General features: G+C 69.6%; 116 protein-coding genes and 1 riboswitch (2 of these 117 cut by a window edge). Of the genes, 79 read left to right on the top strand and 37 right to left on the bottom strand.

The window, feature by feature from the left end; genetic code table 11:
* The 7 genes from DFR72_RS21600 to shbA form a co-directional block, all read left to right on the top strand.
* Positions 1-367, top strand: partial view of a sigma-70 family RNA polymerase sigma factor gene (locus DFR72_RS21600; RefSeq protein ID WP_090073934.1) — the 3' portion only. Its footprint begins 203 nt before the window's first position; the window shows 367 of its 570 coding nt (coding positions 204-570); its start codon lies beyond the left edge, outside the window; it ends in the stop codon at positions 365-367.
* Positions 364-543 carry a class I SAM-dependent methyltransferase gene (locus DFR72_RS46385; protein ID WP_211335475.1) on the top strand — a complete coding sequence of 60 codons (180 nt, stop codon included), beginning with the start codon at positions 364-366 and terminating at the stop codon, positions 541-543. Before DFR72_RS21600 ends, DFR72_RS46385 begins: the two co-directional genes overlap by 4 nt.
* Before the next feature lie 6 nt (positions 544-549).
* Positions 550-819, top strand: coding sequence for a class I SAM-dependent methyltransferase (locus tag DFR72_RS46380; protein WP_211335474.1), 270 nt, complete (start codon positions 550-552; stop codon positions 817-819).
* A 43-nt stretch (positions 820-862) separates the two neighbouring features.
* The gene (locus tag DFR72_RS46375; protein ID WP_211335473.1) at positions 863-1081 is read left to right on the top strand and encodes a hypothetical protein; all 219 of its coding nucleotides are present in this window, start codon (positions 863-865) and stop codon (positions 1079-1081) included.
* An 85-nt stretch (positions 1082-1166) separates the two neighbouring features.
* Positions 1167-1733: a sigma-70 family RNA polymerase sigma factor gene (locus tag DFR72_RS21590; RefSeq protein ID WP_090073938.1), complete on the top strand. Its 567-nt coding sequence runs from the start codon at positions 1167-1169 to the stop codon at positions 1731-1733.
* Positions 1734-1835: 102 nt separating this feature from the next.
* Complete coding sequence (locus tag DFR72_RS21585; RefSeq protein ID WP_090073940.1) at positions 1836-2513, top strand: sigma factor-like helix-turn-helix DNA-binding protein; 678 nt, start codon at positions 1836-1838, stop codon at positions 2511-2513.
* A gap of 233 nt (positions 2514-2746) precedes the next feature.
* Positions 2747-3238, top strand: a complete 492-nt coding sequence (shbA, locus tag DFR72_RS21580) for an RNA polymerase sigma factor ShbA (RefSeq protein ID WP_245983327.1) — start codon at positions 2747-2749, stop codon at positions 3236-3238.
* Here the strand turns inward: shbA and DFR72_RS21575 are convergent.
* Positions 3219-4529 carry a type I glutamate--ammonia ligase gene (locus DFR72_RS21575; RefSeq protein ID WP_245983276.1) on the bottom strand — a complete coding sequence of 437 codons (1311 nt, stop codon included), beginning with the start codon at positions 4527-4529 and terminating at the stop codon, positions 3219-3221. The genes shbA and DFR72_RS21575 overlap by 20 nt on opposite strands.
* 12 nt (positions 4530-4541) lie before the next feature.
* Between DFR72_RS21575 and DFR72_RS21570 the strand changes: the two genes are divergently transcribed.
* The 3 genes from DFR72_RS21570 (at position 4542) to DFR72_RS21560 (ending at position 7694) form a co-directional block, all read left to right on the top strand.
* The gene (locus DFR72_RS21570) at positions 4542-5639 is read left to right on the top strand and encodes an amidohydrolase family protein (protein WP_090073996.1); all 1098 of its coding nucleotides are present in this window, start codon (positions 4542-4544) and stop codon (positions 5637-5639) included.
* Positions 5640-5674: 35 nt separating this feature from the next.
* Positions 5675-6949: a DNA polymerase IV gene (locus tag DFR72_RS21565; RefSeq protein ID WP_090073998.1), complete on the top strand. Its 1275-nt coding sequence runs from the start codon at positions 5675-5677 to the stop codon at positions 6947-6949.
* A gap of 85 nt (positions 6950-7034) precedes the next feature.
* A complete protein-coding gene (locus DFR72_RS21560) occupies positions 7035-7694 on the top strand; it encodes a hypothetical protein (protein WP_090073944.1) in 660 nt (219 codons plus the stop codon).
* A gap of 805 nt (positions 7695-8499) precedes the next feature.
* Here DFR72_RS21560 and DFR72_RS21555 read toward each other — a convergent pair.
* Together DFR72_RS21555 and DFR72_RS21550 are read right to left on the bottom strand one after the other, a co-directional pair.
* Complete coding sequence (locus DFR72_RS21555) at positions 8500-9600, bottom strand: DUF4034 domain-containing protein (RefSeq protein ID WP_245983274.1); 1101 nt, start codon at positions 9598-9600, stop codon at positions 8500-8502.
* 18 nt (positions 9601-9618) lie between these two features.
* Positions 9619-11124 carry a M48 family metalloprotease gene (locus DFR72_RS21550; protein WP_090073946.1) on the bottom strand — a complete coding sequence of 502 codons (1506 nt, stop codon included), beginning with the start codon at positions 11122-11124 and terminating at the stop codon, positions 9619-9621.
* Between the two features lie 268 nt (positions 11125-11392).
* On the opposite strand from DFR72_RS21550, the gene DFR72_RS21545 reads away from it, so the two are divergent.
* Positions 11393-14548 (top strand): S8 family serine peptidase, encoded by a 3156-nt coding sequence (locus DFR72_RS21545; RefSeq protein ID WP_245983271.1) that lies wholly within the window; start codon positions 11393-11395, stop codon positions 14546-14548.
* A gap of 247 nt (positions 14549-14795) precedes the next feature.
* Here the strand turns inward: DFR72_RS21545 and DFR72_RS21540 are convergent, their stop codons facing one another.
* Positions 14796-16334: an alkaline phosphatase D family protein gene (locus DFR72_RS21540; protein ID WP_245983268.1), complete on the bottom strand. Its 1539-nt coding sequence runs from the start codon at positions 16332-16334 to the stop codon at positions 14796-14798.
* Positions 16334-16840 (bottom strand): phosphoesterase, encoded by a 507-nt coding sequence (locus DFR72_RS45020; protein ID WP_147290336.1) that lies wholly within the window; start codon positions 16838-16840, stop codon positions 16334-16336. Before DFR72_RS45020 ends, DFR72_RS21540 begins: the two co-directional genes overlap by 1 nt.
* 282 nt (positions 16841-17122) lie before the next feature.
* On the opposite strand from DFR72_RS45020, the gene DFR72_RS21535 reads away from it, so the two are divergent.
* Positions 17123-17518 (top strand): DUF3040 domain-containing protein, encoded by a 396-nt coding sequence (locus tag DFR72_RS21535; RefSeq protein WP_090073948.1) that lies wholly within the window; start codon positions 17123-17125, stop codon positions 17516-17518.
* Between the two features lie 67 nt (positions 17519-17585).
* Here the strand turns inward: DFR72_RS21535 and DFR72_RS21530 are convergent, their stop codons facing one another.
* The 3 genes from DFR72_RS21530 to DFR72_RS21520 are packed head-to-tail and all read right to left on the bottom strand — an operon-like array spanning position 17586 to position 22512.
* Positions 17586-20060: a transglutaminase TgpA family protein gene (locus DFR72_RS21530; RefSeq protein ID WP_090074008.1), complete on the bottom strand. Its 2475-nt coding sequence runs from the start codon at positions 20058-20060 to the stop codon at positions 17586-17588.
* Positions 20060-21325 (bottom strand): DUF58 domain-containing protein, encoded by a 1266-nt coding sequence (locus DFR72_RS21525; protein WP_090073950.1) that lies wholly within the window; start codon positions 21323-21325, stop codon positions 20060-20062. Before DFR72_RS21525 ends, DFR72_RS21530 begins: the two co-directional genes overlap by 1 nt.
* 2 nt (positions 21326-21327) lie before the next feature.
* Positions 21328-22512 (bottom strand): AAA family ATPase, encoded by a 1185-nt coding sequence (locus DFR72_RS21520; RefSeq protein ID WP_425459906.1) that lies wholly within the window; start codon positions 22510-22512, stop codon positions 21328-21330.
* A gap of 273 nt (positions 22513-22785) precedes the next feature.
* Between DFR72_RS21520 and mraZ the strand changes: the two genes are divergently transcribed.
* From mraZ to DFR72_RS21495, 5 genes are all read left to right on the top strand, one after another.
* Positions 22786-23217 carry a division/cell wall cluster transcriptional repressor MraZ gene (gene mraZ, locus DFR72_RS21515; RefSeq protein ID WP_030479478.1) on the top strand — a complete coding sequence of 144 codons (432 nt, stop codon included), beginning with the start codon at positions 22786-22788 and terminating at the stop codon, positions 23215-23217.
* 167 nt (positions 23218-23384) lie between these two features.
* Positions 23385-24338, top strand: a complete 954-nt coding sequence (gene rsmH, locus DFR72_RS21510) for a 16S rRNA (cytosine(1402)-N(4))-methyltransferase RsmH (RefSeq protein WP_090073955.1) — start codon at positions 23385-23387, stop codon at positions 24336-24338.
* A complete protein-coding gene (gene ftsL, locus DFR72_RS21505; protein ID WP_090073958.1) occupies positions 24335-24892 on the top strand; it encodes a cell division protein FtsL in 558 nt (185 codons plus the stop codon). The genes rsmH and ftsL overlap by 4 nt, the downstream gene beginning before the upstream one ends.
* Complete coding sequence (locus DFR72_RS21500; protein WP_090073960.1) at positions 24892-26793, top strand: peptidoglycan D,D-transpeptidase FtsI family protein; 1902 nt, start codon at positions 24892-24894, stop codon at positions 26791-26793. The genes ftsL and DFR72_RS21500 overlap by 1 nt, the downstream gene beginning before the upstream one ends.
* Positions 26794-27106: 313 nt before the next feature.
* Positions 27107-28159, top strand: coding sequence for a putative glycoside hydrolase (locus DFR72_RS21495; RefSeq protein WP_170176341.1), 1053 nt, complete (start codon positions 27107-27109; stop codon positions 28157-28159).
* Here the strand turns inward: DFR72_RS21495 and DFR72_RS21490 are convergent.
* Positions 28156-28905: a universal stress protein gene (locus tag DFR72_RS21490; protein WP_170176340.1), complete on the bottom strand. Its 750-nt coding sequence runs from the start codon at positions 28903-28905 to the stop codon at positions 28156-28158. The two genes, DFR72_RS21495 and DFR72_RS21490, sit on opposite strands and share 4 nt — an antisense overlap.
* A gap of 276 nt (positions 28906-29181) precedes the next feature.
* On the opposite strand from DFR72_RS21490, the gene DFR72_RS21485 reads away from it, so the two are divergent.
* The 8 genes from DFR72_RS21485 to DFR72_RS21450 all read left to right on the top strand — a co-directional run bounded on the left by DFR72_RS21485 (position 29182) and on the right by DFR72_RS21450 (position 39602).
* Positions 29182-30708, top strand: a complete 1527-nt coding sequence (locus tag DFR72_RS21485) for a UDP-N-acetylmuramoyl-L-alanyl-D-glutamate--2,6-diaminopimelate ligase (protein WP_177224665.1) — start codon at positions 29182-29184, stop codon at positions 30706-30708.
* Positions 30705-32174, top strand: a complete 1470-nt coding sequence (locus DFR72_RS21480; protein WP_090073967.1) for a UDP-N-acetylmuramoyl-tripeptide--D-alanyl-D-alanine ligase — start codon at positions 30705-30707, stop codon at positions 32172-32174. The genes DFR72_RS21485 and DFR72_RS21480 overlap by 4 nt, the downstream gene beginning before the upstream one ends.
* On the top strand, positions 32171-33256 hold the full coding sequence (mraY, locus tag DFR72_RS21475) for a phospho-N-acetylmuramoyl-pentapeptide-transferase (protein WP_090073969.1): 1086 nt from the start codon (positions 32171-32173) through the stop codon (positions 33254-33256). The genes DFR72_RS21480 and mraY overlap by 4 nt, the downstream gene beginning before the upstream one ends.
* 4 nt (positions 33257-33260) lie before the next feature.
* Entirely contained in the window at positions 33261-34634 is a 1374-nt protein-coding gene (gene murD / locus DFR72_RS21470; protein ID WP_090073970.1) for a UDP-N-acetylmuramoyl-L-alanine--D-glutamate ligase, read from the top strand.
* Between the two features lie 252 nt (positions 34635-34886).
* Positions 34887-36353: a putative lipid II flippase FtsW gene (gene ftsW / locus DFR72_RS21465; RefSeq protein ID WP_425459905.1), complete on the top strand. Its 1467-nt coding sequence runs from the start codon at positions 34887-34889 to the stop codon at positions 36351-36353.
* A gap of 35 nt (positions 36354-36388) precedes the next feature.
* Positions 36389-37492: an undecaprenyldiphospho-muramoylpentapeptide beta-N-acetylglucosaminyltransferase gene (murG, locus tag DFR72_RS21460; protein WP_177224666.1), complete on the top strand. Its 1104-nt coding sequence runs from the start codon at positions 36389-36391 to the stop codon at positions 37490-37492.
* A complete protein-coding gene (gene murC, locus DFR72_RS21455; protein ID WP_090073971.1) occupies positions 37489-38856 on the top strand; it encodes a UDP-N-acetylmuramate--L-alanine ligase in 1368 nt (455 codons plus the stop codon). The genes murG and murC overlap by 4 nt, the downstream gene beginning before the upstream one ends.
* Positions 38853-39602 carry a cell division protein FtsQ/DivIB gene (locus DFR72_RS21450; protein WP_090073972.1) on the top strand — a complete coding sequence of 250 codons (750 nt, stop codon included), beginning with the start codon at positions 38853-38855 and terminating at the stop codon, positions 39600-39602. The genes murC and DFR72_RS21450 overlap by 4 nt, the downstream gene beginning before the upstream one ends.
* Before the next feature lie 3 nt (positions 39603-39605).
* On the opposite strand, the gene DFR72_RS21445 is transcribed toward DFR72_RS21450, so the two are convergent.
* Positions 39606-39965, bottom strand: a complete 360-nt coding sequence (locus DFR72_RS21445) for a hypothetical protein (RefSeq protein ID WP_090073973.1) — start codon at positions 39963-39965, stop codon at positions 39606-39608.
* Positions 39966-40199: 234 nt separating this feature from the next.
* The gene (locus tag DFR72_RS47540) at positions 40200-40325 is read right to left on the bottom strand and encodes a hypothetical protein (RefSeq protein ID WP_256241004.1); all 126 of its coding nucleotides are present in this window, start codon (positions 40323-40325) and stop codon (positions 40200-40202) included.
* Positions 40326-40562: 237 nt separating this feature from the next.
* Between DFR72_RS47540 and DFR72_RS21440 the strand changes: the two genes are divergently transcribed.
* From DFR72_RS21440 to DFR72_RS21400, 9 genes are all read left to right on the top strand, one after another.
* Positions 40563-41057, top strand: coding sequence for a DinB family protein (locus tag DFR72_RS21440; RefSeq protein WP_090073974.1), 495 nt, complete (start codon positions 40563-40565; stop codon positions 41055-41057).
* Between the two features lie 340 nt (positions 41058-41397).
* A complete protein-coding gene (gene ftsZ, locus DFR72_RS21435) occupies positions 41398-42738 on the top strand; it encodes a cell division protein FtsZ (RefSeq protein WP_090073975.1) in 1341 nt (446 codons plus the stop codon).
* Positions 42739-43521: 783 nt separating this feature from the next.
* Complete coding sequence (gene pgeF, locus DFR72_RS21430) at positions 43522-44226, top strand: peptidoglycan editing factor PgeF (RefSeq protein ID WP_090067505.1); 705 nt, start codon at positions 43522-43524, stop codon at positions 44224-44226.
* The gene (locus DFR72_RS21425) at positions 44223-44921 is read left to right on the top strand and encodes a YggS family pyridoxal phosphate-dependent enzyme (RefSeq protein ID WP_090067506.1); all 699 of its coding nucleotides are present in this window, start codon (positions 44223-44225) and stop codon (positions 44919-44921) included. Before pgeF ends, DFR72_RS21425 begins: the two co-directional genes overlap by 4 nt.
* A 67-nt stretch (positions 44922-44988) precedes the next feature.
* Positions 44989-45642 (top strand): cell division protein SepF, encoded by a 654-nt coding sequence (locus DFR72_RS21420; protein WP_090067507.1) that lies wholly within the window; start codon positions 44989-44991, stop codon positions 45640-45642.
* A gap of 18 nt (positions 45643-45660) precedes the next feature.
* Positions 45661-45936, top strand: coding sequence for a YggT family protein (locus DFR72_RS21415; RefSeq protein WP_089950699.1), 276 nt, complete (start codon positions 45661-45663; stop codon positions 45934-45936).
* 48 nt (positions 45937-45984) lie between these two features.
* Positions 45985-46800, top strand: a complete 816-nt coding sequence (gene wag31 / locus DFR72_RS21410; RefSeq protein ID WP_086669281.1) for a DivIVA-like cell division protein Wag31 — start codon at positions 45985-45987, stop codon at positions 46798-46800.
* A 15-nt stretch (positions 46801-46815) separates the two neighbouring features.
* Positions 46816-47301: a hypothetical protein gene (locus DFR72_RS21405; RefSeq protein WP_090067508.1), complete on the top strand. Its 486-nt coding sequence runs from the start codon at positions 46816-46818 to the stop codon at positions 47299-47301.
* Between the two features lie 190 nt (positions 47302-47491).
* Positions 47492-48184, top strand: coding sequence for a hypothetical protein (locus tag DFR72_RS21400; RefSeq protein WP_090067509.1), 693 nt, complete (start codon positions 47492-47494; stop codon positions 48182-48184).
* Here DFR72_RS21400 and DFR72_RS21395 read toward each other — a convergent pair.
* The 4 genes from DFR72_RS21395 to DFR72_RS21380 form a co-directional block, all read right to left on the bottom strand.
* A complete protein-coding gene (locus DFR72_RS21395) occupies positions 48168-48632 on the bottom strand; it encodes a hypothetical protein (RefSeq protein ID WP_090067510.1) in 465 nt (154 codons plus the stop codon). The two genes, DFR72_RS21400 and DFR72_RS21395, sit on opposite strands and share 17 nt — an antisense overlap.
* A gap of 17 nt (positions 48633-48649) precedes the next feature.
* Positions 48650-49096, bottom strand: a complete 447-nt coding sequence (locus tag DFR72_RS21390; RefSeq protein ID WP_143086801.1) for a hypothetical protein — start codon at positions 49094-49096, stop codon at positions 48650-48652.
* Positions 49097-49165: 69 nt separating this feature from the next.
* On the bottom strand, positions 49166-50314 hold the full coding sequence (locus DFR72_RS21385; RefSeq protein WP_090067512.1) for an AfsR/SARP family transcriptional regulator: 1149 nt from the start codon (positions 50312-50314) through the stop codon (positions 49166-49168).
* Entirely contained in the window at positions 50311-50655 is a 345-nt protein-coding gene (locus tag DFR72_RS21380) for a DoxX family protein (RefSeq protein WP_170176339.1), read from the bottom strand. The genes DFR72_RS21385 and DFR72_RS21380 overlap by 4 nt, the downstream gene beginning before the upstream one ends.
* 248 nt (positions 50656-50903) lie before the next feature.
* Between DFR72_RS21380 and ileS the strand changes: the two genes are divergently transcribed.
* Both ileS and DFR72_RS21370 read left to right on the top strand, forming a co-directional pair.
* Positions 50904-54008: an isoleucine--tRNA ligase gene (ileS, locus tag DFR72_RS21375; RefSeq protein ID WP_090067964.1), complete on the top strand. Its 3105-nt coding sequence runs from the start codon at positions 50904-50906 to the stop codon at positions 54006-54008.
* 74 nt (positions 54009-54082) lie between these two features.
* Positions 54083-55036: a hypothetical protein gene (locus DFR72_RS21370; protein ID WP_143086803.1), complete on the top strand. Its 954-nt coding sequence runs from the start codon at positions 54083-54085 to the stop codon at positions 55034-55036.
* On the opposite strand, the gene DFR72_RS21365 is transcribed toward DFR72_RS21370, so the two are convergent.
* Positions 55018-55473 (bottom strand): hypothetical protein, encoded by a 456-nt coding sequence (locus tag DFR72_RS21365; RefSeq protein WP_090067515.1) that lies wholly within the window; start codon positions 55471-55473, stop codon positions 55018-55020. The two genes, DFR72_RS21370 and DFR72_RS21365, sit on opposite strands and share 19 nt — an antisense overlap.
* Positions 55474-55532: 59 nt before the next feature.
* Between DFR72_RS21365 and DFR72_RS21360 the strand changes: the two genes are divergently transcribed.
* Positions 55533-56099, top strand: coding sequence for a TetR/AcrR family transcriptional regulator (locus tag DFR72_RS21360; protein WP_245983262.1), 567 nt, complete (start codon positions 55533-55535; stop codon positions 56097-56099).
* Here the strand turns inward: DFR72_RS21360 and DFR72_RS21355 are convergent.
* Positions 56072-57007 carry a M28 family metallopeptidase gene (locus tag DFR72_RS21355; protein WP_211335471.1) on the bottom strand — a complete coding sequence of 312 codons (936 nt, stop codon included), beginning with the start codon at positions 57005-57007 and terminating at the stop codon, positions 56072-56074. The two genes, DFR72_RS21360 and DFR72_RS21355, sit on opposite strands and share 28 nt — an antisense overlap.
* 123 nt (positions 57008-57130) lie before the next feature.
* On the opposite strand from DFR72_RS21355, the gene DFR72_RS21350 reads away from it, so the two are divergent.
* From DFR72_RS21350 to DFR72_RS21330, 5 genes are all read left to right on the top strand, one after another.
* The gene (locus DFR72_RS21350; protein WP_090067968.1) at positions 57131-58609 is read left to right on the top strand and encodes a potassium/proton antiporter; all 1479 of its coding nucleotides are present in this window, start codon (positions 57131-57133) and stop codon (positions 58607-58609) included.
* 73 nt (positions 58610-58682) lie between these two features.
* A riboswitch (SAM riboswitch) is annotated at positions 58683-58797 on the top strand.
* A 37-nt stretch (positions 58798-58834) separates the two neighbouring features.
* Positions 58835-60166 carry an aminotransferase class V-fold PLP-dependent enzyme gene (locus DFR72_RS21345; protein ID WP_090067517.1) on the top strand — a complete coding sequence of 444 codons (1332 nt, stop codon included), beginning with the start codon at positions 58835-58837 and terminating at the stop codon, positions 60164-60166.
* 23 nt (positions 60167-60189) lie between these two features.
* On the top strand, positions 60190-60942 hold the full coding sequence (lspA, locus tag DFR72_RS21340; protein ID WP_177224595.1) for a signal peptidase II: 753 nt from the start codon (positions 60190-60192) through the stop codon (positions 60940-60942).
* A 100-nt stretch (positions 60943-61042) separates the two neighbouring features.
* Entirely contained in the window at positions 61043-61927 is an 885-nt protein-coding gene (locus DFR72_RS21335; RefSeq protein WP_090067970.1) for an RluA family pseudouridine synthase, read from the top strand.
* A gap of 73 nt (positions 61928-62000) precedes the next feature.
* Entirely contained in the window at positions 62001-62597 is a 597-nt protein-coding gene (locus tag DFR72_RS21330) for an NAD(P)-dependent oxidoreductase (RefSeq protein WP_090067519.1), read from the top strand.
* Here the strand turns inward: DFR72_RS21330 and DFR72_RS21325 are convergent.
* The gene (locus tag DFR72_RS21325) at positions 62586-63482 is read right to left on the bottom strand and encodes a LysR family transcriptional regulator (protein WP_090067520.1); all 897 of its coding nucleotides are present in this window, start codon (positions 63480-63482) and stop codon (positions 62586-62588) included. The genes DFR72_RS21330 and DFR72_RS21325 overlap by 12 nt on opposite strands.
* Before the next feature lie 23 nt (positions 63483-63505).
* On the opposite strand from DFR72_RS21325, the gene DFR72_RS21320 reads away from it, so the two are divergent.
* Complete coding sequence (locus DFR72_RS21320) at positions 63506-64270, top strand: inositol monophosphatase family protein (protein WP_245983259.1); 765 nt, start codon at positions 63506-63508, stop codon at positions 64268-64270.
* Here the strand turns inward: DFR72_RS21320 and DFR72_RS21315 are convergent.
* Positions 64267-65109 carry an AsnC family protein gene (locus tag DFR72_RS21315; RefSeq protein ID WP_090067522.1) on the bottom strand — a complete coding sequence of 281 codons (843 nt, stop codon included), beginning with the start codon at positions 65107-65109 and terminating at the stop codon, positions 64267-64269. The two genes, DFR72_RS21320 and DFR72_RS21315, sit on opposite strands and share 4 nt — an antisense overlap.
* Before the next feature lie 301 nt (positions 65110-65410).
* Between DFR72_RS21315 and dnaE the strand changes: the two genes are divergently transcribed.
* From dnaE to DFR72_RS21295, 4 genes are all read left to right on the top strand, one after another.
* Complete coding sequence (gene dnaE / locus DFR72_RS21310) at positions 65411-68923, top strand: DNA polymerase III subunit alpha (protein WP_090067972.1); 3513 nt, start codon at positions 65411-65413, stop codon at positions 68921-68923.
* Between the two features lie 124 nt (positions 68924-69047).
* Complete coding sequence (locus DFR72_RS21305) at positions 69048-70253, top strand: cytochrome P450 family protein (protein WP_177224596.1); 1206 nt, start codon at positions 69048-69050, stop codon at positions 70251-70253.
* A 10-nt stretch (positions 70254-70263) separates the two neighbouring features.
* Positions 70264-71520 (top strand): adenosylmethionine--8-amino-7-oxononanoate transaminase, encoded by a 1257-nt coding sequence (locus tag DFR72_RS21300; protein ID WP_090067524.1) that lies wholly within the window; start codon positions 70264-70266, stop codon positions 71518-71520.
* Positions 71521-71531: 11 nt separating this feature from the next.
* A complete protein-coding gene (locus DFR72_RS21295) occupies positions 71532-72038 on the top strand; it encodes an RICIN domain-containing protein (RefSeq protein WP_090067525.1) in 507 nt (168 codons plus the stop codon).
* On the opposite strand, the gene DFR72_RS21290 is transcribed toward DFR72_RS21295, so the two are convergent.
* Positions 72023-72277 (bottom strand): glutaredoxin family protein, encoded by a 255-nt coding sequence (locus DFR72_RS21290; RefSeq protein WP_090067526.1) that lies wholly within the window; start codon positions 72275-72277, stop codon positions 72023-72025. The genes DFR72_RS21295 and DFR72_RS21290 overlap by 16 nt on opposite strands.
* Positions 72278-72313: 36 nt before the next feature.
* On the opposite strand from DFR72_RS21290, the gene bioD reads away from it, so the two are divergent.
* From bioD to DFR72_RS21270, 4 genes are all read left to right on the top strand, one after another.
* On the top strand, positions 72314-73033 hold the full coding sequence (gene bioD / locus DFR72_RS21285; protein ID WP_090067527.1) for a dethiobiotin synthase: 720 nt from the start codon (positions 72314-72316) through the stop codon (positions 73031-73033).
* A 70-nt stretch (positions 73034-73103) separates the two neighbouring features.
* The gene (gene bioB, locus DFR72_RS21280; RefSeq protein ID WP_090067528.1) at positions 73104-74120 is read left to right on the top strand and encodes a biotin synthase BioB; all 1017 of its coding nucleotides are present in this window, start codon (positions 73104-73106) and stop codon (positions 74118-74120) included.
* On the top strand, positions 74120-74317 hold the full coding sequence (gene bsaP, locus DFR72_RS21275) for a biotin synthase auxiliary protein BsaP (RefSeq protein WP_090067974.1): 198 nt from the start codon (positions 74120-74122) through the stop codon (positions 74315-74317). The genes bioB and bsaP overlap by 1 nt, the downstream gene beginning before the upstream one ends.
* Positions 74318-74330: 13 nt before the next feature.
* The gene (locus DFR72_RS21270; protein ID WP_090067529.1) at positions 74331-74924 is read left to right on the top strand and encodes a DUF2567 domain-containing protein; all 594 of its coding nucleotides are present in this window, start codon (positions 74331-74333) and stop codon (positions 74922-74924) included.
* Positions 74925-74969: 45 nt separating this feature from the next.
* Here DFR72_RS21270 and DFR72_RS21265 read toward each other — a convergent pair whose 3' ends face one another.
* The 4 genes from DFR72_RS21265 to DFR72_RS21250 all read right to left on the bottom strand — a co-directional run bounded on the left by DFR72_RS21265 (position 74970) and on the right by DFR72_RS21250 (position 78771).
* A complete protein-coding gene (locus DFR72_RS21265; protein ID WP_090067530.1) occupies positions 74970-75692 on the bottom strand; it encodes a putative hydro-lyase in 723 nt (240 codons plus the stop codon).
* A complete protein-coding gene (locus DFR72_RS21260; protein WP_090067531.1) occupies positions 75689-76933 on the bottom strand; it encodes an MFS transporter in 1245 nt (414 codons plus the stop codon). Before DFR72_RS21260 ends, DFR72_RS21265 begins: the two co-directional genes overlap by 4 nt.
* A gap of 451 nt (positions 76934-77384) precedes the next feature.
* The gene (locus DFR72_RS21255; RefSeq protein ID WP_090067532.1) at positions 77385-78065 is read right to left on the bottom strand and encodes an LON peptidase substrate-binding domain-containing protein; all 681 of its coding nucleotides are present in this window, start codon (positions 78063-78065) and stop codon (positions 77385-77387) included.
* A gap of 10 nt (positions 78066-78075) precedes the next feature.
* Entirely contained in the window at positions 78076-78771 is a 696-nt protein-coding gene (locus DFR72_RS21250; RefSeq protein WP_256239428.1) for an NUDIX hydrolase, read from the bottom strand.
* A 73-nt stretch (positions 78772-78844) separates the two neighbouring features.
* Between DFR72_RS21250 and nadA the strand changes: the two genes are divergently transcribed.
* From nadA to nadC, 3 genes are read left to right on the top strand one after another with little or no spacing between them, the layout of a single operon-like run.
* On the top strand, positions 78845-79864 hold the full coding sequence (nadA, locus tag DFR72_RS21245; protein WP_090067533.1) for a quinolinate synthase NadA: 1020 nt from the start codon (positions 78845-78847) through the stop codon (positions 79862-79864).
* Positions 79864-81477, top strand: coding sequence for an L-aspartate oxidase (locus tag DFR72_RS21240; protein WP_090067534.1), 1614 nt, complete (start codon positions 79864-79866; stop codon positions 81475-81477). The genes nadA and DFR72_RS21240 overlap by 1 nt, the downstream gene beginning before the upstream one ends.
* On the top strand, positions 81474-82310 hold the full coding sequence (nadC, locus tag DFR72_RS21235) for a carboxylating nicotinate-nucleotide diphosphorylase (protein ID WP_090067535.1): 837 nt from the start codon (positions 81474-81476) through the stop codon (positions 82308-82310). Before DFR72_RS21240 ends, nadC begins: the two co-directional genes overlap by 4 nt.
* On the opposite strand, the gene DFR72_RS21230 is transcribed toward nadC, so the two are convergent.
* The gene (locus DFR72_RS21230) at positions 82281-82709 is read right to left on the bottom strand and encodes an antibiotic biosynthesis monooxygenase (protein WP_090067536.1); all 429 of its coding nucleotides are present in this window, start codon (positions 82707-82709) and stop codon (positions 82281-82283) included. The two genes, nadC and DFR72_RS21230, sit on opposite strands and share 30 nt — an antisense overlap.
* A 23-nt stretch (positions 82710-82732) precedes the next feature.
* Complete coding sequence (locus tag DFR72_RS21225; protein WP_090067977.1) at positions 82733-83512, bottom strand: carbon-nitrogen hydrolase family protein; 780 nt, start codon at positions 83510-83512, stop codon at positions 82733-82735.
* A gap of 24 nt (positions 83513-83536) precedes the next feature.
* Between DFR72_RS21225 and DFR72_RS21220 the strand changes: the two genes are divergently transcribed.
* On the top strand, positions 83537-85036 hold the full coding sequence (locus DFR72_RS21220) for an ABC transporter substrate-binding protein (RefSeq protein WP_090067537.1): 1500 nt from the start codon (positions 83537-83539) through the stop codon (positions 85034-85036).
* Here DFR72_RS21220 and DFR72_RS21215 read toward each other — a convergent pair.
* Both DFR72_RS21215 and DFR72_RS47025 read right to left on the bottom strand, forming a co-directional pair.
* On the bottom strand, positions 85029-85520 hold the full coding sequence (locus DFR72_RS21215; RefSeq protein ID WP_090067538.1) for a hypothetical protein: 492 nt from the start codon (positions 85518-85520) through the stop codon (positions 85029-85031). The genes DFR72_RS21220 and DFR72_RS21215 overlap by 8 nt on opposite strands.
* A 10-nt stretch (positions 85521-85530) precedes the next feature.
* The gene (locus DFR72_RS47025; RefSeq protein ID WP_245983256.1) at positions 85531-86019 is read right to left on the bottom strand and encodes a hypothetical protein; all 489 of its coding nucleotides are present in this window, start codon (positions 86017-86019) and stop codon (positions 85531-85533) included.
* A 27-nt stretch (positions 86020-86046) separates the two neighbouring features.
* Here DFR72_RS47025 and DFR72_RS21210 point away from each other — a divergent pair, with 27 nt between their 5' ends.
* Complete coding sequence (locus DFR72_RS21210; RefSeq protein ID WP_245983253.1) at positions 86047-87168, top strand: aminotransferase class V-fold PLP-dependent enzyme; 1122 nt, start codon at positions 86047-86049, stop codon at positions 87166-87168.
* Here DFR72_RS21210 and DFR72_RS21205 read toward each other — a convergent pair.
* The gene (locus DFR72_RS21205) at positions 87152-88447 is read right to left on the bottom strand and encodes a M14 family metallopeptidase (protein ID WP_090067540.1); all 1296 of its coding nucleotides are present in this window, start codon (positions 88445-88447) and stop codon (positions 87152-87154) included. The two genes, DFR72_RS21210 and DFR72_RS21205, sit on opposite strands and share 17 nt — an antisense overlap.
* 133 nt (positions 88448-88580) lie before the next feature.
* Here DFR72_RS21205 and hisD point away from each other — a divergent pair, with 133 nt between their 5' ends.
* Genes hisD through DFR72_RS45635 form a run of 4 tightly spaced genes read left to right on the top strand, consistent with a single transcriptional unit; the run spans position 88581 to position 91751 of the window.
* Positions 88581-89897, top strand: a complete 1317-nt coding sequence (gene hisD, locus DFR72_RS21200) for a histidinol dehydrogenase (protein WP_090067541.1) — start codon at positions 88581-88583, stop codon at positions 89895-89897.
* Positions 89894-91000, top strand: a complete 1107-nt coding sequence (locus DFR72_RS21195) for a histidinol-phosphate transaminase (RefSeq protein ID WP_090067542.1) — start codon at positions 89894-89896, stop codon at positions 90998-91000. The genes hisD and DFR72_RS21195 overlap by 4 nt, the downstream gene beginning before the upstream one ends.
* A complete protein-coding gene (gene hisB / locus DFR72_RS21190) occupies positions 90997-91596 on the top strand; it encodes an imidazoleglycerol-phosphate dehydratase HisB (RefSeq protein WP_090067543.1) in 600 nt (199 codons plus the stop codon). Before DFR72_RS21195 ends, hisB begins: the two co-directional genes overlap by 4 nt.
* On the top strand, positions 91596-91751 hold the full coding sequence (locus DFR72_RS45635) for a hypothetical protein (protein WP_170176337.1): 156 nt from the start codon (positions 91596-91598) through the stop codon (positions 91749-91751). Before hisB ends, DFR72_RS45635 begins: the two co-directional genes overlap by 1 nt.
* On the opposite strand, the gene DFR72_RS47535 is transcribed toward DFR72_RS45635, so the two are convergent.
* From DFR72_RS47535 to DFR72_RS21180, 3 genes are all read right to left on the bottom strand, one after another.
* The gene (locus tag DFR72_RS47535; RefSeq protein WP_256239429.1) at positions 91748-91873 is read right to left on the bottom strand and encodes a hypothetical protein; all 126 of its coding nucleotides are present in this window, start codon (positions 91871-91873) and stop codon (positions 91748-91750) included. The two genes, DFR72_RS45635 and DFR72_RS47535, sit on opposite strands and share 4 nt — an antisense overlap.
* Before the next feature lie 42 nt (positions 91874-91915).
* A complete protein-coding gene (locus tag DFR72_RS47020) occupies positions 91916-92221 on the bottom strand; it encodes a class I SAM-dependent methyltransferase (RefSeq protein ID WP_425459910.1) in 306 nt (101 codons plus the stop codon).
* Positions 92222-92331: 110 nt separating this feature from the next.
* The gene (locus DFR72_RS21180) at positions 92332-92856 is read right to left on the bottom strand and encodes an RNA 2'-phosphotransferase (RefSeq protein WP_090067544.1); all 525 of its coding nucleotides are present in this window, start codon (positions 92854-92856) and stop codon (positions 92332-92334) included.
* Between the two features lie 54 nt (positions 92857-92910).
* On the opposite strand from DFR72_RS21180, the gene DFR72_RS21175 reads away from it, so the two are divergent.
* Positions 92911-93786: an alpha/beta fold hydrolase gene (locus DFR72_RS21175; RefSeq protein WP_090067979.1), complete on the top strand. Its 876-nt coding sequence runs from the start codon at positions 92911-92913 to the stop codon at positions 93784-93786.
* Here the strand turns inward: DFR72_RS21175 and soxR are convergent.
* Positions 93730-94176 carry a redox-sensitive transcriptional activator SoxR gene (gene soxR / locus DFR72_RS21170; RefSeq protein ID WP_177224599.1) on the bottom strand — a complete coding sequence of 149 codons (447 nt, stop codon included), beginning with the start codon at positions 94174-94176 and terminating at the stop codon, positions 93730-93732. The genes DFR72_RS21175 and soxR overlap by 57 nt on opposite strands.
* Before the next feature lie 74 nt (positions 94177-94250).
* Between soxR and DFR72_RS21165 the strand changes: the two genes are divergently transcribed.
* The 6 genes from DFR72_RS21165 (at position 94251) to priA (ending at position 99771) form a co-directional block, all read left to right on the top strand.
* Positions 94251-94913: a thiamine pyrophosphate-dependent enzyme gene (locus DFR72_RS21165; RefSeq protein WP_245983248.1), complete on the top strand. Its 663-nt coding sequence runs from the start codon at positions 94251-94253 to the stop codon at positions 94911-94913.
* Positions 94913-95806 (top strand): transketolase family protein, encoded by an 894-nt coding sequence (locus tag DFR72_RS21160; protein WP_090067547.1) that lies wholly within the window; start codon positions 94913-94915, stop codon positions 95804-95806. Before DFR72_RS21165 ends, DFR72_RS21160 begins: the two co-directional genes overlap by 1 nt.
* A gap of 237 nt (positions 95807-96043) precedes the next feature.
* Positions 96044-96856 carry a hypothetical protein gene (locus tag DFR72_RS21155; RefSeq protein WP_143086804.1) on the top strand — a complete coding sequence of 271 codons (813 nt, stop codon included), beginning with the start codon at positions 96044-96046 and terminating at the stop codon, positions 96854-96856.
* A gap of 10 nt (positions 96857-96866) precedes the next feature.
* A complete protein-coding gene (hisH, locus tag DFR72_RS21150) occupies positions 96867-97502 on the top strand; it encodes an imidazole glycerol phosphate synthase subunit HisH (protein ID WP_090067981.1) in 636 nt (211 codons plus the stop codon).
* On the top strand, positions 97499-99043 hold the full coding sequence (locus DFR72_RS21145; RefSeq protein WP_090067549.1) for a hypothetical protein: 1545 nt from the start codon (positions 97499-97501) through the stop codon (positions 99041-99043). The genes hisH and DFR72_RS21145 overlap by 4 nt, the downstream gene beginning before the upstream one ends.
* A complete protein-coding gene (priA, locus tag DFR72_RS21140; RefSeq protein WP_030477030.1) occupies positions 99040-99771 on the top strand; it encodes a bifunctional 1-(5-phosphoribosyl)-5-((5-phosphoribosylamino)methylideneamino)imidazole-4-carboxamide isomerase/phosphoribosylanthranilate isomerase PriA in 732 nt (243 codons plus the stop codon). The genes DFR72_RS21145 and priA overlap by 4 nt, the downstream gene beginning before the upstream one ends.
* Here priA and DFR72_RS21135 read toward each other — a convergent pair.
* Positions 99737-100438 (bottom strand): Clp protease N-terminal domain-containing protein, encoded by a 702-nt coding sequence (locus tag DFR72_RS21135; protein WP_090067550.1) that lies wholly within the window; start codon positions 100436-100438, stop codon positions 99737-99739. The two genes, priA and DFR72_RS21135, sit on opposite strands and share 35 nt — an antisense overlap.
* Positions 100439-100825: 387 nt before the next feature.
* Positions 100826-101206, bottom strand: coding sequence for a PPOX class F420-dependent oxidoreductase (locus DFR72_RS21130; protein WP_090067551.1), 381 nt, complete (start codon positions 101204-101206; stop codon positions 100826-100828).
* A gap of 45 nt (positions 101207-101251) precedes the next feature.
* On the opposite strand from DFR72_RS21130, the gene hisF reads away from it, so the two are divergent.
* The 3 genes from hisF to hisI are packed head-to-tail and all read left to right on the top strand — an operon-like array spanning position 101252 to position 102713.
* Positions 101252-102010, top strand: coding sequence for an imidazole glycerol phosphate synthase subunit HisF (gene hisF, locus DFR72_RS21125; protein WP_090067552.1), 759 nt, complete (start codon positions 101252-101254; stop codon positions 102008-102010).
* A complete protein-coding gene (locus tag DFR72_RS21120; protein WP_090067553.1) occupies positions 102007-102366 on the top strand; it encodes a hypothetical protein in 360 nt (119 codons plus the stop codon). The genes hisF and DFR72_RS21120 overlap by 4 nt, the downstream gene beginning before the upstream one ends.
* On the top strand, positions 102363-102713 hold the full coding sequence (gene hisI, locus DFR72_RS21115) for a phosphoribosyl-AMP cyclohydrolase (protein WP_090067554.1): 351 nt from the start codon (positions 102363-102365) through the stop codon (positions 102711-102713). The genes DFR72_RS21120 and hisI overlap by 4 nt, the downstream gene beginning before the upstream one ends.
* Before the next feature lie 4 nt (positions 102714-102717).
* On the opposite strand, the gene DFR72_RS21110 is transcribed toward hisI, so the two are convergent.
* On the bottom strand, positions 102718-103320 hold the full coding sequence (locus DFR72_RS21110; RefSeq protein WP_425459904.1) for a TetR/AcrR family transcriptional regulator: 603 nt from the start codon (positions 103318-103320) through the stop codon (positions 102718-102720).
* 47 nt (positions 103321-103367) lie between these two features.
* Here DFR72_RS21110 and DFR72_RS21105 point away from each other — a divergent pair, with 47 nt between their 5' ends.
* The 6 genes from DFR72_RS21105 to DFR72_RS21080 all read left to right on the top strand — a co-directional run bounded on the left by DFR72_RS21105 (position 103368) and on the right by DFR72_RS21080 (position 109232).
* Entirely contained in the window at positions 103368-104906 is a 1539-nt protein-coding gene (locus tag DFR72_RS21105) for an anthranilate synthase component I (RefSeq protein WP_090067556.1), read from the top strand.
* A complete protein-coding gene (locus DFR72_RS21100) occupies positions 104896-105297 on the top strand; it encodes a Trp biosynthesis-associated membrane protein (protein WP_114773722.1) in 402 nt (133 codons plus the stop codon). The genes DFR72_RS21105 and DFR72_RS21100 overlap by 11 nt, the downstream gene beginning before the upstream one ends.
* Before the next feature lie 131 nt (positions 105298-105428).
* Positions 105429-106238, top strand: a complete 810-nt coding sequence (gene trpC / locus DFR72_RS21095; RefSeq protein ID WP_090067558.1) for an indole-3-glycerol phosphate synthase TrpC — start codon at positions 105429-105431, stop codon at positions 106236-106238.
* Positions 106239-106273: 35 nt separating this feature from the next.
* Entirely contained in the window at positions 106274-107494 is a 1221-nt protein-coding gene (gene trpB / locus DFR72_RS21090; protein WP_090067559.1) for a tryptophan synthase subunit beta, read from the top strand.
* Positions 107494-108282 (top strand): tryptophan synthase subunit alpha, encoded by a 789-nt coding sequence (gene trpA / locus DFR72_RS21085; protein WP_090067560.1) that lies wholly within the window; start codon positions 107494-107496, stop codon positions 108280-108282. The genes trpB and trpA overlap by 1 nt, the downstream gene beginning before the upstream one ends.
* A 389-nt stretch (positions 108283-108671) precedes the next feature.
* Positions 108672-109232: a Uma2 family endonuclease gene (locus DFR72_RS21080; protein ID WP_245983246.1), complete on the top strand. Its 561-nt coding sequence runs from the start codon at positions 108672-108674 to the stop codon at positions 109230-109232.
* On the opposite strand, the gene DFR72_RS21075 is transcribed toward DFR72_RS21080, so the two are convergent.
* Positions 109229-110377: an FAD-dependent monooxygenase gene (locus DFR72_RS21075; protein ID WP_090067561.1), complete on the bottom strand. Its 1149-nt coding sequence runs from the start codon at positions 110375-110377 to the stop codon at positions 109229-109231. The two genes, DFR72_RS21080 and DFR72_RS21075, sit on opposite strands and share 4 nt — an antisense overlap.
* Positions 110378-110776: 399 nt before the next feature.
* On the opposite strand from DFR72_RS21075, the gene lgt reads away from it, so the two are divergent.
* The 3 genes in view from lgt to DFR72_RS21060 are tightly spaced (at most 48 nt apart) and all read left to right on the top strand, a layout consistent with a single transcriptional unit that may run on beyond the window.
* Positions 110777-111769, top strand: coding sequence for a prolipoprotein diacylglyceryl transferase (gene lgt, locus DFR72_RS21070; RefSeq protein ID WP_090067985.1), 993 nt, complete (start codon positions 110777-110779; stop codon positions 111767-111769).
* Positions 111770-111772: 3 nt separating this feature from the next.
* Complete coding sequence (locus DFR72_RS21065) at positions 111773-112435, top strand: response regulator transcription factor (RefSeq protein WP_090067562.1); 663 nt, start codon at positions 111773-111775, stop codon at positions 112433-112435.
* Between the two features lie 48 nt (positions 112436-112483).
* Positions 112484-112700 carry the 5' portion of a sensor histidine kinase gene (locus DFR72_RS21060; RefSeq protein WP_090067563.1) on the top strand. Its footprint extends 1157 nt past the window's final position, so the window shows 217 of its 1374 coding nt (coding positions 1-217); its start codon is at positions 112484-112486; its stop codon lies beyond the right edge, outside the window.

The following is a 112700-nucleotide window of genomic DNA, read 5'->3' as shown; positions in this document are numbered from 1 at the left end:
CTATCGCGAGCAGGGAAGACCGTTCCTGGCGTTCGTCTACGGCATCGCCGCGCACAAGGTCGCGGACGCGCACCGGGTCTCGGCGCGCAACCGGTCCGAACCCGTCGCGGAGGTGCCGGACGGCCCGTCGCTGGCCGTCGACCCCGAGGAGAGCGCGCTGCTCGGCTCGCTCTCGGTGCGACTGGGTCAGTTGCTGAGGGGCCTGCCGGACAAGCAGCGCGAGATCCTGCTGCTGCGCGTGGTGGTCGGGCTGACGGCGGAGGAGACGGCCGAGGCGATCGGGTCGACGCCGGGCGCCGTGAGGGTGGCTCAGCACCGTGCGCTGGCCAAGCTCCGCACGTCCGTGGGGGTCGAGGAACTGATTTGACCGGCGCCTTCTACGACGACCTGTCCGGGACGTACGACCTGATGTTCCCGGACTGGGACGCGTCGATGGCCCGGCAGGCGTCGCAGCTCGCGGAGTTCATCCCTGCGGGCGCGCGCGTTCTCGACTGTGCGTGCGGCATCGGCACGCAAGCGATCGGTCTGGCGCTGCGCGGCTAGGAGGTCGTGGGCGCTGATCTGAGTCCCAAGGCGGCTTCTCGGGCCGTTGCGGAAGCCTCTGCGCGTGGCGTCACGTTGCCCACGTTCGCCGCGGACATGCGCTCACTACCGTTCGCGGACGCCTCGTTCGACGTCGTGCTCGCGGCGGACAACGCGCTACCCCATTTGCTGACGGCTCAGGACGTCCTGGCGGCGTTGCGGGAAATGCGGCGCGTGGCTCCGTCCCGGAGGCCGGCTCCTCCTTTCGACGCGCGACTACGACGCGATCCGGAATGAGCGGCCGTCGTCGACTCCTCCGACCGTCGGGCCGGGACGGGTCGTGTGGTTCCAGCTGTGGCATTGGGACGGCGATCAGTACGAACTGGAGATGTTCCGGCTGCACGAGGCCGACTCGTGGCGCGTCGTGGTGGGCAAGGCACGGTATTGGGCGATTGCTCGTCATGAAATCACCGAATTGGCGGAACGAGCGGGTTTCGGTTACGCGGAGTGGTTGCTCCACGCCTATTACCCACCGCTGCTCGTTGCTACAAACGGGTGACGTTTGAAGTTACTCCCTACTTTCCGCATAAGAAGTGACGCGTCGCACGTCTCCTCCACGAGACGTCGACGAGGGGGCGCTTCGAATGGAGAGTTCGGCTTTGTCCGCAGAACTGGTCAACCTGGCCGTGCAAGGCGAGCCCAGGGCCACTGACCAGCTACTTCGCTACCTGCGACCGCTGGTGGTGAAGTACTGTCGCGCGCGTGTCGGTCGCTCCGCGACAACTGCGGACGACGTCGCGCAGGAGGTGTGCCTGGCCGTGCTGACGGCCCTTCCGAAGTACCGGGAGCAAGGCAGACCGTTCCTCGCGTTCGTCTACGGCATCGCCGCGCACAAGGTCGCCGACGCGCATCGCGCGCTCGCTCGTAACCGAGCGGAGCCGGTGGCGGAGGTGCCCGACCAAGCCGGGCGGGGCGTCGGACCGGAGGAGTTCGTCCTCCAGGACGAGCTGAACGGCACGCTCGGTCAGCTGCTGCACCTCCTGCCGGCCAAGCAGCGCGAGATCCTCGTGCTGCGCGTCGTGGTGGGTCTGTCCGCGGAGGAGACCGCGGAAGCCGTGGGGTCCACGCCGGGTGCGGTTCGCGTCGCCCAGCACCGGGCGCTCGGTCGCCTTCGCAAGGAAATCGCGTCTTTGGCTGTCCCGATCGGGTGACATTCGTTTGCGTTTGTTACCAGTCGTGGCGAGTGCGTGGGGTGGACGCACCCAAACGACATACCTAGAGGCAGGAAGACACCGACATAAGGACCAGGGGGCATGGGAAGTTCGGACTCAGCGCTTGCCGCCGAGCGGCTGCGCATGGACGGGGTGCTGGTTCAGCACTTCCGTGAGTCGGGGCTCACCGGTGTCCGCTGGGACCAGTTCCACCGCCAGCTTCTCGGGCGCGGGCTGCTGATCGTTACGAAACTCGTGCGGTCCGGCGCCATGTTCTCCCGCTGCGGGCATCAGGGCCGTTACCTGAACAAGCAGGACATCCCGCCGCAGGAAGCCGAGGAACTGGCGAGCGACGCGGTGTACGACGGGTTCGTCTACTTCCGGGACCGGGGTCTGCTCGGCCGGGAGTGGTCGGCGGAGCACGGACTGCCGTTGGACGAGTACTTCGTCAACGCGTGCGTGCTCGCGTTCCCGAACGTGTACCGGCGCTGGCAGACGCGTGCACACGGCTGGCAGGACGTACGGCTCGTGGAAAGCGTCGCCTCGCTCGAACACGTGGTCACCGAGACGACGCCCGAGGACGCGGTCATCGAGCAGGCGGCGGCGAACGCCGCGTTCGCGACGCTGAGCGAGGACGGCAAGCGGTTGCTCTTCCTTCATGACCAGGGCTATTCGCATGCGGAGATCGGTGAGTTGATGCGACTCACCCCGCGCGCGGTCGAAGGACGGATCCGGCGAGCGCGTCTCGCGGTGCGCCGGCGTCCAGAAGAGGAACGGTGATCTGCGTGGAGTTCACACCCGGCCTGCACCGCAAGGTGCCCGCGGAAGCCGTTCAGGGCTCGTCCGTGGGTGGGCCGGTCTCCGCCTCCAGGGGGACCCTCGATGCGTTGGTCGAGCGGACTGCTGGTGGAACCAAGGAGCCGGTCGACCCGCCGGCGCCCTCCTACTACTCGAGCCGGCCGCAGACCGCGGACGAGCACGTCGCGCGCGCTGTCGCCGGTGATCGCGCCGCCATCGAACGGCTGCTCGGCACCATCCGGCCGTTGATCGTGCGGTACTGCCGTGCGCGCGTCGGATCGTTCGCGTCGGCGGACGACGTTGCGCAGGACGTGTGCCTGGCCGTGCTGACCTCGCTGCCGTCGTACCGCGACCAGGGGCGTCCGTTCCTGGCGTTCGTCTACGGGATCGCGGCGCACAAGGTGGCGGACTCGTTCCGCAGCGCCTCACGCAACCGCGCCGAGGCCGTGTCCGAGCTGCCGGAGTCGATGGACACCGCGGCCGGGCCTGAGCAGCGCGCGATGCAAGGAGAGCTCTCGGACCAGATGGCGACGCTTCTGCGCGTGCTGCCCGAGAAGCAGCGCGAGATCGTCGTGCTGCGCGTGATGGTGGGGTTGTCGGCGGAGGAGACGGCCGAAGCGGTCGGGTCGACGCCCGGCGCGGTCCGGGTCGCGCAGCACCGTGCGCTCTCGCGGTTGCGCAAGGAGCTCAATAACGCCAGCGAGTGATGTTGGCGATTCCCTGCGGGCTCGCGTCCGTGTACCGCTCCATCTCACCGCGCCGCACGTCGGCGATCGTGCCCGCCAGCTCCTGGCCGAACGCCTTGGTGAGCACGGTGTCCTTCTCGAACTCGTCGACGGCTTCCTTGAGCGACGTGGGCAGGCGCTGGACGTCGCCGAGCAGCGCAGGGTCGACGTTGAGGCCCTCGGGCAGCACGGCCTGCGTGGCGATGCCGTCCAGGCCGGCCGCGACCACACCCGCGACGAGGAGGTACGGGTTCGCGGTCAGGTCGAAGCACTTGATCTCCAGGTTGTCCCGGATCAGGCGCAGCGCCGTTTCGCGGTTCTCCTCGCCCCACGCCACGAACGGTGCGGCCCACGTGTTCGGCACGAGCCTGAGATAGCTCGCGAGAGAGGGCGCACCGATCGCGCACAACGCGCGGAGGTGGTTGAGGACGCCCGCGCTGAACTGCCTCGCCTCGTCCTGGAAGCCGTCGAAGAGGTTCGTGCCGTCGCGCCAGAGGCTGAGGTGCAGGTGGCCGCCGTTGCCGACGCCGCCGTTGACGACCTTGGGGGAGAACGACGGGCGCATGCCGTGCCGGATCGAGACGGCGCGGATGGTCTCCTTGACGAGCACGGCCGTGTCCGCGGCGGCCAGCAGGTCCTCCGGCGCGGTGGAGACCTCGAACTGGCCGGCGGCGTACTCGGGGTGGAACTGGAGCACCTCGACGTCCTGCTGGTCCAGGGCGTCGAGGAGGTCGACGCAGTAGTCGGACAGCTCCACCTGGCGGGCGTGCCCGTACGCGGACCCGCTGGTCGCGGGGACCCAGTCGTCGGTGCCGGACTTGCCCAGGCACCACTCGACCTCGAAGCCCGCCTGGGCGGTGAGGCCCGCGTCGGCGAGGTTCCGGACGGCCTTGCGGGCCTGCAGGCGCTGGTCCATCGGGTAGGGGACGCCGCTCTGGAAGTGGCGGTCGGCGGGCGCCCAGGCCCAGCCCGGCTGGCCCGCGAGCACGGTGAGGCGCTCGAGGTCGGGGTGCAGCCGCAGGTCGCCGACCGGGCCGCCGGCGAACCGGCCCTGGATGATCCAGTCGTCGAACAGGAAGACGTCGAACACCGGTGACGCGCCCACGCCGTGCGCCGCCGCGTGCGCCAGTCTGCGCAGGGGGACGGACTTGGTGCGGATGATCCCGCTGTTGTCGACCCAGGTGAGCGCCACGACGCTCACGTTCCGCGCGTTGAGCCCGTCGAAGAGTTCCGTCGCCCGGTCGAACCGCTGGTCCCGTTCCGCAGAGTCCACGATCCTGAGGGTATGGGCATCTTGCCGTTCGTCGCCGAACTCGGGCTGGTAGATCACCATTGCCACGGTGTGTTGCGCACCGACAGCGCTCGCCCGGAGTTCGAGTCGTTGTTGCTGGAAGCCGACGCGGTGTCCCCGCTCGGCGGGTCGTTCTTCGACTCCGCCCTGGGGTTCGCGGTGCGGCGCTGGTGCGCGCCGTTGCTGGACCTGCCTCGGCACGCGTCCGCCGACGAGTACCTCGAACGGCGGAACTCGCTGCACATCGCCGAGGTGTCGCGCACGTTCCTGATGGCGTCCGGGATCCACACGTTCCTGGTGGACGGCGGGTTCCAGCCCGATCGGCTGCTGTCGGCCGCTGAGCTGGCCGGGCTGGGCGGGGGTGTGGCGCACGAGATCGTGCGGCTGGAGGCCCTGGCGGAGACCTCGAGGCCTTCGGTCTCGCCCTCGGAGTTCGTCGACCTCGTCCGGTCGCGGCTCGCCTCGTCGTCAGCGGTGGGGGCGAAGTCCGTCGCGGCGTACCGGACCGGGCTGGGTCTTCCCGGCGTGCGGCCTGCCGACGCGGAGGTGGAGCGCGCGGTGGCGGCGTGGTCGTCCGGGCGGCTGGAGGACCCGGTGGTGATCACCTGGCTGGCCTGGGAGGCGTTGGACGCCGGGCTGCCTTTGCAGTTCCACGTCGGGTACGGCGACTCGGACCTCGACCTGCACCGGTGCGATCCGTCGTTGCTGACGCCGTTCCTGAGGGCCACAGCCACCCTCGGTGTGCCGGTGTTGCTGCTGCACAACTACCCGTTCCACCGGCAGGCCGGGTACCTCGCGCAGGTGTTCCCGCACGTGTTCTGCGATCTCGGGCTGGCGACGCACGGGCTGGGACATCAGGCGTCGCGGGTGTTCGCCGAGGCGCTGGAGATCGTGCCGTACGGGAAGTTCCTGTTCTCCTCCGATGCCTTCGCCCTGCCCGAGTTGTACTACCTCGGCGCGTTGCTGTTCCGGCGCGCGTTGTCGGACTTCCTGGCCGATGGGCTGCGGAGTGATGCGTTCGGGGAGGACGACGCCCACCGCATCGCACGGCTGATCGCGTCGGAGAACGCCTCGCGAGTTTACAAACTGTAGGATTTGCGTCGAACTCACGTTCGAAAGGGGTGTTCATGGGTCGCAGTGCGAACCTGCCACGCGGCCTGGTCGACCGGTTCCGTGCGCGTGATGGCGTCTGGCCTGACGACACGGGCTGCCGGATGCTGCACGTCGACATGGACGCCTTCTACGCGTCGGTGGAGATCCGCGAACGCCCTGAGCTTGAGTCCGTGCCCGTCGTAGTCGGCGGCGTCGGTGGGCGGGGCGTCGTGAGTTCCGCGAACTACCTCGCGCGTGAGTACGGCGTGCGTTCCGCGATGCCCACCGCGCATGCCCGCCGTCTGGCGCCTCATGCCGTGTACCTGCCGCCGCAGTTCGACCTCTACCAGGAGGTCTCGCGCGGGGTCATGGCGATCTTCCGCGACATCACCCCGCTGGTGGAGCCCCTCTCGCTGGACGAGGCCTTCCTCGACGTCGGTGGCGCGCTCCGCCGGCTCGGCCTGACGCCCGGTGGCATCGGGGAGCTGATCAGGGCCCGCGTGCTGGCCGACCAGGGCGTGTCCTGTTCGGTCGGGGTGTCGTCGACGAAGTTCCTCGCGAAGCTCGCCTCGGGCATGTGCAAGCCCGACGGCATGATGGTCGTTCCCGCCGCTGCTTCTCTCGAGTTCCTGCACCCGCTGCCGGTCTCGGCCTTGTGGGGCGTGGGCGCGAAAACCGCTGCGAGGCTCGAAGGGCTGGGCCTGGAGACCGTCGCCGACGTGGCCGCCATGCCTCTGCCGCGCCTGCGCCGCAAGATCGGCGTGGCCCTGGCGGAGCACCTGTACGCGCTGGCCTCCGGGGTGGACGACCGCGCGGTGGTGCCGGAGTCGCGGGAGAAGTCGATCGGCGCCGAGGAGACCTTCGAGGTCGACGTCGCCGACCGCACGCTGCTGCGCCGCGAACTGCTGCGCCTGTCGGAGCGTTCAGCGGGTTCGTTGCGTGCCAAGGGACTGCACGGCCGGACGGTGTCGATCAAAGTCCGCTTCTCCGACTTCACGACGATCACCCGCTCCCGCACCCTGCCGGTGTCGACCGACGTGACCCAGGAGGTCTACCGGGTGGCCGCCGAGCTCCTGGACACCCAGGTGCCGCCCGGCGACGTCCGCCTGATCGGCGTCCGAATAGAGGGCCTTGACAACGCCGACTCCGCCCAGCAACTGATCTTCGACGCCCCGGAACGAGGCTGGCGCGAAGCCGAGCAAGCCGCCGACCAGGCCCGTTCCCGCTTCGGCTCGCTGGCCGTCCGCCCGGCCTCCCTGCTCCGCGACAGTCCAGAAAGGACAGCGGACTTCGAACCGAAGCCCGAGTGATCGCGACTTGTCCACAGCCCCTGACTTGTCCACAGATCCGCTCACCCCCCGAACCCCCCACCATCCCCAGCCCCACCATTGACCCATGCGCCACCCCATCGACCTGGAAGCACTGGGCACCCTCTTCGTCCACCGAGTGGCCCCAGTGGCAGCCCTGATCCACATAGGACTGTCCTCGTCCCTGATCGACCAGCGGTCCCGCCCGGGCGGCCCCTGGCAACGCCTGTTCCCGAGCATCTTCCTGCTGTCCAGAGCAGGCCCGTCCCGGGAGCAACTGGTGCAGGCCGCCCTGCTCTACGCAGGAGAGGGCGCGATGCTCACCGCGTTCGACGCCCTCTACCTGCACGGCATGAGGTCCGTCCTGCCGACAGCGGACGCCATCCACGTCCTGGCCCCACGCAACTCCGGCGCCTGGGGCCACGGCACCCTGCGCCTGGAACGAACAGACCGCCTACCGAAACCAGCCCTGCGCCGAGGCTTCCACGTGGCCCCCTTGGAACGAGCGGCGGTGGACGCCATCCGCCGAACCCGCTCGATCCCGGACACCAAGGCCATCCTCGACGAGGTGTCGCACTACGTGGGCGTCCAAGCCCTCAGGGCGGAGCTGGCCATGGCCCCGCGCAAGGGCACCACCCTGGCCCGCAAACTCCTGGGCGACTCCCCGGCCCGCCAGCTGGAACTGGCCGTGATGGACCACCGCCCCCCGTCCGTCCCACAAGCCCGAACCCCACAACCAGTCGGCTGACCCCAGCCCACAAGGCTCCCGGGCCAACCCCAACCCCGCGCTGTTCAGCAGCGGGACCGTCCCCGGCGTCCGCACACACCGGTCGGGCATCGCCGCCGTGCACCAGCTTCGCCGCTGAGCCGATGACCTGGCTCAGCAGCGGTGCCGTGCACGAGATGTGCAGCGGTGCCAGCGACTCCTGCCCAGCGGCCTCGCCCACAAGGCATCCCGGCCAACCCGCAACCCCGGGTGCTGCCCGGCAGCACGAGTCCGTCCGGCGGCGCCGGACACACCAGTCCGGCAACGCCGCCGCGCACCAGGCTCGCTGCTGAGTCGGTGACCTGGCTCAGCAGCGGCGCCGTGCACGAGATGTGCAGCGGTGCCAGCGACTCTTGCCCAGCGGCCCCGCCCCGCTAACCCGCGCCTCTTCCACCACGAGCCCACTCCGCCGCCCCGAATGGAGGCAAGCCGATCTCGCCTGACGCAGCCGCCGAACCCCACCCGATGCGGCACTCAGATCCCAGCCGCCGCAGTCCTCGGCCCGCCCACCTAGAGCGAAGCTGGCCAGTTCCACCGCGTGCGGCACCCGAATCCCACTCAACGCGGCACCCAGATCCCAGCCTCCGCAGGCCTCAGCCCGCCCACCTCGAGCGGAGCTGGCCAGTTCCACCGCGTGCGGCACCCGAAGCCCACTCAACGCGGCACCCAGATCCCAGCCTCCGCAGGCCTCAGCCCGCTTACCCCGAGCGAAGCCGGCCCGTTCCACCGGCCGCGGCCCCCGAATCCCATCCGCCGCGGCACCCGCCCACCGCACCGAGAGGAGCCACTACCGAACCGGAGCCTTGACCCCCTTGCCCTTGGCCGCAGCCTTGACCGCGATCCCCCGCTGGCTCAAGAACTTCAACCGAGGCTCAGCGAAGTAGTCCCAAGGCCCCGCATCCGCCAGCGCCCCCAAAGCCCGGAACTGCCCCACGGCCTCCTCGAACCGCTGCAACTCAAGCAAGGCGTAGATCGCATACCCACGGTCGTTCCGCAGCGCGTAAGTGTCCGCCCCCTCGTCCGCCAGTCGAGCCAGCAGCGCGTCGAGGGCCGCGACAACCGCAGGCGACTTCCACACGTCAGGGGAGGTGCCCTCAGCCTCGTAAGCAGCCTGCAGCGGCAGGGACAGGAGCTTGGGCGACTTGGCCGCGGCTTCGACCGCGAACGCCAGGGCCAGCTCGTCCGACCCGTGCCACTTGCGGCACCAGTACTGCAGGGCCTGCGCGTGTCCGTTGTGGTGCAGGGGATCGCGCGACATCAGTTCCGCCCAGATCGCGCGGAACTCGTCGTGCTCCGCCTGCAGGCCGCGGGCGAGCGTCAGCGTCGTGTTCCACGGCGTCGGGTCGTCCGGCAGCACGGCGGCGGCGACGCCCGCTGCCTCGCGGGCCTCGAACAGGACGCGGTGGAAGCCCTCGAACTGTTCGCGGGTGGTCTGGGACGAGGTGCCGCTGCCTCGGATGTCCCAGGCGAGGGAGACCAGCGACATCGCGTGCACGACGATCCAGTGCGGGTCGCCTGGGCGGGCGGTCTGCCAGGCGCCCATCCAGGTGTCGTTCTTGGCGGCGAGGTCGGCCAGGGCCCAGACGACGCGCTGGCGGCGGTCCCAGTCACCGTAGGTCGACGTGACGAGGTCGGCGGCGTTCTCCCAGTGGCCGGCTCGGACGTCGTCCTTCACGGCGGCGAGGGCCAGGTCCTCGATCGGCGAGGTGGTGGTCACCTCCGCGTCGGGGACGAGGCCGTAGCGCTCCGGGTGGGTTTTGGGCAGGACGTGCGAAGCCACTACGTCGGAAGGGAGTTCGTCGATCTCCACGCCCAGCCGCTTCGCCTCGCGCATCAGGCGGATGACGGTGATGAGTTCCTTGGGCTTGAACAGAAGTGAGAGCACCACGGGGTTTCTCCTGAACGCTCAGTGCGCGGGGCGGTAGTCGGGGGCCACACCGGCGGTGGCGAGCGCGGTGCGCAGGCCCTCGGTGCTGCCGTGGTCGGCGACCGCGGCGTTCAGGTGTTCGGCCATGTCGAAGTCGTGAGAGGAGGTGACGAACGTGGTCCGTCCCAGCCAGTCCAGCTCCCAGCGGGCGAGGCCCGCGTCGGAGAACGCCAGTGCCACCAACGCGGACAGCTCGGGCAGCACCTCGCCGCGGGCCATCTCGCGGCGGGCGCGTGCACCGGCGTCCCTGTTGCCGGGCACGTGAGTGCCGAGGCCGGCGAGGTGTCCCGCGTCCAGCGCGTCGAGCACGGTGGTCAGTGACGGCGGCTGGTTCATCGCCGCCGCGGACGCCTGCAGCAGCCGTTCGGTGCCGCGCACGACGCGGGCTCGGGCGCCGATGTGGCCGAGCGTGGCCCAGTCGACGCGTTCCTTCGAGGCGGCGTCGGACACGAGCGTGTTGAGCACTGCGGCGTCGAGCAGCGGCATCGGGTCGGTGAACAGTTCCAGAGCCGGGCGGTCGCCCCAGCCCGACCCGGGTTCGAGGGCCATGGCCTCGATCGCGGCGATGCGGTCCTTCAGCGGCGGGTGGGAGTCGTACGGGCCGCGGTCCGGGTCGTGCGGGTGCTGGCGGATCTCCTCCAGCTCCTCGTGGAGCTCGGGGGAGGTGCGCAGGCGGGCGAAGCCGTCGAAGAACGTCGCGGGGAGGTAGCCGAGTTCCCACGCGACGGTGAGGTGGCGGTTGGTGAAGAGGTCCCACGCGGCGTCGATCACCGGCAGTTCGCGCCAGGCGGACGCGGCGGCGGACGAGCCGGCCAGCGTGGCGGCGACGCGGTCGGCGGCGAACTCCTGCCGGCGGCTGATCGCCCGGGAGACACGGAGGTACAGCTTGGCGTAGCCGCGGAACAGCTTGGCGATCATGCGCTGGAACCAGTGCTCGGCGTTCATGTGGGAACCGGCGCGCAGCATGGCCTCACGGCCGGAGACCACGACGCCGGCGAATCGCGTGTCCTTGTTGGCGTAGTGCCCGAGTTCGTGGGCGAGCACGGCGATGAGTTGCTTCTCGGTCAAGGAGGTGAGCAGAGGTGCACCGATGAACATCCTGCGCCTGAGAACGCGCAGTCCCAGGAAGCGGGTGTCCTCGGCGACCGCGGCGTTCACCGCGGCGACGATCCGGATCTCGTCCGGCGGGCGGGTGCCGACGTCGGCGGCCAGGCGGCGGACGAGGTCCCAGAGCGCGGGCTGCTGCTCGGGCGTGACGAGGGTGCCCGGCACCTCGTCCCGCGGGCGGCGTTCCAGTGAGATCAGGCCCTTGACCAGCGCGTACACCGCCGGTACGACGAACAGCGCCAGCTTCACGCCGACGAACGGACGTTCGATCAGGGCGTACGTCTCCAGCGCGAGCAGGCCACCGATCAGACCGAAAGCGAGGACGTAGAAACCGACGAGCATCGCCACCGAAATGGCAGCACGCAACGAAACACGCATGAGTAGAGCGACCTTCCCCCAAAGCCCCCAGCGCCGCCCCCAGATGACGGCAGCACGAAGTGTGCACGAGAACCCGGTCCCAGCTCAATCCCGAAAGGCGGCCGGTCCGAACCTGTCTTGGAGTGTCAACCAGCCGATCAGCCAGTTCAGGTACCTCCGCGGGATGACATCCGCCCGCGCAGCTCCAGCCTTCAGGCGGAGGTGAGGTGACGCTCGGTGTCCCTACGGTCACTGACGCAACACCTCATCGAGCACTGGAGGTAAACCAGTGAGAGCAGGACAGCGAGGTGCCCGCAGGGGGATCACCGCTCTCGCGCTGTCGGCAGGTCTCGTCACCGCGGGAACGATCACGGTGACGGCGGCTGTCGCGCATGCGGAGGAGCAGGCATCGGGGCAGGGGGACCGGAGCGTCACGCTGATCACCGGTGACCGGGTGGAACTGGCCGGAAACCGCGTCGTGCGGGTCGTGCCGGGACCGGGGCGGGGCAGGCTGCCCGTGCGCACCTTCACGCGGGACGGGCACCAGCACGTGGTGCCCGCGGATGCGATCGCGTTGGTGGACAACGGAAAGCTCGACCCGCGGTTGTTCGACGTGACGTCGTTGGCCGAGTTCGGCTACGACGATTCGCGGCGCAGCACCGTTCCTGTGATCGTGCGGCCGGCGGCGGGCGCACGATCGGGCATCACGGCGTTGGCGGCGAAGGGCTCGGTCGACGGCCTGGTGACCGGCACCGTCGAGAAGTCGGGCACCGCCTGGGAGTCGCTGCGCGGTGGTGCGGTTCAGAAGGTGTGGCTCGACGGCATCCGCAAGGTGTCGCTCGACCGCAGCACCAAGCAGATCGGCGCGCCGCAGGCGTGGCAGGCAGGCGTCACGGGCAAGGGCGTGAAGGTCGCGGTGCTCGACACGGGCGTCGACGAGAAGCACCCGGATCTGCAGGGCAGGCAGGTCGCCGAGAAGAACTTCACCGACTCGCCGGACAACACCGACGAGGTCGGTCACGGCACGCACGTCGCATCCACCATCGCCGGCAAGGGCGAGCAGTACCGCGGTGTCGCGCCGGACGCCGAGATCCTCGACGGCAAGGTCTGCCAGCCGGGCGGCTGCAGCGAGTCGGCGATCCTCGGCGGCATGCGGTGGGCGGCCGAGCAGGGCGCGAGCGTCATCAACATGAGCCTGGGCGGCGGTGACACGCCGGAGATCGACCCGCTCGAGGAGGCCGTCAACCGGATCTCCCAGGAGACCGGCGCGCTGTTCGTGATCGCGGCGGGCAACTCGGGGCGGCCGGAGACGATCGGTTCGCCGGGTAGCGCCGAGTCCGCGCTGACCGTCGGGGCGGTGGACCGCAACGACGGCATCGCGCCGTTCTCCAGCCGTGGCCCGGCCGCGGACGGAGCGGTGAAGCCGGACGTGACCGCGCCCGGCGTCGGCATCGTGGCGGCCGAGGCCGGCACGCAGGGCCACGTCGCGATGGACGGCACCTCGATGGCGACGCCGCACGTCGCGGGCGTTGTCGCGTTGCTCAAGCAGCAGCACCCGGAGTGGACCGGCACACGGCTCAAGGCGACCGTCATGGCGTCGGCCAAGACGAATCCGTCGCTGACGGCGTTCGACCAGGGCGCGGGCCGCGTCGACGTGCCGAAGATGCTGGCGCAGCAGGTGGTCGCGGACCCGGCGAACATCAACTTCGGGCTGCGGCAGTGGCCGCACGAGGACGACCAGAAGATCGTTCGCGAGGTCACCTACCGCAACCCCGGCGAGGAACCCGTCACGCTCGACCTGAGCGCGGACGTCAAGGGACCGGACGGCAAGCCCTCGCCCGCCGGTCTGTTCACCGTGTCCCCGGCGAAGGTCACCGTTCCCGCCGGTGGCGAGGCGAAGGCCACGATCACCGCTGACACCAGGGTGAACGCGCCGGACGGCGCCTACAGCGGCGCGATCGTCGCGTCGAACGGCCTGCGCACGCTCGTCAGCGTCAACCGAGAGGTCGAAAGCTACGACACCGCCGTGTCGGTGCTCGGCGCCGACGGCAACCCGGCCGGCTCTCACAGCACGTACTTCGTCAACACCAAGACCGGCAAGTCCTATCCGGGGCTGACGAAGAACGCCCGCCTGCCCAAGGGCGAGTACCTCGTGGACAGCGGCATCATCACCCCGGACTTCAAGGTCGCGTTCCAGGTGCAGCCGAAGTTCCAGGTGACCGGCAAGGGTTCGATCACGATCGACGCGCGCAACGCCAAACCGGTCGCGCTCGAGACCCCGGACGCCGCGGCCAAGAGCATGATCGGCACGGTCGGCTACTCCATCCCGATCGCGGGGAGGACGGACGGTCACGGCTGGGCGTTCTTCGGCGGCTTGGCGGGCCAGGTGTCCACGGCTCAGATCGGACCGGACGTGCCAGGTTTCTCCACGACGATCGCCGAGCAGTTCCAGGGCACGGCACGCGACGAGAAGACCCCGGTCAGCTACCGCCTGATGTACACCGAGAAGGGAATGCCGACCGGCTACGAGCGCACCGCAAAGGCGAACGAGCTCGCCGAGGTGACGTCGAGCTTCCGCAACGCCGGCGCGGGCCGGCAGCACGGCATCGCCGTGCTGCCGAACCCGGTGGACGGCAGCGGCGGCTTCGGCTGGTTCACGCAGGTGCCGGAAGGCGGCCGCGCGGTCGACCACGTCTCGACCGCCACCGGCAAGTGGAGCTGGGTCTACGACCGAGTCGGCCCGGACAACAACTACGAGTACACGACCCAGACGCCCGAACGTTCCTTCAAGGGCGGCAAGAAGTACACGCAGACGTTCGGCGCCGCGGTCCTCGGCCCGTCCGTCCCGTCGGCACCCGGCTTCGGCCTCGCGAGGCTGGAAGACCAGATCGCCGTGAGGGTGCCGCTCTTCACCGACAGCAACGGCGGCGAAGGCAGGGTCAACGCCGGAACGGCGAAGACCTCGTTGTTCCACAACGGAACCAGGCTCGGAGAGTCGAACCGTCCCACCGCGGTCTTCGACGTCCCGGCCGCCGAAGGCACCTACCGGGCCGAGGTGGAACACAGCCGCGACGCGGAACTCTCGAAGAAGGTGAGCGGCGCCTGGACCTTCAAGGCCAAGCACACCGACGACATCACGCACCTCCCGCTCACGGTGGTCCGCTTCCTGCCGAAGCTCGACGATCAGGACACCGCGCACGGCAGGGTGCAACTGGTCCCCCTGAAGGTGGAGCAGGCCCAGAACACGCCGAAGGTCAAGCGCGTCACCGTCGAGGTGTCCTACGACGACGGCGCGACCTGGAAACAGGCACAGGTCGCCGGCGACAGGGTGGTCCTGCACCATCCGAAGGGAGCGAAGTCCGTTTCGCTGCGCGCCAAGACGACGGACGCGGCGGGCAACACCGGCGAGGTCACGATCATCAGCGCCTACAAGATCGCAAGCTGACCGGCGTGACCTGAAGGGCGGACCTGACGGTCAGAACTGACTGCCAGGTCCGGCCAGCACGGACGTGGGGCCGACGGGCTGGCGCTGACAGCCCGGCCGGTCGAACGTGACGGCCTGGCTGCCCGGCCGGAACTCACCGGCCAGAAACTGTCAGACCCGCTGACTAGCATCGGATTCGGGGGATCCACCTCAGCCCAACAGGAGCCAGGGCCCCCGAATCCGAGCGTACTCAGCGGGTCTGACATGTTCAGGGACGCCGGTACTGCGCAGCCGACCCCGCAGTCGCCGGATCCTCGAAACTCCCGGCCTTCCCCCGCTCGACGTGGAACGTGGTCAGCGTCGACACCGGCGACGAGGCGTCCCGCCGGTCCCCGATCACCTTCATGTGCGTGGTGAACCGCCGGGGCGTCACCTCGTACACGTCGTACCCGTACCTGTTGCCCTCGAAGTACTTCAGGTGCGGGTTCGCCGCTCCCATGACCGGTCCGTTCACCGCGTTCCACTCCGGCGAGTACGCGCCGGACGTGACGGAGTGCGCGGTGAACTCCGTGCCGATGACCGGCGAGGTGACGTCGTCGAAGTCCGGGCGGATGTCGTCCACGAACGCCGAGTGCCAGTCGCCGGTGAGCACGACGAGGTCCTTCATGCCCTCGGCGGCGACGTGGCCGAGCACCTCGCGGCGTTCTGCCAGGAAGCCGTCCCACTGGTCGGTGAAGTAGTAGCCGCCGCCGGGGCGGGCCAGTTGCGACAGCATGATCGAGTTGATCCACACCTGCCACGTCTCGCGGGCGCCGGAAATGCCGTCCAGCAGCCACTTCTTCTGCTCTGCGCCCAGGATCGTGCCGCCGGCGAGGTTCTGGGCGGACCGGTACTGCCGCAGGTCCAGCACCGTCAGGTCCAGCAACGAGCCCCACTGGCGACGGCGGTAGACCTGTGGTTCGAGAGCGCTCCCAGAGCGGATCGGCAGGTGCTCGTACCAGGCCTGGTAGGCGGCGGCGCGGCGCTTCACGAACGGCGCTGAGCCCTCGGTGCCGCTGTAGTCGTTCACCACTTCGTGGTCGTCCCACGTCAGGTAGAAGGGGTGGGCCGCGTGGGCGTCACGTAGCGACGGATCGCCCTTGTACAAGGCGTGGCGGCGTCGGTAGTCCGCAAGGGACAGCACGGCCGGGCCCTCGTGATCACGCACGTGCGCGCCGCCGACCTGGCCGTGCTCGTAGATGTAGTCGCCGAGGTGCACGACGAAATCCAGGTTCTCGGCGGCGATGCCGCGGTGTGCGGCGTAGAAGCCGTCGTGGAACGCCTGGCAGTTCGCCGTCGCGAACCTGACGCGGGACACGGGGCCGACAGGGGCCGTGCGCGTGCGGCCGACACGGGAACGCTTGCCCAAAGCGGAGAACTGGTAGTAGTAGGTGCGGCCGGGCCGGAGACCGTGGACGGGCACGTGGACGCTGTGCCCCAACAGGTTCGAAGCAGCGACACTTCCCCCTGCCACCCGCGAGCGCATCGTGCGGTCGGACGCGACGGACCACTCGACCTCGACGATCTCGGGCAGCGGCTGTTCGAACGCCAGGGGCTCGGGAGCCAGGCGCGTCCACAGGACCACGCTGTCCGGCAACGGGTCGCCGGAGCCGACGCCCAGCGTGAACGGCGCGGCATCCCACGACGCGCCCAGGTCGAGGGCGGCCGCGTGCGCCTCGGCGGGGGACAGGCCGGCTGACAGCGGCCACACGGTGCCGAGAGCGCCGGCGGCGGCCGCGGCGCGCAGGAGATCACGTCGGTTCAGCATCAGCGGCCTCCGACCGTGAACGAGATGTTGTCCGCGTAGCCGTCGTTCGACGTGCCACCACCGGAACGGGTCAGTTGCAGCGTCACGACGGCGGTGCGGCTGCCCGGTGGCACGGTGCCCCGCGCCGTCCGCTCGAACAGGCCGGTGCGGCTCGAGCGTTCCTCCGCCGTCACCGGGCCGAGCACCACCAGACCGCGCGGGGTGCCGCCGGCGTCGAGGAACTCCACCGACAGGCGGGCGCCGTCCTGCTGCGATGCGTAGCCGCCGAGCCACGCGGACACCTCGAACTGAGACGACCGGCGTGGCAACGTCACGCTCTGTCGCAGCGTGCTCAGTGGTGTGTCCCCGCCGCCGAAGAACGACGAGCCGCGCCGCGCCGGACCGGGATCACCCGGCCCCGGATACCCCTGGCCCGTGTCGTACCGCAGCACGACCGGGGCGCCCGCGACGACGAGCCAGCCGGTCAGGCCCTGCTCGGCGGCGCCGTTGACGATGAGTTCGGTCATGCGGCTGATCCGAGCAAGCGGGGCTGTCCCGGACGGATCGCGCGGCCGAACCAGGTGTGAACAGAAGGCCACAAGGGGCTGGAACGAGCCTCACGAAGGCCTCACCACTGCCCCAGGAGGATGATGGTGACAGAACAGACCGTATGAGAAGGCCGACTGGCTAGTCGCCGGGGCGCGCGGATCGTATCCTGGAAGGTGACGTCCCCAGGGTGGGTCGTCCGCCGGGTTCGGCGGAAACCGAAAACACCCGGCGCCCGCGACCGCTGTGCCGGAGGAGGAACGATGCCACTCTCCGAGCACGAGCAGCGACTGCTCGACCAGATCGAGCGCGCGCTCTACGCCGAGGACCCGAAGTTCGCATCTACCGTACGGGGCGCCAAGTTGCGGCGGCCGTCCAAGCGACGCCGCGTGCAGGGCATCGTGTTGTTCGTGGTCGGCGTGGCCGCGCTCATCACCGGAGTGATGCTTCCGCAACTCTCGATCGCCAGCATCCCCGTGGTGAGCGTCTTCGGCTTCCTCCTCATGTTCTTCGGTGCGCTCATCACCCTGACGACGTTGCGTCGTGGTGACCAGGTCGCCGAGGGAGCGCAGGAGGACGGCAAGCCCGCGCGCAGCCGCAGCTCGTTCTCCGAACGGATGGAAGAGCGCTTCCGCCGTCGCTTCGACGAAGAGCAGTAAGCAACAAGAGCTTCGAAGCGAAGGGCCCGCCCTCCAACGGGGAGCGGGCCCTTCGTCCGTCTCGGAACTACACCCCGGCGGGTTCGCGTTCAGCCGTGTCGGCCACCGGCGCGGGCGTCGGCTTGAGCACCGACTTCGGGAACAGCCTCGCCCTCAACGACAGCGGGGCGTTCAGCCGCAACGACTGCCGCACCGCGGCCACCGCACCGGGCAGCGACGGGTCGGCGGCCGGGTTCGGGCTGTACCAGGACCGCTCGATCGCCCCGATCACCGTCCGCAGGCCGTCCTTGCCCGCGTCGTCCAGGTTGTGCTCGCGCGCCAACCGGCGGGCGGCGATCCGGATCGTCTCGGCGACCGGCACGGGCGCACCCCGGTCGATCGACTCGGCCATGAGCTCACTCCAGGCGGCCGTGGCCGCGCTGGGACCGAGCGCCGTCACCGCGTGCAGGTGGTTGCGCCGTCGCACGGCACGCACCAGCAGCGGCGTGAGCACCACCCCGGCGACCACCAGCAACGCCGCGAGCCACCACGACAGCAACGCGGCCGCGAGCCCGACGCCCACCAGCCACAGCCCGGCGGCGGCCGGTATCAGCAGCTTGCGCGCCCACGACACGCCCATCAGCCCTGCGCTGAGCACGCCGAGCAACGCCAGCACCAGCAGGAGCGACAGCAGCGCGGCGAGCACCAGCACGATGCCCAAAGCCCACAGGTGCCACGTCGGCGGCCCCTGGGAGCTCGCCGCCGGCAGGCCCTGGTCGCCGTCCGTGCCGTCGGCCGAGGTGGAGGGCTGGGCCGACCCGGTCGTGGAGGCCGAGGTCGACTCGGTCTGCGTGTTCGCGGTCGGCACCTCCTCCTGACCCGGCGCGGTCTCGCGCAGGTACGGCGGCACGATCCCGCGGCCGTCGTTGACCGGGGTCGGGTCGAACGTCATCCAGCCGTAGTTCGGGAAGAAGATCTCGACCCACGCGTGCGCGTCCTCGGTGCTGATCACGCGGTAGGAGTTGTCCGCGGACATGACACCGGCGGTGAAGCCGATCGCCACCCGCGACGGCAGGCCCACCACACGGGCCATGATCGCCATCGCGGACGCGAACTGCTCGCAGTAGCCGACCTTGCCCCGCACCACGAAGTCGGTCAGCGCGTCCGTGGTGACGTCGCCGCCGGTCTTGAGGTCGTAGGTGAACCCGCTGGTGGGGCCGTTGAAGAAGCTCGTGAGCGCGGCCGCCTTGTCGAAGTCGTTGGTGGCGCCCGCGACCGCCTTCCTGGCGAGGTCCACGATCGGCTGCTCGACCCCGTCGAACTTGTAGTACTCCCGGTCGACCGCGTTCGCCTGGGTCGGTGCCAGCCGCAGCGCCTGCTTCGTCGGCGTCGACATCACCGTGTCGAGCTCGTAGGACTCCGGCTCGCGCTCCCGCTGGGTGTAGATCACGCCCTTCTTCGGGTCGAACTGGTAGTCGTCGTCCGGGGTGTCGATGCGGCGGACGGCGCCGTAGGTCGGCAGCCAGAAGCTCCGCCAGTCGCGCGGCTCGATGTTGATCCGGGTGGTCTTGCCCTCGCCGCGGTCGCCCGGCTGCGGTGGGAGCTCCCCCCGCGCGGGCTGGCCGCCCGGAGGACTGCCGCGTTCCCAGCCCTTGTTCGGCACGTACTGGGCGAGCGTCGACGCCCGCATGTACGTCGGATCGGTCATGCCGCGCACGTAGAACACCTCGGCGCTGCGGCCGCGGTTGAGCATGCCGCGCAACGACGTCATCTCGCTCAGCCCGATGCCGCCCTTGCCGCCGCCACCGCCGCCGCTGCCGGGCAGCCTGCCGACCGTGCCGACGAGCGTGAAGCCCGCACCGACGACCAGCGCGATCACCATCGCGATCGCCGCGACCGAGGTCGCGGACCCACCGGACCCGCTGGCCGATCCGGAACCGAGCCGGCCGCGCCACGCCTCGTGCCGGTGCTGGCCGTCGACCGCGAGCAACATCGCGAACGCCGCCGCACCCAGGATGAACGTCCAGAACGGCAGCATCTCGTCGGCCAGCGACGCGGGCACCGCGAACACGCACAGCAGCACCAGGCCGGACGCCGCGGGAGCCGCCGCGGCCACGGCCAGCGTGTCGACCAGGACCGCGACCAGGCCGATCGCGAGCACGACGAGCGCCTGGATCGCCGGTGACGCGTGCACCGGAGGCACCCCGGTCTGCACCTGCGCCACGGACTCCGCGAGCACGTCGCCGAGCTCGCCCAGCGCGTCGGGGCCGGGGATGAACAGGAAGATGCCCGACCGCGTGTGCAACGCCGTGAGCAGGCACAACAGCACGGCCACCTGGGCGATCGCGACCAGCGGCGGGGGCAGCCGGGTCGCCCGCAGGAACGCGCCGGTCACGGTGATCGCGACGATCACCACGCCGATGCGCACCAGCCACAGGTCGCCCTCGATCACGCCGGACAGCGCGGTGGACGCGCAGAGCACGGCCAGCGCGGCGATCCACGGCGTCGCCGAGGTGAACCACTCGGGCTCAGCGCCCTTCGAAGGAGCGGAACGGGATCCCATCAGCCCACCTCCGAGCGAAACGACGGGCCGCGGGTTCCGGCCGAGGCGCACAGCTCCTGCCACACCTGCTGCATCGACGCGGACGGCTTCGCGATCGCCACGCCCCAGCCCGCGCCGCCCAGCAACCGCCGGGCGTCCTCGGGTTCCGGGGCGGAGTTGTCGATACCGCCGGCCCACGCGTTCACGTCCAGCAACACGGCCAGGCTGCGGGTGCCGCGCGGCCGGTACCGGACCAGTTCCTCCGCCGACGACGGCGAGAGACCGCCGAGCACCGCGATGACCTCCTGGCCCGCGCCGGGGTCCACGCCGCCGTTGAGCTCACGGCGGTGCGAGCCCTGCAGTGCCGCGAGCGAGTCCAGCACCACGTGGTCGCTGTGCCCGCCGTCGGACGACCCGCCCGCGAGCACCCGCCCGTCCTCGGAGACCAGGCGCACCTGGTGGCCGAAGTGGTGCAGGTGCAGGCAGATGGACGCCGCGAACGAGATGGCCCACTCCAGCGACGCCGTCGGCCCGCTGCCGCGGTGCGCGTGCACCCGGTGGTCGAGCAGCACCGTGGTGCCACCGCGCCACGGGCGTTCCTCGACGCGCACCATCAGCTCGTCCCGCCGGGCCGTGGACCGCCAGTGGACTTTCCGCAGGTCGTCGCCCTGACGGTACGGTCGCACGACCGCGTCGTCCTCGCCCTGACCGGCCCGCAGCCGCACCGAGCCGTCGTCACCCGCGCCCATGCCGGAACCGCCGGGCAGACCCGCCAGCCGCACCACCCGCGGCACCACGACCAGCCGGGAACGGCCCGCGAGCTCGCGGTCGAACTCGGCGAGGCCGAACGGGTCGGTGATCCGCGCCATCAGCGGGCCGACCTGCTGGATGCCGCGCATCACCGGCTTGAGCGGGTAGCGCAGCGACGTCGGCGTGTTGCGGGGCAGCCGTTCCACCAGGAACCGCGGCCGCGCGCCCAGGGCGTACGGCACGGTGTCCTCCAGCATCAGCCCGCCCGTGGGCAGCCGGCCGGTGCTGCGCAGGTCGAGCTTCACCTCGGCCGCCGCCCCCACCGGCACCCGGCTCGGGGCGAGGTACCGGGCGGCGTGCAGCCCCACCCGAGCCCTCGTCGCGAGCCACGCGGCCAGCAGGGGCAGCGCGATCACGAAGGCGGCGACCCGCAGCAGGTCGCGTTCGTTCAGCACAGCGGCGCACACTCCGGCGGCGAACCCCGCGGCCAGCAAGCATCTTCCGCGTGTGGTCAGACCGGAGAGTGCGGTGCGCATCGTTAGCGTGGCGTCCCTGCGTTGTTGTTGTTCATGCTGCGGACGAACGCCGCGCTCGGGTCGAGTGCCGCGGTGGGCACCGGCACCCGCTGGAGCAGCGCCCTGATCAGGTCTGCGGGGGACCGGCGAGCGGCCTGCGCCTCGGCGGTCATCACCAGCCGGTGGGCCAGCACCGGGATCGAGATCGCGTGGATGTCGTCCGGCACCACGAAGTCACGGCCTGCCAGCGCGGCTTGCGCGCGTGCGGCGCGGACGAGGTGCAGCGTGGACCGTGGCGAGGCACCGAGCCGCAGCTCCGGCAGGCGCCTCGTCGCCGAGACCAGCTCGACGGCGTACCTGCGGACCTCGGGGGACAGGTGCACCCGGCGCACGGCCTCGACCAGCCGCAGGATCTGCGCGGCGTCCGAAACGGGCCGCAGGTCGTCGAGCGGGTTGTGGCCCGCGTGCTCGTCGACCATGGCGAGCTCGGCCTGCGGGTCCGGGTACCCGATCGACACGCGCGCGGTGAACCTGTCGCGCTGCGCCTCCGGAAGGGCGTAGGTGCCCTCCATCTCGATCGGGTTCTGCGTGGCGATCACCATGAACGGCGAACCGAGCGGGTACGTGTTCCCGTCGACCGTGACCTGGTGCTCCTCCATGCACTCCAGCAGCGCGGACTGCGTCTTGGGGGAGGCGCGGTTGATCTCGTCGCCGACGACGATGTTCGCGAAGATCGGGCCCGGCCTGAACTCGAAGTCGTTCTCCTGCCGGTTGTAGATGGACGAGCCGGTGATGTCGCTCGGCAGCAGGTCCGGCGTGAACTGGACCCGGCTCACCGTGCAGTCGATCGAGCGGGCGAGCGCTTTGGCCAGCGAGGTCTTGCCGACACCCGGCACGTCCTCGACCAGCAGGTGCCCTTCGGCGAGCAGCGTCACGAGGGCGAGGCGGACCACGTCGGGTTTGCCGACGAGCACGCGCTCGACGTTCGCGGCGATCCGCTGGACGGCGCCGTGCAACTCACCCAAAACCTGATCGACCGGCGCATGACTGTTCGCGCTTGGGCTTCCCGGCGTCACTAAACCTCCAGCAGCCGTGTCCGGAACACGGACGTGTGAGCGTTTCACGCAGTGTGTCAAACCACGGCTAAGTGCCCTACACCTGCGGGCTACATCGGGTTCGCGCCACCAGTTTCCACCTTCCCCCACCATCTCGCCGTCACGCGCTGTTTTCGGCGAATTTTCTAGGCCGTTCGAGTGCTTATTCGGGGCTGAACTCTCACCCGCGAAGGTGGTGACGCACCAGCTCCCCCACCGTCCCCCCACGCTGTCACACGGCGTCTACCTGGGCAAACAGGTCACGACATGCTGCGCGGACACCTGTTTCAACGTTGACTGTGGTGAAAAGTGGGGTACTGTGGCGGCCGGTGGGGCAGACGGGGGCTCCACTGCCGGTCGCGTCGTCCGGCAAGGGAGGTGGTTGCCGTGTTCCTGGGCACTCACTACCCGCGCCTCGACGACAAAGGCCGGCTGACACTGCCTGCGAAGTTCCGGGACGAACTGGCGGGAGGTCTCATGGTCACCAAGGGCCAGGACCACTGCCTGTACGTGTTCCCCCGGGCGGAGTTCGAGCAGATGGCGAAGAAGGTCGCCGAGGCGCCGTTCACCAACGACGCCGTACGCGCCTACCAGCGGTATCTGTTCGCAGGAACGGACGAGCAGCGTCCGGACGGTCAGGGCCGCGTCCTGATCGCACCGGAACTGCGGCGGTATGCCGGGCTGACCAAGGAGTGCGTGGTCGTCGGCGCGTTCACCAGGATGGAGATCTGGGACGCGGCGGCCTGGCAGACCTATCTCGACGAGCACGAGGACGGCTACGCCACCGCTCGCGAGGAGGTCATACCGGGCGTCTTCTGATGGCGGTCAGCCGAGCAACAGGCCGGATGTTCCACACGCGATTCGGGTGCCGTGAGGCCTCGGTCCGCTCGATCATCGGCCCTGGCGCACCTTCCCCGGCGCCAGGTTCGACGGGCGGGCGGGGACCTGACGTCACCCGAAACGCGCATCAGGGGAGTAGAGGGACGATGGATCAGCCGCGGCACGTTCCGGTGCTGCTGGACCGCGTCCTGGAACTCTTCGCTCCAGCGCTCTCCGGCAAGCCCGCCGTCGTCGTCGACACGACGCTCGGCATGGGCGGCCACTCCGACGCGCTGTTGAGCGCCCACCCCGAGCTCACGCTCATCGGGCTCGACCGCGACCCGCAGGCCATCGAGATGGCGGGCAAGCGCCTCGCACGCCACGGTGATCGCGTGCACCTCGTCAACGTCACCTACGACCACATCGACGAAGCCGTGGAAGACCTCGGCCACTCGCACGTCGACGGTGTGCTGATGGACCTCGGCGTGTCCTCGTTGCAGCTCGACGAGGAGGAGCGCGGGTTCGCGTACTCGAAGGACGCGCCGCTCGACATGCGGATGTCCAAGGGCACCGGCATGACCGCGGCGGACGTGCTGAACACGTACTCGCACGGCGACCTGGCGCGGGTCCTCTCCACCTACGGCGAGGAGCGGTTCGCGGGCAAGATCGCCTCCGCGGTGCTGCGGGAGCGCGAGAAGGAGCCGTTCACGAACAGCGGGCGGCTCGTCGAGCTGCTCTACGCCGTCGTGCCCGCGGCTTCGCGGCGCACCGGCGGGCACCCGGCCAAGCGCACGTTCCAGGCGTTGCGGATCGAGGTCAACGGCGAGCTGGAGTCGTTGCGGCTCGCGCTGCCGGCCGCCCTGGGCGTGCTGGCCGTCGGCGGCCGGATCGTCGTCGAGTCGTACCAGTCCCTAGAGGACCGGATGGTGAAGCACGCGCTCGCGGAGCTGGCGAAGTCCAAGACGCCGCCGGGTCTGCCGGTCGAGCTGCCGGGCCACGGGCCGGAGGTCAAACTGCTCACCAGGGGCGCGGAGCTCGCGAACGAGCAGGAGATCGAGGACAACCCGCGTGCGGCGCCGGTGCGCCTGCGCGCGGCCGAGCGGATCGGAGCACCGAGGTGACGGCACCCGCACGGGTCGGTGGGCCGTCGCCCCGTGACCCCTCGAAGGACAAGGCCGCACAGAACGACAAGGCCCGGCGGCGCACCGCCGGTGCCGAGCGCGCCTACGCGCGGCGGGCCCAGCGCGCCTCGAACCTGCGGGGCGGCTCCGCGAACCCGCAGCAGAAGACCGCCTCCAAGGCGCCGTTCGTCGTGCTGGTGATGCTCGTGCTGGGTGCGGGCGTCGCCGGGATCATGTACTTCTCCACCCAGGCCGCCGCCGACACCTACCGGTTGCAGGAGGCGCGGGCGGAGGCCGAACGCCTCACGTTGCAGATGGAACAGCTGCGACGAGAGGTCGCGCTGCTCGAGTCGCCGACCGACCTGGCGCGCCGGGCGAACGAGATGGGCCTGGTCCAGCCGTCGAACCCGGCGCGGCTGCGGCAGAACCCGGACGGGTCGATCGAGGAGTTCGGCAAGCCGAGCGCACCGACCAAGTCGACGCCCGCGCCCCCGCCGTCACCCCAGTCGCCCGCACCGCCTCCCGCCGGTACGACGCCTCCGGCGGGTGGCTGATGCCCGGTCCGCAGCAGAGGGGGCCACGCCGCCCGCTGTCGGTTCGCGGTTCCCGGCCGGCCGCACGTCTGGGTGGCAACAGCAGGTTGCGCATCGGGGTCGGCCGCGTCCTGCTGATCGGCGCCCTGGTGGTCGCGGGCGTGAAGCTCGTTCAGGTGCAGGGTCTGCAGGCGCAGGAGCTCTCGCTGCAGGCGCAGAAGCAGCGCACCACGCCCATCGACATCCCCGCCGAACGCGGGTCGATCCTCGACCGCAACGGCAACCAGCTCGCGTTCTCGATCGAGGTGCGCGCGCTCTACATCCTTCCGCAGCGTGCCCGGAAGAACTGGGACGACGCCCACGCGAAGGACGCGAAGAAGTACCCCGGCACCTACGAGGACCGCGCACGCGAGATGGCGAAGTTCATCTCGTCGACGCTGGGACCGCAGGTCAACGGGGAGAAGACCGACGAGGAGACCGTCTACCAGCAGCTGGTGAAGGACATCTCCTACGAGGTCCTGGTCAGCGAGGCCGAGCCGGCCAAGGCCGCGAAGATCGTCACCAAGTACCCGGCGGAGATCGGCTCGGAGTACCGCTCCAAGCGCATCTACCCCAACGGAGACCTGGCGTCGAACATCATCGGCGCGGCGAACTGGCGCCAGGAGGAGAAGCCCCCGACCGTCCAGGGCATCCTCGGCCTGGAGAACGCCCAGGACAACGTGCTGGCGGGCCGCACCGGCCGCCGCGTGGTCGACACGATGTCGGGTGACGACACCCTCGTCATCCCGAACACCGAACGCGAGCTCGTGAAGCCGCAGCCCGGCAAGAGCCTCGAGCTGACGATCGACATCGACACGCAGTACGCGGTCCAGAAGATCGTCAGCGACTACGCCGCGAAGACGAAGGCGAAGAACGCCTCGGCCGTCGTGCTGGACAGCCGCACCGGCGAGATCGTCGCGATGGCCAACGACAAGACCTATGACCCGACGGACTTCGGCAACGCGAGCGAGGACCAGAAGCGCAACACCGCGGTGTCGTCGAGCTTCGAGCCCGGCTCGGTGAACAAGATCGTCACGGCCGCGGCCGCCGTCGAGTACGGCCTGTTCAAGCCGGACGACGTGCTGCAGGTGCCGGGCTCGATCAAGGTCGCCGACCGGGTCATCAAGGACGCCTGGAACCACGGCACCGTGCCCATGTCGTTCACCGGCGTGTTCGCGAAGTCCTCCAACGTCGGCACGCTGGAGGCGGCCCAGCAGGTCGGCCAGGAGCGCTACGCCGAGATGCTGCAGAAGTTCGGCCTCGGCAAGCGCACCCAGTCGGGCGTCCCCGCCGAGGAGGCGGGCGTCGTGCCGCCGCTGAACCAGTGGTCGGGCTCGACCTTCGGCAACCTGCCGATCGGCCAGGGCCTCTCGATGACGTTGCTGCAGATGACCGGCATGTACCAGGCCATCGCCAACGACGGGCTGCGCATCCCGCCGCGGCTGATCCGCGCCGAGATCGGCGAGGCGGGCGCGCGCTCGGAGAAGCAGCGCCCGGACGGCGTGCGCGTGGTGTCGCCGGAGACGGCGAAGACCGTCCGCGACATGTTCCGCTCGGTCACGCAGTCCGATCCGCGGGACGCGAACCAGAACGGCACCGGCAAGCCGGCCGCCGTGCCCGGCTACCAGATCGCGGGCAAGACCGGCACGGCGCAGCAGATCGACCAGAACTGCAAGTGCTACTCCCAGTCCCAGTACTGGACCACGTTCGCCGGCATCCTCCCGGCGGACAACCCGCGCTACGTCGTCGGCATCATGCTCGACGCGCCGTCGGACGCCCAGTCGGCCGCGCCCGTCTTCCACGAGATCGCGACCTTCCTGACCCAGCGGTTCCAGGTGCCGATGTCGGCGGAGCAGACGCCGTACGTCCGGCTGCAGCTGTAGCTCATCCCGGCGGGCGCGCATTGTTGGTCGTGCGCGCCCGTTGTGCAAGTGACCTGAACCACGCCCAGGCGTGACGACAGGACATTTCTTTTTGACTGTGAAAAATTCTTCGTAATGAGACGCAATCCATCACGTCTAATGCTCCGAAACCGGAGTGCAAGGCGAGATGGGGTTCTGCGTGCGTTCAACCGGCATTTCGATCTTGGCGGGAGTTCTGGCGGTGGCCATGGTTCCCGCAGGTCAAGCAGGTGAAAATGAATGGAAGGCCGAGTCTTTCTGGCTCCACATGAACAGCACGCCCATCAGTGATCAAATGATCGCCACCGAGGCGCAGCGCCGTTCTCATGTCGTGCTGAACGCCTGGGAAAGCGATCTTGCCGCGAAGTTCAAAGCGGCCAATCCGAAGATCCAGACCTTTGTCTACAAGGACCTCTCGTCGACGCGCAGCTACGCGTGTTCGAACGGTGTCGACGATTCCGATCTCCCCACCGGCGTCGGTTACTGCGAGGCCGACCCGTCCTGGTTCCTGCGCGACTCCGCCGGCAACCGCCTCGAGTACGGCGGCTACGAGGGCCACTGGCAGATGGACGTCGGCAACACCGCGTACCAGAACGCCTGGGCAGACAACGTGGTCGCGTCCTCGGCCGAGGTCTTCGACGGCGTCCTCATGGACAACGCGCTGTTCGCCTGCGACACCTACCACGACGGCGTCTGCCCGGCCGCGTACCCGACCGACGAGTCGATGCGCGCGGCCTACCTCTCGATGCTCGCCGGCACCAGGCAGAAGTTCGTGGACGCCGGCCTCAAGACCGTCGCGAACATGTCCAACGCCCGCCTGCACGAGGGCGCCTGGGACTCCTACGTCGAGCACCTCGACGGCGGCTTCGACGAGTGGTGGCTGACCTTCGGAGACAAGGACCTGCTCTCCGAGTACGAGCAGGGCTGGAGCCGGCAGGTCGAGCAGATCACCGCCAACGAGGCCAAGGGCAAGATCACCTGGGTCCAGCCGCACCACAGCGGCGCCGAGCAGCCGTTCCGCTACGCCTACGCGAGCTACCTGCTGGCCAAGGGCGAGCACGCGGCGATCTCGGAGATCGAGGAGACCGACCGCTACGACGGCCCCTCGCGGTGGCGCGCCGAGTACGACTGGGATCTCGGCACACCGCTCGGCGCCCACCACGAGGTCGGGAAGAACGTGCACCAGCGCGACTTCGAGTGCGGCACCGTGATCGTCAACGCCGGCAGGACCGGTAGCGCGCCCGTCACGATCAGGCTCGACCAGACCCAGACCAACGAGGCGGGCGCCCCGGTCACCTACGTGGCCTTGCCGGGCACGACCGGAACCGTGCTGCGCAAGGAGTGTTAGACCTTGGCCCGGTCGTCCTGCAACGGCTCCGGCCGGGCCACCAGCACGGGACAGGACGCGTGGTAGAGCGCTGCCCGGGTGACCAGCCCGACGCCGTCGTGCTGCCCGCCGCGTCCCACGACCACGAGGTCGGAGTCCAGTTCGGCCAAGGTCTCGTGCGGATGCCGTGACCCCACCTGCACCTCGGGCGTCAGCTCGGGTGCGGTGGTGCGCAAGAACAACACGGCCGGGCGGACCGCTGCCTCGTCCCGGGGCACGTCCGCGCCGTGCTGGGCCGGCAGGTGCATGTGCAGCAGGCGCAGCCGCGCTCGGCGGGTGCGGCAGAGCTCGACCGCGCGCCGCAGCACGACCGGGTCCTCGCACCCGCCGACGGCAGCGGTGATCCAGCCGTGTTCGCCGCGGATCGCCTTGGGTCGTCCGCGCACCACCACGACACCGCACCGCGCGCGGCGCAACACCGGGAGGACGAGGGAGCCCAGCCCCAGGCTGCGGTGCTGTTCGCCTTTGCACCCCAAGACCAAGGTCGCGCTGGAGTCCGACGCCCTCACCAGTGCGGCCACCGGGTCGTCCCCGCTCGGGCGGAAGTGGGCGGTCAGCATGGGAAGTCGTTCCAGGACCCGCTGGACCGTCGTGTCACCGGGGTCCGCGAGGAACACCTGCAGGTCCGTCCTGAGCGACCACGCGTGTCGCGCGGCCCACTCGAACGCGTGATACGCGAATTCGGACGCGTCGACCCCGACTGTCACCGAACGACTGAAATCGGGAGCCCAGAAGGAAAATCTCCGGGGTTCCACCGCCGAGCTGGTTCTCATTACCGCCTCCTGCCGCTCCCTACCTCACCGCAGGCGCACGAGCGCTCACAGGGCACTAAGTCACGAAGCGGGCAGGAACTTGTGCGGCCGGACGGGCTCGCCCGTGAAGACCAGCGCGGCGGACCACTCGAACGGCCCAGATCCGCGGATCATCACCCGAACGCCAACGCGCCGCTCGGCCACTCTGTGTACGCCGGTAGCCTCTTGCCCGTGCCTGCCAAGCTCGAGGGCAAGGTCGCGACCGCCCCGCCCCGCCCCAACGCCATTCGCCCTGCTTCCGTGGCTGCTCTCGCCGCGGTCGCCGACGTGCACCTGACCAGGCCGGCGCATGCCGACGTCCAGGTGACGGGGGTGACTCTGCGTGCACAGCACGCGGTCCCCGGAGACCTCTACGCCGCGCTGCCGGGTGCCCAGGTCCACGGTGCCGACTTCGCCGCCACGGCGATCGCGAACGGTGCCGTCGCCGTGCTGACGGACGAGGCCGGAGCCGCGCGCGACTCCCTCAAGGACGTCCCCGTGCTGATCCACCCACGCCCTCGTGAGGTCGTGGGCCTGCTCGCCGCGCACGTCTACGGACAGCCGTCGACGAAGATCAAGCTGTGGGGTGTCACCGGCACGTCCGGCAAGACCACCACCACGTACATGATCGAGTCGGTGCTGCGCGCCGCCGGGAGGAACACCGGCCTGATCGGCACGGTCGGCACCCGCATCGGCACCGAGCAGCTCGGCAGTTCGCACACCACGCCCGAGGCGCCGGACCTGCAGGCGTTGTTCGCGGTCATGGCCGAACGCGGTGTCACCGACGTGGCGATGGAGGTGTCGAGCCACGCGCTGCACATGGGCCGCGTCGCCGCCACCGAGTTCGAGATCGGCGCGTTCACGAACCTGAGCCAGGACCACCTCGACTTCCACGCGGACATGGAGGAGTACTTCCAGGTCAAGGCGCAGCTGTTCGACGGCCGCGCGCGCAAGGAGGTCGTCTGCGTCGACGGCGAGTGGGGCGAGCGGCTGGTCAAGCCGGGCACCGTCACCGTCGCCACGACCAAGCCCGCCACCTGGACCGCGAGCGACGTCGAGGTGAGCGCGACCGGTGAGCAGACGTTCACCGCGCACGGCCCCGATGGCGACATCCGGATCCACCTCCCGCTCGCGGGCAGTTTCAACATCGCGAACGCCCTGCTGGCCATCGCCTGCCTGCACCTGGAGGGCATCGGTCCCGAGGCGGTCGCCGAGGGCCTGCGGACCGTCCAGGTGCCCGGCCGGATGCAGCGGATCGACGAGGGTCAGGCCTTCACGGCCGTCGTCGACTACTCGCACAAGCCCGCCGCGGTCGCGCTCGCGCTCGACGCCGTGCGCGCCAAGACCGACGGCCGGGTGATCGTCGTGCTCGGCTGCGGTGGCGACCGCGACCGGGCCAAGCGGCCGCTGATGGGCGAGGCCGCCGCCGAACGCGCCGAGATTTTGATCATCACCGATGACAACCCGAGGACCGAAGACGCGTCCTCTATTCGGGCCGCCATGCTCGAAGGGGCCCTCGCCACCGCGAACCGGGGCGAGGTGCTCGAGATCGGCGACCGGAGGCTCGCGATCGAAAAGGCCGTCGAGCTGGCCCTCCCGGGTGACGTCGTCGTCGTGGCGGGCAAGGGGCACGAGACGGGACAAGAGATCGCCGGCGTGATCCAACCGTTCTCGGACGTCGAGACGCTGACCGCCGCGATCAGAGAGGCGCACCGTTGATCGCACTCACGCTCGCCGAGATCGCTGAGATCGTCGGCGGACGCCTGCACGCGACCGATGGCAGTCCGGTGGTCACCGGCTCCATCGAGTTCGACACCCGCAAGATCACCGAGGGGGGCCTCTTCCTGGCGCTGCCCGGGGAACGCGTGGACGGCCACGACTTCGCCGCGCAGGCCGTGGCGTCGGGCGCCGCCGGTGTGCTGGCGGGCCGCGAGGTCGACGCCCCGGCGGTGATCGCACCGCCGGTGCAGACCAGACACGCCAACGCCTACGTTCTCGCGGGGGACAGGAGCGGCGAGGGCGCGGCGGTGCTCGAGGCACTGGCCAAGCTCGCCCGCCACGTCACGGACCGCCTGAAGGACCTGACGATCATCGGCATCACCGGCTCCGCGGGCAAGACGTCCACCAAGGACCTGATCGCCCAGGTGCTGGCGCCGGCCGGAGACGTCGTCGCGCCGCCGGAGTCGTTCAACAACGAGCTCGGCCACCCGTGGACCGCGCTGCGTTCCACCGAGGACACCAGGTTCCTGGTGCTGGAGCTGTCCGCGCGCGGCATCGGCCACATCGCGAACCTCTGCCAGGTCGCCCCGCCGCGCTTCGGTGCCGTGCTGAACGTCGGCACCGCGCACCTGAGCGAGTTCGGCTCGCGCGAGGGCATCGCGCAGGGCAAGGGCGAGCTGGTCGAAGCGCTGCCCGGCGAAGAGCACGGTGGTGTGGCCATCCTGAACGCCGACGACCCGCTGGTAGCGGGCATGGCGAGCCGCACGAAGGCCAAGGTCGTCCTGGTCGGGGAGAACCCGAAGGCCGACGTCCGGGCCACTGACATCGAGCTGGACGAGCAGGCACGTGCGAGCTTCACGCTGAAGACCTCGCAGGGCGACGCGCACGTCGAGCTCGGGCTGAACGGCTCGCACCAGGTCGGCAACGCGCTGGTCGCCGCGGCCATCGCACTCGAACTGGGCGCCACGCCCGCCGAGATCGCGCAGCGACTGGGCGCGGCGCGGCGGGTCTCCGCCCACCGCATGGTCATCACCGACCGCGCGGACGGCGTGACGGTCATCGACGACGCCTACAACGCGAACCCGGACTCGGTGCGGGCGGCGTTGAAGGCACTCGCGTCGATCTCGCGCGCCACCACGCCCGCCCGCCGCTGCTGGGCCGTCCTCGGCCCGATGGCGGAACTGGGCGACGACGCGGTGCGCGAGCACGACGAGATCGGCCGCCTGGTGGTGCGCCTCGACATCAGCAAGCTGGTCGTCGTCGGCGAAGCGGCCCGCGCGATGCACCAGGGCGCGCACCTGGAAGGATCTTGGGGAGACGAATCCGTCGCGGTGCCGGACGTGGACGCGGCGATCGCGTTGCTGCAGGGGGAAATCCGGCCCGGTGACGTAGTGCTGGTCAAGGCATCCAACGCCTATCGCCTGTGGCGCATTGCCGAGGCCCTGCTGGAGGCAGGAACCAAGTGAAGAGCATCCTGATCGCCGCAGCGATCGCACTGGCAGTGTCGATCCTGCTGACGCCGTACCTGATCAAGGTCTTCTCTCGCCAGGGCTTCGGCCAGGAGATCCGCGAAGACGGTCCGCAGCACCACAAGACCAAGCGCGGTACGCCGACCATGGGTGGCCTCGCCATCCTGGTCGCGATGTGGGCCGGTTACCTCGGCACGCACCTCGTGAACTCGATGTCGGCCTCGGCGTCGGGACAGACCCCGACGGCGTCCGGCCTGCTCGTGCTGATGCTGACGACGTCGCTCGGCATCGTCGGCTTCCTCGACGACTTCATCAAGATCCGCAAGGCCCGCAACCTGGGCCTGAACAAGACGGCGAAGCTGGTCGGCCAGTTCATCGCGACCATCACGTTCGCGATCCTGGTGCTGCAGTTCCCGAACAAGGACGGCCTGACGCCCGCGTCGGTCAACCTGTCGTTCGTCCGCGACATCACCGTGGTCTCGTTCGGCGTCGTCGGCTTCATCGTCTTCTGCTACGGCATGGTCGCCGCGTGGTCGAACGCCGTGAACCTCACCGACGGCCTCGACGGCCTGGCCGGTGGGTCGTCGGCGATGGTGTTCGGCACCTACGTCGTGATCTCGTTCTGGCAGTTCCGCTACAACTGCTCCAGCTACGCCGTGGCGGGCTGCTACGACGTGCGCGACCCGCTGGACCTGGCGGTGATCGCCGCCGCCGCGATGGCAGGCTGCATCGGCTTCCTCTGGTGGAACGCCGCTCCGGCCAAGATCTTCATGGGTGACACCGGGTCGCTCGCGCTCGGCGGCCTCGTCGCTGGTCTCGCGATCGCGACCCGCACCGAGCTGCTGATGATCGTCATCGGTGGTCTGTTCGTGGTCGAGGCCCTGTCGGTGGCGTTGCAGGTCGCGGTCTTCCGCACCTCACGACGGCGCCTGTTCCGCATGGCCCCCTTCCACCACCACTTCGAGCTGGCGGGCTGGGCGGAAACCACTGTCATCATCCGGTTCTGGTTGATGGCCGGCATCTGCTGCATGTTCGGGCTAGGCGTGTTCTACAGCGAGTGGCTGACGGGCGGTTTCTAGAGTTATGACCAAGCTGGCCGGAACAAAGGTGCTGGTGGCCGGTGCTGGAGTGACCGGCCGGTCCGCCGCGGAGGCGTTGCTCGCGGCGGGCGCCGAGGTCGTGGTGACGGACTCGTCGGCGGAACGGCTGGCGGCGCTGGAGACCCTGCTCGAAGGCGTCGAGCTGGTGCCGGGGCTGACCGAGCCCCCGGCCGGCACGTCGCTGGTGGTCACGAGCCCCGGCTGGCAGCCGTCGAGCCCGCTGCTCGCGGCCGCCGCCTCGGCCGGCATCGAGGTCATCGGCGAGGTCGAACTGGCCTGGCGGATGGGCACCGAGCTGGCCGACCCGCCGGTGTGGCTCGCGGTGACGGGCACGAACGGCAAGACCACGACGGTCGGCATGCTGGAGTCGATCCTGCACGCCGCCGGCGCGGACGCCGTGGCCTGCGGGAACGTCGGCCTGCCGGTCGTGGACGCGCTGCTGGCCGGACACCGGGTGCTCGCGGTGGAGCTGTCGAGCTTCCAGCTGTACTGGGCGCCTTCGGTGCGTCCGCAGGCGGGCGCGCTGCTCAACCTCGCCGAGGACCACCTCGACTGGCACGGCGGCATGGACGCCTACGCCCAGGCCAAGGCCCGGATCCTCACCGGCGAGGTGGCGATCGGCTGGCTCGACGACGAACTCGTCGGCGACCTGCTGGAGGCCTCGACCGCGCGTGACCGCATCGGCTTCACGCTCGACGAACCCGAGGACGGCCAGCTCGGCGTGCGCGACGGCTGGCTGGTCGACCGCGCGTTCGCCGACGACGAGGCGCTGGTCGAGGTCGCGAAGATCCGTCCGGCAGGCCCTCCCGGCATCGCGGACGCACTGGCCGCCACGGCCCTGGCGCGCGCGTACGGCGTGCCGTCCGCGGCCGTGCGCGAGGGCCTGGAGGCGTTCGAACCGGCCGCGCACCGTGCCGTGCTCGTCACCGTCGACGCCACCGACATCAAGTACGTCAACGACTCCAAGGCGACGAACCCGCACGCCGCCGTGGCTTCCCTGCGGGCGTTCGACAGCGTCGTCTGGATCGCTGGTGGGCTGCTCAAGGGCGCGTCGGTCGAGGAGATGGTGCGGACCGAGGCCCGCCGGTTGCGAGGCGCGGTGCTGATCGGCGCCGACCGTGCCGTGATCGCGGACGCTCTCACGAAGCACGCGCCGGACGTGCCGGTGCGCTCGCTCGACGTCGGTGGGGACGAAGATCCGATGCTGGCGGTCGTCCGTGCCGCGCAGGAGCTCGCGCAGCCCGGTGACACGGTGCTGCTCGCTCCCGCGGCGGCGTCGATGGACATGTTCAGCGACTACGCGCACCGGGGGCAGGCGTTCACGGACGCCGTCAAGCGCCTCACGGGTGGCCGGTAGGGTGATGGTGCCGTGACCGCGGGCCTTCACCGCGTCTTCCGGCGCTCAGCAGGGTGCCTCGCGGTGCCGGCCCCGCGCCCCCGTACCACCAGTACGAGGGCGCGGGGCCGGCACCACGATGCACCCGTCTGACCGTCGAAATACGGGGCAAAGGCCCGCGGTCACGACACCAGGGGCGGCACGCTCCAGCGAAAGGGGCGACACGCCCCAGGAATCCCCGTTCGAGCGCTTGACACAGGAGACGATGATCCGGTGACCGTCGTCGCCGACAAGCCGAGGAACAAGCGGAAGGTTCGTCCCGCGGGCCGCATCACGTCGTTGCGCAGCGGCATGACCTCGTGGCTCAGCCGACCGCTCGCCGACTTCCACCTGTTGCTCGCGATCTTCGGCATGCTCACCGTGCTCGGCCTGGTGATGGTGCTGTCGGCCTCGGCACCGGGACAGGTCGCGTCGGGCGTGTCCGCGTACAGCGTGTTCCAGAAACAGCTGATCTACGTGTGCATCGGCGCCGTCCTGTTCTGGGTGATGCTGCGGTTCCCGTTGCGCAGGCTCCGGCACGTCTCGACGGCCGCGATGGGCATCGGCGTGGTGCTGCTGGCGCTCGTGCTGACGCCGCTCGGTGACGTCCGCGGCGGCGCGCGTTCGTGGTTCACGCTCGGGCCTGTCTCCTTCCAGCCGATCGAGGCCGTGAAGCTCGCGCTGGCGTTGTGGGGCGCGCACGTCCTGGTGACCAAGCGAGCGCTGCTGTCGCAGTACCGGCACCTGCTGGTTCCTGTCGTGCCGGTGGCGATGCTGGTGTTCGCGCTGGTCATGCTGCAGCCCGACCTCGGCGGCACGATCACGCTCGGCGTGGTGCTGATCAGCCTGCTGTGGTTCGTGGGCGCGCCGATGCGGTTGTTCGGCGTGATCGCCGGTGGCGCGGTGGCGGGTGCCGTCGTGCTCGCGATCGGTGCCACGTACCGGCTGCAGCGCGTGACGTCGTTCCTCAACCCCGACGCCGACCCCGACGGCGCCGGTCACCAGGCCCGGCAGGCGATGTTCGCGCTCGCCGACGGCGGCCTGTTCGGCAAGGGACTCGCCCGGGGCAGCTCGCAGTGGCGGTACCTGCCCAACGTCGAGTCGGACTTCATCTTCGCCGTCATCGGCGAGGAGCTCGGGTTCGTCGGGTGCGGTCTGGTGCTGGTGCTGTTCGGCGGGCTCGCGTGGGTCGGCCTGCGGATCGCCTCGCGCAACACCGACCCGTGGATCCGGATCGTGGCCGCGACGCTGACGGTGTGGCTCGTCGCGCAGGCCGCGATCAACATCGGCTACGTCGTGCAGCTGCTGCCCGTCACGGGCCTCACGCTGCCGATGATCTCCTCCGGCGGCACCTCGATCGTGACGACCATGATCGTGTTCGGCATCCTGGCGAACTGCGCCCGGCACGAGCCCGAGGCCGTGTCCGCGCTGCGTTCGCTCGGTCCCGGCCGCGTCGGCGGGCTGCTCCGGCTGCCCGCCCCCGAGGCGTACCGGCCACCGGCCAAGCGCAAGCCGGTCCGCCCGTCCACGCCTCCCCGCGCACCAGGCCGTTCACGCACGCAGCAACTTCCAGTGGTGGACGAACGTCGTATGGCTGGACGCTCCGCTCCGCCTTCGGAGTACCGTCGCCGCGACTCGCGGCGCACGCAGGGCCGTTCAGAGCAAGGCAGGTCGACCCGCGGTCGCGGGCGATCCAACTGAATTCGATCTTCAGCCAACTACCTTCGGGAGAAGTCTTGACCGGGCACCCTGCCCCCAGTGGTCCGTGCGTCGTGGTCGCCGGCGGTGGCACCGCCGGACACATCGAGCCGGCACTGGCGCTGGCCGACGCGGTCATGCGGCTGCGGCCGGACGCGCGTGTCGTCGCGCTCGGCACCGAACGCGGCCTGGAGAACAAGATCGTGCCGGCCCGCGGCTACCCGCTGGAGCTGATCCCGCCGGTGCCGATGCCGCGCAAGCCCACCCTGGACCTGCTGAAGCTGCCGCTCAACGTGCGCAGCGCCGTGAAGCAGACCCGCGAGGTGCTGGAGCGCGTCGGCGCGGACGTCGTCGTCGGCTTCGGCGGCTACGTGGCGCTGCCCGCGTACCTGGCCGCGCGTGGCCGCATCCCGATCGTGGTGCACGAGGCGAACGCCAAGGCCGGGCTCGCGAACAAGGTCGGCGCCAAGTTCGCCGCGCACGTCGCGGCGGCCGTGCCGGACTCCGGGCTCATGGACGCGCAGATCATCGGCATCCCGCTGCGCCAGTCGATCACGTCGCTGGACCGCGCCGCGTTGCGCGCCGAGGCCCGCCGGTTCTTCGGACTGGACCCGCACGCTCCGGTGCTGCTGGTGTTCGGCGGTTCGCAGGGCGCGCGTTCGATCAACGAGGCCGTGGCGCCGGTCTCGGCCGAGTTCGCCCGTGCCGGCGTCGGTGTGCTGCACGCGTACGGGCCGAAGAACTCCGTTTCGGTGCAACAGGTTCCGGGTGCCCCGGCGTACGTGCCGGTGCCGTACCTGGAGCGCATGGACCTGGCGTACGCCGCCGCGGACGCCGTGCTGTGCCGTTCGGGCGCGATGACGGTCGCCGAGGTGTCGGCCGTCGGCCTGCCCGCGGTGTTCGTGCCGCTGCCCATCGGCAACGGTGAGCAGGCGCTGAACGCCGGCCCGGTCGTGTCCGCCGGCGGCGGCCTGCTCGTGCCGGACGCCGAGCTCACGCCGGAGAAGGTCGTATCGCTGGTGGTGCCGCTGATGGCGGACCGCAACCGGCTCGCGCAGATGTCCCGCGCGACGCTCGGCACCGGCCGTCGCGAGGCGGACGAGATCCTGGCCCGCTCCGTTCTGGATGTGATCAAGAAATGAGCCTCGAACGCGTTCACCTCGTCGGCATCGGTGGTGCCGGCATGAGCGGCATCGCGCGGATCCTGCTGGCGCGCGGCGTGCAGGTGTCCGGATCGGACGCCAAGGACTCGCGGACCGTGCTGGCGCTGCGCGCCCAGGGCGCGCGGATCGCCGTCGGTCACGCCGCCTCGAACCTGGACCAGCTCGTGGGCGGTCCGACCGAGGTCGTGGTGTCGACCGCGATCAAGGACACCAACCCCGAGTACGCGTCGGCCCGTGAGCGCGGCATCACCGTGCTGCGCCGTGCCGAGGCGCTCGCGGCGTTGATGGAAGACCATCGCGTCGTGTGTGTCGCCGGTACGCATGGCAAGACGTCGACCACGTCGATGCTCACCGTCGCGTTGCAGCACTGCCGGATCGACCCGTCGTTCGCGATCGGTGGTGACCTGAACGAGTCCGGTGCCAACGCCCACCAGGGCACCGGTGGCGTGTTCGTGGCCGAGGCGGACGAGTCCGACGGCTCGTTCCTGTTCTTCTCGCCGTCCGTCGCCGTCGTGACGAACGTGGAGGCCGACCACCTCGACCACCACGGCACCGTCGAGGCCTACACGGCCGTGTTCGACTCGTTCCTGGAGCGGATCGCGCCGGAGGGCGTGCTGGTGTCCTGTGTGGACGATCCTGGTGCCGCTCGCCTGATCACCGAGGCCCGTGCGCGGGGAATCCGGGTGCGCGAGTACGGCCGGTCCGCGTCCGACGCGCGTCTCGTCGACTACAAGCCGCTGGAGGCCGGTGGCCTGGCGTCGGTCGAGATCGACGGCGTGGCCGTCGAGGTCCGGGTCGCGGTGCCGGGCGAGCACATGGCGTTGAACGCGATCGCCGCTCTGCTGGCCGGTCTGGAGCTCGGCGCGGACCAGGCAGGGCTGCTCGAAGGCCTCGCGGCCTTCGGTGGCGTGCGGCGGCGGTTCGAGTTCAAGGGCCGCGGCAAGGGTGTGTCGGTGTACGACGACTACGCGCACCACCCGACCGAGGTCGACGCACAGCTGCGCGCCGCCCGTCCGGTCGCAGGCGCGGGCCGTGTCATCGTGGTGTTCCAGCCGCACCTGTACTCGAGGACCCGTACGTTCGCCACGGAGTTCGCCGCCGCGTTGTCGCTGGCGGACGAGGTCGTCGTGCTGGACGTCTACGGCGCCCGCGAGGAGCCCGAACCCGGCGTGACCGGCGGGTTGATCGCCGAGCAGGTCACGGCTTCCGTGCACTACGAGCCGTCGTTCGACCGCGTCCCCGCACTGGTGGCCTCGCTGGCACGTGAGGGCGACCTGGTGGTGACCATGGGCGCGGGTGACGTGACGATGCTCGGCCCCGAGATCGTCAGCGCGCTGTCATGAGCGCACCGGTTCGCGGCAGGTCCACGCGAGTTCGCTCCGCGAACCGGAGACCGAAGAGCGCCGAGTACCGGGCGCGGCGCAGGGTGATCCTGCGCCGCCGCCTGGTGGCGTTGCTGTCAGTGCTTTCCGTGCTGGCACTGGCCTACTGCGTCTTCTTCACCCCGTTGCTCGGCGTCCGCCAGGTGGACGTCCGCGGCAACGTGGCGCTGACCGAGGACGAGGTCCGTGCCGTAGCGGCGATCGACGCGGGCTCCCCGTTGGTGCGCCTGGACCTCAAGGAGATCCACGACCGCGTGGCAGGCATCCCGCGCGTCGCCGCCGTGGAGGTCGAACGCCTGCTCCCGGGCACGGTCCGGCTGCTGCTCACCGAACGCGTCCCGGTCGGCTCGGTGAAGCTGCCCGACGGCTTCCACCTCGTCGACTCGACCGGCAAGGACTACGCCATCCTCCCGGCCCCCGCGCCGGGCGTGCCCGAACTGGTGCTGACGCTGCCGTCGTCCTCGGACCCGGCCACTCGCGCCGTGGTCGGGGTCGTGAACGAGCTGCCGGAGAAGCTGCGGCCCGACGTGCTGTCGGTGGCGGCGACGACCAGTGCCGACGTGAAGCTGACGCTGTCAGGGAACCGCGTGGTGAAGTGGGGCAGCTCCGACGACACGGCACGCAAGGCGGCCGTGCTGCTCGTGCTGCTCTCGCGGCCAGGCACGACCTACGACGTGTCGTCGCCGGACCTGGCCACCGTGTCCTAGCGCTCAGCCGAGTGTCAGGTGGAAGCCTTCAGCCATGGCTTCCTGCTGCGTCTTCCAGATCACACCGCGATTGGAGTTGCCGGTGCTCGCGCCGTAAAGGCGCTCACCGGTCGGCAGGTCCCGCACGGTGAAGGTGAAGACGCAGCTGCTGACGCTCTTCACGAGCGTGGACACGCCCAGCACCTTGTTGTCCTGGTTGAGGATCTCCACCTGTGCGCCATCGCGCATGTCGCTGTAGCCACCAGAACCGCAGCGTCCGGTGACGGTCATGCTGCCCTCGACGGTGAACGTGTCGGGTGTGCCCCAGTCCGTCGAGGCGCGCCCAAGGCCGAACCCGATACCGCCTGCGGCGAGTAGCAACACCGCGGCGATGCCGGCCAGAAGTCCTGGTGTTCGACCTCGTGGCGGCGGTGCCTGCTGCGGTTGTACTCCGGTCTGTTCTGGTGGAAGAGGTTCCACGTAGGTCCTTCAGTTCGAGGTCGTGTTCGTCATGGCCGCGGTGCCGGTGGCCGTGACGGCGTCGGGAACCGGCGGGGCCGACGGTTCCGGGACCGATGGATCGGTTGCGAGCACAAAGGATTCTCCTGAAAGTCCGGGTCAGCCGTTCGGCCTCAGCCGCGCCATCGCGACCCGTGCGACGAGGCTGCCCAGCCTGCTCGAGACGAGTTCCAGGACGATCGCTTCGACGATGAGCGAACGCACGGACGCGGGTGCGGGTGCCAAGACATGCCTCCTGGTGATGAACGACTACCTGCTCATCGGACAGCCACCCGCGGTATTAGCCGTCTTGATCGTTGTCACCCGAAGGAAGTACTCAGGCTCAGCCACGTCGTGGTTGCGAGCGCTGGGTTTCGCCGGACCGTAGGCGGCGTTGCCCTTTGCAGGGCACCGGATGGCGGACTGGGCAACGGCGGACAAATGCGGTGCGGTGACCTCACGTGCTCATGCAGGCTGCGCCGCATGACACGAGTTGTACCGCCCTTTGTCGCTGACGAGCGTGCGACCTACACGGCCCTGTTGGACTACCTGCGCGCCACGATCGAACTGAAGGTCGAGGGCCTCACGGACGCCGACGCGACGCGGGCGGTGCTGCCCTCGAAGCTGACGACCGCGGCCGGCGTGGTGAAGCACGTGCGGTGGACCGAGCACCACTGGTTCGAGGTGGTGCTCGCGGGCCGCGACTCACGCGCGCCGTACACGACGGAGGACCCCGACGCGGACTGGCGCGTCGAGGAGGGCGAGACGCTCGCCGGCTTCCTCGCGGACTACCGCGCGCAGTGCGACATCAGCCGGGAGGTCCTCGCCGGTCTTGCGCTCGACGCCGAGGTGCCGTTCCGGGGCGACCGGACGATCTCGGCCCGCTGGGTCCTCGCGCACCTCGTCGACGAGACCGCCCGGCACGCCGGCCACCTGGACGTGGTCAGGGAACTGCTGGACGGGACCGTCGGCGACTAGCTCGCGCTTCTCCGAGTTCGGGCGGGCCGGCGACCGTCCCAGGCGGAAAAACGTCGATAGGACGGGCGAGACGATCTCCGATTCGAGGTCCGACTAGGCTTGGGGGTGCGTCGTCCTCAGGACCGTACGCGCTACTTGACGGCACGACCGGGGAGTAGTAGCGCACAGTGTTGGGACCCTACGGCGTGGCTGCTGGACCGACGCACCGCTGGTGCTTACCGTCCAGCAGGAACATATGGGGTTGACATAACTCTGGGCCTCGACGAGAGGTTGAGAGTTTCAATCCGGGTGCATCACACCCAGCACCACAGCGCGGACCACGATCAGGAAGGCGGATCCGATGACGCCCCCGCACAACTACCTCGCGGTGATCAAGGTCGTCGGCATCGGTGGTGGCGGTGTCAACGCCGTCAACCGCATGATCGAGGTCGGGCTGAAGGGCGTCGAGTTCATCGCGGTGAACACCGATGCCCAGGCCTTGCTGATGTCTGATGCCGACGTGAAGCTCGACATCGGCCGAGAGTTGACCCGCGGCCTCGGTGCAGGCGCGAACCCCGAGGTCGGGCACAGGGCCGCCGAAGACCACCGCGAGGAGATCGAGGAGGTCCTCAAGGGGGCCGACATGGTCTTCGTCACCGCAGGTGAGGGCGGCGGCACGGGCACCGGCGGCGCCCCGGTGGTGGCCTCGATCGCCCGCAAGCTCGGCGCACTGACCATCGGTGTCGTGACGCGCCCGTTCTCCTTCGAGGGCAAGCGCCGCGCCAAGCAGGCCGAAGACGGCATCCAGGCGCTGCGCAACGAGTGCGACACGCTCATCGTCATCCCGAACGACCGGCTGCTGCAGCTCGGCGACATCGGCGTGAGCCTGATGGACGCCTTCCGCTCCGCGGACGAGGTGCTCCTGTCCGGTGTCCAGGGCATCACCGACCTGATCACGACCCCCGGTCTGATCAACCTGGACTTCGCCGACGTCAAGTCGGTCATGTCCGGCGCGGGTTCGGCGTTGATGGGCATCGGCTCGGCGCGAGGAGAGGGCCGAGCGGTGCAAGCCGCGCAGAAGGCCATCAACTCGCCACTGCTGGAAGCCTCGATGGAGGGCGCGCACGGCGTGCTGCTGTCCATCGCCGGAGGCTCCGACCTGGGGTTGTTCGAGATCAACGAGTCGGCCTCGCTCGTCCAGGAGGCCGCGCACCCCGACGCGAACATCATCTTCGGTACGGTCATCGACGACTCCCTGGGCGACGAGGTCCGGGTCACGGTGATCGCGGCCGGCTTCGACGCCGGAGGCCCGACCCACAAGAAGCTGGAGCCGACGGCGCTGTCCTCGCCGCCTCGGACGGCCAGCGGGCCGATCGCCTCCGCCACGGCCACGCCGACCCACGTGCAGCAGCCGGTGGCTCAGACTCCGCCGCCCGTTCAGGCACCTGTCGCCCAGGCGCCAGTTCAGGCTCCGGTCCAGCCCCCGGTGCAGCATCAGGTCCAGCCCGAGGTTCGGCACGCGCAGCCTGTGCAGCAGCCTCCTACCACGGTGCCGCCTCAGCCTTCGCCGGCTCAGGGGAACGGGTACGTGCCTTCTGCGCCTCGGTCCTTGTCGCCCAACGGGTCGTTGCCTTCTCGGGCTGTGCCGGTCACCGAGGACCCTGACGATGAGGTTGATGTGCCGCCGTTCATGCGGCGGTGAGGTTCTGGCCTGGTGGTTTGGGTCTGGGTTGCCTCGGCTGGCGCCGGGGCTGCTGCCGGATCTGGTGCTGCCGGACCTGATGTGCTGATCTTGTCGGACCCCCTGAGTAGCGTTCGGGCTCAGGGGGTCCTTCTATTGGGGGGACGCCTGCGTCAGCTTGGGTGTCTGGCGGTTTTGGGTGGGCTGGCCGCGACCTTGTGGGTGGTCGCCTCGCCTGCCGCGGCCGGGCGGGTGGTCGCCTTTGCCTGCCGCGACCTTGCGGGTGGTCGCCTTTGCCTGCCGCGACCGGGCGGGTGGTCACCTTGCGGGCGGCGACCTTGCGTTGCGTGCTTTCCCTGGGGCTCTGCCCCAGACCCCGGCAATCTGATCAGGGGGTCCACGCCACGGGTGGGTTGATGGCACGCCTGTTGCGTTGGGCGGCTGCCTGTTGCGTAGCTCGGTGCGTTGGCGGTGGGGTCCCATCACGAGCCGAGCCAAGAGCGGGCCACACCTGAGGGGTGAGGTCAAGTCGACGAAAAGCGTGTCGACTTGACCTCACCCCTCAGGTGCAGCAAGAGCTATGGCGCGACTCGTGATGGGACCCCACCGCCCTTGCCTTGCGGTAAGGACGGCTCGCCTTCGGCGTCGCGTGCGGGAAGAAGACGGCTCGCCTGCGGCTTCGCGTGTGGGAAGAAGACGGCTCGCCTTCGGCTTCGCGTGGGGTGGACGGCTCGCCTTCGGCATCGCTAGCGGTGTCTGCGGGGGAGGGCTGGGGTGCGTGTTCGTGCGAACTAGGGTGTAGGCGTGCGCATTCGTCGTGTTGTCACCACCCGTGCCGGTGGCGTGTCCAAGGCGCCCTACGAGTCGTTCAACCTCGGCGATCACGTTGGGGACGACCTTCGGGCCGTTGAGGCGAACCGGGGGCGGCTGGCTGAGGGGATCGGGCTTTCGGCCGATCGGTTGGTCTGGATGGAGCAGGTGCACGGGCGCACTGTTGCCACCGTTGACGGGCCGCGGGGTGAGCCGCTTGAGGCTACTGATGCCGTTGTGACGAAACGGGCCGGTCTCGGGCTTGTCGTGTTGACTGCTGACTGTGTGCCGGTCCTGCTCGGGGATCAGGAGGCCGGGGTTGTCGGGGCTGTGCACGCTGGGCGTGTCGGTGCTCGGGTTGGTGTTGTCGTCGAGGCTCTCAAGGCGATGATGGCGCTCGGGGCCGAGCTTGAGCGCGTTGAGGTTCTGCTGGGGCCCTCGGTGTGCGGTGAGTGTTACGAGGTGCCCGCCGAGATGCAGAAGGACGTCGAGAAGCACCTGCCCGGTAGTGCCTCCAAGTCGCGGAAAGGTACGCCTGCCTTGGATTTGCGGGCTGGGCTGTGGAATCAGCTCGCCAGTGCCGGGGTCGGGAGGATCGGGGTCGATCCTCGGTGCACGTTCGAGGAGAAGGACCTGTTCAGCCATCGGCGGCAGGCGCCTACCGGGCGGCTTGCGTCGGTGATCTGGATTGAGCCGTGAACCGGGCCGAGGAGTTGGCGGCGAACCTCGCTGAGGTCGAGGAGCGCATCGCCAAAGCGTGTGAGGTGGCTGGGCGGGCTCGGGACGAGGTGATGTTGCTGGCGGTGACGAAAACGTGGCCCGCCAGTGATGTGGAGATCCTTTACGGGCTCGGGCTCCGGCACTTCGCCGAGAACCGCGACCAGGAGGCCGGCGCGAAGGTCGGCCAGTTGAGACACCTCGGCGAGGCGCGGTGGCACATGGTCGGGCGGTTGCAGCGCAACAAGGCGAAGTCCGTCGTCGAGTGGGCCGACCAGGTCGACTCCGTGGACAGCGTCCGGCTGGCCGAGGCGCTGGCGAAGGCGGCGCACGCGAAAGGCACCAAGCTCGACGTGTTGTTGCAGGTCAGCATCGACGGCGACACGTCGCGCGGTGGGGTTGCTGTTGCGGATGTGGCGGAACTGGCTGGCGTGATCACTCGTTCGGGTGATCTTATTCTCCGAGGTGCGATGACTGTCGCGCCTCGGACGATGGAGCCGTCGCAGGCGTTTCAGGCGTTGGTTTCGGTGGTATCTCGCCTACGTGATGATCATCCCACTGCCACCCATGTGTCAGCGGGAATGAGCGGTGACCTGGAAGATGCCATCTCGCACGGATCGACCTGTGTGCGTGTCGGAACGGCGTTGCTCGGCAGCCGGCGACTAACCTCGCCGTAGGTTGTCGGGAACCTCGGGACCGTCCGCACCGTCCCTAAGAGTGGGGAACCGCCGAGGAGGGGCTGGAATGAGCGCTTTGCACAAGCTGAAGGCCTACTTCGGGATGGTCCCCGCCGAGTACGCAGACGACCCCGGCTACGACGACGACCGCGGCCGCTACGGCGACTATCGGTCCGAGTACGCGGCCGAGGCCGACGACTACGACCCGTATCCGCGGCGCAGCCGCGTGTTCACACCGGGCCGGTCGGAGCTCCAGGGCTCCGGTTACCGGGCCGACATCGACGAGCCGGACGACTACGAGCCCGAGTCGCGGCGCGGGGGCAACCCCCCGGGCACGCGACGCTGGAGCGCCGATGCACCCGTGCACGGCGCACTCGCTGTCGAGCCGCAGCGCGAACCCGTGAGCAGGCTGCGTCCGGTTGCCGAGCCGGCAGGCAACCCGTTGGCGCGCATCACCACGCTTCACCCCCGTACCTACAGCGAGGCGCGCACGATCGGGGAGCACTACCGCGACGGCACCCCTGTGATCTTGAACCTGACCGACATGGACGACGCGGACGCGAAGCGTCTCGTCGACTTCTCGGCCGGACTGGCGTTCGCTCTGCGCGGGTCCATGGACAAGATCACGAGCAGGGTGTTCCTTCTCTCACCGCCGAACGTTGACGTCACGGCGGAGGACCGCAGGAAGCTGGCCGAGGGCGGGTTCGGGAACCACGGTTAGAGTTGACCCGTGGACCCCATCCGTCTCGTCATCTTCTACGTCCTGTTCGCGTTCTCCCTGTTCCTGACCGCGCGTGTCGTGGTCGAGATGGTGCGGACGTTCGCGAGGGAATGGCGCCCAGCGGGCGGCGTAGCCGTGACGCTTGAGACCGTCTACACGGTCACCGACCCACCGGTTCGTGCACTCCGTCGGGTGATCCCGACTGTGCGGATCGGGGGCGTCGGGCTGGACCTATCGATTATTGTGCTGTGGCTAGTCGTTATCATTCTGATGCGATTCGCAGATCCCAGGTGACGGGGAACCGTGGGATGACCGCAGCCCAGGAGTGCGAGAGGTGATCCGATGCCGTTGACCCCCGCTGATGTGCACAATGTTGCATTCAGCAAGCCGCCGATTGGCAAGCGGGGCTACAACGAGGACGAGGTGGACGCGTTCCTCGACCTGGTTGAGGGCGAGCTCGCCCGCTTGATCGAGGAGAACAACGACCTCCGTCAGCAGGTCGAGCAGCTCGACCAGCAGCTCGAGACGTCGCGTGCCGACCTCGACGACGCGCGTGCGAAGGCTTCTGCCAGCCCCATGACGACCCGTATGCCGGTGGAGGAGCCGCGCCGCCTGGCGCCGGTCCCGCCGCCCTCGGTCATGGAGCAGACGTCCCCCGGTGGTGGCGGAGACCACCACGTGCAGGCCGCGAAGGTCCTGGGCCTTGCCCAGGAGATGGCGGACCGGCTGACGGGTGAGGCGAAGGCCGAAGCGGACGGCATGCTGTCCGAGGCGCGCACGAAGTCCGAGCAGCTGTTGTCCGAGGCCCGTGCCAAGGCCGACACGATGGTCAACGAGGCGCGCACGCGTGCCGAGACCATGCTCAACGACGCGCGGACGCGGTCCGAGACGCTGGAGCGGCAGGCCCGTGAGAAGGCCACCGCGCTGGACCGTGACGCGCAGCGCAAGCACGCTGAGGTGATGGGCAACATCACCCAGGAGAAGAACACGCTCGAGAAGCAGATCGACAAGCTGCAGACGTTCGAACGTGAGTACCGCACGCGACTGAAGACGATGCTCGAGTCGTCCCTGCGCGACCTCCAGGACCGCGGCCCCGCCGCTCCGTCCGAGGGCCGTTCCCAGGGCTACTCCTTCGGCGCACGCGCCGAAGCCGGCTGAACTACTGTTCGCTAGGTGCTCTTCGTAGTTCTGCTTCTGGTGCTGGCAGCCCTCGGGTTGCTCGTTCCTGCGCTGGCCACGTCCAACACGATCTGGGCGTGGTCTTCCGTGGGCGCGAGCGTGCTCGCCGCCCTGGTCCTGGCTTGGGACTGGTGGCGGAGACGGCCGGGGGACCCCGCTGCCGACGCGCAGAGTGTAGATCAACTACGTGCAGCTGATGATCAACGGGTGGCGGAGCCGGCGGTAGCCGACACGCCGTCCGCTGACGAGGAACCACCGGAAGAGGACACCGACGCGGCGGACATGCTCGTCGTGGCCGATCTGGTGGACGAGGTGCGGGTGCTGGACGAACGGCCCCGATACCACCTGAGTTCGTGCTCCTGGCTTGCCGGGAGGCCCACGCTGGGCCTCCCGGTGCAGGAGGCACGGCAGTTGCAGTTCACGCCTTGCGCGCTGTGCACCCCGGACGCGGTCCTGGTGCGCAGGAGCCGTACCGGTTGATCCGTCCGTTTCGCGGACGAACGGTGCGGTCTGGCGGTACGAACGAGCCATGAGGCTGAGAGCCCTGGCCGTCGCTTCCGCATTCCTCCTTGCCGGTGCAGCCCCCGCGGCTGCACGACCAGAGCTGGACGCGTGCGTTCCCGCCGATCTGCGTGGCGACGCGATCGACTTCAGAGCTGATGATCACGTCGTGTTGCGTGGACTGGTGCTGGGCAGCGGGTCCAGTGGTGTGCTGCTCACCCCCGGCACCGGCGAGTCTCTCTGCGCGTGGCTGCCGTTGGCCCGGCAACTCGCGGACGACGGCTATCAGGTGCTTCTCCACCAGGTACGAGCCGAGGTCGTCCCGAGGGGCGAGTACCGGTACGGCCTCGACGTGATGGGCGCCGCGAGGGAGCTCCACCGTCGTGACGTGACCTCCATCGTGGCCGCAGGGGCCGGCACCGGCGCCACCGCCGTCGCCGCGACAGCCGAGAAGATCTCCGGCTTGAAGGCGCTGGTCCTGCTCACCCCGCTCGCGGTCACCAGGCAGGGGACGGAACTCGACGCCGTGGCGGGAGCCAGGGCCGTCGACGTGCCGACCTTCGTCGCCGCGGCGCAGAACGACGTCATGGTCGGCGAAGCACGCGAGGTCGCCGGGGCCGCGTCGGACAGCAGGCTGGAGATCGTGCCGGGCGCGGTGGCCGGGGTCGCGCTGACCGCGAACTCGGCGATGCGGGACGAGGTGCGCGCCTTCGTCCGCGAGGTCATGCCTCCGCGCACTTTCCTCGAGCGCTGGACACTGCCGATCGGCGGCGTTGTGCTGCTCGCACTCGTGGTGGCCGGGGTGGTCGTGCTCCGCGGACGGAACACGACCACGCCTCCCGACGTCAGCGCCGGTAGCTGACCTTCGCGCGGAACGTGCTGTCCGGCCTGTCCTCGTAGTGGTGTTCGATCGCGCCGTCGAACTCCGAGATCAGGCCCTCGTCGTTGTAGGCGATGTGCTCGACGGCGAAGTCGCCGCCGTTGTCGTACCAGCCGAAGCCGTGGTTCACGACGAGGACCTTCTGGTCCTCGAAGTGGCCCTCGGTGATGCGCTGTCCGTCGTGGCGGTACAACCTGATCTCGAGGAACTCCCACCCGTCGGAGGACTCGCCCTTGATCCGGATGAGGTTGTTCTCCTCGGGCTCCTCGCGCACGGAGAACAGCTCCGGTGGCGTCCAGGTGCCCGAGCGGCCCTGCGTGGGCCACGCGCTCGCGTCCGAGTCCCAGATGAGGTAGCCGGTGGCGTCGGCCGAGGCCGGTGTGGCGGTGGCGAGCAGTAAGGCCGTGGTGGTCAGAACAGCGCGAATCATGGTTACCCCCCAGGGTGTCAGCGGTGGAAGTCGACCCGAGCTCGGAACGCGTTGAACGGCTGGTCGCCACAGGTGTGCGTGATGGACGCCGCGAACACGTCGGTCCACCCGTCGGCGTTGTACTCGACGCGGTCGACGGTGAAGCCGGCCGTGTCGTCGGTGCAGACGAAGCCGTCGCCGAACACCGTGACCTTCTCGTCGTCGTACGAGCCGGCGGTGATCAGCTGTCCGTCGTGCCGTGACAGCTCGACCAGGATGTAGTCCTGCAGGCCGTTGTGCTCGGCGTGGATCCTGATCGTGTTGTCGGATCGGCGCAGGCCGACCCTGATCTCCTCGGCCGGAGCCGACCAGTTCGCGGACCGGCTGTGCACCGGCCGCGCGTTGGCTTCGGCCTCGAAGGAGAACTCCTGCACCGGTGCCACGACGGTGGTGCTCAGCAAAGCGGCGAATGCCAGAACTTTCACGTGATCCCCCAATCACCTCGTCGAGAAGTCTGGGGGACGGGGAACTCGGCGCGCCATGCGTGGATCTACTCAGAGCACGACCGGGCGCGCCCCGTGGGCGGTGACGAGGCCCGGCAGGCGTTCGCGGCTCGTCACGACGACCCGGCAGTGCGGTGTCCCCGGTAGCAGCGGCACGACCTGTGCGGTGTCCGCGGCGTTGTCGAGCACGATCAGCATTCGCCGGTCTGCCAGCAACGTGCGGTAGAGCGCCGTCTGCGCGTGCGGTTCCGGCGGGATGCCGTCCGGGCTGGTGCCCAGCGCGGTGATGAACTCGCGGACGACGTCGGCCGGGTCGGAGCCGCCGAGGGCCACGAACAGCTGGCCGTCGGGGTAGTCGACGGCGTGCTCGTGCGCCCAGTGCACCGCGAGCCGCGTCTTGCCGGCGCCGGCCGGTCCGGTGATCGTGACGATCGGCCCGTCCAGGTCGAGGGCCGCCAGTTCGGCTGCCATGCCCGCGAAATCCGTTGGGGCGGGCGGAAGTTGTCGTGGGCTCCACTGTGGACGCTGGACGAGCGACGCGTGCAGGTCGCGCAACGCGGGGCCGGGGTCGAGGCCCAGTTCGTCTGCGAGCCGATGGCGCAGCTGCGAGTAGTAGGCGACCGCATCGGCGCGTTGGCCGGCACCGATCAACGCACGCATCAGTTGTCCCGCAAGCCGTTCGTCGAGCGGGCGTTCGGACGTGCGCGCGGTCAGTTCCGCGACCAGTGACATGTGCTCGCCGGCGGCCAGACGCGCGTCGGTGTGGTCCAGATCAGCGGCGGCGATCTCACCGGCCAGCGTCTCGCGCAGACCGGCGAACCACGTGCCGTGCAGCCCCTCGAACGGCTCGCCGCGCACGAGCGCCATGGCCTCAGCAGGCCGTGCGAGCGCCACGAGAGAGCGGAAGTGGTGCAGGTCGATCGACGCGGGGTCGGCCTCCAGCACGTACCCGCCGGAGCGGCGCACGATCGGGATGCCGTCCAACGCCGTCCGCAACCGCGACACGTAGCTGTAGAGCGCGGCTCTGGCCTGCCGCGGCGGCGCATCGCCCCACACCCGTGCCAGCAGCTTGTCGACGCCGACGACCTGGTTGACGTCCACCAGCAACACCGCCAGCACGCTGAGCTGACGTGCGTGACCCACGTCGACGAGGCCGGTGCCCCGCCGGACCACGGGCGGGCCGAAGAGGTGGAACCTCACCGGTCCAGGAACAGGAGCAACGCGAGCAGCCCGAGCAGCGCGAGGTCCACGACGACACCGGTGGGCTTCGAGTCGTACCGCAACCGCGTGATCGTGGCACCGACCATCAGCAGCCCGAGGCCGACGGTGGCCGCGTGCGCCACCCACTCCCACGTGACCAGCCCGACGACGAGACCCGCCGCGCCCGCCCACTCCAGCGCGCCGATGGTGCGCCACAGCGCCGGGTTCATCCGGAAGTGGTCGCGTGCCTCGAGTGACGCCTTCGCGCCGAACAGCTTGCCCGCGCCCGTCGCCACGAACAGCAGGGCCAGCACGATCGACAACGCGATGGTCAACGTCATCGGCCGAGCATACGGTTTGCGCCTCCGGTTACCCTGTAACTCACAGGCACCGATCCGGCCATCACCGGGGAGCCTCCGGAAGAACGGATGCGCGAGCATCTCAGTAGAACCGGACGGGACCGGCCCGTCACAGCCGAAGAACGAGAGGCTCGCCCCCGTGGCGGGCAAGCGGGGTGGTACCGCGGCAGACCGAGCCACATCGGTGTGTCGTCCTCGCGTGTCGCATCTGACCGCGAGGAGCAGTGGAGATGGCCTACCCCAGGGCCGGAGCGAACGAGGTCCCGGCGCAGCCGTCCTTTCCGAACCTCGAGCAGGACGTGCTCGGGTACTGGAAGGACGACGAGACCTTCCAGGCGAGCATCGACCGCAACCCGGCCGGCGAGCACGGCGAGAACGAGTTCGTCTTCTACGACGGCCCGCCGTTCGCGAACGGCCTGCCGCACTACGGGCACCTGCTGACCGGCTACGTCAAGGACGTCGTGCCGCGCTACCAGACGATGCGCGGCAAGCACGTCGAGCGCCGGTTCGGCTGGGACACGCACGGCATGCCCGCCGAGTACGAGGCGGAGAAGCAGCTCGGCATCACGCAGAAGCACGAGATCGACGAGCTGGGCATCGAGAAGTTCAACGAGGCTTGCCGCACGTCCGTGTTGCAGTACACGGACCAGTGGCGCGAGTACGTGACGCGGCAGGCTCGCTGGGTCGACTTCGACAACGACTACAAGACGCTCGACCTCGACTACATGGAAAGCGTCATGTGGGCGTTCAAGGCCTTGTGGGACAAGGGCTTGATCTACGAGGGCTTCCGGGTGCTCTGGTACTGCTGGCGTTGCCAGACGCCGCTGTCCAACACCGAGACCAAGATGGACGACGCCTACCGGGACCGGCAGGACCCCGCCGTCACGGTGGCGCTGCGCCTGGAGTCCGGCGAGAAGGCCCTGGTCTGGACGACGACGCCGTGGACGCTGCCGAGCAACCTGGCCGCCGCCGTGCACCCGGACGTCGACTACGTGACGGTCGTTGGTTCCGACGGGGACAGGTACCTGCTCGCCGAGGCCCGTGTCGCGGCGTACGCGCGTGAGCTGGGCGAGGAGCCCGAGGTCGTCGCCCGTTACAAGGGGTCGGACCTGGTCGGCAAGAAGTACCTGCCGCCGTTCGACTTCTTCGCGGGCCGCGAGAACGCGCACCAGGTCCTGACGGCCGACTACGTGACCACCGACGACGGCACGGGCATCGTCCACATCGCACCGGCGTTCGGTGAGGACGACAAGGTCGTGACGGACGCGGCGGGCATCGAGGTCGTCGTGCCGGTCGGGCCGGACGGCAAGTTCACCGCGGAGGTGGCGCCGTACCAGGGCGTGCACGTCTTCGAGGCGAACAAGCTGATCATCCGCGACCTCAAGGAAGCGGGCCTGCTGCTGCGTCACGAGACCTACGACCACCCGTACCCGCACTGCTGGCGCTGCCAGAACCCGCTGATCCAGCGCGCGCTGTCGGCGTGGTTCGTCGCGGTCACGCAGTTCAAGGACCGGATGGTCGAGCTCAACCAGCAGATCAACTGGGTGCCCGGCCACATCAAGGACGGCCAGTTCGGCAAGTGGCTCGAGAACGCGCGCGACTGGAACATCTCGCGCAACCGGTACTGGGGCTCGCCGCTGCCCGTGTGGACCTCGGACAACCCCGAGTTCCCGCGCACGGACGTGTACGGGTCGCTGGACGAGCTGGAGCGCGACTTCGGCGTGCGCCCGGACAACCTGCACAGGCCGTTCATCGACGAGCTGACGCGACCGAACCCGGACGACCCGAGCGGCCAGTCGGTGATGCGGCGCATCCCGGACGTGCTCGACTGCTGGTTCGAGTCGGGCTCGATGTCGTTCGCGCAGGTGCACTACCCGTTCGAGAACGCGGACTGGTTCGAGAACCACTACCCGGGCAACTTCATCGTCGAGTACAACGGGCAGACGCGCGGCTGGTTCTACACGCTGCACGTGCTCGCGACGGCGTTGTTCGACCGGCCCGCGTTCCGCGACTGCGTGGCGCACGGGATCGTGCTGGGTGACGACGGCCAGAAGATGTCCAAGTCGCTGAAGAACTACCCGGACGTCAACGAGGTCTTCGACCGCGACGGCTCCGACGCCATGCGCTGGTTCCTCATGGCGTCGCCGATCCTGCGCGGTGGCGACCTGGTGGTGACCGAGCGCGGCATCCGCGACGCGGTGCGCCAGGCGGTGCTGCCGTTGTGGAACTCCTGGTACTTCCTCGCGTTGTACTCCAACGCTTCCGGGAAGGAGGGCACGTGGCGCGTCGACTCGAAGAACGTGCTCGACCGGTACGCGCTGGCGAAGACGCACGACCTGGTGCGCGACGTCCAGGCGGCGATGGACGTCTACGACATCTCCGGTTCGTGCCAGCTGGTGCGTGAGTACCTGGAGGTGCTGACGAACTGGTACGTGCGGCGGTCGCGGCAGCGGTTCTGGGACGGCGAGCAGGACGCGATCGACACCCTGCACACCGTGCTGGAGGTCGTCACGCGCGTCACGGCGCCGTTGCTGCCGTACACGTCCGAGGTCGTGTGGCGCGGGCTGACCGGTGGCCGTTCGGTGCACCTGACGGACTTCCCGTCGGTGTCGGACCTGCCCGCGGACGACGCGCTGGTCGCGGCGATGGACGAGGTGCGCGACGTCTGCTCGACGGCGTTGTCGCTGCGCAAGGCGAACAAGCTGCGCGTGCGGCTTCCGCTGGCGCGCCTGACGGTGGCGTCCCCGGTGGCGGGCTCGCTGGAGGACTTCGCCGGCATCGTCCGCGACGAGGTCAACGTCAAGGAGGTGTCGCTGTCCACGGACGTCGACGCCTACGGGCAGTTCCAGCTGGTCGTCAACGCGCGGGCGGCCGGGCCGCGACTCGGGCCGAACGTGCAGAAGGTCATCAAGGCCGTCAAGGCCGGCGACTGGTCCGAGGTCGGCGGCAGGATCGTCGCCGCCGGTGTCGAGCTGTTCGAGGGTGAGTACGAACAGCGACTGGTGGCAACGGATCCGGCCGCGACGTCCGCTCTGCCCGGTGGTGCCGGTGTCGTCGTGCTCGACACGGTGGTGTCGCCGGAACTGGAGGCCGAGGGTGTCGCGCGCGACCTGGTGCGCGTGGTGCAGCAGGCCCGCAAGGACGCCCAGCTCGACGTGTCCGACCGGATCACGCTGACGCTGGAGCTTCCCGAGGCGGTGCGCGCCGCGGTGGAGCCGCACCTGGCGTTCGTCCAGGCGGAGACGCTGACGACGTCGGTGGTGTTCGGCGAGGGCACGTCCGAGGGCACCGTCGGTGACGGCGCCAAGGTGAAGGTCGCTGTCGCGAAGGCGTGATCGATACGTGAGCGCTCGTCCCTAGCGTCGCCATCGCCTGAGAGGGGGCGATGGTGAAGGTCAGAGGACTTGTGTTGAGCGCGGCGTTCCTGGCGGCGTGTGTGGTGGGTTCGCCCACCGCGTACGCCGCCGCTGCGTGTGAGTGGGTCACGACGGACCTGCCCGTGCCGGCCGGTGTCACGTTCAACGACGTGCACGCGGGGTCGGACAACGGTGAGTGGGTGCTCGGGCAGGGGTATGACGCCGCGTACGTCGCCGGGACGTTCGTCTGGCACAACGGAGTGCCGACGGGCGAGTTCATCCCGCAGGCAAGGGTCGGCGATGTCAACAACTACGGCGTGCTCATGAGCAACGCCAACGACGCCGCGTACCGGATCAAGGACGGTGTCCGGGAGCGGCTGGAACCCGCGCCCGAAAGCAGCAGCCGGTCGTGGGGTGAGCACATCAACAACGCTGGGGACGTCGCCGGGTTGTCGGGCTACATGAGCATGTACGGACCAGTGCTGGTGTGGCCGGCTGGATCGACGACGCCGCGGGAGTTGCCGAACACCCGTAACGGCCTCGTCCGCATCGTGAAGGGCATCGACGACGCCGGCAACGTGGTCGCCCTTGAGATGGGGCCCGTGAACCAGCATTTCAGCCACGTCTGGGACCGTGACGGGCGCCAGACGAGGCTGGAGACGCTACCCGGCGACTACTCGGCCGACGTGGAGTTCATTCGCGACGGCCGAATCTTCGGCAAGTCGGTGCCACAGGACTGGCAGCAGCCCAGCACGGTCGTCGAGTGGGGGATGGACGGCAAGGTCGTGCGTACGTTCCCCGAGATCTACAACCCGCTGGACGTGGACGCTTCCGGTCACGTCCTCGGCCAGGTGTCCAACTCCCGCAACGCGGTCTGGCGCGGGCCTGGGCAGCTCGACACCCCACCCGGCCTGCAGGGAGTCCTGATGGCGGAGAACGGTGACGTGTACGGCACCGAGTCGGACGAGAACTTCAAGTCCAGGCCGCGTCACGCGCGCTGTGGCTGACGCTTCGGGGTGAACAGGCGCCGCACCTGGCGCACGTACCACGACCAGCGGGCCGGGGACTTCGGTTCCCGGCCCGCTGCTCGTTCGCAGACGTCGAACAGGTCCTCGAGGCACGCGTCGTGCAGCCACCTGATCGCCAGTGCCCAGCGCAGCCGGTCGACGAGGCCGAACCGGCCGATCAGCTCGTGCCGCAGCACCGTGCCGGACGCCGAGAGCGTGTGGCTGCCCGACATGCCGGTGAACTCGAAGGTGATCGACTCACCGGGCACGAACTCCGTGCAGCGGTAGCGGATCGGGCCGTGCCCGCCGTCGGCGCCGACTCCCAGCGGCCGGTCGAACTCCTGCTTGCCCCACGTGGGAGGCCAGAGCTCCTGGATGCGCTCGACGAACGGGCCGGCGGGCACGCCGAGGTCGCGGGTGTGCACGTTCTTGATCATGTGAATCCCCCTCCATACGCTTGCGTATGTTCCTGGAACGTACGCTAGCGTATGGAAGCGTGGCGCGGAGGAACCAGGACGACTGGACTGAGATAGCGCTGAGAGCGCTGGCCGAAGGCGGGCTGCAGGCCGTCGCGATCGAGCCGCTGGCGGCGCGGGCCGGAGCCACGAAGGGCAGCGTCTACCACCACTTCCCGAACCGCGAGGCGCTGCTGAAGGCGACCGTCGAGCGGTGGGAGCGGGAGCACACCGAGAAGGTCATCGAACTGGTCGAGTCCGGGAGGACGCCGCGCGAGAAGCTCAGGACGCTGTTCACCGTGGTGCTCGACCAGACCCGCAAGGGTTCGGTGGAGATGGCGTTGCAGGCGGGCGCGGGCAACGAGGTGATCGCGCCGGTCCTCCAGCGCGTCACCGAGAAGCGGATCGGCTACCTGACCGAGTTGTTCGGGCAGCTCGGGTTCGGCGAGGCCCAGGCGAGGAAGCGCGCGTTGATCGCGTTCAGCCTCTACCTGGGCCAGGCGCAGATGTGGACGACCCTGCCCGGCCTCGTCGAACCGGTGCTCGACGAGGCCGTGCAGGTGCTCACGCAGAGATCAGATCAGGCCGCGGTCGCCCACAACGCGTAGGCGATCACGTCCGCGTTGCGGTCGAGAGCCGTCACGTTGACGTTGGCCGTGGTGTCGCAGGAGCGGTGGTAGCAGCGGTCGTAGGCCTGGCCGGCCGTGCCGCCCCACTTCCGCGCCTGTGCCGTGGTCTTGGTCTGCTCGGCGCCGGTGAAGGTGCCGCCGGTCGCGATGTCCGCATCGGCGAACGCCGCGTGGTCGGAGCGGCCGCCGACCTTGGTCAGCTCGGTCTGGACGCCGATCGAGGTGAAGCCCGCCTGCAGCCGCTGCTGCAACGCCACCGAACCGGGGGGCTGGTTGTCGGCGCCGTCGTAGACGAAGTAGCCCGGGTTCGGCGAACCGGTCATGTCGAAGTTCAGGTACGCCTTGATCCTCGACTTCTCGGTGGCGGACAGGGACCTCACGTAGGCCGTCGAGCCGCGCAGCCCGAGTTCCTCCGCGCCCCACCAGCCGAACCGCACGTGCTTGGTGGGCTGGAAGTTCGTCGCCTTCATCTGGAGGGCGACCTCCAGGATCGACGCGGAACCCGTGCCGTTGTCGTTGATGCCGGGGCCCGCCGTGACGCTATCGAGGTGGCCGCCCAGCATGACGACGTTGTTCAGGTCGCCGCCGGGGTAGTCCGCGATCAGGTTGTAGCCGGTGGCGCCGCCGTAGGTGAACGACTGGACGCGCGTCGTGAAACCGGCCGCGTCGAGCTTGCTCTTCACCCAGTTGATCGAGGCCAGGTACCCCGGTCGTCCGTGTGCGCGGTTGCCGCCGTTGGCGTTGGCGATCGACTGGAACTGGTTCAGGTGTGCTTGGACGTTCGCGACGTTGATGTTCGGTGCGGCGAGAGCCGCGGGGGCCGCCGCTTGCGCGGTGGTCGCTCCGGTCACCATCAAGGCGGCCGCCAGCGCGATCAGGATCCTCATGGTTCAACTCCGTGCAGGGGTTGGGGATTGAGCCACTGATCAACATGCTCCTCCGTGCATGAGCCCGGTAGAGGCGATCGTCGGATTCGTCGGAATCGGTGGTGATCAACCAGAATGGTCCAGGTGGGTGACGTCACGGTCGTTCTGGGCATCGGCGCGGCCGTACTGCTGATCTCCGTGATCGCGGTGCGGGTGTCGACTCGGCTCGGGCTGCCCTCACTCCTGCTCTACCTCGGCATCGGCGTGCTCCTCGGCGAGTCCGTCGTCGGCATCAAGTTCGACGACGCCGACCTCACCCAGTCACTCGGCATCGCGGCGCTGGTGCTGATCCTGACCGAGGGCGGCATCACCACCCGCTGGAGCGCGGTGAAGTCCTCGCTGTCGCTGGGCATCGCACTGTCCACAGTGGCCGTCGCGGTGAGCGTGGCGGTGACCGGAACGGCGTTGCACTTCCTGCTGGGCCTCGACTGGCGGATGGCGCTGCTGTGGGGCGCGGTGCTGTCGTCCACCGACGCGGCCGCCGTCTTCAGCGTCCTGCGCTCGCTGGGCGTCGGCGCCCGGCTCACCGGCGCGCTCGAACTGGAGTCCGGTCTCAACGACGCGCCGGTCTACATCGCCGTGGTGCTGCTGGCCTCCTCGGACCAGATCTCCTGGACCGCGCCGCTGCTGGTGATCTACGAACTGGGCGCGGGAGCGGTCATCGGCGTGGCCCTCGGCTATCTCGGCGGGGCCGGGCTCAGACGCGCGGCGCTGCCCTCCACCGGCCTGTACCCGCTCGCCACGGTGGCGGTCTGCGTGATGGCCTACACGGCCGGCGATGTCGCGCACGCCTCCGGATTCCTCGCCACGTACGTCGCCGCGCTGGTCCTCGGCAACGCCCGCCTGCCGCACCGCGCCGACACCCTCTCGTTCGCCGAAGGCCTCGGCTGGCTCGCCCAGATCGGCCTCTTCGTGCTGCTCGGTCTCTACGCCTCGCCGTCGCGCCTGCTCGACGTGCTGTTCCCCGCGCTGGTCGCCGGCGTGGTGCTGACGTTCGTGGGCCGGCCGCTGTCGGTGTTCCTCGCCTCGCTGCCGTTCAAGGTGCCGTGGCGGGAACAGGTCTTCCTGTCCTGGTCAGGGCTGCGCGGCGCGGTGCCGATCGTGTTCGCGCTGATCCCGTTGATCCAGGGGGTCGAGGGCGCGCGCGCACTGGTCGACGTGGTGTTCGTGCTGGTCATCGTGCTGACGGTGGTGCAGGGCACGACGCTGCCGTTCCTCGCCCGGCGTCTCGGGCTGGTGAAGACGGGGGAGGCGCAGGAGGTCCAGGTCGACTCCTCGCCGCTCGACGAGCTGGGCGCCGAACTGCTGCAGGTGCACATCCAGCGCGGGTCGAAGCTGCACGGCGTCTACATGACCGAACTGCGGCTACCGACCGGAGCCACGGTCAGCCTCGTGGTGCGCTCGGGGAAGAGTTTCACGCCACAGCCGACGACGAGGCTGCAGACGGACGACCAGTTGCTCATCGTCACCACCGAGGAAGCGCGCGATGCCGCTGAGCGGCGCGTACGTGCCGTCGACCGCGCCGGTCGCTACGCACGGTGGAAGGGGGAGACCGGCGATTAGTCGGTCTCCGAGGCTTCTCACGATGTGAATCGGGTGTCGACGGGAGGATCACCCTCCGCTAACGTCGTCGGCAGGTCATGAGAGCCAGCGTCAAGCCCAAGCTTGCTGGCCGGCAACCCTCCAACCGCGGTGGGGTGCCCTTGGTGAGGACCTGGTCCGGCGCGTGGGGCGCCGGTCAAGCGCGGGCCTTCGCTGGGCGGGGCCCCTGGCCTCGGAGGCAGCTCGATGACGCTCGCGATCACCCCTGGAACCACCACTTCCGTTCCGGCTGTCGTCGGCTCCGACCTGCGCGTTCCCCTGGTCACCGGAGAGCGCGTCACCTACGCCAACCTCGACCACGCGGCGTCGGCCCCCTGTCTGCAGGAGGTCCGCGACGCCGTCGACGAGCTGCTGCCCTGGTACGCCAGCGTGCACCGCGGCGCCGGGTTCGCCTCGCAGGTCTCGACGCGCGTCTACGAGCAGGCCCGCGACCGCATCCGCAGGTTCGTCGGGGCGCATTCCTCCGACGCCGTCGTCTTCACCCGCAACACCACGGACTCGCTGAACCTGTTGGCGCGCAGCGTTCCCAAGAACACCGCCGTCGTGCTGTTCGACAGCGAGCACCACGCGGCGCTGCTGCCGTGGCGCGGTCCCAACGTTCAGCGCGTTCCCGCTCCGTCTTCGTCTGGTGCTGCGGTAGTCGCACTGGACCGGGCTCTGGCCGCCGCCCCGGTCGGCCCTCGGCTCGTGATCGTCACCGGGGCGTCCAACGTCACGGGGGAGCTGTGGCCGGTCGCCGAGCTCGCGAAGGTCGCCCGCCGCCACGGCGCGCGCATCGCGCTCGACGCCGCGCAGCTCGCCCCGCACCGCCCGATCAACGTGCGTGAGCTGGGCGTCGACTACATCGCGTTCTCCGGCCACAAGATCTACGCGCCCTTCGGCGCCGGCGTGCTGGTCGGCCGCGCGGACTGGCTGCAGCAGGCCCAGCCGTACCTCGTGGGCGGCGGCGCGACGTCCAAGGTGACCGACCACGGCGACCGCCTCGGCGTGGCCTGGTCCGCGGTGCCCGAGCGGCACGAGGCCGGCAGCCCGAACGTCGTCGGCGTGCACGCGCTGGCCGCGGCCTGCGAGATCCTGTCGCGGCACTGGGAGCAGACCGTCGCGCACGAGCAGGAACTGCTGACGCGCCTGCAGAACGGCCTGCGCGCCATCCCCGGCTTCCGCGAGCTCGCGATCCTGGCCGACGCGGACAAGGTCGGCGTCGTGAGCTTCACGATCTCCGGCTTCGACGCGGGCTTCCTCGCGGCGGCGCTGTCCGCCGAGTACGGCATCGGCGTGCGCGACGGAGCGTTCTGCGCGCACGTGATCGTGGGGCGCCTGGTCAAGCAGGCCGGATCGCACGAGGAACGTGCCGTGCGCGCGTCGATCGGTCTCGGCACGACGGCCGAGCACGTCGACCGTCTGATCGCGGCGCTGCGCACCCTGGTCACCGAAGGTCCGAAGTGGACCTACGAGCAGCGCGACGGCCGCTGGGTGCCGCAGGACGACAACCGAACCCTGCCGCCGTTCCTCGCGTAGTCCCTGTAGTGGACAATGACGTGGTGAGTGACGAGTCCAAGGCCGAGGAGAAAGCCTCCGGGGAGGTCGCTGACGGGTCGGCGAAAGAGCAGGTCAGCGATCCTGAGACGGTCGCGACGCCCGTGCTGACGCCGGTCGCCGAAAAAGAGACCCCGAAGTCTCCTGCGGAGTCCCCCGCGAAGGCGGAGGACGACGACGAGTTCTCCATCGCCGGTTCGATCTCCGGCTCGCTGCCGGAACCGAGGACGAAGATCCTCGCGGTCCTGGCAGCCGGCGTGCTGGCCCTCGACGTGCTCACCAAGGTCGTGTCCGTCGCGTTCCTCGAGGGTGCCGACCCGATCAAGCTGTTCGGCGGCGTGCTCTACCTGACGTTCGTCCGCAACCCCGGCGCCGCGTTCGGGCTGGCGGAGAGCATGACGTGGATCCTCGCGCTGATCGCGTTCGGCGTCGCCGGGTTCATCGTCTGGATCTCGCGCAACCTCCGCTCCCAGGGCTGGGCCGTCGGTCTCGGCCTGGTGCTGGGCGGTGCCGTCGGCAACCTCGCCGACCGCCTCTTCCGCGAGCCGGGCCCGATGCGCGGCCACGTGGTCGACTTCCTGTCGCTGTTCGACCCGTACGGCCAGGTGTGGCCGGTGTTCAACGTCGCGGACATGGCGATCGTCGGCGGCGGCGTGACGATCATCATCCTGGCGCTGCTGCAGCACGACTACGACGGCACCGTCCACAAGCGGGCCGAGCCCCTCGTGGAGCCGGACGGTCTGCAGGAGTCGAAGTAGCTGCTCCTGGTAGTTTCAGCAGGTTCTGCAAGAAGAAGAAGGTCGAGGCCCCCGCGTGAGCGGATACCGAACGCTGCCCATTCCCGACGGTCTGGACGGCATGCGCGTCGACGCCGGTCTCGCGAAGCTGCTCGGCTTGTCCCGCACCGTCGTCGCGTCCATCGCCGACGCCGACGACGTGCTGGTCGACGGCCGGGTCGTCGGCAAGTCCGACCGGCTCACGGCCGGGTCGATGCTGGAGATCACGCTGCCGGCGCCGCCGCAGCCGATCACCGTCCAGGCGATCCCCGTCGAAGGTCTGAAGATCATCCACGAGGACGACGACATCATCGTCGTCGACAAGCCCGTCGGTGTCGCCGTGCACCCGTCGCCGGGCTGGACCGGGCCGACCGTCGTCGGTGGGCTCCTCGCGGGCGGCCACCGCGTCGCCACGTCCGGAGCCGCCGAGCGCCAGGGCGTCGTGCACCGGCTCGACGTCGGCACGACCGGCGTGATGGTGGTCGCGAAGTCCGAGTCCGCGTACTCGGCTCTGAAGCACGCCTTCAAAGAGCGGACCGTCGACAAGGTCTACCACGCGATCGTGCAGGGCCACCCGGACCCGATCAAGGGCACCATCGACGCCCCGATCGACCGGCACCCCAAGCACGACTACAAGTTCGCCGTGATGCAGGACGGCAAGCCGTCCATCACGCACTACGAGGTCATCGAGGCGTTCCGCGCGGCGTCCTTCGTCGAGGTCCACCTGGAGACCGGGCGCACGCACCAGATCCGTGTTCACTTCTCGGCGCTGCACCACCCGTGCGTGGGCGACCTGACGTACGGGGCCGACCCGACGCTGGCCAAGCGCCTCGGGGTGACGCGGCAGTGGCTGCACGCGCGGCAGCTCGGGTTCCACCACCCGGCGGACGGCCAGTGGGTCTCGTACACGTCGGAGTACCCGGAGGACCTGTTCGTGTCGCTGGAGAAGCTGCGCGAAGAAGGCTGATTGTGTCTGGGTAAATCGCCGGTTCACGAAGTTGCACTTGATGTTAACCGGCGTGCTCAATAGCGTTCTCGGCATGCACCTGACAATTCTCGCGGCCTCGGGCCGGACCGGTCTCGCCCTCACCCGCCAGGCGCTGGAGCGCGGCCACACCGTCACGGCGATCGCCCGCGATCCCGCCCGGATCACCCTCGACCACCCGAACCTGCACAAGGTCCCCGGCGACGTGGGTGATCCGGCCTCGATCGTCGTCGACCCGGACACCGTCGTCCTGTCCGGGCTCGGCACGGACCGCGCGGGCGTGCTCTCCGACGGCGCCAAGGCGGTGATCGCCGCCGGGCCGCACCGGATCATCTGGCTCGGCACCTACGGAACGGGCGCGTCGGCCGAGGTGGCGGGCGAGGGTGCCGCCGTGCTGTGGAAGTTCTTCGGCGACCGGATCCCGGACAAGGTCGAGGCCGACAACGCCGTCCTCGCCGCCGGTGGCACGGTCTTCCACGCCGGGGTGCTCACCGACGAACCGGCAGGCCCCGGCCGCACCGTCGGCCTGGACGCCGCGCCGCCGTTCGACCTCTCGGCCGAGGTCAGCCGGGAGACCGTCGCCGCCGCGATGCTCGACGAGGCCGAGGAGCCACGCTTCCCCGGCGCCATCGCGTTGCCGCTAGCGGCCTAGTACGTCGCCGACGACCGTGCGCACCTGGTCGCGCAGCCACGCGTGGGCGAGGTCGGAGTCGTAGCGCTGGTGCCAGTTGCAGTTGATCGGCGCTTCCGGTGACTCGGCCGGCAGCGGGTGGGTGACCAGCCCGAACGCCTCGATCAACGGCCGGCACAGGATCGCCGTGGTGGTGACCAGGGCATCGCTCGCGGCCGCGATCTGCACGGCCGAGTGCACGGTCGCCACGGTCGCGATCACCCTGCGCCGCAACCCTTCCGCGGCCAGCAGGTCATCGATCGGGGCGGTCAGCCGGCCGCGTCGTGAGACCAACACGTGCGGATAGGCGGCGTACGCGCGCAGGTCCAGTTCGGTACACGGGTGCCCGGACCGCATGACGACGGCGAGCGGGTCGGTGCCGAGCGTCTCCGAGCGGAACTCGGGGAGGTCGGGCGCACCGCCGCCGAGTTCCAGGTCGACCCGCCCGTGCCGCAGGTCGTCGGTGTCGGCGGAGTGCTCGGCGAGCACCCGCAGCCGCACGCCCGGTGCCTGCTCCGCGATCCGCCCGATCAGCGCGGGCACCACCGACGAGGCGAGGGCGTCGTGGCACTGGATCGTGAACGTGCGCTCCAGTTCGGCCAGGTCCAGCTCACGGCTCGGCGCCAGCACGGCGTTGGCCTGCCGCACCAGCCGGCTCACCTCGTCGGCGATCCCGAGCGCGTACGGCGTGGGCGTCATGGTGTGGCCGGTCCGCACGAGGATGTCGTCGCCGGTGACCTTCCTGATCCGCCCGAGCGTGCGGCTGACCGCGGGTGACGACAGGTGCAGCCGTTCCGCCGCCCCCATCACGCTGCCCTCTTCGAGGAGGGCGTCCAGCACCGTCAGCAGGTTCAGATCCGCTTGCATAACAGCCAATCTTGGAGGAAACCGTGCTCGCAGCCACCACCGCCGCCGTCCGCCGTGCCGGAGAGCGGATGTTGAAGCGCTACTCGACCGAATCCCGCGCGTCCTCTCTCACGGAACTCGTCGCCGCCATCCAAGCCAACGACGCCGCCGTCGTCGACCTGCTGAGGCCGGAACTGGCCGAGATCCGCCCGCAGGCGCGCTGGCTCGACGACGAACACGGCTCCGGCCCCCTGGACTCCGGTGAGTGGTGGCTCGTCGACCCGGTCGGCGGCAACATGAACGCGGTCCAGGGCATGACCGACTGGAACATCGGCGTGAGCCTGGTCCGCGACGGCCGCCCGGTGCTCGCGGTCGTGCACTTCCCGCTGTTCGACGAGATGTTCACGGCGACGGAGGGCGGCGGGGCGTTCCTGAACGGCGTGCGGCTCAGGGTCTCGGACAAGACCTCGCTGGACGGCGCGCTGGCGGGCACCGGCCAGGCCCAGCCGGGGCAGGGCCCGGAGATGGCCGACCGGGTCGGCACCTCCTACAGCGCCATGGCGAAGCAGGCCCTCTACGTCCGGATCTCGGTGCCGGTCACGCACCAGCTCGCCCAGGTCGCCGCAGGCCGGATGGACCTGCACTGGCAGAACGACAACGTGCGCGCGCACGCGTCAGGCGTGTTGCTCGTGCAGGAGGCAGGCGGGGTCGTCACCGATCTCGACGGCAAGCCGTGGGAGCTGACCAGCCGTGAGTACCTGGCGGCCGCGCCCGGCGTGCACGCGGCGGCGCTGGAGGTACTTGCTTAGTCCTCGACGGTCCAGACCAGGGTGTTCAGGTCGACCTCGGGGCGCACGCTCCAGCGGACCTGGATCACCTGGGTCTCCTCCGGCAGCACGAACACGCTGTGCCCGCCCGCCGTCTCGCCCGGCCCCACGCCGAGCTTGTGCGCGGGCCGGGAGGACAGCGAGACGGGCGCCTTCGTCACCGTCTCGCCGGTCTTGGTCACGAGGACCAGGTACATGTCCGGCAGCGAGGTGTAGGGGACCTGCGAGGTGTTCGTCACCTCGGTGTGCACGACCACGGACCGTTCGCCCTCGGCGAGCTTGTAGCCGGCCGCCGTGAACAGGAAGTCGGCCGGGTCGACGACCTCGACCAGCTGGATGCTGAGACGGGCGCCTTCGAGGCTGTCCGCCTCCAGCGCCGAGCCGATCTTGCCGGTCCGCGAGACGACGGGCTTGGGCTGTGGCTGGTCCGCGCGCACCCAGCCGGCGGTCTGGGGCGGACCCCAGGTGGCCTGCGGCGGCTGCTGCTGCGCGGGGAACGGCTGGCTGACCGGGCCCTGCGGACCGTAGGGCTGCTGCTGGACGGGGTGAGGCCCGCTCTGGTGCACCGCGTACGGGCCGGACGGCGGACCGCCCGCGTAGCTGCCGTAAGCGGCGGCGTTCGCGAGGGCCCTGCGCACGCCGTTCGGGTCGCACTCCACACCGACGAGCAACGGGAGCCCGCTGCCGGAAAGGGTGATCAGGCGCATGGCGGCCTCGCGCGGGTCCATGCCCAGGCGCTGGGCGATCTCGTGCACGGCGGCGCGGCCCGACTCGGCGAGAACGGCGAGCAGGCGGGCGTCTACGGGATCGGGGGGCACCACGAAAAGAACGCTACCCGGAGGTCCTGACCACCGCGTCACCGCGTACCGGATCGAGATCATGGCAACGTGCGCTGTCGTGCGCATCGTGGCTGCCGAAGGGCGTAGGATGCGGCACTTTTCGCCTTGGCGGGAGTTCCTGAGTCACTTGGCGGGTCGGCTTCTTGAGCCAGCGCAAGTCGGCTAGTCTCGACGAGCGCCAGGGGCCTTCCATTCCCCTCATTCGCGCTAAAACGCTTGCTATACAAGGGGGTTGCCGGTGGCGGACTCGTTTGTGCATCTGCACGTGCACACCGAGTACTCGATGCTCGACGGTGCGGCCAAGGTGGCGCCGCTGTTCGAGGAGGCCGGGCGGCTCGGCATGACCGCTGTCGGCATGAGCGACCACGGCAACATGTACGGGTCCGACGAGTTCTACCAAACCGCGGTGAAGACCGGCATCAAGCCGATCATCGGCATCGAGGCCTACCTCGCCCCGCACAACCGCCTGCACAAGAAGCCGGTCGCCTGGGGCGATCCCGGTCAGCGCAGCGACGACATCTCCGGTGCCGGCGCGTACACCCACATGACCATGTGGGCGCGCAACGCGGACGGACTGCGCAACCTCTTCCGGCTGCACACCGAGGCCAGCAAGACGGGCTACTACTACAAGCCCCGCATGGACCGCGAGCTCGTCTCGCAGCACGCCGACGGCATCATCGCGACGACCGGCTGCCCGTCCGGCGAGGTGCAGACCCGCCTGCGGCTCGGCCAGGTCAACGAGGCGTTCCAGGCCGCGTCCGACTACCGCGACATCTTCGGCAAGGACAACTTCTTCCTCGAGCTGATGGACCACGGCCTGGAGATCGAGCGCCGGGTCCGCGACGGCCTGCTGGAGATCAGCAAGAAGCTCGGCATCCCGCCGCTCGCGACGAACGACAGCCACTACGTCACCAAGGACCAGGCGGACACGCACTCCGCGTTGCTCTGCGTGCAGTCCGGCAAGATGCTGACCGACCCGAACCGGTTCAAGTTCGACGGCGACGGCTACTACCTGAAGTCGTCCGAGGAGATGCGGGAGATCTGGAAGGACCTCCCGGAGGCGTGCGACAACACGCTGCTGGTCGCGTCGATGGTCGAGTCCTACGAGGACATCTGGACCGTCAAGGACCGCATCCCGAACTTCGAGGTCCCCGAGGGCGAGGACCAGGCCTCCTGGTTCCGCAAGGAGATCCAGCGCGGCCTCGAGTGGCGGTTCGCCGGCAAGGAAGTTCCCGAGGAGTACATCAAGCGCTGCGACTTCGAGGCCCAGGTCATCATCGACAAGGGCTTCCCGGCGTACTTCCTGATCGTCGCCGACCTGATCAGCTACGCCCGCAGCGTGGGCATCCGCGTCGGTCCCGGCCGTGGTTCGGCCGCGGGTGCCGCCGTGTCGTGGGCGATGGGCATCACGAACATCGACCCCATCCCGCACGGCCTGCTGTTCGAGCGGTTCCTGAACCCCGAGCGCACCGCCATGCCCGACATCGACATCGACTTCGACGACCGCCGTCGTGGCGAGATGATCCGCTACGCCAGCGAGAAGTACGGCGCCGACAGGGTCGCCCAGGTGATCACGTTCGGCACCATCAAGACCAAGGCCGCGCTGAAGGACTCGGCGCGTGTCCACCACGGCCAGCCCGGCTTCGCGATCGCCGACAAGATCTCCAAGGCGCTGCCGCCGCCGATCATGGCGAAGGACATCCCGCTCAACGGCATCGTCAACAAGAGCCACCCGCGCTACGGCGAGGCCGCCGAGGTCCGGTCGCTGCTGGAGACCGACTCGCAGGTGAAGGAGATCTTCGACACCGCGCTCGGCCTCGAGGGCCTGATCCGCAACGCGGGCGTGCACGCCTGCGCGGTGATCATGTCGAAGGACCCGCTCACGGAGTCCATCCCGCTCTGGTACCGCGACGACGGCTCGTTCATCACCGGCTGGGACTACCCGTCGTGCGAGAACATCGGCCTGCTGAAGATGGACTTCCTCGGGCTGCGCAACCTCACGGTGATGGGCGACGCGATCGAGAACATCGAAGCCAACCGCGGCAAGGACGCGGTCCCGGACTTCGACAAGCTCACCCTCGACGACCCGGAGACCTACGCCCTGCTCGGCCGCGGTGACACGCTCGGCGTGTTCCAGCTGGACGGCGGGCCGATGCGAGACCTGCTGCGCCGCATGCAGCCGACGACGTTCGAGGACATCGTCGCGGTCGGCGCGCTGTACCGCCCCGGTCCGATGGGTGTGAACGCACACAACGACTACGCGGACCGCAAGAACGGCCGTCAGGAAGTCAAGCCGATCCACCCGCAGCTCGAGGAACCGCTCAAGGTGATCCTCGGCGAGACGCACGGTCTGATCGTCTACCAAGAGCAGATCATGTTCATCGCCCAGGAGGTCGCGGGCTACTCCATGGGTCGCGCGGACGTGCTCCGCAAGGCCATGGGCAAGAAGAAGGCCGAGGTCCTGGCCAAGGAGTTCGAGGGCTTCCGCGAGGGCATGCGCAACGACCCGCGCGGCTTCTCCGACGAGGCGATCCAGGCGCTGTGGGACACGATCCTCCCGTTCGCCGGCTACGCGTTCAACAAGTCGCACGCGGCCGCGTACGGCCTGATCTCGTACTGGACGGCGTACCTCAAGGCGAACTTCCGCGCCGAGTACATGGCCGCCCTGCTCACGTCGGTCGGTGACAACAAGGACAAGTCGGCGGTCTACCTCGCCGAGTGCCGCCGCCTGGGCATCAAGGTCCTCCCGCCGGACGTCAACGAGTCGGCGCTGCGCTTCGGTGCGGTCGGCACGGACATCCGCTTCGGCCTGGGCGCGATCCGCAACGTCGGCGCGAACGTCGTCGAGTCGATCATCAAGAGCCGCAAGGAGAAGGGCGCCTACACGTCCTTCACGGACTTCATGGACAAGTCCGAGCTCGTCGCCTGCAACAAGCGCGTGATCGAGTCGCTGATCAAGGCCGGCGCGTTCGACGCGTTCGGCCACCCCAGGCTCTCGCTCATCCAGGTGCACGAGGACGCGGTCGACGCCGTCGTCCCGATCAAGCGCAAGGAGGCGGAGGGCCAGTTCGACCTGTTCGGCGGCGACAGCGCCGACGACCAGGACGACAGCACCTCACCGCTGGCGCACCTCAAGTTCGGCACGGACGAGTACCCGCGCAAGCAGATGCTCAGCCTGGAGAAGGAGATGCTGGGGCTGTACGTGTCCTCGCACCCCCTCGACGGCGCCGAGCGGATCCTGCGCAAGTACGCGCCGCGGCCGATCGCCGTCGTGCTCGACGATCCGCCCAAGGAAGGCGAGCTGATCGTCTCGGGCATGATCTCGTCGATCGAGCGCCGGGTGAACAAGAACGGCCTGCCATGGGCGATCACGGTCATCGAGGACCTGGACGCGTCCATCGAGGTCCTGTTCTTCCCGAAGTCCTACGAGGTGCTGCGCGACGACCTGGAGCTCGACTCCGCCGTGTGCGTGAAGGGCCGGGTGAACTGGCGCGAGGACAAGATGGCGATCTTCGGTGACGGTGTCGTCCCGCTCGACATCAGCGACGCGGAGGCGAACCCCGGAGCGGATCCGCCTCTCGTCCTCGGGCTGCAGACCAAGACGCTGACGCCCGAGCTGATCGAGGAGCTGAAGAGCGTCTTCAAGTCGCACGAGGGCCAGGTCGCCGTGCACCTGGAGGTGCAGAAGCGCGACAAGTCGAAGGAGATGATGGTGGTGGGCAACTTCCGGGTCAGCACGACGCCGTCGCTCTTCGGTGATCTCAAGACGATCCGCGGCATCACCATCCACCGCTAGAGAACGGCCGGATTCGAGTTGGATGTCGGCTTCCGGCCCAATGACCAATTCCGCGTTCTCCGGCGATCCAGGATCGCCGGAGAAATAGTGGCGAGCAGTGAGTAAACGGGGTTAACTGGGTGGGGTGACGACACTCACCCGGTTGCCCGCCGACTACGTCCAGAACCCGCACGAGGTGCACGACCTGTTGCGCGCCGAAGGGCCGGTGCGGGAAGTGATCCTGCCGCACGGCCTCAAAGCCTGGCTCGTCACCCGGTACGACGAGGCGAAGATCGCTCTCACCGACCCCAGGGTCAGCAAGAACGTCCAGACCGGCGGCCACCTGATGGCCAAGCACTCCACCCAGACGCACGTGCGCCGCGAGATCGAGCCCACGCTCTCCGTCCACATGCTCAACATGGACCCGCCGGACCACACCCGGCTGCGCAAGCTCGTGACCAAGGCGTTCACCGCCCGCCGCATCGAGCTGATGCGCCCGCGCGTGCAGGAGATCGCGGCCGAGCTGATCGCGAAGCTGAACGACGGCGACGAGGTCGACCTGCTGGAGGCGTTCGCGTTCCCGCTGCCCATCACGGTGATCTGTGAGCTGCTCGGGATCCCGATCGACAACCGCGACGACTTCCGCGAGTGGTCCAACCAGCTGCTGACCTTCGGCACGCCCGAGCAGGTCAAGGCCGCCGCGGGCGCGATGGCCGGCTTCCTGTTCCAGCACGTCACGGCCATCGCCGAGGCCGAGCCGAACGACACGTTCTTCTCCGCCCTCGTGCACGCCGACGACTCCGGCGACCGGCTGAGCACCGAGGAACTGATCTCGATGGCGTTCCTGCTGCTCGTGGCGGGCCATGAGACGACGGTGAACCTCATCGGCAACGCGGTGCTGTCGTTGCTGAAGAACCCGGAACAGCTGCAGATCCTCAAGGACCGCCCGGAGCTGATCCCGGCGAGCACCGAGGAGTTCCTGCGGCTGGAAGGGCCGGTCAACGTCGCGACCTTCCGCTACACCTTGGAACCCGTCGAGCTCGGCGGCGTCACCGTGCCCGCTGACGAGATCCTCATGGTGTCGCTGATCGCCGCGAACCGCGACCCGCAGCGTTACGAGAACGCCGGCCAGCTCGACGTGACGCGGTCCGCGCAGGGCCACGTGGCGTTCGGCCACGGCATCCACTTCTGCCTCGGCGCGCCGCTGGCCCGGCTGGAGTTCGACGTGGCGCTCACGCAGTTGCTGGCCCGGTTCCCGAACCTGGCGCTCGCTGCCGAGCCGGAGACGCTGGGGTGGCGGGACAGCACGCTGATCCGCGGTCTGCACACCCTGCCCGTGCGCCTCGCCTAATGTGCTTCGGGTGGACGACCTGCTGAAGCTCGACCAGGCGCACGTCTGGCACCCGTACGGCCCGATGCCGGGCACCCAGGAGCCGTTGCTCGTCTCCGGGGCCTCGGGTGTCCGGCTCGAGCTCGCGGACGGCCGCGAGCTCGTCGACGGCATGTCGTCGTGGTGGGCGGCCATTCACGGCTACCGCCACCCCGTGCTGGACGCGGCCGTCACCGAGCAGCTCGGCAGGATGAGCCACGTGATGTTCGGCGGTCTCACGCACGAGCCCGCCATCAGGCTCAGCGCGAAGCTCGTCGAGATCACCCCCGAACCGTTGCAGCACGTGTTCCTCTGCGACTCCGGCTCGGTGTCGGTCGAGGTCGCGGTGAAGATGTGCCTGCAGTACTGGCGTTCGCAGAACCGGCCGGAGAAGCACCGCCTGATGACGTGGCGCGGCGGCTACCACGGCGACACGTTCAACCCGATGTCCGTCTGCGACCCCGACGGCGGCATGCACTCGCTGTGGCGCGGAATCCTGCCGCAGCAGGTGTTCGCGGACGCGCCGCCGGCCGAGATGGACCCCGCGTACGTCCAGCACCTCGCCGACCTGGTCGAGGAACACGCGGACGAGCTCGCCGCGATCATCGTCGAGCCGGTCGTGCAGGGCGCCGGGGGCATGCGCTTCCACGACCCGCGCTACCTGCACGTGTTGCGCGAGCTGGCGTACACGCACGACGTGCTGCTGGTGTTCGACGAGATCGCCACGGGCTTCGGCCGCACGGGCGAGCTGTTCGGAGCCGATCACGCGAACGTCAGCCCGGACGTGATGTGCCTGGGCAAGTCGCTGACCGGCGGGTACCTGACGATGGCCGCCACCCTGTGCACGTCACGGGTGGCGGACGGGATCAGCAAGGGCGACGTGCCGGTGCTCGCGCACGGGCCGACGTTCATGGGCAACCCGCTGGCCGCGGCGGTGTCGCTGGCGTCGATCGACCTGCTGCTGTCGCAGGACTGGAAGCGCGAGGTCGCCCGGATCTCGGCCGGTCTGACAGCGGGACTCGCGCCCGCACGAGCCTTGCCGGGCGTTCGGGACGTGCGCGTGCTGGGCGCTATTGGCGTTGTGCAACTGCATGAGCCCGTGGACATGGCCCGTGCCACTCGCGCCGCGGTGGACGCGGGCGTCTGGCTGCGGCCTTTCCGCGACCTGATCTACACGATGCCGCCGTTCGTCAGCACGGACGCCGACGTTGCACAGATCTGTTCGGCTGTGGTGGCCGCGGCCCGCTAGCGTTCCACGCCATGGGGAAAATTCCGGCCGCGCTGGGCGTGGCCATCCTGGGGGTAGCAGGTCTCGTGGCGCCTGCGCAGGCGGCGGACGAGCCCATCACGTTTCCCAAGATGTACGGCTCCGGGCGCGGCGGGACGATCAACCTGCCGGGAACCGGCGGCAAGTGCCTCGACGCGGCGCTGGAGGAGATCGACCGCGACGGCGGCAAGGTGCAGATGTGGACGTGCGGCCTCGCCGGTGCCGAACAGCAGTGGCGGTACGAGTACGTGGGCGATTCCAGCGGCCATGCCTACGTCGTCAACGAGGCGAACGGGAAGTGCCTCGACGTCGCCCTGGAGGAGATCGAACAGGAGGGCGGCCGGGTGCAGATGTACCAGTGCACCGGCAGCGTCGAACAGCGCTTCACGGTCATCTACCACCAGGGCGACCTGTTCATCACGCCTGTCGCGACCAAGGGCTTCCTCGGCGCGGCGAGTGTGCACGAGGGCGCGCCGATCGGCATCTACGCGAAGGGTTGACCGCTGATCGCGGCCGACAGTTGCGTGTCGGTCGGTTCGACCAGGAACTCGCCGTTCGGCAGCACGACGACGGGGATCTGCTTGCGGCCGGAGATCTCGATCGCCCTGTCCCGCGCCTCGTCGTCGTGCTCGACGTCGACGTAGGTGAACGGCACGTCGTTGCGGGTCAGCCACGACTTGGCCCGGCGGCAGTCGCCGCACCACTCGGCGCCGTACATCACGATCGGTTGCTCGGTCATGCCCTCACCGTAGGTGACGTCCTAAGGTGATTGCCTGTGAGCGTGCTGGTGATCACCGGAACCGGGACCGAGGTCGGCAAGACCGCCGTGACCGCGGGCATCGCGGCGCTGGCCAGGGCAGAAGGCAGACGGGTCGCGGTGCTCAAGCCCGCGCAGACCGGTCTGTTGCCCGGCGAGCCGGGCGACGTGGCGGAGGTGGCGCGGCTGGCGGGTGACGTGACGACCCGTGAGCTGGCCAGATACCCCGACCCGCTGGCCCCGGCGACCGCGGCGAGACGTGCGGGCATGGCCACCGTGCACCCCAAGGACGTCGCGGCCGAGGTGACCGCGCTCGACGAGACCCACGACCTGGTGCTGGTCGAGGGCGCGGGCGGGCTGCTGGTGCGGTTCGACGAGGCCGGTTCGACGCTGGCCGACATCGCGTGGGCGGTGAACGCGCCGGTCCTGATCGTGGCCCAGGCCGGGCTCGGCACGTTGAACACGACCGCGCTGACGGCCGAGGCGTTGCAGCGGCGGGGGCTCGAGGCGATCGGTGTCGTGGTGGGCAGCTGGCCGCTGCACCCCGACCTCGCCTCGCTCACGAACCTGGCCGATCTGCCGGAGGCCGCGGGGGCGCCGCTGCTCGGCGCGCTGCCGCAGGGTGTGACGAAGCTCGGTCCAGTGGACTTCCTGACCGTCGCCAAGAGATCGTTTTCACCCTGGTTCGGCGGGGAGTTCGACCCGGAGACGTTCGCGGCTCAATTCGCGGTCCAGTGACCTACATCGCTGCACGATGAAGGATTCAGTGAGGCACACTGGCTCGCCAGGCCACAGAGGAGGAGAGACCGTGACCGCAGCACCGGAACAGATCGACGTGCTCGACGAAGCTCGTGAGCAGGTGCTCGAACGAGGCGTCGGGCTCACCGAGGCTCAGGTGCTGAAGGTGCTGGAGCTCCCCGAGGACAGGATCCCCGAGCTGCTCGCGCTGGCGCACGAGGTTCGTGAGCGCTGGTGCGGCCCCGAGGTCGAGGTCGAGGGCATCGTGTCGCTCAAGACCGGCGGCTGCCCCGAGGACTGCCACTTCTGCTCGCAGTCGGGCCAGTTCCCCTCGCCGGTGCGCTCGGCGTGGCTGGACATCCCCGGCCTGGTCCGCGCGGCGCGGCAGACCCGCGACACCGGCGCGACCGAGTTCTGCATCGTCGCGGCCGTGCGCGGCCCGGACAAGCGGCTGCTCTCGCAGGTGCGCGACGGCATCAAGGCCATCCGCGCGGACGGCAACGACATCCAGATCGCCTGCTCGCTTGGCATGCTCACGCAGGAGCAGGTCGACGAGCTCGTCGCGATGGGCGTGCACCGCTACAACCACAACCTCGAGACCGCCCGCTCGCACTTCCCCGAGGTCGTGACCACGCACTCCTGGGAGGAGCGCTGGGACACGCTGCGGATGATCCGCGACGCCGGCATGGAGGTCTGCTGCGGCGGCATCATCGGCATGGGGGAGACGCTCGCACAGCGCGCGGAGTTCGCCGTGCAGCTCGCCGAGCTGGAGCCGGACGAGGTCCCGCTGAACTTCCTCATCCCGAACCCCGGCACGCCGTACGAGAACTACCCGGTCGTCGAGGGCGCCGAGGCGCTGCGCACGGTCGGCGCGTTCCGGCTCGCGCTGCCGCGCACGATCCTGCGGTTCGCCGGCGGCCGTGAGCTGACGTTCGGTGACCTGGGTGCGAAGCAGGGCATGCTCGGCGGCATCAACGCGATCATCGTCGGCAACTACCTGACGAACCTCGGCCGTCCCGCGCAGCAGGACCTCGACATGCTCGAAGAGCTGTCGATGCCGATCAAGGCGCTGAGCCAGACCCTGTGATGACGACGGCTGTGTATTGCGCTTTCTGCGGCAAGGAAGAGGCTGACGGCGACCACGCGTTCTGCCGTCAGCGCCTCTCGATGATCGACCCGCCGCGCTACTGCCCGGAGTGCGCGCGCCGCATGGTCGTCCAGGTGACCCCGGACGGCTGGACGGCGCGCTGCAGCCGCCACGGAGAGACCCTGTCGGCTCGGTAGTAACCTCTCGCGAATGGACGAAAAAGCAGCGCCGGTGCGCATCGAACCCGTGCCGGAGCCGCCGTACGTCTACCACTACTACCCGCGGCCACGGCCGAAGGTGGTGGTGAAGCGGGATCTGCTGCCGAGCCTCGTGGTGGCGCTGACGACGTTCGCGTTCGGGCTGCCGGCCGCGTACCTCTGGTCGTGGCTGGCACCGGCCCAGCTCAAGGTCGTCTCGGCGCAGGACGGCAAGTTCTACCCGATCGGGGTCGAGAGCTACCACCGGCTCGACGCGCTGATGGTGTTCGTGCTGATCGGCCTCGGCGCCGGCGTGGTCACCGGGATCTCGACGTGGCTGCTGCGGCAGCGGCGCGGGCCGGTCGTGATGCTGGGGATGACCGCCGGCTCGTTCGCGGCGGGGTGGATGGCGCAGTGGATGGGCGGCAAGCTGGCCCTGGCCGCCTACCCGATGCCGGCGTCGATCAAGCCGAACGACACGTTGCTCGTCGCGCCCGCTTTGGAGACGTGGTGGGGAATTCTGGCGTGGCCGCTGGGCGCCGCGCTGGCGTACGGCTGCTGCACGGCGTGGAACGGACTGGACGACCTGGGACGGCGCCTCGGCTGAAGAGCTCGAGGCGCCGTTCTTCAGTCTGTCGTGTGTTGCAGCGGCCTACCCGACTCGGTAGGCGAAGTCCGGCATGTCCGTCACGAACATCTGACCGGGCGCGTGCGTGATCGCGAACGGCGGCCTGGACTTCATCAGCACCGCCTGCGGCGTCACCCCGCAGGCCCAGAACACCGGCACGTCACCGGGTTCGTGCTCGACCGCGTCCCCGAAGTCCGGTTCGCCGATGTCGCGGATCCCGAGCATCCTCGGGTCGCCCGCACCGACCGGTGCGCCGTGCACCGACGGCATGAGCGCCGTGACCTTGTGCGCCATGTCCACAAGGGACTCCGGGATCCAGCGCATCGACACGACCATCGGGCCGTGCAACCTTCCCGCGGGCCTGCACTGGATGTCCGTGACGAACATGGAGACGTTCCTGCCCTGCTCGACGTGCCGCAGCGGTACTCCCGCGTTGGTGAGCGCCGTCTCGAACGTGAAGCTGCAGCCGATCAGGAACGTCACCAGGTCGTCGCGCCAGTGGTCCGTGGCGTTCTCGGGTTCGGCCACCAGTTCGCCGTTCTCCCAGATGCGGTACCGCGGCGCGTGGGTGCGCACGTCCGCGTCCTGCTTGAGGGCGCTGACGGTCTCGCCCGCGTCCAGCACGTCGAGCACGGGGCACGGCTTGGGGTTGCGGTGGGTGAAGAGCAGGAAGTCGTACGCCCAGTCCCTGGGGATGGCGATCAGGTTGGCCTGCGCCTGTCCCGGCGCTCGTCCCGCGGTCGTCATTCGAGCTCCTTGTTGACCGTCTCCGGCAGCCAGACGAGTGCGACGACGGCGATTCCGTACGCGGCCGCCCCGAACAGCATCGCACCGCCGATGCCGAGCCGGTCGGCCATGAACCCGACCACGCCGGGGAACACCGCGCCGAACGCGCGCCCGAAGTTGTAGGTGAAGCCCTGGCCGGTGCCCCGCAGGTGCGTCGGGTAGAGCTCGCTGAGGTAGCTGCCGAACCCGCTGAAGATCGCGCTCATGCAGAACCCGAGCGGGAAGCCGAGGAACATGACCAACGTGTTGGCGCCGTTGGGGATCTGCGTGTAGGCGACGATCAGCAGCGCGCTGGCGACCGCGAACAGCACGAAGGTCTTCTTTCGCCCCAGGTAGTCCGTGAGGTAGCCGCCGCACACGTACCCGATCCAGGCGCCCACGATGAGGAACGCGAGGTACCCGCCCGTGCCGATGACCGTGAGGCCGCGCCCGGTCTGCAGGAATGCGGGCAGCCACAACGCGAGCGTGTAGTACCCGCCCTGCACACCGGTCGCGAGCAACGCGGCGAACACCGTGGTCTTGAGGATCGGCCCCTGGAAGATCTTCGGGAACGTGCCGCGTTCCTTGAGCTGTGCCTTGGCTTCCGGCGCGTCCTCGACGTTGCGGCGCACGTAGAAGATGAGGACCGCGGGCAGCGCACCCGTCCAGAACATGATGCGCCAGGAGATGGCGGGGTCCGCGAACGAGACGACCAGGGTGTTGACGAGGACCGCGAGCCCCCAGCCGACCGCCCACGCGCTCTGGATGAACGCCACGGTCCGGCCGCGGTACTTCGGCTTGCAGTACTCGGCCACGAGGATCGCCCCGGCCGCCCACTCGCCACCGAAACCGAGGCCCTGCAGCGCGCGGAAGACCAGCAGGGTCTCGTAGTTCGTCGCGAAACCGCACAGCACCGTGAAGAACGCGTACGCCGCCACGGTGATGACCAACGTCCTGGACCGGCCGAACCGGTCGGCCATGATCCCCGCCACCGCGCCGCCGATGGCGCTCATCAGCAGCGTGCTGGTGCCCAGCAGGCCGGCCTCCGCCTTGGTGAGGCCGAAGTAGCCGGTGATCGCGACCAGGCTCAGGGGCAGGACCCAGTAGTCGTACGAGTCCAGTCCGTAGCCGCCGAAGGCGCCGACGAACGCGCGCCTGCCCTTCTGGCCGAGACTGCGGAACCAGGCGAAACGGCCTGTCTCCTCGGTCGTGGACGTGCTCATGGGACACCTCGCAGCGTGGTGGAGGAGTGGTGGAGTGTGATGTGGGACTCAGAGTAAGGATTGTTCAACAATCCCACAAGGCCACAATTCAACGATCCGACGATCGGCGTAGGCGCGCGGTTCGACAGGTGGGGCCGATGCGAGTCAACGGTCCGCGCGTGCATCGCCTCAACGCACACGGGGACCTTTCGCACTCACGAGCGTGCGAAAGGTCCCCGTATGCGATCGGGCGACGAGCGTGAGGCGACTAGGGCCTGTGTCGAAGTCTGGTTCGATGAGAGCTGCGCTTGAGGTGGTTCCTGGTGGCGCGGCCGGACGGCCCGCATACCCGTGTTGTATGTGGGCCGTCCGGCCGCGCGGCCTGGGGCCGCCTCGGGCCCGGCTATCGCGGATCAGACTTCGATACAGGCCCTAGTCCGGCAGTTCCCGCGGCACGCCGCCGGCGGTCTGGCTAGTTCGGGCTGGGCACGTGCCCGAACTCGGTCAACGGCACCGGAACGGCCTTCAACGCGCTCAGGATCCCGGTCTCCCGGTGCAGCATCCGTCGCACCAGCCGCAACCGCCGAGCCGGCGACCTCTCCTCCAGCAACCGCTGCCGGTCCTCCACGGGCAGCAGGCAGTCGGCGGCCAGCAGGTACGACAGGGTTCCCAGCGAGACGTCGTCCCCCGGCGCCGACCAGTCCTCGCGATGCCAAGCGGCGCCGCAGTACCGCTCATGGGCGGCACGGGCTCCGCGCTCCAGGATCGGCACGACCTCCTGGGCCGCCTCGGGTACGGGAGCGTCGTCCAGGTAGTCGACGTGGGCCAGCAGGTACGGCGCCGTCGTCGTGTCGACGTCCAGCAGCCGGAACCGCCGCACCCCGCGCGTCACGATGTCGAAGCGGCCCTCGGGCAGCGGCCGGGCGTCCAGCAGGTCGGCCGAGCAGCCGATGTCCTGCAACGAGTGGACGTTGTCGGCGCCGACCTCCCAGCCCTGCTTGATGCACACGACGCCGAACGTCCTGCCGAACAGCGAGCCGGTCATCAGGTCGACGACGAGCTGCCGGTAGCGGGGTTCGAAGATGTGCAACGGCAAAGACGCCCCTGGCAGCAGCACTGTGCCCAGGGGGAACAACGGAAGCGTCTCTGCCACGCGCCCAACGTTACGTGGTGCCACTCCCGGCCGCCGGACGGCCGGATCCGGGCGGCCTCAGGACGGCGAACGGATCGGTCACCTTGATTCCCTTGGCGCTGAAACGGAACAACGCCGCCGGGCGGCCGCCGGACGGGCCGGGGGGAGCGGTACCACCCGTGGGCTCCAGCAACAACCGGCGCGACAGCACGCGCTGGAGGTTCGTCGCGGACACGCGGTAGCCCAGTGCCGCGGAGTAGTGGTCGCGCAGCAGCGAGATCGTGAACTCCGGTGGTGCCAGTGCGAAACCGACGTTCGTGTACGACAGCTTCGAGCCGAGCCTGTGCCGCGCTCGATCCACGATCAAGGCGTGGTCGAACGCCATCGCGGGCAGTTTCTCCACGCAGTGCCACTCGGTGTCCGCCGGCCGCTCGGGATCGACGTCCGAAGGGACCAGCCCGAGGAACGCCGTCGCCACGACGCGGGGACCGGGAACTCGGTCCGGCGCGCTGAACACGGCGAGCTGTTCGACGTGTGACAACTGTCGCACGTCGACTTTTTCGGCCAGCTGGCGGCGGATGGAGGACTCGACGTCCTCGTCCACCCGCAGCTCCCCACCCGGCAACGACCAGCGGTGAGCGTGCGGTTCCCGAGCGCGCTCCCACAGCATGACCTGGAGTGACGCACCTCTCACCCGCAACACAGCGGCCAGAACTTCGTGCCCCACACCTGCCACCCGGCTGATACTATCGGCCACGTTTTCGACCAGTAGGCGAAAACCCCGGATCGAGGAGGCAGTGATGGTCGCTACCGCAACCGTGGAGCGAACCGCGTCGGGTGTGTACGGCGGAGTCGAGCCGAACGCCGCGTGGCGAGACGAGGTGCTGCGTCTCGCGAAGGAGCGCGACGCCGTCATCCTGGCGCACAACTACCAGCTGCCCGAGATCCAGGACATCGCCCACCACACCGGCGACTCCCTCGCGCTGAGCCGGATCGCCGCGCAGTCCGACGCGCAGACCATCATCTTCTGCGGCGTGCACTTCATGGCCGAGACCGCGAAGATCCTCGCCCCGCAGAAGACCGTGCTGATCCCGGACGAGCGCGCGGGCTGCTCCCTCGCCGACTCGATCACGGGCGCGCAGCTGCGCGAGTGGAAGGCCGAGCACCCCGGCGCGGTCGTCGTGTCGTACGTGAACACCACGGCCGAGGTGAAGGCCGAGACGGACATCTGCTGCACGTCCTCGAACGCCGTCGACGTGGTCAGGTCCATCCCGGCGGACCGCGAGGTGCTGTTCTGCCCGGACCAGTTCCTGGGCGCGCACGTCAAGCGCGAGACCGGTCGCGAGAACATGCACATCTGGGCGGGCGAGTGCCACGTCCACGCGGGCATCAACGGCCCCGAGCTGGCCGAGCGCGCCGCCGCGAACCCCGAGGCGGACCTCTTCATCCACCCGGAGTGCGGCTGCGCGACGAGCGCGCTGTACCTGAGCGGCGAGGGCATCGTCCCGGCGGAGAAGGTCAAGATCCTCTCGACCGGCGACATGATCACCGCGGCCCGCTCGACCAAGGCGACCAAGGTGCTCGTGGCGACTGAGATCGGCATGCTGCACCAGCTGCGCAAGGCCGCTCCGGAGATCGACTTCCGCGCCGTGAACGACCGAGCGTCCTGCACCTACATGAAGATGATCACGCCGGCCGCGCTGCTGCGCTGCGTGCGTGACGGCCTGGACGAGGTGCACGTCGACCTGGAGACCGCCGAGCGCGCCCAGGGTGCCGTGCAGCGCATGATCGAGATCGGCAAGCCCGGCGGCGGTGAGTGATGGCCGCGCGCTGGGAGGCGCGAGCCGACCTGATCGTGGTCGGCACGGGCGTGGCGGGTCTGACCGCCGCGCTGCGGGCTCGTGAGCTGGGACTGCGCGTCCTGGTCGTCACGAAGGCCGCGGGGGACGACGGCAACACCCGCTGGGCCCAGGGTGGCGTCGCCGTCGTCATGGAGGACCAGCACGACGCCGGCGACTCGGTCGCACGGCACATCGACGACACCCTGACGGCGGGCGCGGGCCTCTGCGAGGACGCGGCCGTCGCGGCGATCATCACCGACGGCCCCGCGGCCGTCGCCCGGCTGCGCGAGCGCGGTGCCGTGTTCGACGCGAAGCCGGACGGCCTGCTCGAACGCACCCGCGAAGGCGGCCACAGCGCGTTCCGCGTCGTGCACGCCGGTGGCGACGCGACCGGCGCCGAGGTCGAGCGAGCCCTGCTCAAGGCCACTGTGGACGGACGGGTTCCCCTGCTGGAGAACCACGTCGCGGTCGACGCGGTGAAGACGCCGCTCGGTGCCGTGGCCGGGCTCCTGGTCCTGGACGGCAACGGCGTGCCCGGTGTGCTCACCGCGCCCGCCGTGCTGCTGGCGACCGGTGGCCTCGGCCAGATGTACCAGGCGACCTCGAACCCCGCGGTGGCAACGGGTGACGGCCTGGCGCTGGCGCTCAGGGCCGGCGCGCTGGCCGCGGACGTCGAGTTCATCCAGTTCCACCCGACCGTCCTCTACACGGGTCGCGGCGCCCGTGGCCGGTGCCCGCTCGTCACGGAGGCCGTGCGCGGCGAAGGTGCCGTGCTGATCGACGCGACCGGTGCCCGCGTGATGAAGGGCGTGCACCCGCTCGAGGACCTGGCGCCGCGCGACGTCGTGGCGGCCGCGATCACCCGGCACATGGCGGCGGGGCCCGGCGGCGTCGACGACCACGTCTTCCTGGACGCGACGGCGCTGCACGACATGGCGACCCGCTTCCCGACCGTGTACTCGGCCTGCACCTCGGTGGGCATCGACCCGGCCGTGGATCCGATCCCGGTCGCCCCGGCGGCACACTTCGCCTGCGGTGGAGTGGTCTCCACCGTCGACGGCCGCACCGGCGTGACGGGCCTCTACGCGGTCGGCGAGGTCGCCCGCACTGGTCTGCACGGCGCGAACCGCCTGGCCTCCAACAGCTTGCTCGAAGGCCTGGTCTGCGGCACGCGTGCCGCGGAGACCGTCGCCGCCGACCTCGCCATCGGCCTGATCGCGCCCGCGCGGTCGGTCGAGCCGTCGCTGCCCACCGCACCCGTCGCGGACCGCGACCTGTTGCAGCGCGTGATGTCCCGCTACGCCGCGATCGGCCGCGACGCCGAAGGCCTGGCCGTCGTCGGCTCGGTGCTCGACGTGTCCACCGTGGACAAGCAGCTGGAGTCGCGCGAACTGGTCGAGGACGCGGCGCTGACCACGGCCGCCCGCGCCCTGATCGCGGCGGCGCAGCAACGCACCGAGTCGCGCGGCTGCCACGTGCGCACGGACTTCACCGAGCGTTCCGACGTGTGGCGGCGCAGCCAGCTCGTCCGGCTCACCCCGACCGGTCAGCCCGTGCTGGCCGATCCTGTTCTCGCAAAGGGTGTCGCATGACCATCGACTGGGACGACGCGAACCGGGTCATCCAGCTCGCGTTGGAAGAGGACCTCCGCTACGGGCTCGACGCCACGACGCTCGCGACCGTGCCGGAGAAGGCCGTCGCCACCGCCGAGATCACCCCTCGCGCGGCGGGCGTGCTGTGCGGCGTTTCCGTCGCCCGCACGGCTTTCCAGCGCTACCTGCCCGAGGTCGAGGTGCTCTCCGAGGCCTCCGACGGCGACAAGGCCGTTCCCGGCGAGCCGGCGCTGGTGCTGACCGGCTCGACCCGCGGCCTGCTCACCGTCGAGCGCACGGCGCTGAACCTGATCTGCCACCTGTCGGGCATCGCCACGCAGACCGCCCGCTGGGTGAGCGCGGTCGAGGGCACCGGCGCGGCCGTCCGCGACTCGCGCAAGACGTTGCCGGGCCTGCGTTTGCTGCAGAAGTACGCGGTGCGGGCCGGCGGCGGCGTGAACCACCGCATGGGCCTCGGCGACGCGATCCTCATCAAGGACAACCACGTCGCCGCGGCGGGGTCGGTCGGCGCCGCGATCCGCGCGGCCCGTGCGCACGCGCCCGACCTGCTGATGGAGGTCGAGGTCGACAGCCTCGACCAGCTCGACGAGGCGCTGGCCGAAGGCGCGGAACTGGTGCTGCTGGACAACTTCACGCCCGAGCAGTGCGCTCAGGCCGTGCGGCGGCGTCCGGACGGCGTGAAGCTGGAGGCGTCCGGCGGGCTCACGCTCGACGTGGCCCGCCAGTACGCCGAGACCGGCGTGGACTACCTGGCGGTCGGTGGCCTCACGCACTCCAGTCCGTCACTCGACCTCGGCCTGGACCTCCGCTAGCGGCCGGTACCGCTCGACGCTCACGTGCTGGACGCCGGGGAAGTTCTGCACTCGGCGCCAGTCGGCGGTCGGCGAGCCGACTCCGCCGCCGCGGCCCGACAGCGCGTCGGCGTGGTCCTGCGCGCTGACCCACTCCGCGTAGTTGATCACGCGCCTGCCGTCCTCCCGGATGTGGAAGGCGGCGGAGATGCCGCCGGGGTGGGGGTTCGGCTCACTGGCGAGTGCCACGAACACCGAGTCGACCCACGCCCGCGCGGTCGCCTCGCTGTCGGTGTCGACGGTGACGAGCACGACGCAGCCGGGCTCCCGGCGGTCCCGCGGGTCGCCGGAGCGGTAGAGCGTGAAGCCGTCGAGGTCCTTGCGGTCGCGGACGAAACCGGGCAGTTCGGGAAGTGTCATGTCCCCGATCCTGTGGTCTCGACCTAACTGGAGGTCAAGCGCCGGTTCGCCAGCACCGGCAGCACTTCGCGAGCCTGTGCCACCACGTCGGGGTCCAGGTCCACGATCGTGTCCGAGGGCTGGTCCGACAGCTGCACGACGACGTTCCCGAACGGGTCGGCGACGGTCGAGTACCCGATCCCGGTGGGCGCCGAAGACCCGAGATCACCGGGATAGGCCTGCCCACAGGCGACGACGAACGACGTGCAGTCCAACGCGCGCGCCCGCACCAGCAGCTCCCACTGCTCCTTCTTGCCCGGCCCGGCGCCCCACGAGGCCCCGACCAGCACGGCGGACGCACCCTTGTCGGCCAGCGCGCGGAAGAGCTCGGGAAAGCGGATGTCGTAGCAGGTGGCGACGCCCAGCGTGACGCCGTCGACCTCGAACGTCACCACGTCGGACCCCGGCGCGACCGTGCGCGACTCCTGGAACCCGAACGCGTCGAACAGGTGGATCTTGTCGTAGCCGACGTGGACGTCGGGCCCGGTCACCAGGAGCGTGTTCGTCACGCGGTCACCGGAAGGCGTGAACATGCCCGCCACCACCACGACGTCGTGCTGCACGGCGATCTCGTGCACCGCGGACGCCCACGGGCCGTCCAACGGCTCCGCGACAGGCCCGAGAGGCACGCCGAAGCGGCACATCGTCGCCTCGGGCAGGAGCACGACCCGTGCGCCCTCGGCCCTGCGCACCGCGTCGCGGACGAGCTCCAGGTTGGAGCGGGGATCGGTGGTCGAGCTGATCTGACTCACGGCGACGCGCATGAGGATCACTGTAGGGTCCCGGACGTGCGTTCCCCACTGCTCCTAGTCGTGTTGCTGGCCGTCGCGGGCTGCACCGAGACCCCTGCACCCCGCCCGGACGGTGGGCAGAACGGCACGTCGATCGTGCTGGCGGACCGCGACGAGCCCACGACGCTGAACCCGCTGCTCGGCTACGGCGCGCAGGGTGTGTCGAAGATCTACGACGGGCTGGTCGAGCACCGCCAGGACGGGTCGCTGACCCCGCGGCTCGCGGCCGATCTGCCCCAGCCGTCGGCCGACGGCCTGAGCTGGACGGTGAAGCTGCGCGGCGACGTGAAGTTCACCGACGGCAGCACGTTCGGCGCCGAGGACGTCGTCGCCACCTACACCGCCGCGCTGCAGAACCCGGTCAAGGACAGGTTCAGCACGCTCAAGGGCGTCGAGCAGGTCGACCCGTCGACGGTCCGCTTCACCCTCACGCAGACGCAGGCGGCCTTCCCGCACCTGCTCGTGCTCGGCGTCCTGCCCAGCGAGCAGGCGAACCCGGACGGTCAGCCCGTCGGCACCGGCCCGTACAAGGTCACCGAGTGGAAGAAGGGCGACCGGCTGCTGCTGGAGTCCAACGAGGGCTACTTCGACGGCGCGCCCAAGGTCAAGAAGGCGACGATCGTCTTCGTCACCGACGACAACCAGCGTGCCGGCCGCATGCAGGCCGGCGAGTTCGACGGCACGGTGCTGCCGCCCAAGATCGCCACGCAGTTCGCCGCCAGGTCGGGCCTGCAGGTGAACTACCACCGCAGCGCCGACTACCGCGCCGTGCGGCTGCCCGCGGCCCACCCGGTCACCGGCAACGCCTCCGTCCGGCTGGCGCTGAACTTCGCCGCCAACCGCCAGGGCATGATCGACAGCCTGCTCGAGGGCAAGGGCACCCTCGCGTACACGCCGGTGCCGGACGCGCTGGCCGAGGTGTTCGACCCGACCGCGAAGTTCCGCTTCGACAAGTCCGAGGCGACGCGGCTGCTCGACGTCGGCGGCTGGGTGCCCGGCGCGGACGGCATCCGGGTCCGCGAGGGCGTCGCCGCCCGTTTCACGCTGATGTACCCGCTGGGCGACGACCTGCGCGCGGACCTGGCCACCGCGTTCGCGGCCGACGCCAAGGCCGTGGGCGTCGACGTGCAGCTCGCCGGTCTGTCGTGGGAGGCGATCCGCCCGCGCATGGCCCAGGACGCGCTGCTCTACGGCGAGGGCTCGCCGTTCGACCCGGACCTGATGCTCTACGACCTGCGCGGCCAGGGCAGTCCCGCCGCCGACGCCGCGCTCGAGAACGGCCGCAGGCTGATCGACCCTGCGCAGCGCGCGGTGGCGTACAAGCTCTTCCAGCAGGCGTTCGTCGCCGCGCCGTCGATGGCGGTGCTGGTCTTCCCCGAGCACGCGTACGTGATGCGCGACTCGTGGAACGGCTACCAGCCGGTGGTCGACCCGAACTCCTACGGCGCGCTGGCCTGGGGCCCGTGGTGGAACCTGGAGAAGTGGGAGCCTAAGTAGTCCGGGCGTTGATCTCGCGGACGGCCTTCTCCGGCTCGTCCGCCCAGAACTCGACGCGCTCGACCCGCTGCACACCCGTCTTGCCGAGGTCGACGAGCTGCGGCTCGTGGAACGGCACGGACACGTTCGTCCTGGTCAGCGACTGGATGACGAGCGCGTCACCGATCACCTCGACGCTGCGCTGCCCCTTGTGGGTGCGTTCGGCGATCTGGGCGGGACCGAGGTCCGCGGTCGGGATGCGCCAGTCGAAGAACCCCAGCTGCCGCAGCCGCAGCTCGTCGTCGGAGACGGTGTGCGGCTGCTTGGTCAGCACGTAGAGAGCGCCCACGCACACGACCGTGTTCAGCACGCCCAGGACGATCAGCGTGATGAGCAGCCACGGGACGTCCAAGGCGAACGCGACCAGCGCGACCCCGACCACCGTGATGATCAGGAACCGCACGTACCGCGGCTTCATGCGCTTGCCGTAGGGGATCTCCACCATGCGCGAGAGCCTATTTTCGCAGCGCGCGAACCATGCCGCCGGGGTCGTCGGTCCAGAACTCGACCTCCGTCACGTCGTGCGCGCCGCGCCGGCCCAGGTCGACCGCCTGCGGTTCGCTCAGCCGCAGCGAGACGTTGGTGGAGCCGGAGATCTCCAGCACGAGCGTTCCGTCCACAACGGACCGCGTACGGTGCAGCGTCCGGCTCGTCGTGCCCTGCGTCACGTTCTCGATGACCGCCAACGGGATCCGGTACTCGAACTCACGCGCGTACCGCAGCCACAGGTACTCGTCGTCCACCGAGTGCTTGAACTTGGAGAGCATCCAGATCTGCCACCCCAGCAGCAGCGCGCCCACCACGCCGAACACGAGCAGCACGGCCCGCAGCCAGAACCACGGCACGATCAGCTCCACGAGCAGGACCTCCAGCGGTGTCACCACGATGAACACCCACAGGAACGGCTTCACCTGTGCGCTGTAACCGAAGGTCCGATCCCCCATGACCTCGATGGTGGCACAGTGGAGCGGGTGAGCGACCTGATCTTCCTGGACAGCGCCGGTTCCTCGATCCCGCCCGCCGAGGTGGTGGACGAGGTGATCGGGCACCTGCGCCGGGAGACCGAGATCGGTGGCTACCGGGCCGCCGCGGAACGGCGTGACGACGTCGAGGCGGGGTACGGCGTGCTGGCCGAGTTCTTCGGCTGCGCACCGTCCGAGGTCGCGTTCACCGACAGCGCGACCCGGTCGTGGCTCACGGCTTTCGACGCCGTCCCGCTGGAGAAGGGCGACCGCGTCCTCGTCACCGAGGTCGAGTACGGCGGCAACGCGGTGCCGATGCTGCGCCGCGCCGAGGAGACCGGCGCGACGGTCGAGGTCATGCCGTCCGACTCGCACGGCCAGCTGGACGTCGGCGCTCTCGACCTGGACGAACGGGTCAAGCTGATCTCGCTCGTGCACGTGCCCACGAACGGCGGCCTGGTCAACCCGGTCAGCGAGGTCACGGCGAGGGCTCACGAGGTCGGCGCGCTCGTGCTGCTCGACGCCTGCCAGTCGACCGGCCAGATCGACCTGCGCGGCCTCGACTACGACATGCTCGTCTGCACCGGCCGCAAGTGGCTGCGCGGGCCGCGGGGGACTGGTGCGCTGGTGGTGCGCGACGAGGTGCGCCGCAGGCTGAAGCCGCGGCTGATGGACCACAGCGCCGCGGAGTGGGTCGCGCCCGACCGTTACGAGCCGCGAGACGACGCGCGGGTGTTCGAGCTGTGGGAGTACAGCGTCGCGGACCGGCTGGGCCTCATCGCCGCCGTGAGGTACGCGCTGGCCAAGGGCCTGGACGTGATCGAGGCCGAGGTCCAGGAGCGCGCCGAGCGTTTGCGCGAAGGCCTGGGCGCCATGGACGGCATCACCGTCCACGACCTCGGTGAACGGCGGTCCGGCATCGTCACGTTCACGAGCGACCGGGTGCCGGCGACGGAACTCAAAGACCGGCTGTGGCGGGAGAACGTCGCCGTGACGGTCTCCCACAAGGGCTCGACGCTGATCGACATGACCCGGCGGGGCCTGGACGAAGTAGTGCGGGCCTCCCCGCACTACTTCGTCACGCCACAGGAGATCGATCAGGCGCTGGAGAGGATCAGCAGGTCTGGTTGATGACCCGCTTCACGCAGTCCGAGTAGCTCATGAACAGGTCGACGGCGCGGTCGTTGCGCGACGTCTGCGCCGCGATGACCGTGTCGCGCGGGTAGAAGCCGTTGAGGCCGCCGCTGCTCGGGTACATCTCGAAGGTGTAGGCCCAGATCTTGTGCTGTCCCCACATCCAGTCGTCGCTGCTGCCGTCGGTGATGTACAGGTCGCTCGCCTGTTCCGGCGTGTAGCCGTTGGTGGCGGCCATCTGCCGGCCGAGCGTCTGGAACGCGCGCGCCTCGTCCGCGTTGAGACCGGTGTCGGTGTCGTTGCGGGTGTAGCCGTACGGCCACAGCACGAGCTCCGAGAACGAGTGGAAGTCGATGAACGTCTTGATCTGCTGGGTGCCGCCGACCACGCGCGAGTTCACGAAGTCGCGGATGCGGGTGGTCTCCGGTGCGGAGAACGCCGACGGGCCCCGGTAGGTGTCCGACGTGCTGCTGCCGCTGGAACCGCCGCAGCAGCCCCACTTGTAGCCCCAGTTGCGGTTGAGGTCGGTGCCGTTGCCCTGGCGGTTCTTGCGCCAGCCGCGGAACGAACCGGTCTCGATGTCGTACTCGGCACCGTCCGGGTTCATCATCGGGACGATCCAGACCTCGCGGCTGTCGACGAGGTTCTTGATCGCCGAGTTGGCGTAGTTGTCGGTGTAGCGCTTGATGATCTGCAGGCACTGCTCGACGGTCAGGTGCTCGCGGGCGTGCTGGCCGCAGACGAGCAGCACCTCCGGCTCGCTCTCGTCCGAGGTCACGTTGTCGCTGACCTTGAGCGCCCAGATGTCCCGGTTCTGGTAGCTCTTGCCGATGCTGCGCAGGCTCGCGAGGCTCGGGTGGTCGCGGACCGTCTGCTGCAGCTCCGCGGTCGTCTCCGCGAAGTTGTGGTAGCCGGTGTAGCCGGCCGGGAAGTCCTGCGTGCCGATCTGACCGGGCGCGGGGTCGGAGAACTGGACCTTGCCGAGCTTCTTGAGCTCCTGCTCGAAGTCGCCCAGGTACTTGATCGGAAGTCCCGTCGCCTGCAGGGCGCGGTACTGGGACTTGTCCGCCACGACCGAGACCGTGGTGAGCTTCGTCGCGCCGAGCACGTCGACGCCGATCTGGGCGACCTGGGTGCGTTCGGCGGACGTGTTGGCGGTGACCTCCAGCAGATAACGGCCGGAGTCGGCGGTACTGGGTGTCGCCATGCCCGCGACCAGCACGGGCAGACAGATGGCGAGCACTGCGGCGATCTTGCCGCGGCTCTTGCTGAACATCTTTCCTCCATCATCAGCAGGGGTTTGCGACGGAGTGGTGCTCGACCGAGCGTGGCCGTGCTGTCACGGGGTGAGGTAGCGCCGATAGCGGGCTGACCGTTGACAGATTTCTGCAGGAACTAGGCTGTACGACATGCTGAACCGCATCGACCTGCGAGGTCGCACCACGACCCCCGCTCAGTTGCGCGCCATCGTGCCGCGCGCCGAGGTGGACGTGGACGCGGTTCTGCATCATGTGCGCCCGATGGTGGAGGCGATCGCCGACCGCGGTGTCGAGGCCGCACTGGAGTACACGGAGAAGTTCGACGGGGTTCGTCCTGCTTCGGTCCGTGTGCCCGCTTCGGAGATTTCGTCCGCTTTGTCCTCGCTGGACCCGGCCGTGCGCGAGGCGTTGGAAGAGGTCATCGCGCGGACGCGGCGCGTGCACGCCGACCAGCGCCGCACGGAGACGACCACCCAGGTCGTGCCCGGTGGCACCGTGACGGAGAAGTGGGTGCCGGTCGCGCGCGTCGGGCTGTACGCGCCCGGTGGCCTCGCGGTCTACCCCTCGACGGTCGTGATGAACGTCGTACCCGCGCAGATCGCCGGCGTCGAGTCGCTGGTGGTGGCCTCGCCGCCGCAGGCGGAGTTCGGTGGCCTGCCGCACCCGACGATCCTCGCCGCCGCCGCGTTGCTCGGCGTCGACGAGGTCTGGGCCGTGGGCGGCGCGCAGGCCGTGGCGCTGCTGGCCCACGGTGGCGTGGACACCGACGGCGCCGAACTGGACCCGGTCGACATCGTCACCGGACCCGGCAACATCTACGTGACGGCGGCCAAGAGGCTGCTGCGCGGCCTGATCGGCATCGACTCCGAGGCCGGACCGACCGAGATCGCGATCCTCGCCGACTCGACGGCCGACCCGGTGCACGTGGCCGCGGACCTGATCAGCCAGGCAGAGCACGACCCGCTCGCGGCGTCGGTGCTGGTGACGGACTCCGTCGAGCTGGCGGACGCGGTGGACACCGAGCTGGAGCGCCAGATCGGTGCGACCAAGCACACCGAACGGATCCGCACGGCGTTGGGCGGCAAGCAGTCCGCCACCGTGCTGGTGTCCTCTGTGGACGAAGGGGTCCGGGTCGTCGACGCGTACGCCGCCGAGCACCTGGAGATCCAGACGCGCGACGCGCGTGAGGTGGCCGCGCGGATCCGGTCCGCGGGCGCGATCTTCGTCGGTGCGTACGCACCGGTGTCGCTCGGCGACTACTGCGCCGGCTCCAACCACGTGCTGCCGACCGGTGGCTGCGCGCGGCACTCGTCCGGGCTGTCCGTGCAGACGTTCCTGCGCGGCATCCACGTGATCGACTACTCCGAGGAAGCACTGCGCGAGGTGGCGGACAAGGTCGTCGCGCTGGCCAACGCGGAGGACCTGCCCGCGCACGGGCAGGCCGTGACAGCGAGGTTCTCCCGATGAAGCCGGTGATCGGTGCGCGGGTGGAGCTGACCGACCTGCCCCTGCGCGAGGACCTGCGCGGCCGCACGCCCTACGGCGCGCCGCAGCTCGACGTCCCGTACCGCCTGAACACCAACGAGAACCCGTACGCGCCGACCGACGCCCTGGCGGCCGACGTCGTCGCGGCGGTCGCTGAGATCGCCGGTGAGCTGCACCGCTACCCGGACCGCGACGCGGTGGCGTTGCGCGAGGACCTGGCGGCGTACCTGTCGGACGCGACCTCGGTCCCGCTGACGTCGGAGAACCTCTGGGCCGCCAACGGTTCCAACGAGATCCTCCAGCAGGTCCTGCAGGCGTTCGGCGGTCCGGGCCGAGTGGCGCTGGGCTTCGAGCCGTCGTACTCGATGCACCCGATCATCGCGGCTGGCACCCGCACCGAGTGGTCGCCGACCCCGCGCCGTTCCGACTTCTCGCTGGACGTCGAGAAGGCCGCCGCGATCATCGCGGAGACACGGCCCGACGTCGTCTTCGTGACGTCGCCGAACAACCCGACCGGCCAGTCGATCCCGCTCTCCGACCTCCGTCTGCTGATCGCGTCCTCGACGGGGATGATCGTGGTCGACGAGGCGTACGCGGAGTTCTCCCCGCAGGAGAGCGCGATCAAGCTGCTGGACGAGTTCGGCTCGCGCCTGATCGTCTCGCGCACGATGTCGAAGGCCTTCGCGTTCGCCGGAGGCCGCCTCGGCTACCTGGCGGCCGCTCCGGCCGTGGTCGACGCCCTGCAGCTCGTCCGCCTGCCGTACCACCTGTCCGCGCTGACGCAGGCGGCCGCTAGGGCGTCGTTGCGCCACGCCGAGGAGACGCTGGGTTCGGTGGCCCTGCTGGCCGCGGAACGTGACCGGGTGTCGTCCGAGCTGGCGGCCCTGGGTTTCCAGGTCGTGCCCTCGGACGCGAACTTCGTGCTGTTCGGCTGGTTCGAGAACGCACGTGAGATCTGGAAGTCCTATTTGGACCACGGCGTGCTCATCAGGGACGTCGGAATCGCGGGTCACCTGCGGGTGACCATCGGAACGCCCGAGGAGAACGACGCTTTCCTCGCGGCCAGCAAGGAGGTCAGCCGGTGAGTCGTGTCGGCAAGGTGGAGCGCACCACCAGGGAGTCGTCGGTCTACGTGGAGATCGACCTGGACGGCACCGGCCAGGTGGAGATCAGCACGGGCGTGCCGTTCTACGACCACATGCTCACGGCGTTCGGCGTGCACGGCTCGTTCGACCTGATCGTCCGCGCCACGGGTGACACGCACATCGACGCCCACCACTCGGTCGAGGACATCGCGATCGTGCTGGGCCAGGCACTGCGCGAAGCGCTGGGGGACAAGAAGGGCATCCGCCGCTTCGGCGACTGCTGGATCCCCATGGACGAAACCCTCGCGCACGCCGCGGTCGACGTCTCTGGCCGCCCGTACACCGTGCACAAGGGCGAGCCGGAGCAGTTCAACAGCTTCGTGATCGGCGGCAACTACCCGTTCGTGCTGAACCGGCACGTCTTCGAGTCGCTGGCCTTCCACGCCCAGATCGCACTGCACGTGCGAGTCGAATACGGCCGCGACCCGCACCACATCGCGGAAGCCGAGTACAAGGCCATCGCCCGCGCCCTGCGCGTCGCGACCGAACCCGACCCCCGCGTCGCCGGCGTCCCGTCGACCAAGGGCGTTCTCTGATGCCGAAGGAAGTGGTCGTCATCGGCCTGCTGGCCCTCGCGGGCTTCCTGGCCGGTGGCGTCTACACCACCTGGAAGACCGCCAAGGTCCTGGCGATCATCCTGCTGGTGCTGCTCCTGGTGGCGGTCGGCGGCGCCGTCCTCTGGCTGCTCTAGCTCGTGGCCAGGTAACGCGCCGGCACGTGCATGGTCACCAGGTCGTCGAAGACGATCTCCAGGTGCCGCGCGACGAGTGCGCGGTTCTCGGCGGGAGTGTGGCTGGCGAAGAACATCTCCACGCCGAGCCAGTTCTCGGTGGTGTCCGGCGTGCCGGTGCCGAGCTAGGCCGGGAACAGGCCGTCGGGCTTCAGCCACCGTGCGATCTCCGCGATGAGCGCGGGCTGCTCGGCGCGCGGCACGTGCAGGATCGAGTAGAACGCGACGACGCCGTCGAACGTGGCTTCCGGAAGGTCGAGCGCGGTCATGTCGGCCTTCTCGAACCGAGCCTGCGGCACGTTCGCGCGGGCCAGTTCGACCTGCCTGCGCGACAGGTCGACGCCGAGCACGTCGTGCCGTTCGGCGAGTTTCTTGCTGCACGGGTCGCCCGCGCCGCAGCCGAGTTCGAGCACCTTCGCCCCATCGGGCAGCCGCCCGTCGAGCTCGCCGAGGTAGTGCAGCCGCGGGTCGTCGGCAATCCGCGCGGACTAGTCGAGATACCGCTGCGCGATGGCGTCGTAGCCGTCCTCGACCGTCCGCTTCACGCGGTAGCCAGGTAACGCGCCGGCACGTGCTGCGCGAGCCACACCCCGTTCGCGCTGAGCCGGAACTCGTGCCCGTCCGCGTGCATGGCCCCGGCGTCGACGGTCAGGACCAACGGCCGCCCACGCCGGGCCCCGACGCGCCGCGCTGTCTCGCGGTCAGGCGAGAGGTGCACGTCGTGGCGTGACATGGGCCGCAGACCGTCGCGCATGATGTCGTCGAGGTACTGCGCGACCGTGCCGTGGAACAGCTGGTCCGGCGGGACCGCGGTCGGCAGGCCGAGGTCCACCTCGACGCTGTGGCCCTGGTTCGCGCGGATGCGGTCGCCGTCGATCGCGAAGCGCTTCTTGTCGTTGCGGTCGACGACCTCGCGCAGGTCTGTCTCGGAGATGCCGAGCGCGTTCAGGAGGTCGGCCACCGGCACCCAGCCCGAAGGGTCGAGGGTGAGGCCGACGCGCTCGGGCTGGTGCCGGAGCGCTTTGGACATCCGCTTCGAGAGGCGGACGATTCGTTCGTCTTCCATTTCCCCACCAGGAAACCACAGCGCGTCCACCGGTTTTGCGGTTTCATGGGCTGGATGTGGCGCGAGCGGCGGGTTCCGGGCGAGACCGAGATCTTCGTGGCCTGGCAGGAGGGCAGCCGGGACCGGACGTTGCTCGCGATCCACGGCGGCCCCGACTGGGACCACAGCTACCTCCGCGAGCCGCTCGACCGGCTGGACTGCCGGCTGCTGCTGCCGGACCTGCGCGGATGTGGCCGGTCAGGGCGAGCGCCGGAGTACCACCCGGACGGTGTGGTGGAAGACCTCGTGCGGGTGCTGGACGCGTTCGAGGTCGAGCGCGCGGACGTCCTCGGCCACTCCTACGGCGGCATGGTCGCGCAGCGGTTCGCGATCACCCACCCGGCACGCGTGCGCAGCCTGATCGTGTCGGGCAGCAGTGTCCTGCCGGTGCCCCCGGACGCCTTCGGCGGATGGGCCGAGCGGGACGAGGTCATGGCCGACCAGGAGGATCCGTGGCAGCGCGACGACCTGACGCCGGAGCAGTGCGTGCGGGCGGACGCGTTCGCGGCCGTCGAAGCCAACGTCCGCCGTGCCGCGCGGATACCGGGCTACCTGAAGCGGCTGAGCCAGGTGCGGTTCGGCGCGGAGTGGGTGCGGCAGCTCCAGACCGCCGGCCTGGTCTCACCCCGGCTTCCCGACGCCGCGCGCAGCATCGCCGGCCTCGGCGTCCCGGTGCTCCTGCTGCACGGCCGGCAGGACATGACGTTCCCGGTCAGCCTGGTCGAGCCCACCCTCGGCCTGATCCCGCGGGCGAGTGCCGTGGTCCTGGAGAACGCGGGCCACATGCTGCACGTCGACGACCCCGACGGCTACCTGCGCGCGGTGCGGGAGTTCCTAGAAGGTGCCGCCCTCGACGGCGGGCTTGAGCTGGGGAGCGCCCGGCCCGTGTGAGGCCTGCTCGTCGTCGATGTTCTGCAGGGCGCAGCTGCGCAGCGACAGGCAGCCGCAGCCGATGCAGCCGGTGAGGCGGTCGCGCAGGCGGTACAGGGCGTCGATGCGCGCGTCGAGCTCCGACTTCCACGAGCGGGAGAGGCGTTCCCAGTCGGACTTCGTCGGCGTGCGGTTGTCGGGGAGCTGGGCGAGGGCGTCGCGGACGTCCTCCAGGGTGAGGCCCACGCGTTGCGCGGTGCGGATGAACGCCAGCCGGCGCAGCACCGAGCGCAGGTAGCGGCGCTGGTTGCCCGCGGTGCGGACCGACGTGATCAGACCCCTGTCCTCGTAGAAGCGCAGGGCCGTGTGGGGGACACCGCTGCGCTCGGCGACCTGGCCGATGGTCAGCATTTCCGGCAACTTGCTCACGGGATCATGGTAACCCGCTTGACCTCCAGCTTGGTCGAGGTTGAACAGTTGTTGCCATGCAACGGATACCAGAGCTCTTCGCGAGGATGACCGGGGACGAGAAGCACGAGTGGGCTGCGGCTTCCACGATCGACGTGCTCTGGGTCCTCTACGACAAGGTCCTCAACGTCACGCCCGCGACGGCCGACGACCCCGACCGCGACCGGTTCCTGCTGTCCAAGGGGCACGGACCGATGGCGTACTACGCCGTGCTCGCGGAGAAGGGGTTCATCGACGAGTCCATTTTGGACGACTGGACGTCGTGGGAGAGCCCACTCGGCCAGCACCCCGACCGCGTGCTCGTGCGCGGTGCGGAGATCAGCAGCGGCTCGCTCGGCCACGGGCTGCCGATCGCGGTCGGCACGGCCATCGGGCAGCGGATCGCCGGCAGTCGTGGCCGCACGTTCGTGCTGGTCGGAGATGGTGAGCTGGATGAGGGCAGCAACCACGAGGCGATCGCCGTGGCGGCGCGGCTGCAGGTCGCGAACCTCACCGCGATCGTGATCGACAACCAGTCCGCGATGTACGGCTGGCCCGGTGGCATCGCGCGGCGGTTCGCCGTCGAGGGGTGGCAGACCGCCGAGATCGACGGCCGCGACCACGAGGCCGTCTTCACCGCACTGACCGCGCCGCACGACCGCCCGTACGCGGTGGTCGCCAAGATCGAGAAGGGCTACTGATGACCACCATGCGCCAGGCGTTCGTCGAGACGGTCAACGACGAGATCGCCGCCGACCCGCGGATCGCCGTGGTGACCGCGGTGATCTCCAGCAACGAGTTCCCGCAGGAGAACGAACGCGTCGTGGACGTCGGGATCCGAGAGCAGACCATGGTGGGCGTCGCGAGCGGCCTGGCGCTGGCCGGGCTCCGGCCGGTCGTGCACAGCTACGCGCCGTTCCTGGTCGAACGGCCGTACGAGCAGATCAAGCTCGACATCGGGCATCAGGACGTCGGCGCGGTGTTCGTGAGCATCGGAGCGTCCTATGACGACCCGGCGTGGGGCCGAACGCACCAGTCACCGGGAGACGTCGCCCTGTTCGACACGCTTCCCGGCTGGACCGTGCACGTACCCGGACATCCGGACGAGGTCACGCCTTTGCTCCAGCAGGCGCTGAAAGACGACAACCGGGTCTACATGAGGCTTTCGCTGCACGAGAACACCCAGGCGTATCCGGTGGGCGGGGGATTCACGACGGTCCGGCACGGAAAGCGCGGCGTCGTGCTCGCCGTCGGGCCGATGCTCGACCGCGTGCTCAAGGCCGTCGATTCCGAGAACGCCGACGTCACGGTGCTGTACGCGGCCACGGTGCGGCCGTTCGACGCGAACGGGCTGCGCACGGCCGTGCAGAACACCGACCACGCCGACGTGATGGTGGTGGAGCCGTACCTGGAGGGCACTTCTTCTCATCTCGTATCAGAGACACTGCAACAAATCCCGCACCGCATTCGTTCTACAGGTGTCAAACGACACGCAGAGCTCCGCAACTACGGCACGGCTGAAGATCATGACGCGGCGCATGATCTCGACGTGGTCGGGCTGGGGAGTGCTGTGCGGAGTTTCTTCAGGGGGTGAAGAAATGTTCGCAGTCATGGGGGATGACTGGACCGGCGCGCCTTCTCGCGCCGTTTGGGGATGATGCGGTGGCACGGTCAGGCGCGATCCTGATCGTGCACACCCCAGGAGGCACCGGCGGATCGGTCTGGTGTGGACGGAGAGCGCGGAGCCGTCCGGTGCGTCGACGCGTTCCGGTTCGCACCTTCCGGGCATGTCCGCACGGGCGCCCGAGGCGGACCAGGAATGATGTTGGTCGTGAGAATGCTGATCTGGACCCCGTTGAACGCCGCCGAGCTGCAGAAGTCCATGCACAGCGGCAACGTGGGCCCCGCGGCGCTGGTTCCGGTGCAGCCCGGCACCGTGCTGCTGCCTCCGCCGGGCACCAAGCTCAGCGAGGCGGCGTACATGACGAACAGGGTGCGCAAGATCGGGCGCGGTGCGGCCCTGGCGGTGTGGAACGACGAGGCGGCGCTGCTCTACCTGTTCACCACGTCGCTCGGCCGCGCCTCGATGTGGGGATCGCGCGAGGCGGTGCTGCGGTTGTCGGCGCAGGCGAAGCAGTCGGGGCCGGTCGGCCAGTCCTTCGACCGCGCCACCGCCGGCATGATCGACCTCCGCGAGAAGGAGAAGTGGCAGCTCGACGCCATCGACAAGCTCACCGCGCTGTACCCGGCGGCCGGTCGCAAGGGCCCGCTCGAACGCATCCGCGACTTCGGGAACGGCCGTGCGGCGATCCCGGACTTCTTCCGCGAGGCGGGGCTGCACGAGGTCGCGCGGGTCGCCGAGCTCAGCGGGGAGGGCAGGGCGGACGGCGTGCTGCGGACGCTCGAACCGCCTCGCGCACAGCTGTGGCCGCTCTGGCTGATCTTCCCGCTGATCGTGCTGTCCGCGGCGGCGACGGTGATCTTCGACGTCCCGGCGGTCGTGTACTACCTCGTCGTCGTTCTGCTCCTCGCGGCGCTGGCGGGGCTGCTGGTCGTGCTCAGGCGCCGGCTCGTGCGCACGAAACCGATCAACACCGTGTTGCCGGTCATACCGGTCACGCAGGGTGCGATCCCGACCGACTAACCTGGTGGGCGTGGCACGTGTCGTCGTACTTGACTATGGATCCGGCAACCTGCGCTCCGCCGAACGCGCGCTCCAGCGGGTCGGCGCCGATGTCGAGGTGACGTCGGACCATCGGGCCGCCCGCGAGGCGGACGGACTGGTCGTGCCCGGCGTCGGTGCGTACGCGGCGTGCATGGAAGGCCTCAACTCGGTGCGGGGCGCCCGGATCATCGGTGAGCGCCTCGCCGGCGGCCGTCCGGTGCTCGGCATCTGCGTGGGCATGCAGATCCTGTTCGAGCGCGGCATCGAGCACGGCGTGCTGACCGAGGGCTGCGGCGAGTGGCCCGGCACCGTCGAGCGGCTCGAAGCGCCGATCGTGCCGCACATGGGCTGGAACACCGTGCGCGCGCCCGAGGACTCGAAGCTCTTCGCAGGCCTCGACAAGGACACGCGGTTCTACTTCGTGCACTCCTACGGCGTGCGGCGCTGGGAACTGGAGCCGGCCGAGCACCTCAGGCCGCCGCTGGTGACGTGGGCGGACCACGCGGGCGACGAGTTCGTCGCGGCGGTCGAGAACGGCCCGCTGTGGGCGACCCAGTTCCACCCGGAGAAGTCCGGCGACGCCGGCGCACACCTGCTGCGGAACTGGTTGACCACCTTGTCGTGATCACACGACTGCTGACGGTGGCCGCGCTCGTGGCCGCCGGCGTCGCCGTGCCTGGGGGCGCGCACGCCGCACCGGCACCGTTCCAGGACGACTTCGACGGTGCCGTGGCCGCGGATCCCACCTACGGCCTGAACGACAACCTCGAGCAGCGCCAGGCAACGGGCGCCGTCACCTACAGCCGGGTCTCCGGCAGGTGGAACACCGGCGACGTGCCGCGTCCGTGGTTCGCGCAGGTCAACCACCCGAACCACCGCGGCAAGCTGTCGATGCACCTCGGCACGACGGCCGTGCGGCTCGACGCGCCGTCCACCGGCTCCTCGATCTCGGCGACGCTGACACCGGTGGCGGGCGGCCGCACGTCCGGCGACTGGTCGTCGATCGCGCTGGCACGGTCGGCGAACAGCTGGGGTCATGTGTCCAATCAGGACATCGACCTCGGCTTCCTGGTGCGCGCCAACGGCGGCGTCCAGCTCTTCCAGGCCGGCAGGTCCGTCGCGGACCTGCCGTCGTTCGCCTCGCCCGAGTCCGACGGCTCGTTCGACGTGACGCTGACGCCGGCCGGGTCGAAGCTCGACCTCTTGGTCAACGGCACGCGCGGGACGATCGCGCTGGACGTTTCGGTGCCGACCGATCGGCTGTGGATCTACCTCGGCCGCTACTCCGACGACGACAGGACCGTCAGCCTCGTCGACGACCTGCGCGTCGAGCGGATGAACTCCGACGACCTGCGCAAGCCTCCCGGGTCCCCGCTGCGCTACTACGGCTACTTCGGCGCGCGGCTGAACGCCGCAGGAGGCAACCACCTGCCCGAGGTGCGCGGCCGCAGCAACCTGAACTGGGTGCAGATCAGCGACTTCGACGCCTACCGCCCCGAGGTGCTGCGGGACTGCGCTCCCGCGGGGTGCGTCGTCCACACGGGCAACGAGTTCTTCGACTGCGACGAGGCCGGGTGTCCGCTCTACCCCAACGCCACCGAGCGGTGGCAGGTCCTCGCTTCGAAGGTGCGGCCGTACCTCGACCGGGTGGCCGGGTTCGTGCTGCAGGACGAACCGTTCCACCACGGCGCGCGCTTCGCCGACGTCGAGTTCTCGGCCCAGCAGATCAAGAACACGTTCCCGGACAAGAAGGTCATGCTGATCGAGGCGGGTGTCCGGGTCGACGACACCTTCAGCGTGCCCGCCGCCGTCGACTGGGTCGGCTTCGACGAGTACTGCGTCGGACACGGTGCCCTGGACGCGCGCATGACCAAGCTGGCGCAGCGCGCGCCGGGCAAGGAGCTGTTCCTGATCTCCGAGGCCGCACCGCAGTCGTGGTGCGCGGACAGGACCGACGCGGACCTCGAAAGCACCCAGTACCTGTACCTGGCGCTGGCGCGGCAGCACCCCGCGTTCGCCGGGATCATGGTCTTCGGGCCCTGGACGGGCGTCGGACCTGCCGCGACGGGTCCGGGCACGCCGGTCCCGTCGAAGTTCCCGCGGACCACGGAGGCCCAGGAGCGCGTGGCCGCCCTCGTCCTGGGGGACGCTAGGCTGCCCGGGTGACGTTCACACTCCTCCCCGCTGTTGACGTGGCCGACGGTCGTGCCGTCCGGCTCGTGCAGGGCGAAGCCGGTACCGAGACGAACTACGGTGAGCCGCTCGACGCGGCCCTGCAGTGGCAGCGCGACGGGGCGGAGTGGATCCATCTCGTCGACCTCGACGCGGCGTTCGGCCGCGGCTCCAACCGCGAGCTGATCGCCCGCGTCGTCGGCGAGCTCGACGTGAAGGTGGAGCTGTCCGGCGGCATCCGCGACGACGCGTCGCTGGAGGCCGCCCTGGCCACCGGCTGCGCCCGCGTGAACCTCGGCACGGCTGCGCTGGAAGACCCGGAGTGGTGCGCGAAGGCGCTGGCGGCGTACGGCGAGAAGATCGCGGTGGGCCTCGACGTCCGCATCACCGAGCAGGGCCACCGGGTCAAGGGCCGCGGCTGGACGTCGGACGGCGGCGACCTCTGGGAGGTCCTCGACCGGCTCGACCGCGACGGCTGCACGCGTTACGTGGTCACCGACGTGTCGAAGGACGGCACGCTGACGGGCCCGAACCTGGAGCTGCTGAGCGAGGTCTGCGCCCGCACCGACGCCCCGGTGATCGCGTCCGGCGGCGTGTCCACTGTGGACGACCTGGTCGCGCTCTCGAAGCTGTCGCGCGACGGCGTCGAGGGCTCGATCATCGGCAAGGCCCTGTACGCCGGTGCCTTCACGCTCCCGGAAGCGCTCGCTGCGGTCCGTTGACCACGGCCTCCACGTGAGCGGCCGCGGCCGCGTGCGTCACACCGGTGGTGTGCAGCACGTCGGCCGCGGTCCCCTCGGCCTCCAGCAGCACGCCGAGCAGGATGTGCTCGGTGCCGATGAACATGTGGCCCATCCGTAGCGCCTCGCGCACGGCCAGTTCCAGAGCTTTCTTGCAGTGCGTCGTGTACGGCTGCTTCTCCGGCCGCTGCTTGGCCTCGGAGTCGAGCCGGTTGAGGGTCGCGATGCGCGTGCTGCCGTCGCCCGACTCCAGCTTCGCGATGGTCTTGGCCGCGAGCCCGGCCGACTCGTCGAGCAGCCCCAGCAGCAGGTGCTCGGTGCCGATCCGCTCGCTGAACCGCGCGTGGTGCCTCGCCAGCGCGATGACCCGCCTCGACCGCTGGGTGTAGCGCTCCGTGCTCGGCTTGCTGAGCTCCGGCGACTCCCTGGGCACGAACCGCTTCTGCGCGGCCTGCTTCGTGACGCCGAGGCTCTCGCCGATCTCGGCCCAGCTCGCCCCGCCCCGTCGCGCCTCGTCCACGAAGTGGCCGATCAGGTGGTCGCCGAGTTCGCTGAGCTGCCCGCTCATCTCGACGGCCTTGGCCAGGCGCACGAGAGCGTCGTCTGCTTCTTGAGCGACCGTGACGATGAGGTCGGTCAACTGGATCATCCGTCAACTCTAGGTTGACGCCGAGTCGTCGGTCAACCTCGGGTTGACGCTCAACGTGGACTCGATGTTGACGCATCCAGTCAGCGTTGAGTCCACGTCGACGCCCGCAGTCAACGTTGACCAGGACCGGCAATGTGTGCAGGAGACAACGTTGTCATCGCTGGGAACGGCGTCAACTGCACATTGATCGAGGCGCGGTCGATGTTGATTTGGCGCTGATCGACATCGAGTCAATGTAGATCCGTGTCATCAACGTGGACTGGTCGTCGTCAACGAAGACCGGCGTTGTCGACGTCGACCGATGTGGTCAACGTTGATCAGCCGGATCACGTTGACTCGACCTTGATCGCCTGACGTTGACTGCTGGAGTTGGGTGTCGGCCCTGGGTCAGCTCGCCGCCGTGATCCGGATGCCCACCGACCCGGTCCGTCCGCGCCGCAGCTTGCTGCCGAACACCGTGATCCACCCGAACACCCCGTACTTCTTGGTGATCCGCGACCGCACGGCGTCGCTCTCGTCGTCGTCCAGCAGCGCCGCGTGCGCCTTGACCGAATCGCCCTTGGGGTTGCCGCGGACGTCGCACGGCCCGATCTCCACGTCGCCGCTGCGGCGGATCCGCTTGACCTTGCCGGTGTCCCGCCCGCTCCAGGCGTAGATGACGCCGTCGCTCTCGCCCGGCACGACCCAGACCGGAGTGGGCACCGGGGTGCCGTCCTTGCGGAACGTCGTCAGCAGCAGGTACTTGCCCTCGCCCAACTCGGTGATCATGGCGCCGCAGCGTAGTCCCCAGACCTCCCTTGTAGGCTTTCCCGCATGTCAGTCGCGGTCCGTGTCATCCCCTGTCTCGACGTCGACCGGGGCCGGGTGGTGAAGGGCGTCAACTTCACGAACCTCGTCGACGCGGGCGATCCCGTCGAGCTCGCCAGGGCGTACGACGCCGAGGGCGCGGACGAGCTGACGTTCCTCGACGTGACGGCCAGCAGCGGCGACCGGGAGACGACGTTCGACGTCGTGCGCCGCACGGCCGAGCAGGTGTTCATCCCCCTCACCGTCGGTGGTGGCGTGCGCAGCCCCGAGGACGTCAACAAGCTGCTCCGCGCGGGCGCGGACAAGGTCAGCCTCAACACCGCCGCCATCGCACGCCCCGAGCTGCTCAAGGAGTGCTCGGAGCGGTACGGCGCGCAGTGCATCGTGCTGTCGGTCGACGCACGGCGGGTGCCCGGCGGCACCGGCTTCGAGGTCACCACGCACGGCGGCCGCAACGGCACCGGCATCGACGCGATCGCCTGGGCCGCGCAGGGCCAGGAGCTGGGCGTCGGCGAGATCCTGCTGAACTCGATGGACGCCGACGGCACCAAGGCCGGGTTCGACCTGGAGCTCCTCGAACTGGTGCGCCGCGAGGTCGACGTCCCGCTGATCGCGAGCGGCGGCGCGGGCGCGGTCGACCACTTCCCGCCGGCCGTCGCCGCGGGCGCCGACGCCGTGCTCGCCGCGAGCGTGTTCCACTTCGGGCAGCTCCGCATCAGCGAGGTCAAGGACGGCCTGCGCCAAGCCGGTGTCGTGGTGCGATGAAACCCGTCGAGGTGCGGGTCGCCTCGGCGGTCGCGTTCGGCGGCGCCCTGGTGTTCTTCGTGATCGGCCTGGTGCTGTGGCGCACGACCGGCGACCCGGACGTGCTGAAGCTGCCGTCGTTCATCGCGGTCCTCGAACTGCCCGTCGCGGCGTCGCTGCTCATCAGGCTCCGGTTCATGCACTACCCGGCGATGATCGTGTTCATCCTCGTCGCCCTGCTGCACCTCGTCATCGTGCTGGCAGAAGGACCGGCGTGGGCTCGCGTCGCGTCCGGCGTGCTGTCCGCAGTGCACATCTACGGAGTGGTCCTGCTCAACACCGGACCGGCTCGTGAACACCTGGGAGGTCCCCGTTGAGCGGCCAGCTCGATCCCGCCGTCGCCGATCGGCTCAAGCGCACCCCGGACGGCCTGGTGTGCGCGGTCGCCCAGCAGCGCGGAACCGGTGAGGTGCTCATGGTGGCGTGGATGGACGACGAGGCACTGCACCGCACCCTCACCACCCGCCGCGCGACCTACTACTCGCGCAGTCGCCAGCAGCTGTGGGTGAAGGGTGAGACCTCCGGGCACACCCAGTACGTGCACGAGGTCAGGCTCGACTGCGACGGAGACACGCTGCTGCTGACGGTCGACCAGGTCGGCGCCGCCTGCCACACGGGCGACCGCACGTGCTTCGACGCCACGGTGCTGCTCGCCGAGGCGTGAGCGGTCAGTCCAGGTCGCCGGTCAGGTAGCGCTGGAGGTTCGGGGCGACCGTCCGGACCACGGTCTCCAGGTCGGTCGACGCCAGCGGCTCGAACTGCACGACGTACCGGACGATGCCGAGACCGACCATCTGCGTCGCGCACAACGTGGCCCGGAGCTCGTGCTGCTCGGCGCCGAGCTCCGCGAGCACGTTCTTGAAGATCGCGTTGACCAGGAACGACTTCAGCGCGCCCGCCACCTCCGGCTGGCTGGTGACGCTGCGGATCAGGGCCGAGAACGTGCCGCCGCCGGTCGCGTCCCACACCGTCACGAAGGTGCGGATGATGCGTTCTCCCGCCTCTTCGGCCGGGCCGTCGAGGACGCGCTTGAGGATCTCGGCCGGGTCGAACGGGAGCTGCAGCACCGACTGCGCGAACAGGCCTTCCTTGCCGCCGAACCAGTGGTTGACCATGGCGGCGTCGACGCCCGCCTTGGCGGCGATCGCGCGTACCGTGGCGCCGTCGTAGCCCTTCTCGATGAACACCTCGCGGGCCGCTGCGACGAGCGCGGCCTTGGTGTCCTCGCCCGCGGCGCGACGGCCTCGGCGTTTCTGGTTGACTTGCTCCACGTGGGCCATAGTTCAACAGATGTTGAATTTATGCAACAATTGCCGGCATGGTGAGCGTCATCGGGGCCGTGGCCGCCGCTGGTCTGGGGACTGTGAGTCCTACGCGTGAGGAGTTCCGCGAGCTCGCGGTCAACCGCCGGGTGATCCCGGTGGTCCGCAAGCTGCTCGCGGACGCGGAGACCCCGGTCGGCCTGTACCGCAAGCTCGGGGCCGATCAGCCCGGCACGTTCCTCTTCGAGTCGGCGGAGAACGGGCGCTCCTGGTCGCGTTGGTCGTTCATCGGCGTGCGGTCGACGGCGGCGCTCACGGCGACGGGCGGTGAGGCGTTCTGGACGGGGACGCGGCCCGTCGGCCTGCCCGACGGCGGCGACCCGCTGGAGGCGTTGCGCGAGACCATCGAGGTGCTGCGCACGGACCCGTTGCCCGGCATGCCCCCGCTGACCGGCGGCATGGTCGGCTACATCGGCTACGACGCGGTGCGTCGCCTGGAACGGCTGCCCGTCATCGCCGAGGACGACCTGAAGATCCCCGAGCTGGTCATGCTGCTGGCGACCGACCTCGCCGCGCTCGACCACCACGAGGGCACCGTCACGCTCATCGCGAACGCGATCAACTGGGACGACTCGACCGAGCGGGTCGACGCCGCCTACGACGACGCGGTGCGCCGCCTCGACGAGATGACGACGGCGCTGCACACGCCCGCACCGCCGACGGCGGCCGTGTTCTCGCGGCCCAAGCCGGAGTTCCGGCGCCGGCGCTCGCAGGCCGAGCACTTCGCGGCCGTCGAGAAGGCTAAGGAGGCCATCCGGGCGGGTGAGGCGTTCCAGGTCGTCGTGTCGCAGCGGTTCGAGATCGACACCGACGCCGACGCGCTCGACATCTACCGGGTGCTGCGCGCGACGAACCCCAGCCCGTACATGTACCTGCTGCGCCTCGACGGGTTCGACATCGTCGGGTCCAGCCCGGAGTCGCTGGTCACGGTGCGCGACGGCAAGGCGACCACGCACCCCATCGCGGGCACCCGCTGGCGCAGCGAGGACCCCGAGGAAGACGCCCTGCTCGAGAAGGACCTCCTCGCGGACCACAAGGAACGCGCCGAGCACCTGATGCTCGTCGACCTCGGCCGCAACGACCTGGGGCGCGTCTGCAAGCCGGGTTCGGTGCACGTCGTCGACTTCTTCAAGGTCGAGCGGTACAGCCACGTCATGCACATCGTGTCGACCGTGACCGGTGAGCTGGCCGAGGGCAAGACGGCCTACGACGCGGTCGCGGCCTGCTTCCCGGCGGGGACGTTGTCCGGTGCGCCCAAGCCGCGCGCCATGGAGCTCATCGAGGAACTGGAGCCCACTCGCCGCGGCCTCTACGGCGGCGTCGTCGGCTACTTCGACTTCGCCGGGGACGCGGACACCGCCATCGCCATCCGCACCGCCCTGGTGCGCGACGGGGTGGCGTACGTGCAGGCCGGTGGTGGCATCGTGGCCGACTCGGACCCGCTGTCCGAGGACAACGAGTGCCTGAACAAGGCGGGCGCGGTGCTGGCCGCGATCGCCACCGCGCAGACGATGGCGCCGGCAGTTGAAAGCTAGCTCGCCGCTGTGGATCGCCGCGCTCCTGCTCGTGGGCGCGGCGGGTGCCTTCTGGGGCGCCGGCTCGGTGCCGGTCGCGTTGCTGTGCCTGGCCGCCGTCGCGGCGGTCGTGGCGCTGAGCGGGGTGACGCGCCGGATCCTCGGCGCGTTGCTGTTCGTCGTCGGCGTCGCCGGGGCGTTCTCGGGGCATTGGCTGGCGATCGCCGGCGGCGTGCTCGTGGTGGCCTCCGGCGCGCTTCAGGTGGCTCTGGGAGCTCGGATGCCGAAGATCGGGATGGGTGGCCAGAAGCCCCGCGCGCACGATCCCGAGACGGACATGTGGCGCGCGCTGGAGCGCGGGGATGATCCGACCGACGATAAGACCCCTGGCGGGACGACCTCGAACGAGTGAAGATCATTCACGACGTTCGTGCATGTGACACGCGTACGGCCTCGGTTAGCTGCGGGGACACTTGAACCCCGGTGGCTGGGGCGTTACTCCGGCGGGGTTAGCATCCCCCTAGCGGGAAGGGGAACAACACTGTGACGGTTCTCGAGTCGATCCTCGAAGGTGTGCGTGAGGATCTCGCCGCTCGCGAGGCCAAGTTGCCCTTCGCCGTCGTGAAGGAGCGGGCCGCCAAGGCCTCTCCGCCGCTCGACGTGCTGTCGGTGCTGCGCGGGCCGAACGTGGGTGTCATCGCCGAGGTCAAGCGCCGCAGCCCCTCCAAGGGCGCGCTGGCGGAGATCCCGGAACCGGCCGAGCTCGCGTCCGCCTACGAGGCGGGCGGCGCGTCGGTGATCAGCGTGCTGACCGAGCAGCGCCGCTTCGGCGGGTCGCTGGCGGACTTCGACGCGGTGCGCCGGGCGGTGAAGATCCCGCTGCTGCGCAAGGACTTCGTCGTGTCGCCGTACCAGGTGCACGAGGCGCGCATGCACGGTGCGGACGTGGTGCTGCTGATCGTGGCCGCGCTGGAGCAGAACGCGCTCGTGTCGCTGCTCGACCGCGTCGAGTCGCTCGGCATGACGGCGCTCGTCGAGGTGCACACGGCCGAGGAGGCCGACCGCGCGCTGGAGGCGGGTTCGTCCGTCATCGGAGTGAACGCGCGCAACCTCCACACGCTGGAGGTCGACAAAGACGTTTTCGGCAGGATCGCTCCGGGGCTACCCTCGGAGACGATCAAGATCGCCGAGTCGGGTGTGACCGGGCCCGGCGACCTGATGTCGTACGCCGGCGCGGGTGCCGACGCGGTGCTCGTCGGCGAAAGCCTGGTGACCAGCGGAGACCCCAAGGCCGCCGTGAACAAGCTCGTGACCGCGGGCTCACACCCCGCGTGCCCCCGGCCCAGCCGGTAGGGCACGGTTGATCCAAGCGCCAGAGGAGTTACCCGATGGGCCAGTTCACGCCCACACCGCATGATCCCGACGCACGTGGCCACTTCGGCCCGTGGGGCGGCCGGTTCGTCCCGGAGGCCCTGATCGCCGCGGTGGACGAGTTGGCCACCGAGTACGACAAGGCGCGGCTCGACCCGGAGTTCGTGAACGAGTTCAAGCGCCTCCTGAGGGACTTCGCGGGCCGTCCGTCGCTGCTGACCGAGGCCCCGAAGTTCGCGGAGCACGCCGGTACGCGGGTCTGGCTCAAGCGCGAGGACCTCAACCACACGGGTTCCCACAAGATCAACAACGTGCTCGGTCAGGCGTTGCTGACCAAGCGCATGGGCAAGCAGCGCGTGATCGCGGAGACCGGCGCCGGCCAGCACGGCGTGGCGACGGCGACCGCGTGCGCGCTCCTCGGCCTCGACTGCGTCGTCTACATGGGCGAGGTCGACACCGAGCGCCAGGCGCTCAACGTCGCCCGCATGCGCCTGCTGGGCGCCGAGGTCATCCCGGTGAAGTCCGGCTCGCGCACCCTGAAGGACGCGATCAACGAGGCGTTGCGCGACTGGGTCGCCAACGTCGACGAAACGCACTACCTGCTCGGTACGGCGGCGGGTCCGCACCCGTTCCCGTTGATGGTCCGCGACTTCCACCGGATCATCGGCATCGAGGCGCGCGAGCAGATCCTCGAGAAGGCCGGTCGGCTGCCCGACGCCGTCGTCGCCTGTGTCGGTGGCGGCTCGAACGCGATCGGCATCTTCCACGGCTTCATCGACGACGCGGACGTCCGCCTCGTCGGTGTCGAGCCCGGTGGCTCCGGCCTCGACAGCGGCAGCCACGGCGCGACGCTGACGGCGGGCACGCCCGGTTCGCTGCACGGCGCGATGTCGTACGTCATGCAGGACGACGACGGCCAGATCACCGAGGCGCACTCGATCTCCGCCGGTCTCGACTACCCCGGCGTGGGTCCCGAGCACTCGCACCTGAAGGACATCGGCCGCGCCGAGTACTTCCCGGTCACCGACGCCGAGGCCATGGAGGCGTTCGCCCTGCTCTCGCGCACCGAGGGCATCATCCCGGCGATCGAGTCCTCGCACGCGCTCGCGGGCGCGCTGAAGCTCGGACCGTCGCTGGGACCGGACGGACTCCTGGTCGTGAACCTCTCCGGCCGTGGTGACAAGGACATGGACACGGCCGTGAAGTACTTCGGCCTCGCTGACGGGGGACAGGCCTGATGTCGTTGTCCGACGTGTTTTCCGCCGCCAAGGCCGAGTCGCGTGCCGCGCTGATCGGCTACCTGCCCGCGGGCTTCCCCACGATCGAGGGCTCCAAGGCCCACCTCCGTTCGATGATCGAGTCCGGGTGCGATCTGGTCGAGGTCGGCCTGCCGTTCTCCGACCCGGTGATGGACGGCCCGACGATCCAGGCCGCCGCCGAGCAGGCGCTGTCCGCGGGTTTCCGCGTGCGGGACCTGTTCGACGTGGTGGCTGCCGTGTCCGACGCCGGTGGGCGTGCGGTCGTGATGACGTACTGGAACCCGGTGCTGCGCTATGGCGTCGACGCGTTCGCGCGCGACCTCGCCGCCGCCGGTGGGCTCGGCATCATCACGCCCGACCTCGTGCCGGACGAGGCCGGCGACTGGATGGCCGCGTCCGAGGCGCACGGCCTCGACCGGACCTTCCTGGTGGCGCCGTCGTCGACCGAGGAGCGCATCGCGATGACCGCGCGTGCCTCATCCGGTTTCCTCTACGCGACCGCGGTCATGGGCGTCACGGGCGCCCGTGACGTCGTGTCGTCCGCTGCTCCCGCTCTCGTCGCGCGGGTTCGTGAACACACCACGCTGCCCGTCGGTGTCGGGCTGGGCGTGCGCTCCGGTGCGCAGGCCGCCGAGATCGCCGGGTTCGCGGACGGCGTCATCGTCGGGTCGGCTTTCGTGTCGGCCGCGGGCGAGAGCGATGCCGCGGTGCGCGCGCTGGCCGCTGACCTCGCCCAGGGTGTGCGATCGGCTGTCGCTCCCGTCTGAACCTCCTTCGCGTCTCGTGAAGCCGCTCGGCCTGATGGCCGGGCGGTTTTGCTTTGTGCCGCTTGCGAAGCCGCCTCTGCAGCGACGGCCTCTCTTGTCGGGTGGCGCGGAATTGCTTGAACGGGTCGAACATCGTGCTCGCCATCGAGTGGTTGTCGGGATGGCGGCTGTGAAGTTGTCGGGAGCCCTACCTCCTTTCGGAGCATTCGATGTTCCTCCAAGAGAATGACACACATTCGAACACCTGATCGAGTGAATCCAGGTCGCTTGGGGCCAAAACCCCGTTTGACTGTCGGTCTGAGCTGCGATCGTGGGCTCATGCACAAGCCAGCCATTCGCTCGGCGTGCCACACTGGTACTCGCCGGGCGGTTTTCGGAGGTGATGCCCAGTGGCAGCTCCAGCAGAGACGGCACCAGCCCAGTACCTGTTGCCGAGGCACGTGGGTCCCTGGTCGCTCGACGACGTCTTGTCGCTGCCCGAGGACAACAGCCAGCGCATCGAACTCGTCGACGGGATGCTTCTCGTGAGCCCGCTGGGGTCCTACCGGCACCAGCAGTTGGTGGGGCGTGCGTACGGGTCGTTGGTCGGTGCCTGTCCGACTGATCTCGAAGCAACGATCGAGCTGAACGTGCTGCTTTCCAGCGGCCGTCTGGTGATTCCGGACTTCACCGTCGTACGGCCGCGAGAAGCCGGCGTGATGTTCCCGGTCTCCGATGTCGTGCTCGTCGGCGAGGTGTTCTCACCGAGCACGCGGCTGAACGACGAAGGCCTCAAGCGCGGCCTGTACGCCAGCGCGGGCGTTCAGTACTACCTGATGGTCGACCCGAGCCAGCGGGAAGTCGAGGCCACACTGCTCGAACTCCAAGGCGCCGAATACGTCGAGATCGCTACCAGTGAGGCCGGCGTGCTGACGATCGAACGGCCTTTCCCGGTCACCATCAAGTTCTAGCCGTAGAGCCACTCCAGCCGTTCGTGCAGTTCGGCGACGGTCCACGAGGCGAACATCGCGTCACGAGCCTCCGCTGCCTCGCCGGCCGGGTGGTAGACCTCCCGCCCCATCGCCCTCGAGGCGTGCTGGACGCGCGCGGTCCGCTCCGAGCGAAGCGCCACGTAGCGCGCAAAAGAGCCGGCCACGTCCTGAGGGTCGAACACGGAGGAGAGGCAGACGGCGTCCTCCAACGCCTGACAAGCGCCTTGCGCGGCGTACTGCAGCACGGGATGGGCGGCGTCTCCGAGCAGCACGACGCGTAAGTCCTGCCAGTTCGTGATCGGCGTGCGGTCGCAGAGCACCCACGCACGCCACTCGTCGGCGAGGTCCATGATCTGAGCCGCGTCGTCGCACAACGGCGTGAAGTGCCCCAGCACCTCGGCGTGCTCGACGGGCTTGCCGTTCATGGGCTCCGTGGCACCGTTGTCCGTGGTGGCCACGAGGTTCACGAACCGTCCGCCGGCGATCACGTACCAAACGACGTGGTAGCGCGGCCCCGCCCACAGCGTGACCACGTTCTCCTTCAACGACTGCGGCACGTTCTGCGAGGGGATGACCGCGCGGAACGTCGTGTGCCCGGACACCTGCGGATCCCCGTCGCCCACGAGCTGCCGCCGCACCGCCGACCGCAGCCCGTCGGCACCGATCAGCGCGTCCCCGTGCACGAGATCGCCCGACCGCAGCACCGCCGTGACCCCGTCCGCGTCCTGCGCGTAGCCCTCGACGCCGCTGCTGACCCGAAGGTCGATCCGCTCATCGTTCTGACAGGCGTCGAGCAACGGCGCAAGCACGTCGTTGCGGTGCACCACCGCGTAGGTGCCGAACCGCTCCCGGAAGCCCGCGTCGACCGGCAACCCGGCGATCTGCCGCCCGGACACCCCACACCGCAACCGCAACTCGTCCACGTGCACGGCCCGAGCCCGCACCGCGGCACCCACGCCCAGCGAGTCGAGCATGCGGAACCCGTTGGGCCCGACCTGGATGCCGGCGCCGATCTCCTCGAACGCCGCCGCGGCCTCGAGCACCGTCACCCGCACCCCGGCCCGCGCGAGCCCGAGCGCCGTCGCCAGCCCGCCGATACCGCCGCCGACCACCAGGACCGTCATGTCCGACCTTTCGGGAATCCGCCCAGAACCGCGTCCGAGTATTTCGGTTCGTGCCCGGAGGTGGGTACGGCAGGAGGGCTCGCTTCGGGGAAGTGTCCGTGGCGCTCGGTCCGCCCGGCTCGGGTCTCCACGATCATGAACCCCTGAGGTCGGACGTTCGGCCCGCAGTCAGTGGATGAACGGGCACCGTTCCGCCGTCCGACGAGCGGCTGACAGCCGCACGGCCCGACGTCCCAGGATTCGAGCCCAACGTGCCTATGCGCTGCTACCACACACACGCGCCAGGCCGGGTACCCCCAATTTCTATTCTAGTGATCGGCACCGACAGGGTTCGGGCTCGATAACGATCGAGCGCCCCCACGGGACGCTCACGAGCCGACCGGTACGGTGGGCGCCGTGTTGGACGCCCTTCTGGCCACGATCCCGAGTCCCGACCGCGGTGTTTGGCACCTCGGTCCGCTCCCCATCAGGGCCTACGCGCTGTGCATCATCGCCGGCATCGTCGCCGCGATCTGGTGGGGTGAGCGCCGCTGGGTCGCCCGCGGCGGCATCAAGGGCGAGGTCACGGACATCGCCGTGTGGGCGGTGCCGTTCGGCCTCGTCGGCGGGCGGCTGTACCACGTCATCACCGACAACCAGAAGTACTTCGGGCCGGGCAAGAACCCGCTTGCGGCGCTGGAGATCTGGAACGGTGGCCTCGGCATCTGGGGTGCGATCGCGCTCGGTGCCGTCGGTGCCTGGATCGCGTGCCGCCGCAGGGGCATCCCGCTGCCGGCGATGGCGGACGCGCTCGCGCCCGGCATCGTGCTCGCGCAGGCCATCGGGCGGCTCGGCAACTACTTCAACCAGGAGCTCTACGGCGGCGACACGACGTTGCCGTGGGGGCTTGAGATCTACCGCCGCGTCACGCCCGAGGGCCGTGAGGACGCGCTGGCGGGCATCGCCCTCGACCACACTCCGATCCAGGTCGTGCACCCGACGTTCCTCTACGAACTGCTGTGGAACGTCGGTGTCGCGCTCCTCATCGTGTGGGCGGACCGGAAGTTCAGGCTGGGCCACGGCCGGGTCTTCGCGCTCTACGTCGCGGGCTACACGGCCGGCCGGTTCTGGATCGAGCTCATGCGCACCGACGAGGCGACGCTGGTCTTCGGCACGCGCGTGAACGTGTTCGTGTCGGCGATCGTGTTCTTCGGAGCGGTCGCGTACTTCGTCATCGCCAAGTCCCGTGGTGAGCGCGAGGACGTCGCCGCGCTGCGCGGGACGGACGGAGAGCCAGCGGCGGAGGTGACCGAAGCGGAAGCCGTGGAGGACGAGGGCGTCGCCGCGGACACCGAGGCCGACGTCGCCGAGAAGGACAAGAAGAACTCCCCGGAATCCGTCAAACCGGAGTGATCTGTGCGCGTGCTCGTCGTCGAGGATGACGACCGGGTGGCCCGAGGCCTGCTGACCGCGCTGCGGCACGCGGGCTACGAGGTGCATCGGGTGGCCACGGCCGCCGACGCGCTGCGTGCCGCACCCGCCGACGTGGTGCTGCTCGACCTGGGCCTGCCCGACGGCGACGGCCTGGACGTGTTGCGCGAGCTGCGGCACCGGCCGGGCACCGCCGTCATCACGGTGACCGCGCGCGGCGAGGAACGGGAGCGCGTGCTCGGCCTGCGGGCCGGGGCCGACGACTACGTGGTGAAGCCGTTCGGCACGTCCGAGCTCCTCGCCCGGATCGAGGCCGTCCTGAGGAGGACGCGCACGCACCGCGCGGAGCCGGAGGATGAAGGTCCGCTCCAGATCGGTCCGCTGCGGATCATCGCCTCGACGCGGGTCGCCACAGTGGACGGTGAGCCGCTCTCGCTGACCCGCAAGGAGTTCGACCTCCTCGCGCTCCTCGCGACCCGCAAGGGCGAGGTGGTGAGCCGCGACTTCATCGTGGACCAGGTGTGGCAGGCGCACTGGGAGGCGCCGTCGCGGACGCTGGACACGCACATCGCGGCGTTGCGCGGCAAGCTCGGCGGGCACGTCAAGATCGAGACGGTCAGGGGAGTGGGCTACCGGCTCGCCACGTGACGAGTGTCCGAGAGACATCCACAGTCCGTTGCGGAACAATCACAACCGATGCTCCGCCGACTGCTCGTCATCACCGTTCCGCTGCTCGTCGCCCTGGTCGCGGCGCTCGGCATCCCCTTGGCGTCCGCAGTCGTGCAGCGTGAGACCCAGACGACCTACCTCGACCGCCTCAGCGACGCGAGCAGGTTCGCGGCGCTCGGTGAGAGCGCGTTGCAGTCGGACCGGCTGGAGGCGCTGAGCCAGGAGATCCAGCGCTACGACACCC

Source organism: Lentzea flaviverrucosa, from assembly GCF_003350445.1.
Lineage (GTDB): Bacteria > Actinomycetota > Actinomycetes > Mycobacteriales > Pseudonocardiaceae > Lentzea > Lentzea californiensis.
Note: the sequence above shows the minus strand (reverse complement) of the source record. Positions and strands in the feature narration are given on the sequence as shown.

Bases quoted from the DNA above. Each gene is read 5' to 3' on its own strand.
- DFR72_RS21195 (WP_090067542.1), top strand. From the start codon at position 89,894: ATGAAGCCGGTGATCGGTGCGCGGGTGGAGCTGACCGACCTGCCCCTG.
- bsaP (WP_090067974.1), top strand. From the start codon at position 74,120: ATGACGACGGCTGTGTATTGCGCTTTCTGCGGCAAGGAAGAGGCTGAC.
- nadA (WP_090067533.1), top strand. From the start codon at position 78,845: ATGGTCGCTACCGCAACCGTGGAGCGAACCGCGTCGGGTGTGTACGGC.
- DFR72_RS21165 (WP_245983248.1), top strand. From the start codon at position 94,251: ATGCAACGGATACCAGAGCTCTTCGCGAGGATGACCGGGGACGAGAAG.
- DFR72_RS21520 (WP_425459906.1), bottom strand. From the start codon at position 22,512: ATGGTGGGGGAAGGTGGAAACTGGTGGCGCGAACCCGATGTAGCCCGC.
- DFR72_RS21365 (WP_090067515.1), bottom strand. From the start codon at position 55,473: ATGATCAAGAACGTGCACACCCGCGACCTCGGCGTGCCCGCCGGCCCG.
- DFR72_RS21135 (WP_090067550.1), bottom strand. From the start codon at position 100,438: ATGATCCAGTTGACCGACCTCATCGTCACGGTCGCTCAAGAAGCAGAC.
- DFR72_RS21215 (WP_090067538.1), bottom strand. From the start codon at position 85,520: ATGGTGGAGATCCCCTACGGCAAGCGCATGAAGCCGCGGTACGTGCGG.
- DFR72_RS21205 (WP_090067540.1), bottom strand. From the start codon at position 88,447: ATGTTCAGCAAGAGCCGCGGCAAGATCGCCGCAGTGCTCGCCATCTGT.
- DFR72_RS21345 (WP_090067517.1), top strand. From the start codon at position 58,835: ATGACGCTCGCGATCACCCCTGGAACCACCACTTCCGTTCCGGCTGTC.
- DFR72_RS21295 (WP_090067525.1), top strand. From the start codon at position 71,532: ATGGGGAAAATTCCGGCCGCGCTGGGCGTGGCCATCCTGGGGGTAGCA.
- dnaE (WP_090067972.1), top strand. From the start codon at position 65,411: ATGCTCGACGGTGCGGCCAAGGTGGCGCCGCTGTTCGAGGAGGCCGGG.
- DFR72_RS21225 (WP_090067977.1), bottom strand. From the start codon at position 83,512: ATGCGCGTCGCCGTGAGTCAGATCAGCTCGACCACCGATCCCCGCTCC.
- DFR72_RS45635 (WP_170176337.1), top strand. From the start codon at position 91,596: ATGCCGAAGGAAGTGGTCGTCATCGGCCTGCTGGCCCTCGCGGGCTTC.
- DFR72_RS21120 (WP_090067553.1), top strand. From the start codon at position 102,007: ATGAAACCCGTCGAGGTGCGGGTCGCCTCGGCGGTCGCGTTCGGCGGC.
- DFR72_RS21230 (WP_090067536.1), bottom strand. From the start codon at position 82,709: ATGACACTTCCCGAACTGCCCGGTTTCGTCCGCGACCGCAAGGACCTC.
- DFR72_RS21270 (WP_090067529.1), top strand. From the start codon at position 74,331: ATGGACGAAAAAGCAGCGCCGGTGCGCATCGAACCCGTGCCGGAGCCG.
- DFR72_RS21590 (WP_090073938.1), top strand. From the start codon at position 1,167: ATGGAGAGTTCGGCTTTGTCCGCAGAACTGGTCAACCTGGCCGTGCAA.
- DFR72_RS21290 (WP_090067526.1), bottom strand. From the start codon at position 72,277: ATGACCGAGCAACCGATCGTGATGTACGGCGCCGAGTGGTGCGGCGAC.
- DFR72_RS21440 (WP_090073974.1), top strand. From the start codon at position 40,563: ATGACACGAGTTGTACCGCCCTTTGTCGCTGACGAGCGTGCGACCTAC.
- DFR72_RS21500 (WP_090073960.1), top strand. From the start codon at position 24,892: ATGCCCGGTCCGCAGCAGAGGGGGCCACGCCGCCCGCTGTCGGTTCGC.
- DFR72_RS21535 (WP_090073948.1), top strand. From the start codon at position 17,123: ATGCCACTCTCCGAGCACGAGCAGCGACTGCTCGACCAGATCGAGCGC.
- DFR72_RS21565 (WP_090073998.1), top strand. From the start codon at position 5,675: ATGGGTCGCAGTGCGAACCTGCCACGCGGCCTGGTCGACCGGTTCCGT.
- DFR72_RS21560 (WP_090073944.1), top strand. From the start codon at position 7,035: ATGCGCCACCCCATCGACCTGGAAGCACTGGGCACCCTCTTCGTCCAC.
- soxR (WP_177224599.1), bottom strand. From the start codon at position 94,176: ATGCTGACCATCGGCCAGGTCGCCGAGCGCAGCGGTGTCCCCCACACG.
- DFR72_RS21395 (WP_090067510.1), bottom strand. From the start codon at position 48,632: ATGATTCGCGCTGTTCTGACCACCACGGCCTTACTGCTCGCCACCGCC.
- DFR72_RS21260 (WP_090067531.1), bottom strand. From the start codon at position 76,933: ATGAGCACGTCCACGACCGAGGAGACAGGCCGTTTCGCCTGGTTCCGC.
- DFR72_RS21240 (WP_090067534.1), top strand. From the start codon at position 79,864: ATGGCCGCGCGCTGGGAGGCGCGAGCCGACCTGATCGTGGTCGGCACG.
- ftsZ (WP_090073975.1), top strand. From the start codon at position 41,398: ATGACGCCCCCGCACAACTACCTCGCGGTGATCAAGGTCGTCGGCATC.
- trpA (WP_090067560.1), top strand. From the start codon at position 107,494: ATGTCGTTGTCCGACGTGTTTTCCGCCGCCAAGGCCGAGTCGCGTGCC.
- DFR72_RS21335 (WP_090067970.1), top strand. From the start codon at position 61,043: ATGCGCGTCGACGCCGGTCTCGCGAAGCTGCTCGGCTTGTCCCGCACC.
- DFR72_RS21540 (WP_245983268.1), bottom strand. From the start codon at position 16,334: ATGCTGAACCGACGTGATCTCCTGCGCGCCGCGGCCGCCGCCGGCGCT.
- DFR72_RS21530 (WP_090074008.1), bottom strand. From the start codon at position 20,060: ATGGGATCCCGTTCCGCTCCTTCGAAGGGCGCTGAGCCCGAGTGGTTC.
- rsmH (WP_090073955.1), top strand. From the start codon at position 23,385: ATGGATCAGCCGCGGCACGTTCCGGTGCTGCTGGACCGCGTCCTGGAA.
- DFR72_RS21380 (WP_170176339.1), bottom strand. From the start codon at position 50,655: ATGACGTTGACCATCGCGTTGTCGATCGTGCTGGCCCTGCTGTTCGTG.
- DFR72_RS21175 (WP_090067979.1), top strand. From the start codon at position 92,911: ATGTGGCGCGAGCGGCGGGTTCCGGGCGAGACCGAGATCTTCGTGGCC.
- DFR72_RS21265 (WP_090067530.1), bottom strand. From the start codon at position 75,692: ATGACGACCGCGGGACGAGCGCCGGGACAGGCGCAGGCCAACCTGATC.
- DFR72_RS21355 (WP_211335471.1), bottom strand. From the start codon at position 57,007: ATGAGGATCCTGATCGCGCTGGCGGCCGCCTTGATGGTGACCGGAGCG.
- DFR72_RS21180 (WP_090067544.1), bottom strand. From the start codon at position 92,856: ATGGAAGACGAACGAATCGTCCGCCTCTCGAAGCGGATGTCCAAAGCG.
- DFR72_RS21450 (WP_090073972.1), top strand. From the start codon at position 38,853: ATGAGCGCACCGGTTCGCGGCAGGTCCACGCGAGTTCGCTCCGCGAAC.
- DFR72_RS45020 (WP_147290336.1), bottom strand. From the start codon at position 16,840: ATGACCGAACTCATCGTCAACGGCGCCGCCGAGCAGGGCCTGACCGGC.
- DFR72_RS21130 (WP_090067551.1), bottom strand. From the start codon at position 101,206: ATGATCACCGAGTTGGGCGAGGGCAAGTACCTGCTGCTGACGACGTTC.
- DFR72_RS47025 (WP_245983256.1), bottom strand. From the start codon at position 86,019: ATGGGGGATCGGACCTTCGGTTACAGCGCACAGGTGAAGCCGTTCCTG.
- ileS (WP_090067964.1), top strand. From the start codon at position 50,904: ATGGCCTACCCCAGGGCCGGAGCGAACGAGGTCCCGGCGCAGCCGTCC.
- wag31 (WP_086669281.1), top strand. From the start codon at position 45,985: ATGCCGTTGACCCCCGCTGATGTGCACAATGTTGCATTCAGCAAGCCG.
- DFR72_RS21570 (WP_090073996.1), top strand. From the start codon at position 4,542: ATGGGCATCTTGCCGTTCGTCGCCGAACTCGGGCTGGTAGATCACCAT.
- DFR72_RS21420 (WP_090067507.1), top strand. From the start codon at position 44,989: ATGAGCGCTTTGCACAAGCTGAAGGCCTACTTCGGGATGGTCCCCGCC.
- DFR72_RS21330 (WP_090067519.1), top strand. From the start codon at position 62,001: ATGCACCTGACAATTCTCGCGGCCTCGGGCCGGACCGGTCTCGCCCTC.
- DFR72_RS21585 (WP_090073940.1), top strand. From the start codon at position 1,836: ATGGGAAGTTCGGACTCAGCGCTTGCCGCCGAGCGGCTGCGCATGGAC.
- DFR72_RS21105 (WP_090067556.1), top strand. From the start codon at position 103,368: ATGGTGAGCGTCATCGGGGCCGTGGCCGCCGCTGGTCTGGGGACTGTG.
- murC (WP_090073971.1), top strand. From the start codon at position 37,489: ATGAGCCTCGAACGCGTTCACCTCGTCGGCATCGGTGGTGCCGGCATG.
- hisF (WP_090067552.1), top strand. From the start codon at position 101,252: ATGTCAGTCGCGGTCCGTGTCATCCCCTGTCTCGACGTCGACCGGGGC.
- DFR72_RS21525 (WP_090073950.1), bottom strand. From the start codon at position 21,325: ATGCGCACCGCACTCTCCGGTCTGACCACACGCGGAAGATGCTTGCTG.
- trpB (WP_090067559.1), top strand. From the start codon at position 106,274: ATGGGCCAGTTCACGCCCACACCGCATGATCCCGACGCACGTGGCCAC.
- DFR72_RS21495 (WP_170176341.1), top strand. From the start codon at position 27,107: ATGATCGCCACCGAGGCGCAGCGCCGTTCTCATGTCGTGCTGAACGCC.
- murD (WP_090073970.1), top strand. From the start codon at position 33,261: ATGACCAAGCTGGCCGGAACAAAGGTGCTGGTGGCCGGTGCTGGAGTG.
- nadC (WP_090067535.1), top strand. From the start codon at position 81,474: ATGACCATCGACTGGGACGACGCGAACCGGGTCATCCAGCTCGCGTTG.
- DFR72_RS21075 (WP_090067561.1), bottom strand. From the start codon at position 110,377: ATGACGGTCCTGGTGGTCGGCGGCGGTATCGGCGGGCTGGCGACGGCG.
- DFR72_RS21550 (WP_090073946.1), bottom strand. From the start codon at position 11,124: ATGCGTGTTTCGTTGCGTGCTGCCATTTCGGTGGCGATGCTCGTCGGT.
- DFR72_RS21325 (WP_090067520.1), bottom strand. From the start codon at position 63,482: ATGCAAGCGGATCTGAACCTGCTGACGGTGCTGGACGCCCTCCTCGAA.
- DFR72_RS21160 (WP_090067547.1), top strand. From the start codon at position 94,913: ATGACCACCATGCGCCAGGCGTTCGTCGAGACGGTCAACGACGAGATC.
- hisD (WP_090067541.1), top strand. From the start codon at position 88,581: ATGCTGAACCGCATCGACCTGCGAGGTCGCACCACGACCCCCGCTCAG.